66 protein-coding genes, 1 tRNA gene and 1 pseudogene (1 of these 68 cut by a window edge) are annotated in these 115,343 nt (G+C 70.7%); 34 read left to right on the forward strand and 34 right to left on the reverse strand.

Features of this window, described 5'->3' with window-relative positions:
• Positions 1–705 precede the first annotated feature (705 nt).
• Positions 706–1,182 (forward strand): hypothetical protein, encoded by a 477-nt coding sequence (locus OV427_RS36150; RefSeq protein WP_267860779.1) that lies wholly within the window; start codon positions 706–708, stop codon positions 1,180–1,182.
• Between the two features lie 244 nt (positions 1,183–1,426).
• Positions 1,427–1,954 (forward strand): annotated as a pseudogene (locus tag OV427_RS36155) (IS3 family transposase); the annotation flags it as partial.
• Between the two features lie 200 nt (positions 1,955–2,154).
• Here the strand turns inward: OV427_RS36155 and OV427_RS36160 are convergent.
• The 6 genes from OV427_RS36160 to rpsU form a co-directional block, all read right to left on the reverse strand.
• Positions 2,155–2,227: transfer RNA gene (locus OV427_RS36160), tRNA-Ile, on the reverse strand.
• A 94-nt stretch (positions 2,228–2,321) separates the two neighbouring features.
• The gene (locus OV427_RS36165) at positions 2,322–2,759 is read right to left on the reverse strand and encodes an MGMT family protein (protein ID WP_267860780.1); all 438 of its coding nucleotides are present in this window, start codon (positions 2,757–2,759) and stop codon (positions 2,322–2,324) included.
• 81 nt (positions 2,760–2,840) lie between these two features.
• Entirely contained in the window at positions 2,841–4,973 is a 2,133-nt protein-coding gene (gene rpoD / locus OV427_RS36170) for an RNA polymerase sigma factor RpoD (RefSeq protein WP_267860781.1), read from the reverse strand.
• Positions 4,974–5,065: 92 nt separating this feature from the next.
• Positions 5,066–6,877 carry a DNA primase gene (gene dnaG / locus OV427_RS36175; RefSeq protein WP_267860782.1) on the reverse strand — a complete coding sequence of 604 codons (1,812 nt, stop codon included), beginning with the start codon at positions 6,875–6,877 and terminating at the stop codon, positions 5,066–5,068.
• A 342-nt stretch (positions 6,878–7,219) separates the two neighbouring features.
• Complete coding sequence (locus tag OV427_RS36180) at positions 7,220–7,678, reverse strand: GatB/YqeY domain-containing protein (protein WP_267860783.1); 459 nt, start codon at positions 7,676–7,678, stop codon at positions 7,220–7,222.
• 92 nt (positions 7,679–7,770) lie between these two features.
• Positions 7,771–7,965: a 30S ribosomal protein S21 gene (gene rpsU / locus OV427_RS36185; RefSeq protein WP_002614080.1), complete on the reverse strand. Its 195-nt coding sequence runs from the start codon at positions 7,963–7,965 to the stop codon at positions 7,771–7,773.
• Positions 7,966–8,097: 132 nt separating this feature from the next.
• Here rpsU and OV427_RS36190 point away from each other — a divergent pair, with 132 nt between their 5' ends.
• Positions 8,098–9,687 carry a HEAT repeat domain-containing protein gene (locus OV427_RS36190; RefSeq protein ID WP_267860784.1) on the forward strand — a complete coding sequence of 530 codons (1,590 nt, stop codon included), beginning with the start codon at positions 8,098–8,100 and terminating at the stop codon, positions 9,685–9,687.
• Positions 9,688–9,728: 41 nt separating this feature from the next.
• Here the strand turns inward: OV427_RS36190 and OV427_RS36195 are convergent, their stop codons facing one another.
• Together OV427_RS36195 and OV427_RS36200 are read right to left on the reverse strand one after the other, a co-directional pair.
• Positions 9,729–10,640 (reverse strand): GGDEF domain-containing protein, encoded by a 912-nt coding sequence (locus OV427_RS36195; RefSeq protein WP_267860785.1) that lies wholly within the window; start codon positions 10,638–10,640, stop codon positions 9,729–9,731.
• Between the two features lie 70 nt (positions 10,641–10,710).
• Positions 10,711–11,772 (reverse strand): asparaginase, encoded by a 1,062-nt coding sequence (locus OV427_RS36200; protein WP_267860786.1) that lies wholly within the window; start codon positions 11,770–11,772, stop codon positions 10,711–10,713.
• A gap of 73 nt (positions 11,773–11,845) precedes the next feature.
• On the opposite strand from OV427_RS36200, the gene OV427_RS36205 reads away from it, so the two are divergent.
• From OV427_RS36205 to truD, 3 genes are read left to right on the forward strand one after another with little or no spacing between them, the layout of a single operon-like run.
• Positions 11,846–12,850, forward strand: coding sequence for a DsbA family protein (locus tag OV427_RS36205; RefSeq protein ID WP_267863525.1), 1,005 nt, complete (start codon positions 11,846–11,848; stop codon positions 12,848–12,850).
• A gap of 8 nt (positions 12,851–12,858) precedes the next feature.
• Positions 12,859–14,205, forward strand: coding sequence for a DUF4388 domain-containing protein (locus tag OV427_RS36210; RefSeq protein ID WP_267860787.1), 1,347 nt, complete (start codon positions 12,859–12,861; stop codon positions 14,203–14,205).
• A complete protein-coding gene (gene truD / locus OV427_RS36215; protein WP_267860788.1) occupies positions 14,202–15,239 on the forward strand; it encodes a tRNA pseudouridine(13) synthase TruD in 1,038 nt (345 codons plus the stop codon). The genes OV427_RS36210 and truD overlap by 4 nt, the downstream gene beginning before the upstream one ends.
• A gap of 129 nt (positions 15,240–15,368) precedes the next feature.
• Here truD and OV427_RS36220 read toward each other — a convergent pair whose 3' ends face one another.
• Together OV427_RS36220 and OV427_RS36225 are read right to left on the reverse strand one after the other, a co-directional pair.
• A complete protein-coding gene (locus tag OV427_RS36220; protein WP_267860789.1) occupies positions 15,369–16,802 on the reverse strand; it encodes an OmpA family protein in 1,434 nt (477 codons plus the stop codon).
• 17 nt (positions 16,803–16,819) lie between these two features.
• Positions 16,820–17,140, reverse strand: a complete 321-nt coding sequence (locus OV427_RS36225; protein ID WP_267860790.1) for a DUF4398 domain-containing protein — start codon at positions 17,138–17,140, stop codon at positions 16,820–16,822.
• Positions 17,141–17,291: 151 nt separating this feature from the next.
• On the opposite strand from OV427_RS36225, the gene OV427_RS36230 reads away from it, so the two are divergent.
• Together OV427_RS36230 and OV427_RS36235 are read left to right on the forward strand one after the other, a co-directional pair.
• On the forward strand, positions 17,292–18,275 hold the full coding sequence (locus tag OV427_RS36230; protein WP_267860791.1) for a HEAT repeat domain-containing protein: 984 nt from the start codon (positions 17,292–17,294) through the stop codon (positions 18,273–18,275).
• Positions 18,272–19,249 carry an N-acetylmuramoyl-L-alanine amidase-like domain-containing protein gene (locus OV427_RS36235; protein WP_267860792.1) on the forward strand — a complete coding sequence of 326 codons (978 nt, stop codon included), beginning with the start codon at positions 18,272–18,274 and terminating at the stop codon, positions 19,247–19,249. Before OV427_RS36230 ends, OV427_RS36235 begins: the two co-directional genes overlap by 4 nt.
• Before the next feature lie 7 nt (positions 19,250–19,256).
• On the opposite strand, the gene OV427_RS36240 is transcribed toward OV427_RS36235, so the two are convergent.
• Together OV427_RS36240 and OV427_RS36245 are read right to left on the reverse strand one after the other, a co-directional pair.
• On the reverse strand, positions 19,257–19,706 hold the full coding sequence (locus OV427_RS36240; RefSeq protein WP_267860793.1) for a putative signal transducing protein: 450 nt from the start codon (positions 19,704–19,706) through the stop codon (positions 19,257–19,259).
• An 85-nt stretch (positions 19,707–19,791) separates the two neighbouring features.
• Complete coding sequence (locus tag OV427_RS36245; RefSeq protein WP_267860794.1) at positions 19,792–20,187, reverse strand: response regulator; 396 nt, start codon at positions 20,185–20,187, stop codon at positions 19,792–19,794.
• Positions 20,188–20,351: 164 nt separating this feature from the next.
• Between OV427_RS36245 and hpf the strand changes: the two genes are divergently transcribed.
• Together hpf and OV427_RS36255 are read left to right on the forward strand one after the other, a co-directional pair.
• Entirely contained in the window at positions 20,352–20,711 is a 360-nt protein-coding gene (hpf, locus tag OV427_RS36250) for a ribosome hibernation-promoting factor, HPF/YfiA family (RefSeq protein WP_267860795.1), read from the forward strand.
• Between the two features lie 142 nt (positions 20,712–20,853).
• A complete protein-coding gene (locus tag OV427_RS36255; RefSeq protein ID WP_267860796.1) occupies positions 20,854–22,872 on the forward strand; it encodes an MXAN_5187 family protein in 2,019 nt (672 codons plus the stop codon).
• Between the two features lie 96 nt (positions 22,873–22,968).
• Here OV427_RS36255 and OV427_RS36260 read toward each other — a convergent pair whose 3' ends face one another.
• The 6 genes from OV427_RS36260 to OV427_RS36285 all read right to left on the reverse strand — a co-directional run bounded on the left by OV427_RS36260 (position 22,969) and on the right by OV427_RS36285 (position 31,757).
• Complete coding sequence (locus tag OV427_RS36260; RefSeq protein WP_267860797.1) at positions 22,969–23,388, reverse strand: response regulator; 420 nt, start codon at positions 23,386–23,388, stop codon at positions 22,969–22,971.
• A gap of 132 nt (positions 23,389–23,520) precedes the next feature.
• Complete coding sequence (locus tag OV427_RS36265; RefSeq protein ID WP_267860798.1) at positions 23,521–25,200, reverse strand: ATP-binding protein; 1,680 nt, start codon at positions 25,198–25,200, stop codon at positions 23,521–23,523.
• A gap of 10 nt (positions 25,201–25,210) precedes the next feature.
• The gene (locus OV427_RS36270; protein ID WP_267860799.1) at positions 25,211–26,581 is read right to left on the reverse strand and encodes a peptide ABC transporter substrate-binding protein; all 1,371 of its coding nucleotides are present in this window, start codon (positions 26,579–26,581) and stop codon (positions 25,211–25,213) included.
• Complete coding sequence (locus tag OV427_RS36275) at positions 26,578–27,945, reverse strand: FG-GAP repeat domain-containing protein (protein ID WP_267860800.1); 1,368 nt, start codon at positions 27,943–27,945, stop codon at positions 26,578–26,580. The genes OV427_RS36270 and OV427_RS36275 overlap by 4 nt, the downstream gene beginning before the upstream one ends.
• Complete coding sequence (locus OV427_RS36280; RefSeq protein WP_267860801.1) at positions 27,942–30,575, reverse strand: penicillin-binding protein 1A; 2,634 nt, start codon at positions 30,573–30,575, stop codon at positions 27,942–27,944. The genes OV427_RS36275 and OV427_RS36280 overlap by 4 nt, the downstream gene beginning before the upstream one ends.
• A 108-nt stretch (positions 30,576–30,683) precedes the next feature.
• Positions 30,684–31,757 carry a tetratricopeptide repeat protein gene (locus OV427_RS36285; RefSeq protein WP_267860802.1) on the reverse strand — a complete coding sequence of 358 codons (1,074 nt, stop codon included), beginning with the start codon at positions 31,755–31,757 and terminating at the stop codon, positions 30,684–30,686.
• A 198-nt stretch (positions 31,758–31,955) separates the two neighbouring features.
• Between OV427_RS36285 and xth the strand changes: the two genes are divergently transcribed.
• From xth to OV427_RS36300, 3 genes are all read left to right on the forward strand, one after another.
• Positions 31,956–32,726 carry an exodeoxyribonuclease III gene (gene xth / locus OV427_RS36290; protein ID WP_267860803.1) on the forward strand — a complete coding sequence of 257 codons (771 nt, stop codon included), beginning with the start codon at positions 31,956–31,958 and terminating at the stop codon, positions 32,724–32,726.
• 130 nt (positions 32,727–32,856) lie between these two features.
• On the forward strand, positions 32,857–34,872 hold the full coding sequence (locus OV427_RS36295; protein WP_267860804.1) for a PAS domain S-box protein: 2,016 nt from the start codon (positions 32,857–32,859) through the stop codon (positions 34,870–34,872).
• A gap of 92 nt (positions 34,873–34,964) precedes the next feature.
• The gene (locus OV427_RS36300; RefSeq protein WP_267860805.1) at positions 34,965–36,137 is read left to right on the forward strand and encodes a threonine synthase; all 1,173 of its coding nucleotides are present in this window, start codon (positions 34,965–34,967) and stop codon (positions 36,135–36,137) included.
• 25 nt (positions 36,138–36,162) lie between these two features.
• On the opposite strand, the gene OV427_RS36305 is transcribed toward OV427_RS36300, so the two are convergent.
• From OV427_RS36305 to OV427_RS36320, 4 genes are all read right to left on the reverse strand, one after another.
• Positions 36,163–37,476, reverse strand: a complete 1,314-nt coding sequence (locus OV427_RS36305) for a hypothetical protein (RefSeq protein WP_267860806.1) — start codon at positions 37,474–37,476, stop codon at positions 36,163–36,165.
• Positions 37,477–37,616: 140 nt separating this feature from the next.
• Entirely contained in the window at positions 37,617–38,213 is a 597-nt protein-coding gene (locus OV427_RS36310; RefSeq protein WP_267860807.1) for an imm11 family protein, read from the reverse strand.
• Between the two features lie 15 nt (positions 38,214–38,228).
• The gene (locus tag OV427_RS36315) at positions 38,229–39,605 is read right to left on the reverse strand and encodes an AHH domain-containing protein (RefSeq protein WP_267860808.1); all 1,377 of its coding nucleotides are present in this window, start codon (positions 39,603–39,605) and stop codon (positions 38,229–38,231) included.
• 218 nt (positions 39,606–39,823) lie between these two features.
• Positions 39,824–42,217, reverse strand: coding sequence for a glycoside hydrolase family 31 protein (locus OV427_RS36320; RefSeq protein ID WP_267860809.1), 2,394 nt, complete (start codon positions 42,215–42,217; stop codon positions 39,824–39,826).
• Between the two features lie 189 nt (positions 42,218–42,406).
• Here OV427_RS36320 and OV427_RS36325 point away from each other — a divergent pair, with 189 nt between their 5' ends.
• Positions 42,407–42,589 carry a hypothetical protein gene (locus OV427_RS36325; protein WP_267860810.1) on the forward strand — a complete coding sequence of 61 codons (183 nt, stop codon included), beginning with the start codon at positions 42,407–42,409 and terminating at the stop codon, positions 42,587–42,589.
• Between the two features lie 12 nt (positions 42,590–42,601).
• Here OV427_RS36325 and OV427_RS36330 read toward each other — a convergent pair whose 3' ends face one another.
• Positions 42,602–43,936, reverse strand: a complete 1,335-nt coding sequence (locus OV427_RS36330) for a DUF2254 domain-containing protein (RefSeq protein ID WP_267860811.1) — start codon at positions 43,934–43,936, stop codon at positions 42,602–42,604.
• 253 nt (positions 43,937–44,189) lie between these two features.
• Here OV427_RS36330 and OV427_RS36335 point away from each other — a divergent pair, with 253 nt between their 5' ends.
• The 8 genes from OV427_RS36335 to OV427_RS36370 all read left to right on the forward strand — a co-directional run bounded on the left by OV427_RS36335 (position 44,190) and on the right by OV427_RS36370 (position 55,707).
• Complete coding sequence (locus OV427_RS36335) at positions 44,190–46,601, forward strand: serine/threonine-protein kinase (RefSeq protein ID WP_267860812.1); 2,412 nt, start codon at positions 44,190–44,192, stop codon at positions 46,599–46,601.
• 235 nt (positions 46,602–46,836) lie between these two features.
• Positions 46,837–48,507, forward strand: a complete 1,671-nt coding sequence (locus tag OV427_RS36340; RefSeq protein ID WP_267860813.1) for a DUF1800 domain-containing protein — start codon at positions 46,837–46,839, stop codon at positions 48,505–48,507.
• A 5-nt stretch (positions 48,508–48,512) separates the two neighbouring features.
• Positions 48,513–50,054 carry a DUF1501 domain-containing protein gene (locus tag OV427_RS36345; protein ID WP_267860814.1) on the forward strand — a complete coding sequence of 514 codons (1,542 nt, stop codon included), beginning with the start codon at positions 48,513–48,515 and terminating at the stop codon, positions 50,052–50,054.
• Positions 50,055–50,121: 67 nt separating this feature from the next.
• A complete protein-coding gene (locus OV427_RS36350) occupies positions 50,122–51,495 on the forward strand; it encodes an ATP-binding protein (protein WP_267860815.1) in 1,374 nt (457 codons plus the stop codon).
• Complete coding sequence (locus tag OV427_RS36355; RefSeq protein WP_267860816.1) at positions 51,482–52,033, forward strand: response regulator transcription factor; 552 nt, start codon at positions 51,482–51,484, stop codon at positions 52,031–52,033. The genes OV427_RS36350 and OV427_RS36355 overlap by 14 nt, the downstream gene beginning before the upstream one ends.
• A 78-nt stretch (positions 52,034–52,111) precedes the next feature.
• On the forward strand, positions 52,112–53,170 hold the full coding sequence (locus tag OV427_RS36360) for a hypothetical protein (RefSeq protein ID WP_267860817.1): 1,059 nt from the start codon (positions 52,112–52,114) through the stop codon (positions 53,168–53,170).
• A 5-nt stretch (positions 53,171–53,175) separates the two neighbouring features.
• Entirely contained in the window at positions 53,176–53,643 is a 468-nt protein-coding gene (locus OV427_RS36365) for a hypothetical protein (RefSeq protein ID WP_267860818.1), read from the forward strand.
• Between the two features lie 336 nt (positions 53,644–53,979).
• Positions 53,980–55,707, forward strand: a complete 1,728-nt coding sequence (locus OV427_RS36370) for a DUF3616 domain-containing protein (RefSeq protein ID WP_267860819.1) — start codon at positions 53,980–53,982, stop codon at positions 55,705–55,707.
• A gap of 55 nt (positions 55,708–55,762) precedes the next feature.
• On the opposite strand, the gene OV427_RS36375 is transcribed toward OV427_RS36370, so the two are convergent.
• Complete coding sequence (locus tag OV427_RS36375; RefSeq protein WP_267860820.1) at positions 55,763–56,980, reverse strand: M20/M25/M40 family metallo-hydrolase; 1,218 nt, start codon at positions 56,978–56,980, stop codon at positions 55,763–55,765.
• A 334-nt stretch (positions 56,981–57,314) separates the two neighbouring features.
• Here OV427_RS36375 and OV427_RS36380 point away from each other — a divergent pair, with 334 nt between their 5' ends.
• From OV427_RS36380 to OV427_RS36390, 3 genes are all read left to right on the forward strand, one after another.
• Entirely contained in the window at positions 57,315–59,870 is a 2,556-nt protein-coding gene (locus tag OV427_RS36380; RefSeq protein WP_267860821.1) for a PAS domain S-box protein, read from the forward strand.
• A 135-nt stretch (positions 59,871–60,005) separates the two neighbouring features.
• On the forward strand, positions 60,006–60,902 hold the full coding sequence (locus OV427_RS36385; RefSeq protein WP_267860822.1) for a PilZ domain-containing protein: 897 nt from the start codon (positions 60,006–60,008) through the stop codon (positions 60,900–60,902).
• 134 nt (positions 60,903–61,036) lie between these two features.
• On the forward strand, positions 61,037–62,695 hold the full coding sequence (locus OV427_RS36390) for a GMC family oxidoreductase (RefSeq protein WP_267860823.1): 1,659 nt from the start codon (positions 61,037–61,039) through the stop codon (positions 62,693–62,695).
• A 3-nt stretch (positions 62,696–62,698) separates the two neighbouring features.
• Here the strand turns inward: OV427_RS36390 and OV427_RS36395 are convergent, their stop codons facing one another.
• Positions 62,699–63,214 (reverse strand): OmpA family protein, encoded by a 516-nt coding sequence (locus OV427_RS36395; protein WP_267860824.1) that lies wholly within the window; start codon positions 63,212–63,214, stop codon positions 62,699–62,701.
• Between the two features lie 276 nt (positions 63,215–63,490).
• Between OV427_RS36395 and dgt the strand changes: the two genes are divergently transcribed.
• Entirely contained in the window at positions 63,491–64,912 is a 1,422-nt protein-coding gene (gene dgt / locus OV427_RS36400; protein WP_324290074.1) for a dGTP triphosphohydrolase, read from the forward strand.
• Between the two features lie 57 nt (positions 64,913–64,969).
• Here the strand turns inward: dgt and OV427_RS36405 are convergent, their stop codons facing one another.
• Positions 64,970–97,813, reverse strand: a complete 32,844-nt coding sequence (locus OV427_RS36405; protein ID WP_267860826.1) for a non-ribosomal peptide synthase/polyketide synthase — start codon at positions 97,811–97,813, stop codon at positions 64,970–64,972.
• A 298-nt stretch (positions 97,814–98,111) separates the two neighbouring features.
• Between OV427_RS36405 and OV427_RS36410 the strand changes: the two genes are divergently transcribed.
• Complete coding sequence (locus tag OV427_RS36410) at positions 98,112–98,978, forward strand: spermidine synthase (RefSeq protein WP_267860827.1); 867 nt, start codon at positions 98,112–98,114, stop codon at positions 98,976–98,978.
• Here OV427_RS36410 and OV427_RS36415 read toward each other — a convergent pair.
• Positions 98,906–99,145: a hypothetical protein gene (locus OV427_RS36415; RefSeq protein WP_267860828.1), complete on the reverse strand. Its 240-nt coding sequence runs from the start codon at positions 99,143–99,145 to the stop codon at positions 98,906–98,908. The two genes, OV427_RS36410 and OV427_RS36415, sit on opposite strands and share 73 nt — an antisense overlap.
• Before the next feature lie 19 nt (positions 99,146–99,164).
• Positions 99,165–100,628 carry a hypothetical protein gene (locus tag OV427_RS36420; protein ID WP_267860829.1) on the reverse strand — a complete coding sequence of 488 codons (1,464 nt, stop codon included), beginning with the start codon at positions 100,626–100,628 and terminating at the stop codon, positions 99,165–99,167.
• 176 nt (positions 100,629–100,804) lie between these two features.
• On the opposite strand from OV427_RS36420, the gene OV427_RS36425 reads away from it, so the two are divergent.
• Entirely contained in the window at positions 100,805–102,844 is a 2,040-nt protein-coding gene (locus tag OV427_RS36425) for a fused MFS/spermidine synthase (RefSeq protein WP_267863526.1), read from the forward strand.
• Between the two features lie 61 nt (positions 102,845–102,905).
• Here OV427_RS36425 and OV427_RS36430 read toward each other — a convergent pair whose 3' ends face one another.
• Positions 102,906–103,901: a S1 family peptidase gene (locus tag OV427_RS36430; RefSeq protein ID WP_267860830.1), complete on the reverse strand. Its 996-nt coding sequence runs from the start codon at positions 103,899–103,901 to the stop codon at positions 102,906–102,908.
• Positions 103,902–104,307: 406 nt separating this feature from the next.
• Here OV427_RS36430 and OV427_RS36435 point away from each other — a divergent pair, with 406 nt between their 5' ends.
• Complete coding sequence (locus OV427_RS36435) at positions 104,308–105,438, forward strand: sensor histidine kinase (RefSeq protein ID WP_267860831.1); 1,131 nt, start codon at positions 104,308–104,310, stop codon at positions 105,436–105,438.
• Entirely contained in the window at positions 105,431–106,243 is an 813-nt protein-coding gene (locus OV427_RS36440) for a LytR/AlgR family response regulator transcription factor (RefSeq protein ID WP_267860832.1), read from the forward strand. The genes OV427_RS36435 and OV427_RS36440 overlap by 8 nt, the downstream gene beginning before the upstream one ends.
• A 9-nt stretch (positions 106,244–106,252) precedes the next feature.
• On the opposite strand, the gene OV427_RS36445 is transcribed toward OV427_RS36440, so the two are convergent.
• On the reverse strand, positions 106,253–107,788 hold the full coding sequence (locus OV427_RS36445; protein ID WP_267860833.1) for a hypothetical protein: 1,536 nt from the start codon (positions 107,786–107,788) through the stop codon (positions 106,253–106,255).
• Between the two features lie 508 nt (positions 107,789–108,296).
• Between OV427_RS36445 and OV427_RS36450 the strand changes: the two genes are divergently transcribed.
• The 3 genes from OV427_RS36450 to OV427_RS36460 all read left to right on the forward strand — a co-directional run bounded on the left by OV427_RS36450 (position 108,297) and on the right by OV427_RS36460 (position 111,362).
• Positions 108,297–108,857, forward strand: coding sequence for a hypothetical protein (locus OV427_RS36450; RefSeq protein ID WP_267860834.1), 561 nt, complete (start codon positions 108,297–108,299; stop codon positions 108,855–108,857).
• A gap of 212 nt (positions 108,858–109,069) precedes the next feature.
• A complete protein-coding gene (locus OV427_RS36455) occupies positions 109,070–110,110 on the forward strand; it encodes a hypothetical protein (RefSeq protein WP_267860835.1) in 1,041 nt (346 codons plus the stop codon).
• A gap of 40 nt (positions 110,111–110,150) precedes the next feature.
• Positions 110,151–111,362 carry an alpha/beta hydrolase family protein gene (locus OV427_RS36460; protein WP_267860836.1) on the forward strand — a complete coding sequence of 404 codons (1,212 nt, stop codon included), beginning with the start codon at positions 110,151–110,153 and terminating at the stop codon, positions 111,360–111,362.
• Between the two features lie 53 nt (positions 111,363–111,415).
• Here OV427_RS36460 and OV427_RS36465 read toward each other — a convergent pair whose 3' ends face one another.
• The 4 genes from OV427_RS36465 to OV427_RS36480 all read right to left on the reverse strand — a co-directional run bounded on the left by OV427_RS36465 (position 111,416) and on the right by OV427_RS36480 (position 114,937).
• Entirely contained in the window at positions 111,416–112,819 is a 1,404-nt protein-coding gene (locus OV427_RS36465; RefSeq protein WP_267860837.1) for an APC family permease, read from the reverse strand.
• Between the two features lie 48 nt (positions 112,820–112,867).
• Positions 112,868–113,707, reverse strand: coding sequence for a sulfotransferase domain-containing protein (locus OV427_RS36470; protein ID WP_267860838.1), 840 nt, complete (start codon positions 113,705–113,707; stop codon positions 112,868–112,870).
• 286 nt (positions 113,708–113,993) lie between these two features.
• On the reverse strand, positions 113,994–114,671 hold the full coding sequence (locus tag OV427_RS36475; RefSeq protein ID WP_267860839.1) for a hypothetical protein: 678 nt from the start codon (positions 114,669–114,671) through the stop codon (positions 113,994–113,996).
• 50 nt (positions 114,672–114,721) lie between these two features.
• Entirely contained in the window at positions 114,722–114,937 is a 216-nt protein-coding gene (locus OV427_RS36480; protein WP_267860840.1) for a hypothetical protein, read from the reverse strand.
• A gap of 99 nt (positions 114,938–115,036) precedes the next feature.
• Between OV427_RS36480 and OV427_RS36485 the strand changes: the two genes are divergently transcribed.
• Positions 115,037–115,343, forward strand: partial view of an SOS response-associated peptidase gene (locus OV427_RS36485; RefSeq protein WP_267860841.1) — the 5' portion only. Its footprint extends 368 nt past the window's final position; 307 of the gene's 675 nt are visible here — the first part of the coding sequence; it begins with the start codon at positions 115,037–115,039; its stop codon lies beyond the right edge, outside the window.

The following is a 115,343-nucleotide window of genomic DNA, read 5'->3' on the forward strand; positions in this document are numbered from 1 at the left end:
AGGTTCCACGCCCAAACGCGCAGCGGTCGTGCTCGCGGAGGCCCGTGATCGTCAGGCCATCAGCCGTCATTGGGGAATGAGACATAGGTCCTTGGCCCGGATTCTCGCCCTTGTGACGGGCCGGGGAGCCCGCCCCCGAGGCGAGAGCAAGCGAGCAGGCGCCGTCTTCCACCGCGCCGCGCACCGCCGAGGCCGAGTAACACCGCATAAGAAAGCGGCGCTGGGGTGAACTGTCCTTCAGCGGAAGTCCAACCCTCCCTGGGGCGCGGCTTGTACCACCAGGACCCGTACCCCACACTACGGCCCCGTGCTCTCCCCATAGGAAGGTGGACATGTTTCGGTATTGGACCGGCATGTCTTCGTTGCTCTCCGTCTGTGCGCTGACAGGCTTTGTCGCCTCTCACACGGCGGTAGCGGCGGAGTCCGCGACGTGTCAGCCCATCACCCTCTCAAATGTCATACCTCCGCCGATACCTTCTCGCATGTGCTTTTTTCCTGCATGACAAGTAACCTCTTCAACACCATCGCACCACATCAATATGTTATGGTTATGCTGTTTTGTGTTTGAAGTGAAATTACATTATTTCGTCATTTGCTTCTGGTGCTGTTGCATCGACCTGCTTCTATAGACAAGGCATTCTCGGCACGCTTCGCAGGCTCAAGAGGCGATTTCTCGGCGTAAACACATTGGAAGGAGAACGTCAGATGAACCTCAGATTGACCATATCGTGCATAGCACTTGTTGCAGCCGGTTTTGTACAACCAGCTCTCGCAGGCGACGGTAACGATCAGGGTAACGATCAGGGAGCAAACGGGACGTCCTACATCGCAACCATTACGGATTCGAATGGAAATTTCGCCTCTCGCGGTGTCATCACGTTACACAGCGATCACACGATGTCGGTGATAGATTCCGCACAAGGAGGCCCGCAATTCTTCTTCAGCAGCCAACTCGGCGCGTGGCGTGTGGGCCGCAACGGAGTGGTAACCGGCAGAACGATCGACTTCGACTTCCCAAACGCGGACATTGCACGCTTGGATTACACCATTCGCTTTGGAGCGAATGGTAGTGCCACGGGCACAATCACGCTCACAGTCTTCCCCATTCACGCAAACCCACTTGACGGCGGCGGAACCGTCGTAGGGACATTTACCTTCACCGCCTACTCGATTGCGCCCTAGCAGGTTAGAGCGACCGAGACATCTGCGAGACCAGGTGTTGCTAACAGGCGCAATGCTGCGTCAGAGAAGCGTCGTATAGGCGATGCACTGAGAAGTTGCCACCACCAGTCTCCAAAGCCATGAGGACATTGGGCGCTGCGCAAAGAGCGCCCAATGTCTCTCCCAATAACCATTGCCGAGCTTGGCTGGTCCAATGAGAGTCCCCCGCTTCCGTGGACACCCCGATGTGATGGAAGGGTGTTCGATGTCGGAGAGCGAGAAGAAGAGGCGGCAGCGGCGTAGCTTCAACCCGGAGTTCAAGGCCGGGCGGTGAAGCTGGTGCTGGAGGAGGGCAAGTCCGTCGCGGAGGTTGCGCGGGACCTCGACCTGACCGAGACGGCCTTCCGCAGGTGGGTGGAACAGGCGAAGACGGCTTCATGTGCCGCCAGTTGGGCGTTTCCCGCTCCGGTTATTACGCCTGGGCGAAGAGACCCGAGTCGCAGCGCGAGAAGAGCGACCGCGAGCTGACGGTAGAGGTGGCGGCCATTCATCAGGAGAGCCGCGGCACCTACGGCAGTCCTCGCGTGCACGCGGAGCTGCGCGCACGGGGCCGGCGCATCTCCGAGAAGCGCGTCGCGCGCCTCATGCGGCAGGAGGGCCTGGCGGCCCGCCGAAGGCGCCCCTTCGTGCGGACCACCGATAGCAAGCACGCCATCCGGTCGCTCCCAACGTGGTGGCTCGCGACTTCCGGCCTCCCGAGCCCAACTGCACCTGGGCGGGCGATATCACCTATGGCCACCTCGACGTCGAGGACATGCGCGCGGGCTTGGAGCAGCTCAGCTTCCGGCCCGCCGAGGAGTCCCATGCAGCGGTGCTCCCGCTGGCCGTGGGCGGCCCGCATGGTGCGCCGGTGGTGCGGAACTCGGCTGAGGCGGATTTTCGCCCCGGTGCCTCGGTAGAGATTCCCGAGTCGGTGCGCGGGGTTGAGGGGAGTGGGCCCTCCTGGATTCGAACCAGGGACCAATCGGTTATGAGCCGACAGCTCTAACCGCTGAGCTAAGGGCCCCCAAACACGCAACTGCCGGGTGAATAACCTCCGCCGCGAGCCGCTGGCAAGGGGGACCCCCGCGGGCTGTTGTCCGAAGGCCCATGGGGCACCGTCATCCGCGCCCGTCGTCCACCTTCACGCGGAACACCTCGCCACGTTGGCGCACCTCCACGCCCTCGGCACGAAGGCGCTTCGCCTGCTCGTGGGCCACCATGGGCGCCAGGGTCCCGTCCGAGCGGATGACACGCCACCAGGGCACGTCGCGCTGCCGCGCCGGCGGCAGGCCCGTCAACTCGTGCCCCACGCCGCGCGCCGCGCCCGGGCGCCCCGCATAGAGCGCCACCTGCGCGTACGAGCGGACCTGTCCGCGTGGAATCGCGCGCACCGCGCGGAACACCGTCTCGGAGAAGAGGGGACGTGGCTCCGGGCCCGATTGCGCCACCTCGGGCCGCGCCGCCCCTCCAGCCAGCTTCGGCCGCGTCCCGCGCCTGGAGCTCGCCCCGGGCTTCACCTTCGACTCGGACTTCTGCCTCTTCGCGCGTGTGGCCATGGCGCGAAGACTCTAGAAACACGAAGGCCCCCGGTCCACGAAAGGAACCGGAGGCCTCGTGCTGCTCAGCTCACTCCAGGCTCAGCTCTCCACGAAGGAGCGCAGGCGCTTGGAGCGGCTCGGGTGGCGCAGCTTGCGCAGCGCCTTGGCTTCAATCTGACGGATGCGCTCGCGCGTCACCTCGAAGTCCTGGCCCACCTCTTCCAGCGTGTGGTCGCTCTTCTCGCCGATGCCGAAGCGCATGCGGAGGACCTTCTCCTCGCGCGGCGTCAGCGTGGCCAGCACCTTGCGGGTCTGCTCCGCCAGGTTCATGTTGATGACCGCGTCCGCCGGCGACACGAGGCTCTTGTCCTCGATGAAGTCGCCCAGGTGGCTGTCCTCTTCCTCGCCAATCGGCGTCTCGAGGGAGATGGGCTCCTTCGCGATCTTCAGGACCTTGCGGACCTTGTCGAGCGGCAGCTCCATCTTCTCCGCAATCTCTTCCGGCGTCGGCTCGCGGCCAATCTCCTGCACGAGGTAGCGGCTGGTGCGGATGAGCTTGTTGATGGTCTCGATCATGTGCACCGGGATGCGAATGGTGCGGGCCTGATCGGCGATGGCGCGGGTGATGGCCTGGCGGATCCACCACGTGGCGTACGTGGAGAACTTGTAGCCGCGCTTGTACTCGAACTTGTCCACCGCCTTCATCAGGCCGATGTTGCCCTCCTGGATGAGGTCCAGGAACTGCAGGCCGCGGTTCGTGTACTTCTTCGCGATGGAGACCACGAGGCGGAGGTTGGCCTCCACCAGCTCGCTCTTGGCGCGCTCGGCGCGGCGCTCGCCCAGGCGGATGGCGTCGTAGTTGCGGCGCAGCGACTCGACGGGGAGGTTGGCCTCCTCCTCGACCTTCTTGATCTTCCGCACCGCCGTGCGCACGTCGCGGTCCAGGACCTCGAGCTGCTCGGGCGTGAGGTTGAGCTGCTTCTGCAGCTTCTTGCCGATGTTGGGGTTCTCCCGCGACTCCTTCAGCTGCGGGCGAAGCTCCTTCATGGAGATGCCGTAGCGACGCTCCAGGTCACGGAGCTCGTCCTCGGCCTTGTCCACGCGCTCGATGAGGGCCTTCAGGTTGATGACGATGCGGTCAACCTGCTTCTTGTTGAGCCGCATCTCCTCCAGGACCTCCATCATCTTGGTCCGGAGGTCCTTCATCTCCTGCTTCAGTTCCTTCTTGCGGACCTCGGTCAGCTTCTTCTTGGAGGCGAGCTCCTCCTCCAGCACCTCGCAGTCCTTGGCGAACTTGCGGAAGCGCTCGATCTGCTTGCAGATCTGCTCGATCTTGTTCAGCTCGCTCTGCGCGAGCTGCGCCGGAGCGTCGCCCTCGCCGACTTCCTCGGGAGCCTCGTCGGCGCCCTCGGCCTGGGCCTCTTCAGGCGCGTCCTTGATGACGTCGCGCACGCGCAGCTTGGCCGTCTTCAGCTTGTTGCCGATGTCGAGGATCTCCTCCACGGCCACCTTGCAGGCGAGCAGGGCGCGCAGGACTTCCTTCTCGCCCTCTTCAATCCGCTTGGCGATTTCGACTTCGCCCTCGCGCGTGAGCAGGCTGACGCTGCCCATCTTGCGCAGGTACAGGCGCACCGGGTCGTTCGACTTGCCGCCCGGCTCGTCGTCCTCGTCCTTCTCGTCCTCGTCGGCGTCTTCCTTCTCCTCCTCGACGGTGACGGTGGGCTTGATCTCGTTGTTCTGGGCGGCCTTCTGGGCGTCGACGATCTCGATGTCGTTGTCGCCGAACATGCTCATCACGTCGTCGATCTGATCGGACGACACGATGTCGGCGGGGAGCGCGTCGTTCACCTCGTCGTAGGTGAGGAAGCCCTTCTCACGGCCCGCGGCGAGCAGGTCCTTGACCTCCTTGCGCTCGGCGACCGGATCTTCTTCGACGTCGTCCTCGACGGCGTCCGGGTCCACCTGGACGGCGGCGGCAGCCTCCTCCGCGGCCTCCTCGGGGTCCACGTCGTCCGCCATGGCGGAGGTGACACCCTTCTTCTTCTTGAGCTTCTCGGTGGCCTCGGCGACGACCGCGTCCTTCGCGGCAATGGCCTCCTTCTCCTCCGTGCTCGCCTTGGTCCCCTTCGCCGAGGTCGCGGAGCTCTCCGGCGCCTTCTTCTTGCGGATCACCGGATCCACCTTCTTCTTGGTGGGCTTCACGGACGCCTTCGAGGGCTTCTGCGTCGGCATTCGGGTACTTCTCCTTAGGAAATTCAGGGGCTTGAGGCCAGGGGCGAGCCGGCCGATCTACCGCAAAGTCAGGGTTTCTTACAAACGCGAACTCAAACCGGTTGCATGGGCGCCTTTGTTCCCGAGGAGCCGGGCTTGAGCTCCTCCAGGACACGCTTCTTGAGGGCCAACAGTTCCACGCGCTCCGAAAGGAGCTGGCGCGTCTCCTCTGTCAGGTCGAACGCCCCCGCCGTCTGCTCCGTCGCCCGCCTTATATAAATGAGACGCTCGTCAATGCGCCGCACCATGATTTCCCTGCAGATGTTCGAGAAGTCATGCTCGAGCGTCATCCCCTGCTCGGGGAGCTGGCGCCAGGCTTCCTCGACGGCGCGCTTCACGACGTCAGACGCCTCGTAGAGCGCATCCTCGGTGCCATGCCCGGACGTGGCGTGAGCAAGCGCCATTCGCAGTCCCATGTGTGACAGCTCATCACACACGCGGAAGGTGTCCCGAGCGAGCAGGCGGGCGTCCCTGAGGACGGCGGCGACGTAGAGCGTCTCCAGCCTGGGGGGTGGCTTCTCCGTGGGACGGGGCGGCTGCTGCGCGGGCGTGGCGTGCTGCTGGGGGCCCACGGTGGTGGGCTTGGGGCGCAGGTTCTTGAGGGAGTCCTCGACGATGGCGGCCGTCCAGCCGAAGTGCGAGGCAAGGGCCTCGAAGAGGTCCTTGCGCACCAGCCCCGGAGGGACCTGGGCGACCATGGGCTTGATCCTGTCGAGGGCCGCCATCTTCTCCTCGAAGGGGGAGCGGGTGCCGTCCGGGAGGACGGTGGAGAACAGGTGCGAGGTGAGCGGCTGCGCGCTGTCGAGCAGTCGCTCCACTCCTTCCAACCCTTCACGGCGCGCGAAGGTGTCCGGGTCGTCTCCCTGGGGCAGCAGCGCCACTCGGGCGTCCGCTCCCGCGGCGAGCAGGGGACCGGCAAGTCGCTCGACCGCGGCAAGGCCGGCCTTGTCGCCGTCCAGCAGGAGGAACAGCCGCTTTGCCTCGGCGCGCTTGAGCACCTGGAGATGACCGGGCGTGAGGTTGGTCGAGCACAACGCCACCGAGTGGCGCACGCCCACCTGGTACAGGCCGATGCAGTCGAAGTAGCCCTCGACGAGGATGGCGGCCTTGCGCTTGTGCACCTCGTCGCGGGCCTGGTTCATCCCGAAGAGCGTCTCGCTCTTGTTGTAGATGCGGGACTCGCGCGAGTTGAGGTACTTGGGCCCGTCATCCGAGCCCACCAGCCGACCGCCGAAGGCGATGGCGCGCCCTTCCGGCGAGCGGATGGGGATGATGAGCCGGCCCCGGAAGAAGTCGATGTAGCCCTCGCCGGTGGAGCGCGGCGTCACCAGGCCGGCGTGCTGCCCCCACTCGAGCGTGCCCTGCTTCTGGAGCCGGTCCGCCAGGAGGCTCCAGGAGTTGGGCGCCCAGCCCAGCCCGAAGGCCATGGCCGTCTCGTCGGACACGCCGCGGCTGGCGATGTAGGCGCGCGCGGCGCGGCCCTCATCGTGCTGCCAGAGCAGGGTGCGGAAGTGCTCGGCCGCGAAGTCCGTGGCCTCCTTGACGCGCTGCCGCTCGCGGACGCTCGGGTCCTCCTCGGCCTCCACGTCGATGCCCAGGTCACGGGCCAGGTCCTTCACCGCGTCGACGAAGGTCTTCCCCAGGTAGCGCTGGACGAAGGACACCGCGTCGCCGCTCGCGCGGCAGCCGTGGCAGAAATAGAAGCGCTTCTCCGGCACCACGTAGAAGGACGGTGTCTTCTCCTGGTGGAAGGGGCAGCAGGCCTTCCACTCGCGCCCCGCCTTCTTCAATTCCACGTGGCGTGAGATGAGGCCTACGAGGTCGACCCGGTCGAGAATCTCCTGGATTTTGTGTTCCGGAATCACGGCTCCCACCCCCTGGCCCACGCACAGGTGGGCGCACGCCTGACATCATCGCAGCCCGGGCTGACGTCTCCCGTCCGCCAGGCGACCTGGCGGATCCTGCCCGCGGCCGTGGCCGAGGGGGAGCGGGGGACGGGCGTGGACGGATGGGGCACGGACGGGACTCCTGCGGCCCCCTGGACACGGCTTTCCGTCGGACGGGGCGGAAGCGGGTGGGGGCCGGCCCAGGCACTTAATGACGGGGGGACAGGGGGGCAAGTTTCCGCCCCCTCGGCTGCCCCCAAATGCAACGGCGCCGCCGGTTTCCCGACAGCGCCGCACGGTGCTTCACGCCCTGGAAGCGGCTCAGGACAGCTTGGCGAGCTGCGTCTTCACGGCGTCGGAGATGGCGCGGCCCTCGGCCTTGCCCTGGAGCTTGGGGTTGAGGTTCTTCATCACCGCGCCCATGTCCTTGGGGCCCTTGGCACCCACCTCGGCGATGGCGGCCTGGACCTCGGCGGTGAGCTCGTCGGCGGTGAGCTGCTTGGGGAGGTAGTTCTGGAGGACGCCGATCTCGGCCTCTTCCTTGTCCGCCAGCTCGGGGCGGCCGCCGGACTTGAACTGCTCGATGGAGTCACGGCGCTGCTTGATGAGGCCGGTGATGACGCTCTGGACGCCAGCGTCGTCGAGGGCGGAGGCGCCGGGCTCGACTTCCTTGTACTTCACCGCGCTCTTGAGCATCCGCAGGACGCTGAGGGTGAGCTCGTTCTTGGACCGCATCGCGTCCTTCAGGTCCGCGTCGATCCGCTCCTTCAGGGTGGCCATGTCGCGACTCCGCTGGGGGAAGTTGTGTTCGGGGACTGGACGGCGGGAGCCAGGGCACCTGACGGGGCCCCGGCTCCACACGCGGGCCTCGCTTAGAACGACTTGCGGGCCTTCTTCACCGCGCGCTTCTTGGCGGCGAGGGCCTTCTTCTTCCGCTTCACGGAAGGCTTCTCGTAGTGCTCGCGCTTGCGGATCTCGGAAAGGATTCCGGCCTTCTCGGTGGCCTTCTTGAAGCGCTTGAGGGCGCTTTCAATGGACTCTCCTTCCTTAACTCGGATACCGGGCATACTGTCACCTCCTTCCGCCATGCGTAGATGTGGGTGTGACTTTAAAGGGGCAGCGGGTATGTCCCAGTGCAGGGCAAAACGCAAGGGCGCTGGACGGAAACGCTAGTGCCGATGCACTAGAGTGGCCGCATCGTGAGCCCTGCCCTCCTCCTGGTGGTGCTCCTGGCGACCGGCCAGAGCGCCGGCACCGGGACCAAGGACTGCTGGATGTCCTGTCAGCGGCATGTGACGGACGCCGCGCAGCGCGCGAGGGCCTGCAGGGCGTGCCTGCCCGGCGGCCGCGTGGACGCCTGGGTGGGTGCCCTGGAGGGCATGAGACCGTCGAATCGTGAGGCCCTCGTGTCCGCCCGGAAGGACGCGGACTGGCGGGTGCGCTGGGCCGCGGTGCGCGCGGATGCCCGGCTCCGCGGCGTCACGGAGCGCCGGCTGCTGGCGGAGTGGGTGGCCTCGACGCCGGCCTCTTCGGATCTGGACGCGTGTCTCACCGCCGCCCGCGCCGCCGTCGAGGCGGGCCAGTCCTCGGCGGACTTCCTCAAGGACGCCGGCGCGCGGGGGCCGGAGGCCGCGGCCCGGGTGTGGGCGCGGCGCGAGGGCATCCGCAAGGCGCTGGAGTTGGAGCTGTACGCGGAGGACGCGACGGTGCGGGGCACGGCGCTCGCGCACCTGTCCGGCTTCCTGGGCCGGCGGCCCGCGCGGGTGGTGCTGGACGCGCTCGGCTCCCGGCCGGAGGCGGGAGATGGGATTACCGCGGGCGCGCTGAAGGTGGTGGCCGAGCGCAAGCGCACCTCGGTGGGGCGCCTGCTGCTGGATGAGGCGCGGCCGGCGGACGAGGCCCGGGTGAACCGGCTCTTCGCCGTGTACTCGCGCGAATTGGAGGCGCTGCAGGTGGACCTGGCCGGGCCGGACCCGCTCCAGCGCCGCAAGGCGGTGCAGTCGCTGCGCGTCTACGGCCCGCTGGCGCGCAGGGAATTGGAGCACGCGCTGGAGGACGTGGACCGGTGGGTGCGCGAGGCCGCCGCGCGCGTGCTGGCGGACGCGGAGGGCGTGGGGCTGCGCCTGGCCGCCGAGCGCCGCCTGGTGGTGGGGGATGCCACGGTGGCGCGGCCGTGGCTGGAGGCCATGGTGCACGAGAAGGGCTGCGCGGCCTTCCTCCTGGGCGCGGCCCGGGAAACGCAGCTGCCCGCGGCGCTGCGGGGCGACGCGCTGTCGCAATTGGCGGACTGTGACGAGGGCTCGCGCGAGCGCTTCGCCGCGCTGGCGCTCTACCTGCACGACTCGCAGGCGCTGGTGCGGGCCGGTGCCGTGCGCGCGCTGGGCGCGCTGCCGGCGCGCCGCACGGAGGTGGCGGAGGCCACCTCGCGCGCGCTGGAGGACCCGGCGCCGGAGGTGGTGGCCGCCGCGCTGGAGGCGGTGGGCAGCCAGCGCCAGTCCACGCGGGGGGACGACGCGGCGGGGCTGCTCGGCTCGGAGCACCCGGTGGTGCGCGCGGCCGCCGCGAAGGCGCTGGAGCACATCGGCCGGCCGCTCCATGTGAAGGACCTGGCCGTGTGTCTGCGGGAGGACCCGGTGTCCTCCGTGCGCGTGGCCGCGGCGCAGGCGCTGGGGCGCATCGGTGGGCCACAGGCCGCGGCCGCGCTGTCCGACGCGGCGGCGCGCGACGCGGACACCCATGTGCGGCACGTGTCGCGCGAGGGGATGAAGCAGCTGGGCTTCGGACTCTAGCGGCGCGCGTAGGGGAGAAGCCGCGAGGCTCCTCGCCCCGGTCAGATGCCGCTGACGGCCTTGGCGTCCACGCGGTTGCGGCCCGCGCGCTTGGCCCGGTACAGGTACTTGTCCGCCGCGGCGATGAGGTCCTCGGGCTGGGAGAAGTCCGAGTCCAGCAGCGTGGCCACGCCCAGGCTGATGGTGACCTTGATGGGCGTGCCGCCGAAGACGAAGTCGGCCTTGTCCACCGCGTAGCGGCAGCGCTCCGCGCACGCCAGCGCCTGGTCCTCGGCGGACTCACGCAGCATCAGCGCGAACTCCTCGCCGCCATAGCGCGCCAGCAAATCCTCGGTGCGCACCGTGTCGCTCACGCGCTGGGCGATGCGCGTCAGCACGTAGTCACCCGCAGGGTGCCCGTACGCGTCGTTGATCTTCTTGAAGTGGTCCACGTCGAACAGCACGAGCGACAGCGGCACCCGGTGGCGCAGGCAGTAGCTGAACTCCTTGCGCACCGTCTCCAGGAAGTACTTCTTGTTGTAGACGCGGGTGAGGCCGTCGCGCGTGGCGGACTCGTAGATGCTGCGCTGGTACTGCTCCTCCAGCGCGTCCTGGATGGAGAACTTGAGGACGGTGTTGGAGCCGATCTGGATCTTGTCGCCGTCGTAGAGCGGCGCGGCGTTCACCTTCAGGCCGTTGAGGTACGTGCCGTTGGTGCTGGCCAGGTCCACCAGTTGGAAGCGCCCATCCCCCAGCGCCACCACCTTGGCGTGCTTGCGGGAGATGCCGTCGTCCTCCACCTGGAACTGGGCCTCGGAGCTGCGGCCCAGGACGACTTCAGAGCGGTCCAGCTTGAACATCCGTCCGATGCCCGCCGCGGACTTGGCGCTGATGACGATCAGATACGCGCTCTGCTGCTGGGCACTGCCCAGCAGGTCCGAAATTGAATGGACGGAAGTTTTCTCCTCGGACATCGCGTCACCCATCTTACGGGCCGCCTTTTCGTGACGGCAAGCATGCTGCCCTCTTCTCCACCACGGCCCGTCACTCCGCCCGCACCCGCCGCGCGGGGCGGCGGCGCTTTGGCGCGGGTGGGGGGACTGTCGGCCGTCCGACGGTCAGCTCGCCTGCTACAGGTGTCCGGATGAAGCGCGCGAGGGCCTCCGGGGAGTGTGGGTGGTAGGCCAGCCCCTGCATCAGCTTCACCAGCGCCGCCGAGGGCGTCATGTCCGCGCCGCCCACCGCGCCCGCCGCCAGCGCCTCCGCTCCGGACTCATAGAGGGAGAGGTCCACGCCGTTGCGGTACGCCTGGCTCACCACCACCACCGGCACGTTCCGCTCGCGGGCCTGGGTGAAGAGGGGCCTCAGCGAGCGGCCCAGCTCCGGGTCGATGGGGAAGTTGCCCGCACCGTAGGCCTCCAGCACCAGCCCGTGCACGTGCGGCAACAGCTGCATCGGCAGCGCCGGATCCAACCCGGGGAACACCTTCAGGAGGAAGACGCGCGAGTCGAGCTTCTCGAAGAGGCGGAAGGCGCCGCGCGGCTTGAGGCCCGGCTCGAAGGTGGCATCCACGCCCAGCGTGCCCAGCACGGGGCAGTTGGGGCTGTCGAAGGCGTCGTATTCGGCCACCTTCACCTTCCGCGTCCGGTTGCCCCGGTACAGGTGCGAGTCGAAGCAGATTGTCACCTCGCGCGGGCCCTGGATCGCCGACAGCACCGCGTCGATGAGGTTGAGCCGGGCGTCCGAGCGGATTTCCCCCAGCGGCCGCTGCGAGCCCGTCAGCACCACCGGGCAGGGCGGATTGCGCAGCATGAAGGACAGGGCGCTCGCCGTGTAGGCCAGCGTATCCGTTCCATGGGTCACCACGGCCCCGTCGAAGTGGGGGAGGCGGTGGTGGAGGTGGGCGGCCATGCGGCTCCACAGCTCCGGCTGCATCTCCGAGCTGTCGAGGTTGCTGAACAGCTCCAGCTCGATGTCCGCGAGCCGGAACAGCTCCGGGGCGCGGGACTTGAGCGTCTTGAAGAAGGCCGAGGGGCGCAGGGCGGATGGCCGACCACCGGCCATTCCGAGCGTGCCCCCCGTATGCAGCAGCAGGACTCTGGGCATATGGGCAAGGGGGCTTCCCTGCCAAGGCTGGCGTTCCTTTACAAGCCCCGCGCGCATGGCTAAGACCCGCCGCGTGCTCCTTTCCTGCTGGAAGCGTGTCATTCCCCTGCTGGCCGCCGCCGTCCTGACGGGGCCCGGCTGCAAGAGCCCCGAGGGCGCCACTCCGGCCGCGTCCCAGGCTCCCGCCGCCCCCGCGCCAGCCGCCACCCCCGCCGCGGCCCCGGCCGCCCAGCCCGCGCCGGCCCCCACCTCGGGCCCGACGGACCCCGCCTCCGTGCTCAGCGGCATCCCCGGCATGGACTTCTCCTCGCTGCCCCCGGCGGCGAAGCGCGAGCTGGCCACCGTCCTCAGCGACGAGTTCTGCTACTGCGGCTGCCCCCACACGCTGGGCGCCTGTCTGAAGCAGCACACCCCCTGCAAGCACGCGAAGCGGATGGCCCGGCTGGCCGCGCGCATGGTGGCCGAGGGCAACCCCGCCACCGAGGTCATCGTCTCGCTGTCGCAGTACTACGCCGCCTTCCGCGACCCGCGCCCCCAGTTCAAGGTGGACGACCGCATGTGCATCGGGAGCGCCAGCGCCCCGGTGACGCTGGTGGAGTTCTCCGACTTCGAGTGCCCGTTCTGCGGCAAGGCCCGCCCGGTGCTGGAGGCCTTCGCGAAGAAGAACGCGCAGCAGGTGCGCTTCTGCTACCTGCCCTTCCCCCTGTCCAACCACGCCAACGCCATTCCCGCGGCGCAGGCGGCGCTGTGGGCGCGAGATCAGGGCAGGTTCTGGCAGATGCACGACGCCCTCTTCGAGCACCAGGAGAACCTCAAGCCGGAGGCGCTGCCCGCGCTGGCCAAGAGCGTGGGGCTGGACGGCGACAAGCTGGCCGCGGTGCTCAAGTCGGACTCGTACAAGCAGGAGCTGGAGGGCTTCCGCAACCAGGGCCGCGCGGCCGGCCTCACCGGCACCCCGTCCGTCTACTTCAACGGGCGCTCCGTCGACCTGGGCTTCATCCAGGACGAGATGCTCTCCCACAGCCTCGAGGACGAGCTGGAGTGGCGCGCGAACAACAATGCCTGGGCGGCTGACTGACGCCGGGCATGACGTCTCGCTTCCGCATCGAGGGGTCGGGCCAGCTCGCCCCGGAAGATAGACAGGCCCCGTCGCCGCTGGCGGGGCGCTCGGGGACGTACGCGCTGGTGCCGACGGCGCCAGACCTGCTCGTCTTCTCGCGCACCCCCGCGGAGGGCGGCTCCATCCCCCTGCCGCGCGTGGTGCTGTCCGGGGATGCGGGCGGCTTCCCGCTGTCGGACCTCATCGCCTTCCTCAGCCAGTCGCGCTGGAGCGGCGTCATCCGCGTCAGCTCGCCCGGCGGTGAGCGCTCCGTCACCTTCCGCGAGGGCGAGGTGCGCGGCGCGTCCTCCGACGACCCGGCGGACCGGCTGGGCGAGGTGTTGGTGCGGCTGGGCTACGTGGAGCGCCCCCAGGTGGAGGCCGTGCTGCGCGAGCAGCCGCCGTCCAAGGTGGGCCGCGCGCTGGTGGAGAAGGGGCTGCTCCAGGCGCATGACCTCTTCAAGTGCGTCACCCATCAGGTGAGCGAAATCTTCCACGCCATCGTCCTGTGCCGCGAGGGGAGCTTCTTCCTCGTGGACCAGCCGGTGGACGAGAAGACGGGCCACATCATCCAGCTGTCCACGCAGAGCCTGCTGATGGACAGCATCCGGAAGATCGACGAGATGGCGCACTTCCGGAAGCGCATCCCGCACGGGCGCCTGTATGTGACGCGCAAGCGCCCGTCGGACGGGAAGCTGGAGGAGGACGAGGACCGGGTGCTGACCATGCTCGACGGCCGGCGCACGATTCTGGAGCTGGGCCACGCGGCGCGGCTGTCCGAGTTCGACATCACCAAGGTGGTGTTCCGGCTGCTGGAGGGTGGCTTCGCGGCGACGACGGACAAGCCGCTGATGGTGCCCGCGGCGGCCGCGTCCACCCCCACGCCCGTCCCGCAGGTGAAGCCCGCCGTGGCCGTCACGCCGCCTGCCCCTCCCGCGGCGCGCGCGGTGCCCACGGTGGACCCCCGGCCGGTGGCGCGCGTCTTCAACTTCATCTTCCGCGAGATTCGCGACGAGGTGGCCAAGCAGGGCATGGACCGCGAGTTCATCGCCGCCGCCAACGCCGCGCTCTCCGGGCAGGCCCTGTCGTCGTCGCCGGTGCTGGAGGGCCTGGCCTTCCTGGCGGATGGCAGCCTGCCGGAGCCGAAGCTGATTGAAGCCTTCGAGCGGCACCGCGCGCAGCTGGGCAGCGAGCCGCTGGCGTCCTTCAAGCAGGCGCTCAGCGACGTGATGTTCTTCCTGCTCTTCCAGGCCGGAGAGCTGCTGGAGTCGCGCGCGGACGAGGACCTCGCCCGGCGCGTGAAGGAATTGCTGGCCACGCTCGAGGCGCCGTGACGGATTCAGAGTTGCCGCGGTTGACGGCGGACGTGCCCGGGTGTGGCGGCGCGTTCAAGCTGGTGCCCGAGGACTTCGAGGTGGAGGAGGTGCCTGCGTACCTTCCTTCCGGTGAGGGCGAGCACCTCTACCTCTGGCTTGAGAAGCGCGGCCGGGACACCCGCGAGGTGGTGAAGGCCCTGGCCCTGGCCCTGGGCGTGTCCGAGGACGACGTGGGCGTGGCGGGGATGAAGGACCGGCAGGCCGTCACCCGGCAGCTCATCTCCGTGCCCGCGCGCGCGGAGCCGAAGGTGGAGGGCTTCGCGCTGGAAGGTGTGCGCGTGCTGTGGGCGAAGCGCCACGGCAACAAGCTCCGCACCGGGCACCTGCGCGGCAACCGCTTCCGGCTGCGGCTGCGCGGCGTGAAGGACGTGGGCGCCGCGCGCGAGACGTTCTCCCGGCTGGGGGAGCGGGGCCTGCCCAACTATTTCGGCGAGCAGCGCTTCGGCCGCGCGGGCGACAACGCGGACCAGGGCAAGCTGCTGCTGCTGGGCCAGCGGCTGGCGAAGCGGCCGGACCGCTTCCAGCGCAAGCTGTACCTGTCCGCCTTCCAGTCGCGCCTCTTCAACCGCGCGCTGGTCGAGCGCCTGCGCGCGGGCACGCTGGCCACCGCGCTGCGCGGGGACGTGCTGCGCAAGGAGGAGACGGGCGGCCTCTTCGTCTGCGAGGCGCCCGAGGTGGACGGCCCGCGCGTGGCCGCCTTCGAGGTGAGCCCGGCCGGGCCCCTCTTCGGCCCGAAGATGCCGGCGTCCGCCGGGGACGTCGCCGAGGCGGAGGCGCGGCTGCTCGTCGCGGAGGGCGTCACGCTGGAGGACTTCAAGCGCGGCGGCGGTGAGACGGAAGGCGGGCGCAGGCCCTACCGCGTCCGCCTGGGCTCGCCCGAGCTGGTGGCCGAGCCGTCCTCCGAGGGCGGCGAGGACCTGTGGCTCACCTTCGAGCTGCCCCGGGGCGCGTACGCCACCGAGGTGCTGCACGAGCTGCTCAAGGACGGCTGAGCGGCTGTGCCTTCCGGCGCACCCATCCCCTGAAAACAGCAGCACCTCCGTGGGCCTGGGCCCGCGGAGGCGCTTTGCTTCATCCCGCCTGACGCTCCGGCCGGCCAGGCCGGAGCGGGGCAGGGTGGCTCACTGCTCGATGATGTTGAACTCGGTGCGGCGGTTCTGCGCGCGGCCGGCCTTGGTGGTGTTGGGACCGATGGGCTTCGTCTCGCCGAAGCCGACGGCCTCGATGCGACCCGGGTCGATGCCCCGGCGCAAGAGCTGCGCCTTCACCGAGTCCGCGCGCTTCTGCGACAGCCGCAGGTTCGACAGGTCCTTGCCCAGCGAGTCCGTGTGGCCCTCCACGCGGATCTTCTTGATCCACGGCGCGTCGCGGAGCGCCGCGGCCACGTCATCGAGGATGGCGGTGCTCTGCTTGCCGACAATCTTCGCCGAGCCGGCCCCGAAGAGGATCTGCTTCTTGATTTCGATGCGGTCCTTCTTGATGACGACCGTCTTGTACTGCCTGGCGCAGCCGCGCTCCTCCTTCACGCCGGGCTGGTCCGGGCACGCGTCCAGCCGGTCCACGATGCCGTCGTTGTCCGCGTCCTTGTCGGCGCAGCCGCCGTTCTCCGCGGGGCCGGCCTCCAGCGGGCACTTGTCCTGACCGTCCGGAATCCCGTCGCTGTCGTTGTCCAGGTCCGGGCAGCCGTCGTCATCCTGGAAGCCGTCCTTGTCCTCCGGCTCGTCCGGGCACTTGTCCTGCGGGTCGTTCAGTCCGTCGCCGTCCTTGTCGAGGATGGGGCAGCCCACGTTCTGCACCGGGCCCGTCTCGTTGGGGCACTTGTCCGCGCTGTCCACGAGGCCGTCCTGGTCGTTGTCCAGCTCGGGGCAGCCGTCCTCGTCCTGGAAGCCGTCCTTGTCCTCGGCCTGGTCCGCGCACTTGTCCTGCGGGTCGAAGATGCCGTCGCCGTCGCGGTCCTTCGGCGCCTCCTGCGGGCAGCCCTGGTTCTCCAACACGCCGGGGTTGAGCGGGCACTTGTCGTTGCCGTCCAGCACGCCGTCGCTGTCGTTGTCCGGCTCGGGGCAGCCGTCCTCGTCCTGGAAGCCGTCCTTGTCCTCGGCCTGGTCGGGGCAGGGGTCGTCCTTGTCCAGGATGCCGTCCCCGTCGTTGTCCGTCTCCTCGATGCGGACCACCACCTGGGGCGGCTGCTGTTGCTGGGGCTGCTGTTGCTGGGGCTGCTGCGGCTGGGGCTGCTGCGGCTCGGGCCGCTCGCGGACGAGCACCTGGCGCGGGCCGCAGTTCTTGGACAGCTCCAGCGCGCGGTCCACCGCGGTGTCGGCGGTGCGCACGTGATTGGCGGCGCGGCCGCTGTTGCCCTGGCTCAGCTCGCCCCGGGCGAAGTCGAGGTGGGCTTCGGCCGTGGCCAGCTCCACCGGGGCACAGCGGAGGGCGCCACTGCGGCGGGCGCGCTCCACGTCGTTCGCGAGCACCTCGGTGTCAGCGCGAATCTTGCTGCCACTGACGCAGGCGACGGCGAGGAGCAGGGGGAGCAGCGCGGCGAGGGAAGGACGCGTCATCTGGGAGCGCTCGGGCGTCACGGGTTCGGATTCCGGCCACCGGTGTCGGGGGTACTGCCGGCCGTGGCCATGGACTTCTCGCGGGCCTCGTTGGCGAAGCGCGAGGCCTTCACGGCGAAGTCCACGCCGGCCTGGTAGTCGGAGTAGCCGACCTCCTCACGCGCCTTGGCGAGGTACAGGTTGGCGGCGGTCCACTCGTACGGGGCGAGCTTGTCGGCCCCGGCCGTGCGCGCGGCCTGGATCTGCACCTCGGCGTCGAGGATGTTCGCGGTGGACTTCACGGGGCCGCACGCGGCGAGCGCCCCCGCCACCGCCACCAGCACCATCAGCTTCTTCATAGGGTGGCGCCTCTAGAGAGGGGTAGGACCCGTCGGTCGTATCAATCACACCCTGGGGGGTCAAGAATCGGGCAGACCGCGCCGGCCGGGGGACCGGGCATGGAGGCGGGACTTTGACGGCCGGCGCCGTGCTTGCCATCGTTCCGCCCCCGTGCGCCCGCCCGCCCTCTCCGCCCTCCTGCTCGCGCTGCTGCTCCCGCTGCTCGCCCTGTCCGCCTCGCCGTCCTCCGCGAAGCGCGGCCAGCGACGCGCGGAGACGGAGCAGGTGATTCTGAGCGTCGTCGAGGGGGGCGCGGTGCCCCCGGCCATCTCCCGGCTGCGCTTCCTGCGCGAGGAGTCCTACGCGGCGGACGAAATCACGGAGGTGCTGCGCAAGGTGCTGGACGAGCGGCCCCGCCGCAACCTCGTCGCGGTGCTGGCCGGGCTGGAGACGCGCGCCGCCGAGCCCACCCTGGCGCGGCTCGCGGGCGACGACGACAGCGCGGTGCGCATGTACGCCGCGCAGGGCCTGGCCCGGCTGAACAGCCGGAATACCGGGGTGCTGCTGCCGCTGCTCCAGGACAAGAGCAGCGGGGTGCGCAAGGAGGCCGCCCGGGCCCTGGGCGCCTCGCGCAACGCGAAGATGGGCGCCCCGCTGTTGAAGGCGGCCAAGGCGGAGCCGGAGCTGGAGGTGCGCGCCGCCATGCTCGCCGCCGTGGGCGACACCGGGGACGCGAAGCAGGCGGCGGCCCTCAAGGCGTTCCTCACGAGCGACTCGGAGAGCACCCGCTTCGCGGCGGCGCGGGGGCTGTGCCGGCTGGGCTCGCAGGACGGCTTCGCCTTCGCGGGGAAGCTCCTCGGCTCGCAGGACCGCTTCGTGCGCCGCCAGGGGCTGGAGCTGTACGAGGGCGTCAGCGCCAGGAAGGCCACCCCCGCGCTCAAGCCGCTGCTGGAGGACAAGGACCGCGCGCTCGCCGCCGGTGCGGCGCGCATCCTCTACCAGGGCGGCGAGGCCCCCATGCTGGACTGGCTCGTGCTGGCCTCGTGGAACGCGAAGGGAGAAGAGAAGCTGGCGTACGAGAAGGAGCTGGAGACGCTCCAGCTCCAGGACGACCGGCGCAAGGCCATCCTCCGCAAGGCGGGTGTCGCGAAATGAAGGCCGTGACGTTGCTGTCCCTGGCGCTGCTGTCCGGTGCCTCCACCGCCGCGACGCCGCCTCCGGCCTCCACGCCCCCCGCCGCGGAGGCGGACACCCCCCCTGGCGCGGAGGCCATCCTCGAGTCACCCGCCGCATCCGCGCAGGCGGCGACGGCCACCCCGCACCGGCCCAACGGCTGGGAGGGGCTCACCGGGGCGCAGCGGGCCGCGCTCGTGGCCGAGGGCCCGGATGCGCCGCTGGCCGAGCGCCTGCTGCGGATGAGCGAGCGCTTCATCAACACGCCCTACGTGCTGTCGCCCCTGGGCGAGGGCCAGGGCGTGGACCCGGACCCCACCTTCCGGCTGGACGCGGTGGACTGCCTCACCTTCGTGGAGCAGTCCGTGGCGCTGGGGCTGGCGCGCAGCGAGGCGGAAGTCCCGCCGCTGCTGGAGCGCCTGCGCTACGCCAGCACGCCCTCCTACGAGGACCGCAACCACCTCATGGAGGCGCAGTGGCTGCCCAACAACATCCGCAAGGGCTTCCTCGTGGACGTGACGCGGCGCTACGCCGGTGAGGACGCGGTGGGCGTCACCAAGACGCTCACCCCGCTCACCTGGCAGTCGCGCTCGTCGGCGGCGCTGGCGCTGCCGAAGGAGCGGCGGCCGGTGGGCACGTACCCGCTCAACATGCTCCCGCTCGAGCGGGTGCTCACGCACGCGCGCTCCATCCCCTCGGGCACCATCCTCGTGGTGCTGCGCGAGGACCTGCCGCTGAAGGCCACCCGTGTGACGCACCTGGGCTTCGTGGTGCAGCGCAAGAAGCGCACGTACCTGCGCCATGCCTCGCGCGGCGGCTACAACCGCGTGGTGGACGAGGACCTGGAGACGTTCCTCGCCCGCAACGCGCGCTACGCGAAGTGGAAGGTGACGGGCGTCAGCCTGTTCGAGGTGCGCCGGCCGGACGCGCCGGCCAGCGCCATGCGCTCGCCCTGACGCCTGCTCAGGGAGCGGGCGGTGGAGCGGGAGGCGCAAGCTCGCCCTCGCGCTCCTCTTCCTCCGCCGCTTGGACGGCCTCATCGGTGGTGGCCAGCTCCTGCGCCCGCTCCTGCTCCAGCAGCGGAGTGGCGCGGGCCGCCGCGTCCTCGGGCACGAGGATTTCCCACCAGGGAAGGAGGTTGCCGGTGGTCAGCGTGTCCACCACGCCCGAGCGGCCGGCACGCACCAGCACGGGGATGTTGGCTTCCTGGAGCAGCTCCACGAAGGCCTCCGCCGTGAAGGGGTCCTCCGCGGTGGCCGCGCGCACGAAGACGCGCTTGTCCAATTCGTGAGGCAGCGGAAGCCCCCGCGCGTGCATCTCCGCCTCGCTCACGAGAAGCGGGTTGCCGGGGCAGTCCGCGCAGTCCTGCACGCTGTCCTCGTACTCCGAACCGCACCTGGCGCAGTATTTCATCGACGGTCCCTCCTGCCCGTATGGTGTCTGGAGGGTCATGGTAGGTCCGACCCTCGCGAGCCGCACCCCCGTCCAGACACTTCGTTCAGTGGCGGGCTTCCTCGGCGCCACCGCCCATCCACCGCCGGGCCTCCGCGCCCAGCCGGCCCACGGCGGCACAGAGCCGGTCCACGTCGATGGGCTTGCGCAGCACCACGTCGCAGAACTCCGCCCCCTGCACCTGCGTGTACCCGGAGACGAGGATGACGCGGGCGCGGGGCTCGCGCTCCTTCACCCGCTGTGCCAGCTCGGTGCCGAGCATCCCGGGCAGCGACTCGTCCGTCACCACCACGTCCGGGTGCTCGGCCTCGAAGGCCTTGAGCCCCGCGAGTCCATCCGGCGCGGTGCGCACGTCGAACTCGGCTTCCAGCAGCTCGGCCAGCAGCTCCCGGCTGTCCCCGTCGTCCTCTACCAGCAGGACCTTGATTCGCTCGTCACCCATGTGCCTGGGAAACCCACGTGTCGGAGTGAATCGTCCTCCGCCTCCTCGGCCGCCCCCGCTCCCTTCCGCCAGGAGGGCAGGGGAGCAGGGGAGCAGGGGAGCAGCGGGGCCCCCTCTCACCGGAAGGTGTCGGGCTGTCCATCTTTGACCCCGGAGGTGATGCCATGAAGGTGTTGCTGCGTGGAGTGCACCTGGACCTGACGGATGCCCTCAAGGCGTATGTGGATGAGCACCTGGTGAGCCGCATCGAGCGGTTCGCGGACGACGAGGCGGCGGAAATCGACATCTCGCTCGTGGATACCAATGGTCCCAAGGGCGGCGTGGACAAGGAGTGCCGCGTGACGGTGCGGCTGCCCGGGCTGTCCGCGGTGCACGTGACGGAGACGGCGGACTCGCTGTTCCCCGCTATCGACGCATCGCGTGATCGGCTGGAGAAGGCCCTCAAGCGCACGCTGGAGCGGCGGCGCGACGTGCAGACCCTCGGCCTGCCGCAGGACTCGACGGTCGACGTGCCCACCTACTAGGCGGATGGGAGGCGGTACGGGCCCGGTCTCCCAGGTCGCTGACCTGGCGACCGGGCCTGTCGTGTCCATTGCCCGAATCTTGCTGGTCCCGAATGGTGAACGCTATAAGCGGAACCCTTCACCCTCGGGCTAAAGGATGGCGATGGTCCGCCTCAAGTTCCTCGTCTTCGCATTCCTGGTCATCGGACTGGGCGTTGCTCACCTGCCGATGCTGTCGGGACCGCTGCGCGAGCGCGCCGTGGCGGGAGCCTCGTCTCAGGCCGCCAGTGGCGCCGCCGAGGTGGCGCGTCGCGTGGACGCCCGCCGCGCCGAAGTGCAGTCGCTGGCCCTGAAGCTGGCCGCCACGCCGGACGTGCTCTCCGCGGTGGCCGCGCTGCAGCCGGCTTCTCGCGCGCCCGCGCCGCGCACCCCCCGCGACCGCGGTGGCGATGACGACAGTCCGGCCGGTCCGCAGCCCCTGACGGCCGAGCGCTTCGCCGCGGTGCGCACCGCCGCCCAGGCCGTGCTGCCCAAGGAGCTGAAGAACGCGGTGGTGGCGGTGGTGGCGCAGGACGCGCAGTTCCACGCCGTCGCGGCCGGCGAGCCGTCCTCGGACACCGCGAAGCTGGACGTGGCGGCGGTGGCGAAGGCCGGCACGACGGTGCTGGAGGCCTTCGGCGCCCCGCACGTGTTCGCGTCCGTGCCGCTCATGTGGAATGGAGACTCGCGCACCGGGCCGCTGGCCACGCTGGTGGTGGGCGCGCCGCTGGTGGACGAGGGCACGCTGCAGGCCGCCGTGGACGCGTCCGGCGTCGCGGCGCTCGCGCTGGTGAAGGGTGACGCGGTGGTGGGCGCCGCTGGCGCGGAGAAGGCGCTGGCGGAGGGTTCGCTGGCGCAGGTCGCGGCCGGAGCGAGCGGTGTGGTGCTGCGCAGCGGTCAGCTCCAGGACTTCGGGCCGGTGAAGCTGCCCGCCTTCACGAATGGCGACTTCATGGGCGGCCAGGCGCCGCTGATGGTGGGCTCTCGCCGCGCGCTCGAGGGCACCCCGGTGGAGGTGCTCGCGGTGGCCGACACCCGCGCGGTGATGGGCGCGCTGGCGGGCTACCAGCAGAGCGCGCTGATGGGCCTGGCGGGGCTGCTGGTCCTCTCGCTGGTGTGGACGGTGCTGATGGGCTCGGGCCGCTCGGGTGACGACGTCCAGGGCAACTCCGACACGCTGAGCCTGTCGGCCGCCATGGCCGCCGCCGCGCCGCCGATGCAGGCCGCGCCGCAGCCGATGCAGGCCGCGCCGCAGCAGATGCAGGCCGCGGATGCGTTCGCCATGCCTCCTCCGGCGCCGACGCCGGCGCCCCTGGCGGACCCGTTCTCCATGCCCGCGCCCGCGCCGGCTCCCTCGGCGGACCCGTTCGCCATGGCGCCTCCGGTCCCCGCGCCCATGGGGGACCCGTTCTCCATGTCCCCTCCGCACCAGGCGCCCATGGGGGACCCGTTCTCGCTGCCGCCTCCGGCCGCCGCTCCGGTGTCCCCCGCGGCGGACCGGTTCTCCGCTGCGGACCCGTTCGGCGCGCCCGACGCATTCCCGTTCCCCGCGCCGCCTCCCGCTTCGGCGGCCACGCCGTTCGCCGCGGCGTCGTCCATGCCCTTCGAGCCGGACCCCGCGGCCTTCCCGCCCGTGGAGCCCCTGACCCCGGCGTCCCCGCGCCGTGGCGCGTTCGCCTTCGAGGACCAGCCCACGGCGGCGTACTCGCTGCAGCAGGCGGCGGACCCGTTCGCCCTGGCGTCCGCGCAGACGCCGGACAACCCGGAGACGACGCGCGTGGCGGCGATTCCGCGCGAGCTGCTCCAGGCCAGCGTCCGTCCGCCGACGTCGGAAGCCATCCCCATGCCCGCGCCGCGCTCGTCGGTGGCGCCGCCCCCGGCCGCGATTCCGCTGCCCGGCATGGGCAACTCCGCGGTGGCGCTCTCCGAGGAGCAGCACTTCCAGGAGGTCTTCCGCGAGTTCCTCACCACCCGCGAGCGGTGCGGTGAGCCGGCCGACGGACTGACCTACGACAAGTTCGTGCAGAAGCTCCGCAAGAACAAGGAGCAGCTCGTCCAGAAGTACGCATGCAAGACGGTGCGCTTCCAGGTCTACGTGAAGGAGGGCAAGGCCGCCCTCAAGGCCACGCCCGTCAAGGACTGACGCGCCGCCACGCTCGTGGCAGACGAAGGCCCGTGAGCTCTCTCGAGTTCACGGGCCTTTCTGTTCCTGGAGTGCCGCGCGGGGCGGTTCCCTACGTCATGCCAGGCCCCCGTCGGAACGCACCTGCTCCGCGCGGGCCTGGAGGATGGGGCGCACCACGCCGCGGAAGTGCTCCCAGGCGCTCGGGCTGGAGGGCGCTTCCACCATCGCGAGGATGCCCGAGAGGGGCACGTCCTGCGGGAGCCACGTCGCGCGCGACACGATGATGACGGGCACCTTCGGAAACGCCGGGTTGAGCAGCAGCTCGCCGTAGATGCCCCAGCCGCTGATGTCCGGCAGGTCCAGGTCCAGCATGAGCAGATGCGGTGGCGGGCCTGACTTCAGGGTTCCGAGCGCGTGCAGCGCGTGATTCACGATCTGCACGTCCCAGCCCTCGGCCTCGAGGAACGCGCCCAGGTTTCGGGCGAAGAAGACGTTGTCGTCCACGATGAGGGCGCGAGGGCGCGGCGACTGCATGGCGGGGCAGTGTAGCCAGATTGCGCCTGCCATCGGAATCACGATGGCAGCACCCCGTGCGCGCGTCGGTGTCGCCATCACCCCGAGTGCAGGCGGCGCGTCTGCGTCTGGGGTGGAACCTACCCGCCCCGGCTACTCGGCCCGCAGCCGCGCGGGGCCCAGTCCTTCCGCGCGGGGGAGCACGACGATGAAGCGCGCGCCCTGGCCGGGCTCGCCTGTCACGTCGAGCTTGCCGCCGTGCTCCTGGAGGATGCGAGCGGCGATGGCCAGCCCCAGGCCGGTGCCGCCCTCCTTGGTGGTGAAGTAGGGCTCGAAGATGCGGGCGCGGTGCTCGGGGGGAATGCCGGGGCCGCTGTCCTCCACCTCGACGATGGCGTCCGCCTCGGTGCCCTTCACGCGCACGCGCAGCGCGCCGCCCTTCTCCTTCATCGCCTCCTCGGCGTTCTTCACCAGGTTGACCAGCACCTGCGTGAGCTGGTCCCTGTCCACCTTCGCCACCACGCCCGTCTGGAGCGACGGGAGGATCTGGATGCCCTCGGGCGGAGCGGCGTACAGCGAGAGCACGCTCTGCACCAATTCGCCCAGGTCCACCGGCGCGAGCTGCGGCTTGGGCATGCGCGCGAAGCGGCTGAACTCGTCCACGATTCGCCGCAGCCGGTCCACCTCCTCCAGCACCACGCCCGCGCTCTCCTTGAACATGTCCGGGAAGCGCGGGTGCCGGGCCTCCTGCGCGGCGAGCAGCGTCTCCAGCGACATGCGGATGGGCGTCAGCGGGTTCTTGATTTCGTGAGCCAGCCGCCGAGCCACCTCCTGCCACGCGGCGACGCGCTCGCTGGCCACCAGTCGCTCGGTGGTGGCCTTCAGCTCGCCCGTCATCCGGTTGAACGTCCGCACCAGCTCACCCACCTCGCCGCTGGCCTCCACGGCCACCTGCGCGTCCAGGGCGCCTTCCGCCACGCGCCGCGCGCCCTCGGTGAGGGCCTCCACCGGCCGTGTCATCCACCGTGACACCAACAGGCCCAGCAGCACCGCGAAGGTGCCGCCCAGTCCCGCCAGCAGGAGGAAGGCGCGCATGACGCCCTGCTCGGCCTCGTTCGCGGCGGCACGGCTGAAGACGAAGCGCACCGTGGCCGTCTCTCCCAGGGGCAGCGTGCGCGCCATCGTGGGCGGCTCGGCGTCACCGGCGCGGGCCAGCTCGGTGTCACCGGACATCAGCGTCACCTGGGCCTGGGTGAGCCGCGCCAGGTGCTGCGCCAGGCCCTCGTCCAGCAGCACGCCGCCCACGGCCCACAGGCGCAAATCTCCATAGTCCACCGGGCGCGCGGTGACGAGCGCGGGAAGCTGGCGAAGGCCGGACGGCGTGCGCACCTCCACGCGGACCGGCACGGGCTTCGGTGACTTCTCCTGCGTGACGGCGAAGAGGGCGGGGTCCGGGTCTCCGCGTCGGGCGGGCAGGTGGCCGGAGGACAGCACCGTGCCGCCCCGGTCGAAGAGGGCGAGCACCGTCAGGCCGCGGCTGCGCATCAGCCCCTCGGCGGTGCCGGCCTGGATGGCGCGGGTGGGGCTCTCTCTCGCCTCGCGGGCCAGGTCCTCCATGGCGGGGCTGTCCACCAGCTCCTCCACCGCGCGGCGGGCGTTGGCGCCGGAGCGCTCCAGCGACTCCTGCGCGGAGGTGATGGCCGCCGCCATGCGCGCGTCCAGCTCGCGCGACAGCGTGTCGCGCAGCCGGGTGCGGGTGGGGGGCACCACCACCGCGAGCGGCACCACCGCGAGCAGGGTGAAGGCGAGCGCCAGTCGCGTCCTCAGGCGCATGGCGGTCTCCTCACGGACGGCCTCCGGTGGCCGTGCCCTCCTGGGGCGCCAGGTGCAGCCCGTCCACCCACGGCAGGCCCTGCGCGTCGAAGCGCAGCCCGCCCACTTCCGGCGCGAGGCGCACGCCCAGGCCCTGTGCGTACAGCGGCACCAGCGGCACGGATGGGGCCAGCGCCAGGGCCCGCTCGCGCACTCGGGTGTCCCGCGCGCCCGCGTCCGCCAGCGCGCCGATGGCCGGCAGCTCCACGCCGAGCAGGTCCCTGCGCCCGGCCGCGTCCAGCACCACCGCCAGCGCGGGGCCGGGCACGGGCGGCAGCAGCAGGGCGTGCAGCATCAGCTCGAAGTCGCCCTTCGCCCAGCGCGCGCGCAGCGCCGAGCGCGGCATCGGCTCCAGCGCCACGGTGTAGCCGCGCTCGTGCAGCTTCACCTGGATGCGCTCCGCCACCGCGCGTTGGTCGTCCAGCGAGGCGTCGTAGAGGAGCGTCACCGTGCGCGGCGTGCTCGGGGCGGGAGGCGCGGGGCGCGGCCGGGGGCCCTGCGGCATCAGCGCGGGCGGCAGCAGGTGCGGCATGGGCTGCGCCGGGGCATGGACGAAGAGGCGGGTGAGGTCCTCGCGGTCGATGGCGCTCTCCACCGCCTGCCGGAAGTCCGCGGGCAGCTTGCGGGGAGCGAAGGCCAGGAAGGTGGCGTAGTAGGGCGTGCCCGCCGTGGTGTCCGTCTCCGAGGAGACGCCCAGCTCCAACTGCACCTGCCGGGAGGACCACAGCCGCGCCAGGCCCCGCTCATCCGTGCCGGTGAGCAGCAGCCGGTCCAGGTACGGCCGGCCCTGGGGCCAGGCGAGCTGCGCCTCCAGCGTGCCCCGCCCCACGGCGCTGAAGGGGCCCTGGCCGGGGGACGACGCGGGCGCGGCGAGCGCCGGGTGGCACAGCGCGCGCTCCAGGTCCGGCCAGGGGAAGGACAGCGTCAGCTCCACCGTGGCGCCCTGGGTACTCACCTGCCGTGCCTCGCCGCGCACCGGGTAGAGCAGGGCGCGGTAGGGCGAGGCGTTTTCGGCGCTGGCCAGCCGCATCCACGCGCGGGCCAGTGCGCCGGCGGTGGCGGCGTTGGCCAGCGTGAGGCGCACGGACTGGGGCGTGGGGCGCGACAGCTCGCGGGCGAGCGCGGGGAGGATGGTGCCATCCGGCATGGCGCGACACACCGGGCGCGAGAGCAGCCCCAGCAGCGTGGCCTCCAGGGGCGTGTCGGCGAGCGCGGGCTCCCCCACCTCGGGAGGACCGTCGTGGGCGACGCGCAGCTCGCCGCCGTAGCGCGGACGTCCGGCCGCCAGCGCGGACGCGGAGGAGAGGAACAACACGCATGCGAGAGCGGAGCGGACCGTCATGGCGCACCGTGGCGCAGGAGGAAGAGCTCGCCGGTGCCGTCCGGCTTCGACAGGCCCACCACCACCTCGCGGCGCTTGTCGCCGTCCAGGTCGGCCGTCACCACGTACAGCGCGCGGCCCGGAGGCAGCGCGCCCTGCCACAGCGGTTCGTGCGCGGTGGGGTCGTCCCCATTGGAGGCGAACACGCGCAACACATCCGGCGACGGCTGGAGCTGCGGCGAGGTGGTGAGCAACTCCGGCGGCCCGTCACCGTCCACGTCGCCCAGCGCACTGCCCGCGCCCAGGCCCGTCAGCCGTGAGGGCGCCGCGCCTGCGCGCGCGTAGAGGGACGCGGAGCCGTCCGGGTGGACGAAGAGCAGCCGCGACGCGGAGAAGCTCGCGGTGGTGAAGGGCGCGGTCACCGTCAGGGTGCGCCCGTCCGCCAGCCGCACCTCCGGAGCGAAGGCCGTCTGTCCGGGGACGAAGCTCCCGCGCTCGCCCGGGCCCAGCGGCGCCGCGTCCTGCGTGCCCACGGGCTTCAGCATGCCGCGCGCCACGTCCAGTGTGAGCACCTCCCCGTGCGCGTGCCGGGTGCTCCACGCGGCCAGGCGCGGCGGACCCGTCAGCACGGCGAGCGCACCGAAGGGCTCGCGGGTGGTGGCATTGCCGGGAGGCAGCGCATCCAGCTCGCGCCGTGCCAGCAGCCGCCCGTCCGCGGCGAAGACGGACACGTCGGACTCGGTGAGGGCGGCGACCTCGTCCCTGCCGTCCCCATCCAGGTCTCCCGTGGCCAGCGCCGCGAGCGGATGCTCCAGCCGCGCCAGCACCGCGCCGAGCAGTCGCACGCCCCGGGGGGCGGTGCCATTCGTCGGAGGAACCGCCGGTCCCCCCACGGACGCCAGCGCCAGCACGGCCGCGTCCGCCTCCACCGCCTGCGCCAGCGCGCCCGCGGGCTTCGGCGGGCGGGTGGCCGCGCGGCCGGACCAGAAGTTCACCCACGTGCCCAGCGCGTCGCCGCGCGCGCGCAACTCACCGGCCTCCACGTCCAGCGTGAGGCGCACCAGCGTGCGCGCCCCCTGCGCACGGGCAGCGGCCTCCGCGGCCTCGGCCGAGGGCGCGTCCACCACCACCGGCGCCAGATTCAAGGCGGACAGTCGCGCGGCGAGCACGCTGCCCACGGCGCGCCGCAGCTCGGCGGTGCCTCCGGAGAGGTGCAGGGCCACGGGCGCCTCCGCGGGGAGCGCGCGCACCGCCTCCGCCAGCGACTTCGCGAGGCTGTCGACGGCGGAGGCGTCCTGCGGGGTGGAAGCGGCGGGAGCGGGCCGCGGGGCGGCGACGAGCGCGGCCAGCAGCGGGGCGAGGAGCAGGGCTCGGCTTCGGCTCACAATCCCTTCCTGTTGCCTTCCTCGAGGAAGAACTGGTCGGTGGACACCTGCCCCGGCGGTGGTGCCTCGGCGGTGGGCTGCGTGCCCTCCAGGAACGGCTCCAGCCGGCCCGGGACGGAGTTGCCGGCCAGCAGGCCGCTGACGGGGTCGATGCGCACCTGTACCACGCCCGGCGGCACTTCGAACTCGCGAGAGGGCAGACCCTCGTGGGCCACCCGCATGAACTTGAGCCAGATGGGCAGCGCCGCGCGGCCACCCGTCTCGCTGCCGCCCAGCGGGGAGTTGTCGTCGAAGCCCACCCACGCACTGGCCACCCAGTCCGCAGTGTAGCCGGAGAACCAGGTGTCCTTGGACTCCTGCGTGGTGCCCGTCTTGCCGGCGGCGGGGCGGTTCAGTTCCGTCACCGCCCGGGCCGTGCCCTCCTCCACCACGCTGCGCATCAGCGACGTGGCGAGGTACGCCACCGCGGGGGGCAGCGTCTCCTCGAAGGCGGGCTGGTGCTCCTCCAGCGTCTTGCCCTTCCCGTCGCGCACGCGCAGCAGGAGCAGCGGCTCCGCGTAGCGGCCGTTGGCCTGGAGCGTCGCGTACGCGTTGACGGCCTCCAGCATCGTGACTTCACCCGTGCCCAGCGCGAGCGTCAGGTTCTCCGGCAGCGTCGAGTGGATGCCCGCGCGGCGCGCGAAGTCGATGGCGGTGGCGGGCGTGAGCGCTTCGATGAGGCGCACCGACACCGTGTTCTTCGACTTGGTGAGCGCGGTGCGCAGCGTCATCGGCCCCTCGAACTGGCGGTCGTAGTTCTGCGGCTTCCACGTCTTGCCCGTGTACGGGTCGCGGATGGCCTCGGGCGCGTCGTTCACCTTGGACAGCGGCGTGTAGCGCCCGCTGCCCATGGCGGCCGCGTACAGGAAGGGCTTGAAGGACGAGCCCGGCTGCCGCTTCGCCTGCGTGGCGCGGTTGAAGGACGAGCGCTCCGCGTCATAGCCGCCCACCAGCGCCACCACGTTGCGGTTCGCCGGGTTGATGACCACGAGGCCGCCCTGCACGACGGGCACCTGGTCCAGCGCGGCCTCGACGAAGGCCGGGGCGGGCGGCGCCTTCAGCACGCGCACGTAGACGAGCTGTCCCTTGGTGAACACGTCGGCGATGCCCTTGGGCGCGCCCTTGCCCTTCTGGCGCGCCCACGTCGCGGTGGAGAAGGCCACCTCGGCGGTGCGGCCCACCAGGTCCACCTTCGCCACGTTGCGCTTCTCGTCCAGCTCGGTGACGTAGCCGGTGAGGCGCAGTCCCTCCTCCAGCGGCTTGAGGCGCACGGTGCGCGCCAGCAGTTCCTCCTCGGTGCGCGCGGCCTCCTCCTCGGGCGTCAGGTCCGGGAGCTGCTCCTCGGCGCCGTCCTCCTCCAACTCCGCCGTGCTGCCGACGGCCGCCTGTGGCGCCTTCGGCTCCTCCTTCTCCGCCTTGGCCAGCGGCGACAGGTCCGCCACGTAGCCCTGGTCCTTCTGCCGGCGCCCGGCCTCTTCGATGCGCGTGGCGACGAGCGCCCGGTAGCGCTCCCACTGCGCGTCCGTCAGCGTGCCTCGGGGACCCCGGTAGCCCTGGCGCCGGTCCACCGCCTCCAGGCCCTCGCGCACCGCCTGCTCGGCGGCGGTCTGCAGCTTCGGCACCATGGCGATGTCCACGCGCAGGCCGCCCTCCATGACGGCCTTGTCGCCATATCGCTCGACGAGGGTGCGGCGAATCTCCTCCGAGTAGTACAGGCCCACCGGCTTCTGCTGCCGCGGCGCCAGGACGATGGGCTTCGCGATTTCCGCCTGCGCCACTTCCTTCGACGCCCAGCCGTTCTTCTCCATCTGCTGGAGCACGTACGTCTGGCGGCTCTTCGCCCGCGTCATGTTCGTCACCGGGTTGATGCGGTGGGGAATCTGCACGGTGCCCGCGAGCACGGCCGCCTCTCCGACGGCCAGGTCCTTCGCGTGCTTGCCGAAGTAGAAGAGCGCGGCCTCCTCCACGCCGTAGCGGCGCTGCCCGTAGTACGACTGGTTGATGTAGAGCCCGAGAATCTGGTCCTTGGTGAGTGCCTCCTCCACGCGCGGGGTGAGAATCCACTCGCGGGCCTTGCGCGTGAAGCTGCGCTCGGGCGTGAGCAGCAGGTTCTTCACCACCTGCTGCGTAATCGTGGACGCGCCGGACTTGCGGCTGCCGGGGATGAGGTTCTTGATGGCGGCGCGGGCGATGCCGAACGGGTCCAGGCCCTGGTGCTTGTAGAAGTCCGCGTCCTCGGCGGCGAGGAAGGCGTAGCGCACGTGCGGCGGCAGGTCCTCCACGCGTACCAGCGTGCGGCGCTCGTGGGCGAACTCCGCGCAGAGGCTTCCATCACCGCACGTCACCTTGGTCACCTGCGGCGGCTGGTAGTTGCGCAGCGCATCCACCGAGGGCAGGTCCTGGCTGTAATAGAAATAGCCGCCCACGCCCGCGAGCAGACCGAGCAGCAGCCCCACCACGCCAAGGACGAGCAACCGCTTCGTCCACCGCCAGAGCCGGGCCCCGAACCCGGGACGCGCGGGAGTCGGAGGCGGCACGGCAGGGGGCGTGGAGGATTCGGACGAAGTGGGCATCTCGGGAGCCGGAGTCATGGCGCTTTCAGAAGGGGCCTGCACGTTAGACCGGGGGGAGAGGAACGGGAACCGGCCCGGAAGGTCGCCTGGAGACCGCCCCGGTAGCGGCCTCCAGGCGGGGAGGCGCTACGGCATGCCCGGCTCCGGCACCCCCTCGGGCCGGGGCGCGGGGGTCTCCCATTCTCCGGGCCGGGTGCCGTCCACGCGGGCCAGCCGATTCACGCGCTCCGCGTTGACGCGGGCCTGGACGTAGCGCGGGGACAGCCGGGTGGCGTTGGCGTAGGCCGCGCGGGCCTCTTCCACATGGCCCAGTCGCTCCTGGGCCACGCCGAGGTTGTTGTGGACGTAGGCCACGTGGGGGAGCAGGGAGGCGGCCTGGGCGAGCACGTTCGCCGCCTTCGCGTCCTCACCCGCGCGCAGGTAGGCGAAGCCCAGGTTGTTCAGCGCGTAGCCGTGCTCGGGCTCCAGGTGGACGGCCTGCTGGAAGCGGAGGATGGCGGCGGACAACTGCCCCGCGCCCAGGTGCGCCCGGCCGAGCACCTGGTACACCTCCGCGTCCTCCGGGCTGCGCAGCACGGCCTCCTCGCCCACCAGCACGGCCTCCGCGTGGCGGCCCAGCGACACCAGCAGTCGCGCCTGCTGCACCAGCGCGCCGGAGTCCTCGGGGAGCAGCCGGCCGAGCTGCTCGTAGGCCCGCACCGCCACCTCCGTCTGCCCGGTGAGGCGGGCGAGCCGCGCGGCCTGCGTCAGCGCGTCCGTGTCCGCCGGGTCGTCATGGAGGGCGCGCCGGCACTCGGTGAGGGCACCGGAGAGGTCTCCCAGTTCGCGCAGCGTGCGCGCCCGGGCCAGGTGGTCCACGCGCCGCCCGTGCGTGTGGGGCAGCGGCAGCAGCGCGTCCTCCGCGGGCGTGCGAGCCACCACCGGCTTCGTGTCCTCGGGTGCGGCCACGTCCGGCGTCATGTCCCCGGAAGGCGGTGCCACCACGGGAGCGGCGCTGTTCCCCACGGGAGCCTCGTGCGGCCGCGCCTGCTGGACGACGGCCATCCACGGGCGCAGGGACGGAGGCAGGGGGATGTCGTCCCAGGCGGCGAGTCCGAGCGCGGCGAGGCAGGCGGGCAGCAGCGTCTTCTTCAGCGCGGCGGGCAGGGTGAAGGGGATGGGGGCTGCGGCCTTGCGCGTCCTGGCACTCGTGGGGCTCATGGCGACGACACCTCGACTTCCGGCGGTGCGCCCGGGAAGGGCGCGTGCGGGAGCCGTGTGACGGGCTCCCACCCGGAGGGCATTGCGACGCCCGTGCCAGGGCCCGTGCCCGGGGGGACGGCAAGGGGTGTGTCCCCCCGGCCACAGGGACGGGGAAAAGCGTGGCGGGGGCGCGGGTGTCATGCGACGGTCCGCGCGATGAAGATCGCCACCTGGAACGTGAACTCGGTGCGGGCCCGGCAGGAGCGCCTGCTCGAGTGGCTGAGGACCCGACAGCCGGACATCCTGTGCCTTCAGGAGCTGAAGTGCACGGAGGCCGACTTCCCCCTGGAGGCCGTGCGCGCGGTCGGCTACCACGCCGCCCTCCACGGGCAGAAGACCTACAACGGCGTCGCCATCCTCTCGAAGGAGGAGCCCCGCGACGTGGTGAAGGGGCTGTCCGACGGCGTGGATGACACGCACGCGCGCCTCATCGCCGCGACGGTGGGCGGCATCCGCGTGGTGAGCGCCTACGCGCCCAACGGGCAGTCGGTGGACTCGGAGCAGTACCACTACAAGCTCCAGTGGTACGAGCGGCTGCGCCGCTACCTGGATGCGCGCCACCAGCCGGGCGAGCCCCTGGTTCTGGGCGGCGACTGGAACGTGGCGCCCCGGGACATCGACACCTACGACCCGAAGGAGTGGGAAGGGCAGACGCTCTTCACGCAGAAGGAGAAGGACGCGCTCGCTCGGGTGTGTGACTTCGGGTTGAAGGACGCCTACCGCGAGCTCTACCCGGACGTGCAGAAGTTCTCGTGGTGGGACTACCGCATGCTGGCCTTCCCGAAGAACCGGGGCCTGCGCATCGACCACCTCTACGTGACGGCGCCGCTCATCCCGCGCCTGGCGCAGGTGGACGTGGACCGCGAGGAGCGCAAGGGGAAGCAGCCCTCCGACCACGCCCCGGTATGGCTGGAGCTGCGCGGATGACCCGCGGCGCGCGGCCCTGTTCAAGCCCTGTGGAGGGCGCGTCCAGGTCGTGTGCAGGTGATGCTGGCACGCTCCGCGAGCAGGCGGGCGCCTGACTTTTCCAGAGGCTCCGGAGGCGGTGAAGCACGGCATGGATTCGAGCGGCCCGGACACTTCGCTGGAGCCCACGGCGGCCGCGTTCGCGGCCATGCTGGACGGCGTGGGGCATGGCGTCGTCGCGGTGGACCGCCAGTGGCGCCTGTCCTTCGTCAACGCCTGGATGGAGCGCATCCTCGGCCGCTCGCGCCAGCAGCTGCTGGGCCGCGAGCTGTGGACGGAGTTCCCGAGCCTGCGGACCAGCTCCTTCGGTGACGTCTACCAGCGCGCCATGCGCGACGGTGTCGAGGTGGTGCACGAGGACTTCGTCGACACCTCCAATGCCTGGTTCGAGGCGCGCGCGTCGCCCTCGGCCACGGGGCTCATCCTCTTCATCCGGGACGTGACGGAGCGGCGCCGCGCCGCGCAGGACCTGAAGGACCGCGAGGACCGGCTGCGCGAGAGCGAAGCGCGCTTCCGCAACATGGCGGACAACGCGCCGGTCATGCTGTGGATGACCGATGAGACGGGCGCCTGCATCTGGCTCAACCGCCAGTGGTACGACTTCACCGGCCAGACGGAGGAGCAGGCCCGGGGACTCGGGTGGCTGGAGGCCGTCCACCCCGAGGACCGCGTGCGGGCGGGCGACATCTTCCTCGCGTCGAACGCGGGCCGGACCGCGTTCCGCCTGGAGTATCGGATTCGCTCGCGCCACGGCGAGTACCGCTGGGCCATCGACTCCGCGAGCCCCCGGCTGGACAGCTCCGGCGAGTTCCTCGGCTACATCGGCTCCGTCATCGACATCCACGAGCTCAAGCGCGGCGAGGAGCGCCTCGCCTTCGTGTCCGAGGCGAGCCGCGTGCTGTCCGAGTCGCTCGACTACGAGGCCACGCTGTCGCGCACCACGGAGCTCGCCGTGCCCGCCCTCGGCGACTGGTGCATGGTCGACATCCTCCAGGAGGGTGGTGGCATCAAGCGGGTGAAGGTCGTCTGTGCGGACCCCGCGCTGGAGCCGCAGGTCCGCGAGACGGTGAACTTTCCGCCCGTCGTCTCGGGCGGGGCCTCGCACCTGCCCAGCCAGGCCCTGCGTGAAGGCCGGGCCCTGCTCGTCGAGGACGCGGGCGACGCGTACAAGCAGCAGGCGGCCTACAGCCCGGAGCACCTGGCGCACATGCGGGCCATCGGCTTCCAGTCGGTGATGTCCGTGCCGCTGGTGGCGCGGGGCCGGAGGCTGGGTGTCATCACCTTCCTGGCCATCCATCCCGGCCGGCGCTTCACGCAGTCGGATTTGGAGACGGCCGAGGAACTGGCCCGCCGCGCCGCCCTCGCGGTGGACAACGGCCGGCTGTACCACGAGGCGCAGCAGGCCGTGCGCGTGCGCGAGGAGTTCCTCCAGGTGGCCAGCCACGAGCTGAAGACGCCCCTCACGCCGCTGTCCCTCAAGCTCCAGATGCTGGCCCGCTCCGCGGACTCCCTCCCCCGAGAGCGCTTCCCCCGGCTGTCCAGCGACCTGGAGATGATGCGGCAGCAGGTGCACCGCCTGTCGTCGCTGATGGACGAGTTGCTGGACATCTCGCGCATCAACTCCGGGCGATTCTCGCTGACGCTGGAGGTGGTGGACCTCTGCGCGTTGGTGCGCGACTCGGCGTCCCGCTTCGAGCCGGAGGTGCACCGCCTGGGCGGCCGGCTGGTGGTGGACGTCCCGGAGCCGCTGGTGGGCGTGTGGGACCGGCAGCGGCTGGAGCAGGTGATGACGAACCTGTTGTCCAACGCGCTCAAGTACGGCGGAGGGCGGCCCGTCCGGGTGCGCGTGTGGGGCGAGGGCAACACGGCCTGCCTGGAGGTCCGGGACGAGGGCATCGGCATCGCTCCAGAGGCGCTGCCGCGCATCTTCGAGAAGTTCGAGCGCGCGGTGAGCGACAGGCACTACGGCGGCCTGGGCCTGGGGCTCTACATCACCCGGCAGATTGTCGAAGCGCTGGGCGGCACCATCCGTGCGGAGAGCGAGCTGGCCCGGGGCTCGGCCTTCACCGTGAAGCTGCCGCTGATGCCGCCCGCCTCGGCCTCCTGAAGGCCCGGCTACTGGGATGCGTCAGCGGCACACCCCCGGCGCTCGGCGCGTGGCGGCACGGCGCGGGACGTTGGCGTAGATTCCGCGGCCTCATGGCCCTGACCCGACTCGACTGTACGAAGTGCGACCGGACGTACGCGCCGGGCGCCGTGCTGAACCTGTGCACCGCGTGCAACGCGCCGCTGTTCGCGCGCTACGACCTTGAGCGCGCGGCGAAGACGCTGCGGCCGGAGGCACTGGCCACGCGTGAGCGCTCCATGTGGCGCTACCACGAGGTGATGCCGGTGGAGGACCCGGCGCAGCGGCTGAGCCTGGGCGAGGGCTGGACGCCGCTGCTGCAGGCGCCCCGGCTGGGCGCGAAGCTGGGGATGAAGCGCGTCTGGGTGAAGGACGAGGGCGGCAACCCGACGGGCTCGTTCAAGGCGCGCGGGCTGTCGGCGGCCGTCACCATGGCGAAGGTGCTGGGGGCCAAGGCGGTGTGCCTGCCGTCGGCGGGCAACGCGGGCAGCGCCCTGGCGGCCTATGCGGCGCGCGGCGGGCTGGAGGCGCACGTCTTCGTGCCGAAGGACATCGCCAGCCTGTTCCTCATGGAGACGCGCGCGTACGGCGCACACGTGGAGACGGTGGAGGGGCTGATTACCGACGCGGGCCGCATCTGCGCGGGGCTGGCGAAGGAGCACGGCTGGTACGAGTGCGCCACGCTGAAGGAGCCCTACCGCGTGGAGGGCAAGAAGACGATGGGCTACGAAATCGCGGAGCAGCTCGGGTGGACGCTGCCGGACGTCATCCTCTACCCGACGGGCGGCGGCACCGGCCTCATCGGCATGTGGAAGGCCTTTGAAGAGATGGAGGCCATGGGCCTCATCGGCTCGAAGCGGCCGCGCATGGTGGCGGTGCAGGCGGAGGGCTGCGCGCCGATTGTGAAAGCGCATGTCGAGGGCAAGCCGGACGCGCCGATGTGGCAGGGCGCGACGACGCACGCGCACGGCCTGCGGGTGCCCAAGGCGCTGGGCGACTTCCTCATCCTCCGTGCGGTGAAGGAGAGTGGCGGCACGGCGGTGGCGGTGACGGAGGCGGAAATCATCCAGGGCGTGAAGGACATCTCCGCCGCGGAAGGACTCTTCGTCGCGCCCGAGGGCGGCGCCTGCGTGGCGGCGCTGCGCAAGCTCCAGGCCGCGGGACAGGTGACGCCCGACGAGTCCGTGGTGGTGTTCAACACGGGCACGGGCTTCAAGTACGTGGAGAACATGGCCCCGCTCTGGTGACGCGGGGCCGTGCCGCCGGAGCGTGCTACTGGGTGAGGTAGAAGATGCCGAGGCACATCTCGTCGTCGGTGCCCTCACCCCACTCGCGGTCGGTGGCGCCGGGGGCGCTGTTGTCCCAGTGGCACTCCACGTTCAGCTTGTCTCCGTTCCACAGCTGCACGGGCTTCTGGAGGGCGTAGGTGCCCTGCCAGTGGAAGTCCCAGTGGGGGATTTCCAGGAGGCACTCGCGGGCGCCGGACTGGCGCTGGATTTCCGCGCGGGCGTGGGTGCCCCGGGTGTGCATGTGGAGTGCGGCCGAGTGGATGGTGACGGGGACGTTGTTCTGGAGGACGCCCCCGGTGGTGAAGCCCAGGAAGGGCGTGAGCTCCATGGACCACAGGTGCTTCGTGTCGGCGTTGCCTGCGGGGATGCGCATGGGCGTGGTGCCATTCACCCAGGAGGGGTTGGACCAGGGCTGGACGTAGGCGACCTTGTTCACGGTGTCGTCGACCTTGAAGGCGACGGCGGAGCGGTCGGCGGCGGCGGGCTGGCCGTGGTCGTTGTAGTGGACCTGGAGGACGACCTTGGAGCCGGGTTCGATTCGCAGGCCGGTGCCGGCGGGGAAGTCCTGGCCGAGGCTGCCGGGGGCCCAGCCGCCGAGCCACGTGGCGCGGGTGGCGTCCGGCCCGCCGGGGCCACCGAAGCAGGTGTAGCCGGGGCCCGGGGAGGCGGCGTCGCGCGCCTCATAGCCCTTCACCTCGGAAGGCGTCGCGAGGTAGGCGATGACGTGGTGGACGGTGGCGCGGTTGCCCGGGTCGGCGCGGAAGCCGGTGATGTAGCGCGTGCGCGTCTCCGGCCAGTCGATGAGGAAGCAGCGGTAGTCATCCGGGGACTGGGTGGGGAGGTAGGGCTCCGGCATCTTCAGGACGACGTCCGCGCGGGACAGGCCGCCGGTGGGGGGCGTGATGGCGGTGGCGTTGGCGGGGTCGCCTTCGGCGGCGCCCTCGTCGACCCAGCGCGTGAGCAGGGCCTGCTGCGCTTCGTCGAGCGAGCGCTCATGCGCGTACGTGTTGCACTCGGACGACGGGGGCCAGGGCGGCATGGTGCCGGCCTGGACGGCGGCCTTGAGGACGTCGCGGTGGGCGAAGACGTCGGCGTATGTCTGCAGGGGGAAGGGGCCGATGCCGCCCTCGGTGTGGCAGTTGGCGCACTTCGCCTGCACCAGGGGCGCGACGTCCTTGTGCCAGGTGGCCGGGGGCACGGGCTCGGTGGGCGTGGGGGTCGGGTCGTCGCCGCTGCACGCGGTGAGGACGGCGAGGAGCGCGCCCGGGAGCAGGCGGAGGAGGGAAGGGCGGGGCATGGAGACCTCGAGGACGCGGAGCCCGGGACACAGGCCCCCGCATCATGCCTCAACACGGCTCCCCGGTTCAGGTTGCGGGCCTTATCCCGCGTCCGCTCATCTTGGGTACAACTTGGGTACGAAGGTGGGGACGGCAGGGGTCAGGGGCCATTGACTGCACCGGGGCCGGTTACGTCCGTGAACTTCGCGCCGGTGATGCTCGCGCGCTCCAGGACCTCCTTGATCTCTTCGGACACGGTCAAGGCCACGGTCCAGCCCCAGGTGCGGAACACCTTGGCGCCTCCCACCTTCGCCGGGTCGATGCGCATCCCGGACACCGAGGAGTACGTACCCACCTTCTCGGGCATCCCGTCCTCCGGGGTCCAGTAACGCACCTCTTCGCACGCAGCGTCGTCGATGCACTTCACGAGCCGGGTGGCGTTGAGGATGAAGTGCTGAGCGGGCTGGGAGTCGATCTCCACCGGGATGAACTGCACGTCGTCGGGTGCCACCTCGGTGAAGAGGGACGCCACCCTCGCGTGGACGACGGGGATGCTGAATGCCGCGTGGGAATAGTCGAGCGGCTTGCCGGAGATCTTGACGGGAATCCTGATGCGCTCGTCCCAGTGAGACTGTTGCCCGATCCTGAACTGCCACGGGTCATCGAGCTTCCGGCCCTCCTGATCGAGAGGATGCCCCAGCTCCCATCGGCCGGAGAGGTACACATCATCGGTCAATTTGAAGAACCGCTTCGGCATGAGGTCATCCTTCCGTCATTCGGTTCGGGTCACCAGCCGATTGAGCCTGGTCCCCTGCTTCGAGATCTCGCGCGCCAACACACCGAGGATCTTCGTCAGTGCCTCCCGGCAATGCTCGACGCTCTTGCAGCTCGATGTTGCTTCGTCCAGCCGCTCGTAGACCTCCTCATGGTACTCCCTCGGGTGTGGCCCCTTGTGGCCTGGGACGCGGACTTGGTTCGCCGCATCGTCGAGCGACATGCCCGCCCGGTCGAAGATCTCCTGGTACCTTGGGGTCCATGGCCCTCCGTTGTTGGTGGACGTACTGAACTTGTCGGAGGCGATGTGGTGCCAGGGGCCTTCCGCGTCCACCGGGGCCGTGCTACCGGCGCTCGTCCCTTGTGCTGCCATGGCCAGCGCACCAGGAGCGAGCGTGATGGTGACGGCTCCCTCGGCGGGGACAGCCACCGAGCCCACTTCCGCGATCGCCGTGAACCGGAAGCCCCCTTGGACCTCGCCCAGCCGCACCGCCTGTACCGAACCCGGAAGCCCCGGTGCCTTGGTCGCCAGCCCCGCGGTGCTCCCGATGGCGGCGGTCGCGAGCATGACGAAGACACGCGCCGCGTTCTCGCCCATGACCTTGCCGTACTTTTCGCCAGCCGTGCGTAGCTCATCGAAGGTCGTGGCGACCGCTACCTCCTCGGCAAGTTGCCGCCACCCTGCGATCAGGTTCCAAACGGTGTCCACCCCCAAGTAGGCGATGAGGCACACCGTCAGGGTGGCGGCCACGCCCTTGCTCACCGGCTCGGGCAGCAACCAGAGGCCGAGGTACACGGCCATGGCCGTGATGAGGGTGTTCCGCACCGCTACCGGATCCACCATCTTTCCCAGCGCATCCTGGGTCTCGTTCATGACCGAGCCCATGGCGAACTGGAGGGCCAGGGTGCGCCTGGCCTCGTCGCCAAGAGAGGGGCCGTCCTCCAGCAGATGCAGGCAGTCTCGGGTGCGTTGCGTCCGCTCGCACCAGCGGCCGTAGGCGTGCGTGAGTTCTGAATCCGCCTCCGGCCTCCATGCCTCGGCGAGTGGGAGATGGTTGTTGTACGAGTCCTGCCCCGAGCCAACAGACACGAGGCCGAGGCTCCCTCGTGCGCCTGCGTAGGCATCATTCGCAGGGGACCAGAACAGCCGACGAGCGTCGGACCGAGGCTGCGCGGACCGGGGCACATCTCGGCCCAACTTCGTCACGGCCTCTTCGAAGTCGTCTTCGTCCAACTCCACCGGTTCAGCGTCATCGGAGCGTGGGGTGAAGGTGATGAGCTTGCCCCGGCCTGTGTCCAGACGCACCGCCCTTGTTGCGCTACTGCATCCGGCCAGCATCACGAGCAATAGGAGAATCGACCATCGTGGCGGCATGCGGAGCCCTCCTGGCGCTGGCCCCTTCGTTCGGGAGCCCATCGGCAATGCAAGGTCGGGCTATACCAGTACGAAGGACCCATCGAGAGCATCCTCGAGGATGACCTGGGGCTGCTGGATGCACCGGCTCTGCTCTATGGGTGGGTCTGGACGAGTGGCCCGCAGGCCGTCAGAGGAACGGCCAGGAGCCGAACTCATCCCATGCAGCCTGAATCACCTCACGTGTCGACTGTCACCTCCGCCCAGTCCGCGGTCACGCGCATCTCCAGCACGCCGCGTTCGAACCGGAACGACAGCGCGCCCCTCACCCCGCTCACATAGGGCAGCCCGTACACGCGAAGCGTCTCCTCCGCGCGGGCCAGCGGCAGCTTCCCCTCCACCCGCCGCGTCAGCTTGAACGCACCTTCCCCCAGCCGCCCCTCCACCACCGTGAGCCGCGACTCCTCGTACCCGTCCCCCACGTCTTCATAGAGCCGGCCGTACACCTCCGGCGCCGCGTGCAGGTGCCACTCCAGCTCCTCCCAGTTGGCCGTGGTGGTGTGCTTCGCAGGCCGCGTCAGCGTCACCGCGCCGCCCGCGCGCAGCCACACCGGCACCGTGTCCAGCGGCCCCTCCGCGATGATGTGCCGGCCGCCCTCGTGAATCGCCCCCGGCCGCTCCAGTCCCGGCCACTCCAGCCACGAACCCTGTGGCAGGTACGCCAGCCGCTTCGAGTGCCCGGGCCGCACCACCGGCGCCACCAGCAAATCCTCTCCGAAGAGGAACTGGTCGAATGCAGCCACCGCCTCCGTGTCCCCGGGCACGTGCATCACCAGCGGACGCAGCACGGGCAGGCCCGTCACGGACGCTTCGTGCATCAGCGTGTAGAGCGTGGGCAGCAGCCGGTAGCGCCGCTTCAGCGCGTCACGGGCCAGGGACAGGTACGGCTCACCGAAGCGCCACGGCTCCTGTGGCTGCGTGCCCTTGCCCGCATGGTTGCGCATCAGCGGGTAGAAGGTGCCCGTCTGCATCCACCGCACGAGCAACTCGCCGCCAGGCATCCCGATGAAGCCGGGGATGTCCACGCCGGTGAAGGGCACGCCCGACATGCCGAGCCCCACCAGCATGGGAATGGATGTCTCCAACTGCGTCCAGTGACTGGAGTTGTCCCCCGTCCACACCGCCGCATAGCGCTGGATGCCCGCCGAGCCCGCGCGCGTCAGCAGGAAGGGCCGCGCTTCCGGCCGCATTTCCCGCACCGCCTCCCAGGCCCCCTTCGCCATGCCGATGGCGTAGACGTTGTGCACCTCCAGGTGCCGCCGGTCTCCGTGCCGCGCGTCGTACGGGAGCGTCTTGCCCTCCACCGTGCCCACGCCCTCGGCGCGCTCGTTGGAGATGGTGAAGAGGCCCACGTCCGGCTGCACCGCGAAGCAGGACGGCTCGTTCATGTCGTTCCAGAAGCCGGCCACGCCCAGCGCCACGAAGTCGCGGTGCAGGCCGCCCCACCAGCGCTGCACCTCGTCGCGCGTCAGGTCCGGGAAGACGGCGGGGCGCGGCCACACCTCGCCTACCAGCACGTCGCCCCGGTCGTAGCGCACCAGGTAGTCGCGCGTCCGGGCCTCCTCGTACACGGACCACCCCGGCTCCTGCTTCAGCGCCGGGTCGATGATGGTGACCACGCGCACGCCCTCGGCCGCGGCCTCACGCACGAGCGCCGCCGGGTCCGGGAAGCGCGTCCGGTCCCACGTCCAGACCTTGTACGTGTCCATGTAGTCGATATCGAGGTACACGCAGTCGAGCGGGAGATCCCGCGCGCGGTAGCCCTGGATGACGCCCTGCACGTCTCGCGCATTCTCATAGCCCCAGCGGCTCTGCTGCGCGCCCAGGCTCCACAGCGGCGGCAGTGGCATGCGGCCGGTGAGCGCCGTGTAGCTTCGCACCACGTCCATCGGCCCGGGGCCCGCGAAGAGGTAGCAGTCCAGCTCCGGCCCCCAGCACTCCCAGGCCAGCGTCTCGCCGTCCGCCAGCGCCACGTCCACCTCGGTGCGCCATGTCTCGTCCAGGAACAGGCCCCAGGCCACGCCGCCGCGCAGGCCCACGAAGAAGGGGATGGACTGATAGAGCGGGTCCGTGTCCGGGTGATGCGGCATCACATCCGTGTTCCAGAACGTGAAGTGCATGCCGCGCTTGTTCAGCGGGCCCACCTTCTCGCCGAAGCCCAGGTAGGTCTCCCCCGGGGGCGCGTGCAGTGTCAGCCACGAGCGGTGCGTGCTCATCGGGTAGCCGGCCTTCGTCTCGCCCGCCACGCGCGTGCTGCGCGCCAGTTCACGCCCCTCCGCGTCCTGGAAGCTCCACGTGCCACGGTCCGTCGCCACGTCCAGCGCCATGCCCTCCGCGCGCACGCGCACCCGGCCCTCCCTGCGCGTCACCTCCAGCGGCTGGAGCCCGCCCTGGGACACCACGGCCCACGAGCGCTTGTTCGGGAGTTCCGGATGCAGGAAGCCGGTGGTGGAAGCGGTCGGCGCGTGACGGAGTCGCAGCACGCCCGGGAGGGGACACGTGACTTCCAGGGCGGCTCGAGGTCCCCACAGCCGCAGGCGGGCGGGCTCGACGACCAGGTCTTCGATGCGCATGGACCGGATACTACGGAGGGCACTCGTGCAGGCGTCACCCGAAGAAGGTCGGACTTCTGGGAGATGTTCTTCGCGGACACCCGGGTGCCCTCGCGCGCGATGCGGCTTCCGTTCAATGGCTGCCAGGTGATTCCGCCCGAGGTGGAGGGCGGACGTGTCGAGTCGTGAGATGCTTCAGGAGCAAACCCCATGACGACGCCCCCGCCCCAGCCACTGCCCTTCCCGGACAGCCTCTGCCACCGCTGCGCCGCGCCGCCGCGCTACGTCCAGTCGAGGACCAGCACGTTCATCATGTGCCCGCTGCTGCCTCAGAAGTACCCGCCGCAGCCCGTGCGTGCCTGCGCGCTGTTCCGCCCCGCGGAGACCCGGTAGCGCTCCACCGCCTCAGTGCAGTTGCGGAAGCGTGGGCCCGTGCTCGGACCGTTGCAGGGGATTCTGCGCGCGGGCCGCCGCCTCGCGCACCGTCTCCAGGTCCGCGGGCAGGAGGCTCGCGTGCTCACAGCCCTGAAGCGTCAGCGCGAGCTGCCGCTCCAGCTCCGTCCGCGCCTCGGGGCGGTCCAGGCCCTCCACCGCCTCCCAGAGCATCCGCAGGGTGCGCACGAGCGCCACCGCCACCTGCGGGTGGGGTGCCGCATAGAGGCGGAACTGGTCGAACGCGTGGCGCACGTACTCCGCATGGTCCAGATCCCAGGGCCGCAGCAGCGTGGAGCCGTTCTCCACCACGAGCACCTGCGGAGGCAGCTCGGCGAGCAGCAGCGGACGGAGGATGGACGCCAGGCGCAGCACCACCTCGATGGCGGTGGTGGGGTCGTTCACCGCCGGGGACAGCGAGCGCAGCGCGATGTCCGTGAGCTGCCGCAGTCCGAAGTCCACGTCCTGGTACGTCGTCCGGCGGTCGCCCACCACCACCGCTGCCTGGAGCGCGCGCGCCACCGTCTCCTCCCTCTCGGGATGGGGCCAGAGGGTGGCCAGCGGGATTCCGCGCGCGAGGAAGGCGCCAACGCGAGTCTCCAGCCGCAGCACGCTGCCCGGAGGCACCGCCGCGAGCACCCCCGGGATGCTCACCTGCTGCACCCACCCGTTGTCCCGCGCGCTCACCACCAGCGGCGGCCCGAGCCCGGACACGTCCGGAGGCTCCTTCTCGCGGCGCGCGCGCCCCGCTCGGGACAACGCGTCCACGCGCCGGAGCGTCTCCTCGGTGATGGAGGCGATGATGCCGCCCACGTACTGCCGCAGGGAGATGCGGTGCAGGTACATCACCAGCGCCAGGACGCTCACCAGGGTGAGCAGCACCGCGACGTCGACGGTGAGGTGCGGCACCGTCGACTCCTTCGAGCCGAGGTCCTCCGGCAGCGCCCTGAGCGCGAGCACGCAGTACGTGAAGACGGCGGTGAGCAGGCCCACCACCACCTTGCCCATGCGCTCGCGGAAGAAGGTGTGCAGCACGCGCGGGGAGAACTGTCCGCTGGCCAGCTGCATGGACACGACGATGAGCGAGAACACCACGCCCACCGTGGTGATGGTGGCACCCGCGATGGTGCTCAGCAGTTGGATGCTCGCCTCGGGAGACAGCCGCAGGATGCGGGGCAGCGTGTCCGGCTCCAGCGAGCGGTCCACCCGCGCGAGGGCGACCTCCAGGAGGATGGCCCCCAGCACCATGATGCCGGGGATGGGGAGCAGGCTCTCTCCGAGCCGGTTTGCGACGGCCCGGCCACGCATGACCAGCAACGAGAGATGAGGGTGCCAGGACACGCCATGAAGGTAGGGCCGCCCGCTCGCACTGGCAGGAGGAGCCCGCTCCGCGCCCGTTCCTTGGGCGACCAGGCAGGCGGCGTCATGCCCTGACTTCCTCGCGCGGACGGAGGTGTCCCGGCCCCAGCTCCCGACACGCCACGGACAGGCGAAAACCCGGAAGTCCCGCTCCGGAGATTGCCGGGCGCGCTGGAGCAGGTGCGGATACACTCCGGCCGCTTTGTCCGAGGAGAAAGACCCCACCGCGCCGCCAGACGGCATCGATGCAACAGTGCTCGCTCCGAAGCGGCCCGACTTGGCGGAGGCGACTGGAGACGCGGAGCTGTTCGCCGGGCGCTACACGATGCTGGGTCTCGTGGGCCGGGGCGGCATGGGCGCCGTGTACCGTGTGCGGGACACGCTGGTGGGCGACGTGGTGGCGCTGAAGGTGCTGGAGCTGGGCCCCACCCCGGCGCCGGAGTGGCTGGAGCGCTTCCGCCGCGAGGTCCGCCTCGCCCGTCGCATCTCGCACACCCACGTGGCGCGGACCTTCGACCTGGGCGAGCACACCGGGCGCCTCTTCCTGACGATGGAGTACGTGGAGGGTGAGAATCTCCAGGCGCTGCTGGAGCGCGAGCGCGCCCTCGCGCCAGCGCGGGCCGCGCGCATCGTGCTGGCGCTCTGCGAAGGCCTGGCCGCGGCGCACGCCGCGGGCGTCGTGCACCGGGACCTCAAGCCGGCCAACGTGTTGGTGGAGGCCGGAGGCCGGGTGGTGCTCACCGACTTCGGCATCGCCCGGGCGGTGGCGGGCGAAGCGGCCTCGCACACGCAGGGCCTGGTGGGCACGCCCCTCTACATGTCGCCGGAGCAGCTCGAGAGCGGCGAGGTGGATGCGCGCGCGGACCTGTACGCCGTGGGGCTGGTGCTCTACCAGTTGCTCACCGGCGAGCCGCCCTTCACCGGGGAGTCGGCCATGGCCGTGGCCTTCGCCCGGCTGCGACAGCCCCCTCCGGACCCGCGCCTGCGCGCCCCGGTGCCGGACGCGCTCGCGGCGCTCGTCCTCGCCTGTCTCGCCCGTGAGCCCTCGGAGCGGCCCGGTGGGGCGCTCGTGGTGGCGGCGGCGCTGCGGGACTGGCTCACCTCCGTGGGTGAGCCCGTGGAGGTGACGGCCACGCCCCTTCCCGGCGCCGCCACGTCCACGGGAAGGGCGCTGCCGCCCGTGACGCCACCGACGCGCCATACGCCGCGCACCCTGCTGCGAGCGGTGGAGCAGGCGCTGGCGGTGCTGCCGCTGCGCTTCGTGGGGCCCCGCGAGCTGGAGTCGCTGGGGGACGGCGTGACGGACTCGCTCATCGACCTGCTGTCGCGCACGCGCGGGCTGCGGGTGCAGAGCAGCGGCGCGACGGCTCGCTTCCGCCAGGAGCGAGACCCGCGGGTGGCGGGGCGCGAGCTGGGCGTGGGGCTGCTGGTGGACGGAACGCTGCAGGGCATGGGCCGGACGGTGCGCGCCACGCTGCGGCTGGTGGAGGGCGCGTCCGGCACCCAGCTCTGGAGCGGCCGGCTCGACGAGACGGGCGACGACGTCTTCGCCCTCCAGGACCGGCTGGCGCAGCGGATGGCGGAGGCGCTGCGCAACGAGCTGCTCCTGCTGCCCTATCGCGACACCGTCCCCGAGGAGGCGCTGGCGCTCTACCGGCAGGTGCTGTCCCGGCAGAGCCACGTGCCCCGGGGGCCGAGCGATGACCTCATCGGCCCGCTGGAGCAGGTCCTCTCCCTGGCGCCGGACTTCCCGCCCGCGGTGGCGCTGCACGCCGTGTCTTCCTTGAGGGCCTGGTTCCTCCGCGTGTCGGACAAGGAGCGCGACTGGGAGGCCGTGGCTCGGGCCAGCCTGGAGCGCGCCCTCCGCGTGGCGCCCGAGCTGGTGGAGACGCAGCTGGCGCGCGCCATCCTGGCCACGCACGAGGGCCGGTGGCGTGATTCCGTGGTGGCGCTGCGCGGCGCGCTGGACCAGGCACCCACCTTCGCACCGGCGCTGGCGAGCCTCGGCAACCTCCAGTGCGAGGCGGGCCGGGCCGGCGAGGGGATGGAGCGGCTGAAGCTCGCGTATGCCCTGGACCCCGCGCTCGTCGTCGCCCTGCTGGAAGTGGCCCGCTGCAGCGCGCTGCGTGGGGACCCGGAGGGGTACCGCGCATCCCTGGCGCGGCTGCAGACGCAGCCTCTGCTGGGGCTGGCCACGCTCACCCTGCGCATGCGCGTGGCCGCGTGGAGTGGAGACCTCGACGAGGTCCGGCGGTGCAGGACGCTGCTGGCGGACGAGCTGGACCCGGTGGCGCACCATGCGGCCAACTACTGCTCCGTCGTGCTGGGGGACGTGGAGCCCGGCGCCATGATGGTCCAGATGGACGCGCTCCTGTCGCGCCGGGTGAGCCCGCGCTTCGCGTCGATGCTCTGCCAGCTCGCCACCGAGCAGCTCTGCCTGCGGGGCGAGGCCGAGCCCGCGCTGCGCTACCTCCAGCGAGCGGCGGACATGGCGCTCATCGACCTGGAGTGGCTGGACCGCTGCCCGGCGCTCACTCCGCTGCGGGCCTTGCCCGGCTTCACCGAGGCCCGCCGCAAGGTGCGCACCCGCATCGAGGCCATCTGGTCCGCGTGAGCTGAGCCGCCGTCCCGAAGCCGATGCCCGAGCTCGTGCCCGTCATGGCGCCCCCGCGCCGCGGGCTTCGTGCCCAGCGTCCGCGGTCGCGACGGCAGGCTGGGTGCCCAACCCGGCGCATCCTTGAAAAGCGGCTTTAGCTGATAAATACAGTTAATCAGCCAAAATCCTGTTTGGCCGCCCGGGAGCGGAAGCCCCGGGTGCTCGACAGCGTCGCTCGAACAAGGAGTCCCGGATGACCCGACGTCTCGCCCTCGCCCTCACCGTGCTCGCGGCTGGTTGCGTGCCGGAGGAGGACCCTCCTGGAGGTCCACCCGCCCCGCCCCTCGCGGAGGCGCGTCAGGCCGTCGAACCGCTCGACACGCCCTCCGAGGAGAACGCCATCCGCTTCCTGGAGCAGGCCACCTTCGGCCCGCGCCTGGCGCTCGGCGCGACCACTCCGCCCATCGACTCCGTGGAGCACGTGGTCGACGTCGGAATCTCCGAGGCCCTCACCGAGCAGTTCAACGCCCCGCGCTCGCTGCTCGACGGCACGAGCGCGAGCACGGACCTGGGCTCGCAGTTCTTCGTCAACGCCGTCACGGGACAGGACCAGCTCCGGCAGCGGGTGGCCTTCGCGCTGAGCCAGGTGCTGGTGGCCTCGCAGACGGGCATCCCCGAGGTCATGTCCACTCCCGAGTCGGAGCCGAAGCTGGCGATGGCGGGCTACCTCAACCTGCTCTCCGCGCGCTCCTTCGGCACCTTCCGCCAGTTGCTCGACGCCGTCACGAAGGACCCCGCCATGGGGACGTTCCTCGACATGGCGAACAACAAGGCCTTCAAGACGAACGGCCAGCCCATTGAACCGAACGAGAACTACGCGCGGGAGATGCTCCAGCTCTTCTCGCTCGGCCTGCACAAGCTGAACGAGGACGGCACGGTGGTGTTGGACAACGTCACGGGTGCGCCGAAGCCCGCGTACACCGAGGCCCAGGTCCAGGCCTTCGCCCACGCGCTCTCCGGCTGGACGTACGGCGGCGCCGCGTGCCCCACCGTCGGCAAGTCCAACCCGGCCAGCTATGCGCAGCCCATGATTGGCTGCGACGTGAACCATGACTCCACGTCGAAGGTGCTCCTGCGCAACTTCGCGACGACCGACGGGGGCAGTGCCACGAAGCACCTCAAGGAGGCGCTCGACAACGTCGTCGACGACCCCAACGTCCCGCCCTTCATCTCCAAGCAGCTCATCCAGCACCTCGTCACCAGCAACCCCAGCCCGGCGTACGTGCAGCGGGTGGTGAACGTCTTCAAGAACAATGGCAGCGGCGAGCGCGGAGATCTGCGCGCGGTGGTGCGCGCCATCCTGGAGGACGACGAGGCGCGCGGCCCGCAGCCGCCACTGGCGCAGTACGCGACTTTCGGACACCTCCGCCCGCCCGCGCTGTTCATCACCACCGCGGTCCGGTGGCTGAACGGGCAGCTCGACACGACGGCCGGCAAGGACCCGGGCGCGAAGCTCAACGGCTGGAGCCGCTCGATGAACCAGTACGTGCCCCGTCCGCCGTCGGTCTTCAGCTACTACCCGCCGAACACGCCCGCGCCCGGCGGCAACGGACTGCTCGGCCCCGAGTTCGCCATCCTCGACACGGCCACCGTCACGGCGCGCGCCAACTTCGTGCACGAGCTGCTCTACGCGACGGCGACGGCCACCGCGGGCGTCCTCATCGACCTGAGCGCGCTGCCCACGGACCCGAATGACCAGGTGCTCTGGCTGGACCGCTACCTGCTGCACGACACGATGTCGTCGGACCTCCAGCTCGCCGTCTACAACGCCGTCACCGACCCGCGCGCGGGCGACCTGACGCGCAGGAAGAAGCTGGCCCTCTTTCTCACGTCCCTCTCCCCCGAGTTCCAGATCCAGCGGTGAGCCCCATGACCTTCTCACGACGAAAGTTCCTCCAAGGCGCCTCCAGCACCCTGGGCGCCCTCGCCGCGGCGGCCACGCTCCCCAAGTGGCTGGGCAGCGCCGAGGCCGCCACGCTGAGCGGCTACGCGGGCTACCGCGCGACGGTGTGTGTCTTCCTTCTAGGCGGCAATGACGGCAACAACGTCATCGTCCCGCTGACGGCGGGCCCCAATGCGCAGTACCTCGCGGCGCGGCCGAACCTGGGCATCGACCCGGGCTTGCTGCGGCCCATCAACCCGGTGGGGCAGGCCGCCGGCTCGTACGGGCTGCACCCCGCGCTGGAGAAGCTCCAGGCGCTCTTCGAGCAGGAGCGCGCCGCCGTGCTTTGCAATGTGGGGCCGCTCGTGTTGCCGATGCGCAAGTCGGACTACACCTCGGAGACGGTGGCCCGGCCGGACAACCTCTTCTCCCACGCCGACCAGCAGGATGCCTGGGCGAGCGCCATCGCGAACCCGTCCACCATCTCCCTGCCGCTGTCGCTCGTGGGCAAGGCCACGGGGTGGGGCGGCCGCACGGCGGACAAGCTCGCCGGCCTCAACCCGGGCGAGTACCCCGAAGTCACTTCGTTCGGAGGCAAGGCGCTCTTCTCCGCGGGCGCGGTGCGCCAGCCGATGATGGTGTCCCCCAGCGGCACGCTCGCGTTCCGGCAGTTGGGCGACGCCAACTTCAACGCGCTCCAGAACGACGCGCTCGCCCAGGTGGTGGGCTTCGACAACGGCGTCACCCTGGAGGCGTCCTACGGCGGCGTCTTCATCACGGCGCAGACCTTCGCCGCCGCGCGCACCGCCGCGCGGGACGCGGCCTGGGCCACGCTCCCGCAGGCGACGCGCGACGCGATTGATGCGCTGTTCGTCCCGCCAGCGGGCAGCGCGAGCTGGTCGCTGCACACGCAGCTCTACCAGGCGCTGAGGGACCTCATCGCCGGGGCCATGCCCACGGTGGGCGGAGGGCTCGGCGTGCGGCGGCAGGAGTTCTCGGTGGGGCTCGGCGGCTTCGACACCCACGTGGGCCAGGGGCCGACGCAGGAGGACCTGCTCACGCAGCTGGACTTCTCGCTGAACGCCTTCCATCAGGCCATGACGCTGCTCAAGACGGAGAGCGCCTTCGGGGCCAGCCCGCCGCAGGCCACGCTCTTCACCATGAGCGACTTCGGCCGGACGCTGCTGGAGAACTCCGACAAGGGGAGTGACCACGGGTGGGGCAATCACGCCTTCGTGATTGGAGACCGCGTCCAGGGGCGCCGGCTCTACGGCACCTTCCCGAACCTGGACCTGTCGGGCGGCGCGGTGAACAACCTGGACACCGTCGACTCGAAGGGGCGCTGGATTCCCTCACTGACGGTGGACCAGTACGGGTACAGCCTCGCCTCGTGGCTGGGGCTCTCCACGGCCGCGGAGCGCGACTACGCCTTCCCCAACATCGCGGGCTACGTCGCCGACGCCATCGCCAGGGGCTTCCCCGCGTCCGCGCGCGCCTACAAGGTCGGCTTCCTGCTGCCGGACGCGTAGGCAGGCAGGCGAGTGCGTCAACTTGACGCACTCGCCCCGTGACGGCCCGGGGGGTATGAAGGTTGGCGTGTCCAGCGCGCCCACCGACGCCCGGGCCGCCCTGCACGGCGCCCCGGTGCTGACGCAGGAGCCGCCGCGCCGTGCCTTCCGTCGCACGGCGCGGGACATGGTGGCGCGGCTGTCGTCCAGCGCCATCGCGCTGGAGTGGCTGGTGCGGCTGCGCTGGCATGCTGCGGCCGGGCAGGCGCTGACGGTGGCCGTCGCCACGCGAGGCTTCGGGCTGGAGTTGCCGGTGGTGCCGCTGCTCGCGCTGGTGGCGACGACGGCGGTGTCCAACCTCGTCCTCGCGTTGTGGCTGCGCCGCACCCCCACGGTGCGCCCGGCGCTGCTGGGTGGGGTGCTCGCGTTCGACCTGCTGCTGCTGACGGGGCTGCTGGCCCTCTCGGGTGGGCCGGCCAACCCGTTCAGCATGCTGTACCTCGTCCATGTGACGCTGGCCGCGCTCGTGCTGGGCCCGCGCTGGACGGTGCTCATCGCTGGGGTGGCGGTGCTGGGCCAGGCGAGCCTCTTCGCCTTCCACGTCCCGCTGCCGCAGGTCACGGGCGGAGGGGACTGGGGCTCGCTCCACCAGCTCGGCATGTGGGTGGCGTTCGTCCTCACGGCGCTGGTCATCGTCTTCGTGGTGGCGCGGGTGGCGGCGGCGCTGAAGGACCGGCAGGAGGCGGTGGTCCGGGCCCAGCAGTTCGCGGCCCGCGCGGAGAAGCTCGCGTCCCTGAGCACCCTGGCCGCGGGCGCGGCGCACGAACTGGGCACGCCGCTGGGCACCATCGCCATCGCCGCCAACGAATTGGAGTCCCTCATCCTGGAGGAGCCGAACGAGGCGCTGGAGGATGCGCGCCTCATCCGCGACGAGGTGGAGCGGTGCCGGGACATCCTGGAGCGCATGAGCGCGCGGGCCGGCCGCTCGCTCGGTGAGCTGCCCGAGCGCACCACGACGGGCGCGGTGCTCGCACGGCTGCGCGAGCAACTGGGGGCGGCGGAATTGGCGCGCCTCCACTTCGACGCGGGGCCGGACCTGCCGCTCTGGTGCCCCGTGCGCGGGCTGGTGCAGGTGCTGGCGAACCTCGTGCGCAACGGGCTCCAGGCGAGTGACGCGACCCAGGCCACCGTCACTGTGTCGGCGCGCGGGGATGCGGAGCGCCTGCGCTTCACGGTGGAGGACCAGGGCGTCGGCGTTCCGCGTGCGCTGCTGCCGCGCCTGGGCGAGCCCTTCTTCACGACGAAGCCGCCTGGGCAGGGTATGGGGCTGGGTCTGTTCCTGAGCCAGACGTATGCGGAGCTGTGCGGAGGCCGGCTGGAGCTGACCTCCGAAGAGGGACGGGGGACGCGGGTGATGCTGGAGCTGCCCTGCCGGACGGAGGTCGTCCATGGGGCAGGGTGAGGTGACGCCCACGGTGCTCGTCGTCGACGATGACGAGCCCTACCGCGAGCGGCTGGTGCGCGCCTTCGGCCGGCATGGCTTCGCGGCGCACGGAGCGGCCAGCACGAGTGAGGCGCTCGAACGGGCGCGCGAGCTGCGCCCCGGGTACGCGGTCATCGACCTGCGCCTTCCGGATGGCTCCGGGCTGGAGCTGGTGCGCGAAATGAGGGCGATGGACGCGCGTGCCACGCTCGTGGTGCTTACGGGCTACGGGAGCATCGCCACGGCGGTGGAGGCCGTGCGGCGAGGGGCCACGCACTACCTCACCAAGCCGGCGGACGTGGACGACATCCTGCTGGCCTTCGCCGGAGCCACGCTGCCCGAGGGCGAGGCGGCGGCCCGGGAGCACCAGGTGCCCTCACTGGCGCGCGCGGAGTGGGAGCACATCCAGCGCGTGCTCGCGGACTGCGGAGGCAACATCTCCCAGGCCGCGCGGCTGCTGCGCATCCAACGCCGCAGCCTGCAGCGCAAGCTGGCGAAGCACCCCGTTCCGAAGTGAGTCCGCGCACGGGTGCGTCATCAAGACGCACGAGCCCTTCCGAGCCCGCCGTTAGGGTGGCGCATGTCGGGAGGCTGGATGTCCACTCCGCGCACGGGCGCGCTCGTTCTCATGCTCATGGTGTTCTCCGGCTGGGGCTGCAACCGGAAGCCCGCCCAGGATGCGCCGGGCTGGACGGAGACTGACGGCGGCATCCGGTGCGAAGGCCTCCAGCACCTGGCCTGCACGGGGCTGTACGGCGAGGGCGGCATGGGCTGGGCAACGAAGACGGTGCCCGCCGACGTGCGTCCCTTCGAGCCCGGCCTCCCGCTCTGGAGCGACGGCCTGGAGAAGTCACGCTTCATCTTCCTGCCGCCGGGCACGCGCGTGGACAGCACGCGCATGGACGAGTGGCGCTTCCCGCCGGGCACGAAGCTCTGGAAGGAGTTCTCGTGGAAGGGCCGCCGCATCGAGACGCGCTTCTTGTGGAAGCGGCCCGACAACACGTGGTTGCGCACCACGTACCGCTGGAGCGACGACGAGCGCACCGCGCTGGAGTTCACGGACGGCGAGCAACACGTCCCAGGGACGAATGACTACGAGATTCCCAGCCAGGCCGACTGTCAGGCGTGTCATGGCGGGCGAGGGGACGGAGTGCTCGGCTTCGAGGCGGTGGCGCTCGCGCACTCAGGAGCGCGGGGCCTGACGCTGGAGCGGCTCGTCCAGAAGGGGCTCCTCACTCACGCCCCCGGCACCCCACCGCGCATCCCCGGCACGCCCGTGGACGCGGAAGCGCTGGGCTACCTGCACATGAACTGCGGCGTGTCCTGCCACAACGCCAACCCCACGGCGCTGGGTAGCACGTCCGGGCTGCACCTGCGCCTGGAGGTGGCGGAGCTCGGCTCCGTCGCGGAGACGGACACGTGGCGGACGGCGGTGGGCGTGAAGTCCCTCTTCCGCACCTCGGGCCTGTTCGGGGGTGACTTCTTCCGCGTGGCGCCGGGCGACGTGAAGCACAGCACGCTGCTGCACCGGGTGGCGCAGCGCGGGTCCGCCGCGCAGATGCCCCCGCTGGCCACGCATGTCGTCGACGAGCGGGGCCACGCGCTCCTCCAGCGGTGGATTGAAGCCATGCCGCCCATGCGGGCCGACAGGTGAACGACATGCTCTATGCGGTGGTGCTCTTCCTGCATTCGTGGCTGCGCTGGGGCGTGGTCGTGCTCGGCGTGCTGACGCTCGGCAGGTCCCTGCTCGGCTGGCTGCGCGCCCGCGCGTGGACACCCGCAGACCGACGTCTTCAGTTGTTCTTCGTCTCCGCCTTCGACCTCCAGTTGCTGCTCGGGATGACGCTCTACTTCGCGCTCAGCCCGCTCACGCCGAGGTCCATGGAGGCACTGCGGACGAACCTGTCCGTGTCCTTCCTCCGGTTCTTCAGCCTGGAGCACCCGGTGATGATGCTGCTGGCACTCATCGCCGCGCACGTGGCGTCCGCGCTGAGCCGCCGTGCGGGGGAAGCCCAGCGGAAGCACCGCGTGTGGGCGGTGGGCCTCCTCGTGGCGATGCTGCTCATCGCGCTCGGGATTCCGTGGCCCTGGCTGTCCCATGGCCGTCCGCTGTTCCGGGGCTTCTGACCCCACCTACCCGTCGCCAGGTCCGTCCATGCTCGACATTCTGTGGATGCTGATGATGCTGCCCGAGATGCCCACTCCCCCGAGGAGCCCATCCCGCGCGCAGTTGCCGGAACCGCAGCCTCCAGCCCCCGCGCGGCGCAATAGGTCGAGGCCGGCGAGGAGGCGACCTCAAGCGGCCGGAGTCGCATCCCGCCGCTCGCGCCCGGCGCGACAGGCCCGCGGATGAACTGCGCGTCACAACCGGTCCACGGACTCTCCACCCACTCGTGACAGTCCGTCCGGATGGGAGTGGGGGACCGTCCGCCCCTCGCGCCCATGGGCGCCAAGGGAGTGGACATGTCTGGACTGAAGTTCCCCATCGTCGCAGTGCTGGCGGCAGGCCTCCTGCTCGCTTCAGGGTGTGGACCGAAGGAGCCCGAGGGCTCTGACGAGGAGGCCGGGCTCGCCCGCTCCACGACGGAGCTCGTGGGGGCACAGAGCGCCTCGTTCCAGGACGGGGTGGCTCCGACGTCGAGCTACGCGGGCACCCGCGACGCGATGATCGAGGAGGAGTCCCCGGACGCCAACCACGGCGGTGACACCAGCCTCTCCGCGAGCGGTGACACCCCGGCGGGCAGCGGCAACGAGAACTTCATCCTGCTGAAGTGGGACGTGTCGGCCATTCCGGCGAATGCCCTCATCCGCTCCGCCACGCTCACCGTCACCGTGTCCGACAAAGCGGACCAGACCTACGACTTCTACGAGTTGACGCGCGCGTGGACGGAGAGCCAGGTCACGTGGAAGCGGGCAGACAGCAGCACGGACTGGGCGTCGAACGGCGCGGACGGCAGTGGTGACCGGAACACGGCCTCCGTCGGCTCCCTCCGTGCCGCCGCGACGGGCACGTACACCGTGACGCTGAACGCGGCGGGCCTGAGCGCCGTCCAGAGGTGGGTGACGACGCCCGCCAGCAACCAGGGGCTCATCCTCGCCAACAAGGACAACGACAACCGACTGGAACTGCGCTCGAGCGAATACTCGACGAAGAGCGCCCGCCCCAAGCTGACGGTGACGTGGGACCTGGCGTCGTCGGACGGAGGCACCTCGTCGGACGGAGGCACCGGTCTCGACCCGAACCCGGGCACGTACAAGGGAACCTGCGACGGCTCGGGTGGCGTGTGGATTGATTCGACCCGCTTCCTGAACTTCAACGACGAGTCGCAGACGGCGCGCATCTTCCCGCAGGGCCAGAGCGCCACGGCGGTCCAGAGCAAGGACCTGGGCAGCGCGCTGGGCCTGTCCTCCTCGGACGAGGCGGACTTCGAGGATGCCGCGCGCGTGGGGAACCGCGTCTACGTCACCACGTCGCAGGCGCGGAACAAGGACGGGGAGCTGCAGTCCTCTCGCTACCGGTTCTTCGCCATCGACCTCGCGGGCACCGTGCCCGCCATGTCGCTCCAGGTCGCGGGGAGCACCTCCAATCTGTTGAAGGACATGCTGGATGCGGCCAACTGGCTCCAGCCCGACGCCACGGTCATCTCGCTGCTGAACGCTCGCTCCCGGCTGTCGGAGCCCACGGTGCCGGACCTGGCGCCGAAGCTGAATGGGACGAACGTGGAGGGTCTGGCCGCGCTGCCGGGGGGAGGACTCGTCCTCGGCTTCCGCAATCCGCAGGTGGGCACGAGCGCGCTGCTCGTCACCCTGACCAACCCCGACGCGGTGCTGACGGGCACCCGGGCGAAGTTCGGTCAGGCCCTCCGCATGGACCTGGGAGGCAACGGCATCCGGGGTCTTGCGTGGTCCGAGGCCCACCAGGCGGTGCTCATCCTCAGCGGGCCGCGCGACGAGAGCGCGGGGCCCTACGCGCTGTGGAAGTGGAGCGGAGACGCGAGCAGCGCGCCGGTGAAGGTGAGGGACTTGACGGCGCCCACCAACTCCGCGCCGGAGACGGTGATTCCGTACCCCGGTACGAAGGACGTTCAGGTCCTGTTCGACATGGGCTCGCGCCTGGTGGGCGGCACGGAGTGCAAGGACCTGTCGACCTCCAGCCAGTCCTTCACGGACGTCGTCTTCCGCGTGGACTGAGAAGGGCCCGGCGGGCCTCCGCGAAGTGCACGGAGGCCCGCGAGGCTGCAGGCGACTACTGCGCCGTGCCCTTGGCCAGCTCGGCCACGTAGGCGGCGGTGATCTTGGAGTACTTCAGCGCGTGGGTCGCGGTGTTGCCCGAGCGCGACAGCGTGTCGCTCGCCGTGTGGATGTAGGGGTTGTCCGAGCCCAGCGGCGCCTCGAAGGGGATGGAGGCGGCGTAGCCCTGGTTGTACCAGGAGGCGTGGTCCGAGCAGCCGTAGCCGCACGACGAGTTGCCCTGCGGAATCTTCACGTACGTGGTGATGAGGTTGCGCAGGAACGTGTTCTGCGCGGAGCTGGAGTAGTCGGTGATGACGACGACATCCACGGAGCTCGAGCCCTTGTAGTTCGTCATGTCGAGCTGGAGCACGCCCACCACGTTGAGGCCGTTGTTCTTGTGGTAGGCGGCGATCTCCTTGGAGCCGCGCAGGCCCACTTCCTCGGCGGCGTAGGCCATGAACTTCACCGTGCGCTGCGGCCGGTAGTTGCGGGTCATGGCCACGCGGATGACCTCCGTGAAGGTCGCCACGCCCGAGGCGTCATCGTCCGCGCCCGGCGCGTTGCCGCCGGAGGAGTTGATGGAGTCCAGGTGCCCGCCCACCACCACGATTTCGTTGGGCAGGGTGGTGCCGCGGATGGTGAGGATGACGGACGGCTGGGCCCAGCTCGCGTGCCGGAACAGCTCCACCGTGACGTCGGTGCGCGAGGCCGGCACGTAGCTCTTCCACTTCGACAAGAGCCAGTTGGCCGCGTCCACGCCGGTCTGCGACGTGTAGTAGCGCGTCGAGTAGCTCGACAGCGAGGTGATGGTGCTGCGCACGTTGGTCTCCAGCACGGAGCCCATCAGCGCGTTGACCGTGGTGGCGTTGTCGAGCGTGTAGGTGACCAGGTTCTGCGGCGCCACCGCCGGGGCGGGCTGCAGCGACGCCACGGCCTCCTCCTGCGTCTCGTGGGTGATGAAGCCCGCGCAGCGGTTGAAGCGCTCGTGCATCAGCGTCGCGAGCCGCGACAACTGCGACTCCTTCACGCGGAACACGGAGACCTGGTCCTTCGCCAGGACGGCGGTGGGCTCCTCCCAGCCCGCGCTCTTGAAGGACTCGCGCATGGGCGCGACGGCCTCCGCGCCCAGGGTGATCCACAGCTCGCGATCCTTGGGGGCTGCCTTGTGCTGCTCGGCGAAGGCCTGGGACGTGCTCAGCAGCAACAGGGAAACGGAAATGAACCTCTTCATGCGACAGCTCCTCTTGCGGGGGGACAGGGTCCGCGCGACGCGGCCCTCACGGCGGGGCGGCATCCTGCTTTTCGAGAAATACCTAAATTAACTGAAATATCAGCAGTGTTGTAAAGTGAACAGAGCCCCCAGGCCCGGGGGTAGGGGACGCAGGGCGCAGGGGCGCGTCTCCTGGGCGGCCGCCCGGGGGCATGTCACGCGCGCTGCTTGCCGCTGCTTCCCGCGTCTCCCACGTTCAAGGCATGGGCCCGGGACACCTCTCTTCCCGCCTGACGGCGGATGCGGGCGGAGCCGGCCGGGGATGGGGGGCCGGCGGGAAGCGTGGAGGAGTGCCATGTTGCGCTCGTCACGCTGGCTGCTGATCGCGGTGACGCTCGGACTGGGGCTCGCCATCACGGCCGGGTTGATGGCCTTCGACAGGTTCGCCCGCGCCAGCCTGGAGCGCGAGGCCCTGCTCGAGCAGCAGGACCGTGCCGAACAGCTCGCCGGCCAGCTCCAGAGCCGCCTGGAGACGGCGGGGCAGGTGACGCGCACCGTGGCGACCCTGGCTGCTCCGCTGCGCGAGCGCTCCGCCGTGGAGACGCTCATCCAGGGCACGCTGGCGTCCACTTCTCCCGAGTCCATCTACGGCATCGGCGTGTGGTTCAGCCCGTACGCGCTGGAGCCGGGCCTCCGCAGGGTGGGGGTCTATGCCCACCGGAAGCTCGACGACCCGCGGCACATCGTCCTCACCTACGAGTGGTCCACGCCGGCCTACGACTATCACCACCGGCCCTGGTACCAGCAGGGCCTCCAGGCGAAGGGCACCCCCCTGCTCACCGAGCCCTACTTCGACGTGGACCTCGTCTACTCCACCCTCTCCATGGCCTTCGGGGGCGTGGAAGGCGCGCCGCGAGGCGTCGTCACGGTGGACGTCGTCCTCCCTCAACTGGTGGCGCTGGTGGCCCGGGCGAACACCGCGCCGCATGAGACCTTCTACGTCGTGACGCGCTCCGGACGGCTCCTCGCCCATCCCCGAGAAGCGGAGCTCGTGACGTGGACGCGAGCGCGCAATGGAGCGGGTACCCCCGCCGTCCAGGAGCTGTCGGTCGCGGACCTGCGCGCCTACGAGCAGGCACACCGGCTGGGAGAGAAGCTGCACACGCAGAAGGCGCAGGTGGATGGCGCCGGGTGGACGGTCCACGTCTCCACGGACCGGGACTGGCTCTTCGCCGACTCCCGCCGGCTGCACGTCACGCTCCAGGCGGTGGGCGCCACCCTCTGGGTGGCCCTCCTCGCGGGCCTGGTGGCCGGCATGCGCACCCTGCGCGTCCGGGCGCTGTCCCGGACGCTCGCCGAGCACGAGCGGGAGCGGGAGGCGCTGGAGCGCAGCGAGCGCATGCTGCGCGAGGTGCTGGAGACGTCCCTGGATGGCGTGGCCGCGGTGGATGCCGAGGGACGGCTGGTGACGTGGAACACCCGGGCGGAGCACATGTTCGGCTGGCGCCGCGAGGACATCCTCGGCCGCCCGGCGGTGGACCTCCTCTGCAGGCCCGAGGACCGCGTGGAGCGCAACCACCAGCTCCAGCACATCATCACCCGGGGCTGTCCCCTCATCCCCGCCTGCCGCCTGGAGGCGCTCGCGGTGCGGCGGGACGGCACGGTATTCCCAGTGGAGGCGAGTCTCTCCGCGGTGACCACCGACGGCGCGCATCGCGTCTACGCCTTCGTCTCGGACATCACCGGGCGCCGCCGGGCGGAGGAGGAGCGCCAGCGGCTGCTGGCCCAGTTGCGGCGCCGCTCCGCCGAGCTGCGGGCCATCATCGACCACATGGTGGAGGGCGTCTTCGTGGCCGACCCGAACGGCCGGCTCTCCTTCGTGAATCAGGCGGGCCAGAGGATGTGCGAGGCGAACCTTCCCGCGGCAGCGGCCGTGGAAGGGGGCACCGGGCATGACGGCTCCTTGCGCACCATGGACGACGTCCCCCTGGAGCGCGACGCGCTGCCGCTGTTCCGGGCCCTGCGGGGCGAGGTGGTCCTGGACTGCGATGTCCGGGCCGTCAATCCCGGGGGTGAGCGGGTGCTGCGCATGAACGCGGCCCCCATTCGCGACGAGGAGGGCCGGGTGGCGGCCGCCGTGGTCGTCCTCCACGACATCAGCGAGACGGTGGAGTTCGACCGGCTCAAGGACGAGTTCGTGCGGATGGCGGCCCACGAGCTGAAGACGCCGGTGACGGTGATGAAGTCCTTCGCGCAGCTGGCGCTCAAGACGGACGCGGGCCGCGACACCGCGCTGGGCCGGCTGCTGGAGGGTATTGACCGGGGCGCCAACCGCATCGACCTCGTGGTGCGCACGCTGCTGGACGTGTCCCAGCTCCACCTGCGGCGCATGCAGCTGGAGAAGGCGTCCCTGGAGCTGAAGTCCCTGGTGGAGGACACGGCGCGGCGGATGGCCGAGCTGCACCCGCGCCACCCCATCCACGTGCGCGCGGACGAAGAGATTGCCGTGTGGGGAGACGCGGCCCGCCTGGAGCAGGTGCTCGTGGCGCTGCTCGACAACGCCGCGCGCTACTCCCCGGCGGCGGCGCCCGTGGAGGTGACGGTGGCCACCGAAGGGGACTCGGCGCGGGTGTCCATCCGGGACGAGGGCATTGGCATCGCCGCGGACAAGCAGGCCCGGCTGTTCAACCGCTTCTACCGGCCCCACGCGGGGACGGTGCATGACCGGGGCGGCCTGGGGGTGGGGCTCTACATCGCGCGGGAAATCGTCCAGCAGCACGGCGGTCAGCTCACGCTGGAGAGCCAGGAAGGGGAGGGCACCACCGTCATCATCCGCCTGCCGCTGCACCCGGCGAGGGACGGGACGGACGTGGCTCCCGTCACCTTGGAACAGGACGGTGCCTCCGCGTGAGTCGGGCGCTCGCGCTCCTGCTCGCTTCGCTGGCGGGGCGGGCTTGACCCGTGATGGGTGCGCTTCGTCCCGCCTCCGTGGCCGCGCGGAGAACGATAGAGTTCACGCGTGGGTACGGGGGACCGTCGAATGGGAATGGCACGAGCGCACGGGAATGTGTTGGAGGAGTACAACGCCCTCCACGCGAAGCAGAAGTCACAGCCGCTGAGCTCCGAGCAGGAGCAACGCCTGGAGTTGCTGAGGGACGTCCTGCTGGAGCTGGGGGCGCTGCCGCCCGAGGGGAGCGCGATGCCCGCGCGTCCGGTGCGTGCGGACGCGGTGCTCGAGCTGTCGTTCGCGACGCATGCCGACGTCGTGCGCGCGTACACCAAGAATGTCGGGGCCGGCGGTCTGGCCATCAAGACGTCTCGCGTGTTGCCGGTGGGTAGCACCCTGGAGCTGCGCATCCGCCTGCCTGACACACCCCAGCCGGTGCTCGCGCAGGGCCAGGTGGCCTGGGCCCGCGAGGACGAGATGGGCGTGGCCTTCACCCACCTTCCGGCGGACGCGGAGCGCCGGCTGAAGGAATTGCTCGCGGCGGATGCGTCGCTGCTCAAGCGCGTGCGCAGCGTCCTCAAGTCGGACGTCATCGAGCTGCTCAAGACGGACGTGCGCGAGCTGGGCAAGGGCCCCGCGCCCCAGGCCGCGAGGGCCCAGGAGGTGGACACGCGGCCCGTCGTCCTGGTGCGGCTGTTGGATGCGAAGCTGATGACGCTCGTCACGGAGTTGTTCACCGAGCAGTCCCTGCGCGTCATCTCGGAGCCGGAGCCGCCGGACAGGCCGGCGCCCATCATCGTCGTCGACACGGGCACGGCGCTCGACGTGCTCCGGGCCGCCGGCCGCCCCGGGGCGCGCATCGTCATGGTCAACGTGAGTGGCCCGGACTCGCTGGTGGGCCGGCTGACGAACCTCAATCCCGCGGCGTACGTGAAGCACCCGGCCACCGCGGCCTCGGTGCTCCAGGCGGTCACCCGGCTGCTGGGCAACACCTAGCCGCGAGCAGGCGAGCGCTCGCGCTTCCGTGCCCCGGACAGGCCCCGGCTCTGGCATAGAGTGGGCCCTTTCGGGGGCCGGCCCGGGGTGACGCGCCTGGCGGCCCCCGTTATGGGACTGGGAGGCGGACGGCCATGGACTGCGACTGGCTCATCATCGGCTCGGGATTCGGCGGAAGCGTCAGCGCGCTGCGGCTGACCGAGAAGGGCTACCGCGTGGTGATGCTGGAGAAGGGCCAGCGGCTGCGCGGACCGGACTTCCCCAAGACGAACTGGGACTTGAAACGCTGGCTCTGGATGCCCCAGTTGGGCTGGCGCGGCCTGTTCAAGATGACGTTCTTCCGCCACGTCACGGTGCTGTCCGGCGTGGGCGTGGGGGGCGGCTCGCTCGTCTATGCCAACACGCTGCCCATCCCGAAGGACGACTTCTTCCAGTCACCCTCGTGGGGCCACCTCGCAGGGTGGAAGGAGGAATTGGCGCCGCACTACGCCACCGCGCGGCGGATGCTGGGCGCCACCGTCAACCCGCTGACCACCCTCCCGGACAAGGTGCTCAAGGAGGTGGGCGAGGACCTGGGCCGCACCGACTTCCAGCCCACCACGGTGGCCGTCTACTTCGGCGAGCCCGGCGTCACCGTGAAGGACCCGTACTTCAACGGCGAGGGCCCCGCGCGCACCGGCTGCATCTCGTGCGGCGGCTGCATGCTCGGCTGCCGGCACGACTCCAAGAACACGCTCGACAAGAACTACCTGTACCTGGCGGAGAAGCGCGGCCTCACGCTGCACGCGGACACGGAAGTCACGTGGGTGCGCCCGCTGCCGGAGGGCGGCTATGAGGTGGAGGCGTTGCGCGGCACCCGGCGCTTCTTCCGGGAGAAGGTGCGCTTCACCGCGCGCAACGTCATCTTCGCCGGCGGCGTGCTGGGGACGATGGACCTGTTGCTGAAGCTGAAGGAGCACGCGGACGGGCTGCCGCGCCTGTCGGACCGGCTGGGCGACGGCGTGCGCACCAACTCCGAGGCGCTCATCGGAATCGTCAGCGGGCGCAAGGAGCAGGACCTGTCCAAGGGCATCGCCATCGGCTCCATCCTGCACACCGACGAGCGCTCGCACCTGGAGCCGGTGCGCTACTCGGAGGGCTCGGGCTTCTTCCGGCTGCTGATGGCGCCGCAGGTGCCCGGGGCCACGATGTTCACACGGCTGGCGCGCCTGTTCGGAATCCTCGCGCGCCACCCGGTGCGCTTCCTCAAGGCGTGGTTCGTCCCGGACTTCGCGCGGCGGACGATGATTCTCCTCTACATGCGCACACTGGAAGGGCACCTGCGCATGCGGCGCGGGCGCGGGCTGACGACGGCGCTGCGCCGGGGCGTGAGGACGGGGCTTCAGGAAGGGCCCGCCCCCACCTCCAACATGCCGGAGGCCTTCGACCTGGCGAAGCGCGTGTCCGACAAGCTGGACGGCTACCCGATGACGATGGTGAGCGAGACGCTGCTGGGCATCCCCACCACCGCGCACATCCTCGGCGGGTGCTGCATGGGGGACTCGGCCGGGACGGGCGTCATCGACCACCGCCACCGCGTCTTCGGCTACGACGGGCTCTACGTGGTGGACGGCTCGGCCATCTCCGCCAACCCGGGCGTGAATCCGTCGCTCACCATCACCGCGCTGGCCGAGCGGGCGATGACGTTCGTCCCCGCGTCGAAGGAGCTGCCGCGCGGGGAGACGGACGCGGTGGTGGAGCCCGCGGCGAGGACCGCGGGCTCCGTGGGCTCCGTAGCCGCGGGAGCGCGCTGAGGACTACAGGCGGACCTGCAGCTCGTAGCGACGGTTCTTCGCCTTCTTGGCCGCCGTGTCGTCCGGCTTGACCAGGGGCTTCTCGGAGCCGAAGCCCACGGCGATGATTTCGTTGCGGGCCACGCCGCGCGACACCAGCTCCTTGACGATGGTGTTCGCGCGCTCCTCGCTGAGCTTCTTGTTCTTCGCGGCGTCACCGGACGAGTCCGTGTGGCCGGAGACCTCGAACTTGTAGCTCTTCGCCCCGGCACCATCGAGCTGCTTCTTGGCGTCGATGAGCGCGGAGGCCAGCTTCTTCAGCTTGGCGTCGCAGCCGGGCTCCAGGGTGGCGGTGCCCGTCTTGAAGCTGCACTGGTTCTTCCGGCCCTCGTCCATCAGCTTCGTGTTGACGCGCTTCTCGACGGCACCCTTGCCGGCGTCGCCCGCGGTCTTCTTGATGGCATCCAGCGGGCTCTGCGCGAAGGCCACTCCCGGGAGGGCCAGCAGCGACACGGAGAGGCATAGGGCCTTGAGCTTCATGGAAGGACTCCTCGGTTCGAAAGGTGAAGGGTGGAACGGCGCGCAAGGCTGCCCACGCGCACCCGCCACGTCCAGCGCGGAGATGTTCCCGGGGCAGGGAGCGCGGGGCCCGCTCGCCGGCCTGGTGGGCGACAGGTGTCCGGTGTGTGCCCGGGAAAACTTGCCTCGCGCCGGGGCCAGAGCAGCATGGGACGTCAGGTCCCTTCGGATAGCGAGGCAGCCGTGGGCAGCAGCAGTCGAACGGAGAGATGGCGGCAGCTCCTCTCGCCGCACCGGGTGGGCTCGGGCGCGAAGGCTCCGGTGGAGGCCGTCCAGGAGCGTCCCCTCGTGGGCGACGATGCCCTCCTCCAGGACGAGCGCACCGACTTCGACCGGGACTACGACCGCATCGTCTTTTCCAGCGAGTTCCGCTGTCTGCACGACAAGACGCAGGTGTTTCCGCTCTCCACGAGTGACTACACGCGCACGCGGCTGACCCACAGCATCGAGGCGTCGTGCGTGGGGCGTTCCCTGGGGCAGCTCGCGGGCCGGGGACTGCGCTCGCGGGACGTCAAGGTGGAGCCCTCGCATCTGGGGACCATCGTGGCGGCGGCGTGCCTGGCGCATGACATTGGCAACCCTCCCTTCGGGCATTCGGGAGAGGCGGCCATCCAGCACTGGGTGGCGCAACGTCTCGCGGAGCCGGGCTCCCCCCAGGGCGGTCGCCCGTGTCCCTTCGAATCCCCGTCGCAGTGGAAGGACCTGGAGAGCTTCGAGGGCAACGCCCAGGGCTTCCGCATCCTCAACCGGCTCCAGTCTCGCGAGCGTCGGGGTGGGCTTCGCTATACGGCGGCTACGCTCGGCGCCATGAGCAAATACCCGCGTCCCTCGGTGCTTCCCAATGGACGGGCGCCGGTGAAGGGGTGCGTGTCAGAGAAGAAGTTTGGCTATTTCCAGGACGACCACGAACTGGCGCTGGACGCGTACCAGGCGGTGGGGCTGGTGGAGCGTGAGCCGGGGGTGTTCTCCCGGCACCCGTTGGCCTTCCTCGTCGAGGCGGCGGACGACATCTGCTACGCGGTCATCGACCTGGAGGACTCGGCGAAGCTGGGGCTCATCCCCACGAAGTTGGCGTGTGAGCTGCTGGACGCGGTGTTGCCGCCAGCGAAGGCAGACATCCGGGGGCCTCCGGCCCACCTGGAGACGCGGATGGCACAAGCCCGGGCGCGAGCCATCGGCGTGCTCATCCAGTCGTCTGTCAAGGTGTTCCTGGACAACGTCGAGGCCATGGAGGAGGGGCGCTGGGAGCAATCCCTCGTCTCGGTCCGCGATGAGGTCCGCAAGCCGCTGAAGGACATCAAGGACCTCACCCGTCGCTACGGATACGAGAGCGAGCGGGTGCTGCAGATAGAGAGCGCGGGCTTCAAGACCCTGGGCGGCCTGCTGGACATGTTCGCGTCCGCGGTGGTGACGGACACGCCCGACCGCGAGCAGAAGAAGCTGCGGCAACTGCTTCCCCTGGAGCTGTTCCAGCGGCCGGAGCACGTGCAGGTCGAGGGAAAGGAGCCCGACTCGCGGGACGAGGCCATCCGCGAAGCCCTTGCGCGGCTGTCGATGTACCAGCGCCTGCTTTGCGTGACGGACTACATCTCCGGGATGACGGACGGCTTCGCGGTGGAGCTGTTCCAACGCCTGTCCGGCATCAAGCTGCCGACGTAGTGACGGGGGCCTCGCGCGCTCCGCCTCCTGTGCCGAGGCCCCCTCACCCGTCTGCGGTCAGTCGCTTCCGGACTCCAGTGCACGCATGAGCCCGTTGAGCGTCTCCGCCAGGGTGGCGACGTTGGGCGGCTGCATCAGGGTGACGTGGTCACCCGGCACCTGGCTCACCTTGAGTCCACCCGAGACCCAGGCCGACCAGCCCCCCGCCGCGGCAGGGGAGGACGCAGGGGTCACCGAAGCCAGGAGGAGCTCGGCCGGGCCCCTGTAGATGTCTCCGGGCACGTAGCCGTCATGCGCCGCGGTGAGCCGTTCGTGGACGGCGAAGAGGCGGCCGGCCTGGGTCAGGTCCAGGGTCCCGGCGGCGGGCAGTTCCCGCATCACCCGCGCCATCAGCTCCACGCCTTCCAGGCCATCCAGCTGCTCCTGCTCCATCGGCGGGAGGTCCTGCATCGGCAGTCCCACCATCCGGGCGAAGTCGACCACCCGCACCAGCGGTGGCTGCACCGGGCGGGCCTGTCCGGAGGGCGCGACGCAGTCGATGAGGGCCAGCAGTCCCACCTGCTCGCCCAGGGCCTCGAGCTGCCGCGCCATCTCGTACGCCACCACTCCGCCCAGGGACCAGCCCGCCAGCTGGTAGGGGCCCTGGGGCTGCACCTCGCGCACCTGCTCCACGTAGATGCGGGCCAGGGCCTCCATGGAGGCGGGAGGCAGCTCTCCGCCGTTCAGGCCGGAGGCGAAGATGCCGTGGATGGGCCGCTCGTCCCCGAGGTGACGGGCGAGCTCGGCATGGCTGATCAGGGCCCCTCCGCCGCCATGGAGGAGGAACAGGGGCCGGCGCTGGGAGGTGCCTGCGTCGAGCCGCATCAGGTTGGGCGTGCGCTGGTGTGCGTCCGGGGGCGGCTTGGCCACGGTGGCGAGCCGCTCGACGGTGGAGCCCTGAAAGAGCGCTGTCAGGGGCAGCGCCAGGCCGGTGCGCTCACGGATGAGAGCGATGAGGCGCACGGCGAGCAGGGAGTGGCCACCGAGGGCGAAGAAGTCGTCCTCGACGCCCACGCGCTCCAGGTTCAGCACCTCGGCGAACACCTGCGCGAGCTGCTCCTCCAGCGGGGTGCGCGGGGCGATGTACCTCGCGCGAGCCGCCGAGACATCCGGAGCGGGCAGGGCCTTGCGGTCCACCTTGCCGTGGGACGTCAGGGGCAGCGCGGGCAACCTGGCGATGGCCGAGGGCACCATGTACTCCGGCAGCTGCTGCTTGAGGGCGCCACGCAGCGCGGCGGCGTCCAGCGCGCCGTCCTCCTCGGGGACCACGTACGCCACCAGCCGCTTGTCGCCGGGTGAGTCCTCGCGCACCACCGCCACGGCCTCGCGCACCGAGGGCTGCCGCATCAGGGCCGCTTCGACTTCACCCAACTCAATCCGGAAGCCGCGCAGCTTTACCTGGGCGTCGCGGCGGCCCAGGTACTCCAGCGAGCCGTCCGCCAGCCAGCGGGCCCGGTCTCCGGTGCGGTAGAGGCGTGCACCGGCTTCGGCGCTGAAGGCGTCGGGCACGAAGCGCTCGGCGGTGAGGCCCGGCAGGCCGACGTAGCCGCGGGCCAGGCCCACGCCGCCGACGCACAGCTCTCCGGGCACGCCCACCGGCACGGGCCGCAGCGAGTCGTCCAGCACGTACGCGCGCACGTTGGCCCAGGGCCGGCCAATGGTGAGCCGCTGGCCGGGCACGAGGGGCTCGGAGATGGTGGCGCACACGGTGACTTCCGTGGGGCCGTAGGCGTTGAGCAGCCGCACGCGGCCGCCCCAGCGCTCCACCAGCTCGGGGGTGCAGGCCTCACCGGCGGAGATGAGGGTCTCCAGCGCGGGGAAGTCCTCCGGCTCCATCTGCGCGAGCACGGAGGGCGTCAGGGTGACGGCGGAGATGGACTCCTCGCGCAGCAGTGCGCGCAGCGGGGCGCCGGGCATCAGCCGCTCGCGGGGCGCCAGTACCAGCGTGGCTCCGGCCAGCAGCGCGCCGAAGATTTCGGCCACCGAGGCGTCGAAGCCGAAGGCCGCGTACTGGAGCACGTGGCTGCCGGGCCGGTAGCCATGGACGCGCCCGGCCTGCAGCGCGGTGTTGCACAGGCCGCGGTGCCGCAGCAGGGTGCCCTTGGGGCGGCCCGTGCTGCCCGAGGTGTAGATGATGTAGGCCAGGTGTTCGGCCGTCACGCCCGTGTCCGGCGCGGTGGTGGGCTGCTCGCCGATGAGCGCCGCCTGCGCGTCCAGCAGGACGCTCCGCTCGCATTCGAGGGGGAGGCTGGCGGCGAGCGGCGCGGTGGTGACGAGCACCGGAGCGGCGCAGTCGCGCAGCGTGTACGTCAGGCGCTCCACGGGGTAGCTGGAGTCCAGGGGGACGTAGGCGCCACCGGCCTTGAGGATGGCGAGGAGCGCGATGACCGTCTCCAGCGAGCGCTCCACGCACAGGGCCACGGGCACCTCGGCGCGAACGCCCAGCGAGCGCAGGTGGTGCGCGAGCTGGTTGGCGCGGGCGTCGAGCTGGGCGTACGTGAGCTGCTGGCCCTCGAAGCGCAGGGCGGTGGCGTGCGGGGTGCGTTCGGCCCAGGCCTCGAAGAGGTGGTGGGCGCAGGCGTCGTGGGGGAAGGCGGAGCCGGTCTGGTTCCACCGCACCAGCACCTCGTGGCGCTCCTCGTCGGACAGCAGGGACGCGGAGGCCAGGGGCGCCTCGGGGCTGGCCACGAGGGCCTGCACCAGCGTGCGGAAGTGCTCCGCCATGCGCGTGACGGTGCCGGCCTCGAACAGGGCCTTGTTGTAGCCCAGCGCTCCGTGGAAGCCGTCAGGCGACTCGGCCAGGCTCAGCTCCAGCTCGAACTTGATGGTGCTGATGTCCACCTCCACCGGGCGTATCGCCAGGCCGGGTTGCTGCGGGGCGGAGGTGACGGCGGAAGCATTCTGCAGGGCGAAGAGGACCTGGAAGAGCGGGCCGCGGCTCAGGTCGCGCTCGGGCCGCAGCTCCTCCACGAGCCGCTCGAAGGGAATCTCCTGGTGGGCGTAGGCACCCAGGGCTGTCTCCTTCACCTGCTGGAGCAACTGGCGGAAGGAGCCGGTGCCGTCCACGTGGGAGCGCAGCACCAGGGTGTTGACGAAGAAGCCGATGAGGCCTTCCGTCTCCCCGCGCTGGCGGCCGGCAATGGGCGAGCCGACGGAGATGTCCTGCTGGCCGCAGTAGCGCGACAGCAGGACCTGCCACGCGGCCAGCAGCACCATGAAGGGCGTGACGGCTTCACGCTGGCACAAGGCCTTGAGTGCCTGGGCCACGGCCCGCGTCAGGTGGACCGGGACGGACGCGCCTCGGATGGTCTGCACCGGCGGGCGCGGCTTGTCGATGGGCAGCTGCAGCGGGACGTTGCCCGCGAGCTTCTGGCGCCACCAGGCCAGTTGTTCCTCGAGCACGGCGCCTTGCAGCCACTGGCGCTGCCAGGCCGCGTAGTCGGCGTACTGGAGGGGCAGCTCGGGCAGGGGCGAGGGCTGGCCCTGGCTGAAGGCGGTGTAGAGCGCGGCGACCTCGCGCACCAGCACTCCCATGGACCAGCCGTCCGAGATGATGTGGTGCATGTTGAGCCCCAGCACGTGCTCGGTCGGGGCGAGCCTCAGCAGCACGGCGCGCAGCAGCGGGCCGGCAGCGAGGTCGAAGTGATGCGCGCCCTCGAGGCCGAACAGGCGGCGGGCCTCCTGGGGCGCGGACTCGCCCTGGCCGCTCAGGTCCACGACGTCCAGCGGCAGCCCGGCCGCGGGCGCGATGCGCTGGACGGGCTGGCCCTGCTGCTCGTGGAAGGTGGTGCGCAGCGACTCGTGCCGGCGCACCAGCTCGGTGAGGCTGTGTCGGAGGGCTTCGACATCCAGCGCCCCCTCCAGCCGCACGGCGATGGGCATGTTGTAGATGGGGCTGCCGGGGTCCATCTGGTCGAGGAACCACAGCCGCTGCTGCGCGAAGGACAGCGGCAGCGGCCCCGTGCGCGGCACCGGCACCAGCGGGGGCGGCTCGGGCCGCTCCACCAGCCCGCGCTTGAACAGCGCCCGGTGGACCTCGTGGGCTCGCTGGTGCAGCTCGCGCCAGGTGAGCGTCTGGCCGTCATGCTCCGCGGCCACTGCGTCGGGCGTCAGGCGCGCCTGCGCCTGGACGAGCCGGTGCAGGCTGGCGTCCGCGGCCGTGCCTGCGTCCGGCGCCTTCCAGTCGTGGAACAGCAGGTGCCGCTCGTCTTCGGTGAGGAAGGACACGCGGGAGAGCGGCTGGTCCGGATTCGCCAGCGCCGACTCCAGTAGCGCTCGCAGGTGCCCCACCATCCGCGCCGCCGTCGCGGTATTGAACAGGTCGGTGCTGTACTCGAGCTGCCCCCTGAGTCCATCGCCCCGGTCGGTGAGGGCCAGGGTGAGGTCGAACTTCGCGGTGCGGTGCTCGGACATGAGGGGACTCAGCTTCAGCCCCGCGCCCATCACCTCCGGCATGGGTGCGTTCTGGAACGCGAGCATCACCTGGAAGAGCGGGGTGCGTCCGGCCTCGCGCTCGGGGCGCAGCGCTTCGACGAGCTTCTCGAAGGGCACGTCCTGGTGGGCATAGGCGCCGAGCGTCATGTCCCGCACGCGGCCGAGCAGCACGCGGAAGCTGGGGTCTCCATCCAGCTTCGTGCGCAGCACCAGCGTGTTGACGAAGAAGCCGATGAGGCCCTCGAGCTCCGCGTGCGTGCGGCCGGCGATGGGCATGCCGACGGTGACGTCGTCCTGGCCGGAGTAGCGGGCCAGCAGCGCCTGGAAGGTGGCGAGCACCACCATCGACGGCGTGGCCCCCTCCTGGCGGCACAGTGCTCCGAGCGCCTCCGACAGCTCGCGCGGGAAGTGGAACGGGTGCCCGGCGCCGCGCGTCGACTGCGTCGCGGGACGCGGCTTGTCGGTGGGCAGGGCGAGGGCGCGGGGCGCGCCTTGGAGTTGCTGCCTCCACCAGCCGAGCTGCGCCTCCAGAGCTTCATCGCGCAGCCAGTCGCGCTGCCACATGGCGAAGTCGGCGTACTGCACCGGCAGCGGCTCCAGGCGCGCGGGCCGGCCCTCGGAGTGGGCCGTGTAGAGCGTGGCCAGCTCCTGGACGAACACACCCATGGACCAGCCGTCCGCGATGACGTGGTGCAGGGTGAGAAGCAGCACGTGCTGCTCCGCGGACAGGCGCACCAGGAGCATGCGCCACAGCGGGCCCGTCTCCAGGTTGAAGGGCTGTCCGGCTTCGTATTCGAGGGCGCGCTGGAGCGAGGTTTCGCGCTCGTTCTCGGGCAAGGCCCCCAGGTCCACCCAACCCGCGGGCAACACGGCCCCATCGTCGATGACCTGCACGGGCTGGTGCTCGTGCTCGTGGAAGGTGGTGCGCAGGGACTCGTGGCGCTGGAGCAACTCACGCAGGCTGGTGGCGAGCGCGGGCACGTCGAGCGCACCCTCCAGGCGCACGGCGAAGGGGAGGTTGTAGGCGGCGCTCTCGGGGTCGAGCTTCGCGAAGAACCACAGGCGCTGCTGCGCGAAGGAGAGCGGCAGGGGGCCACCGTCCTTGCGAGGACGGAGCAGGGGCTGGGAGGTGGAGGTCCGCGTGCCCGCCTGCGCCTCGATGCGTTCCGCCAGGGCCGCGATGGTGGGGGCGGCGAAGAAGTCGCGGAACGAGAGCTCCACGCCGAAGTGCTGGCGGATGCGTGAGAGCACCTGAGTGGCCGTCAGTGAGTGGCCACCCAGCTCGAAGAAGTCATCCTCCGCGCCGACCGTGTCGAGATGGAGAACGCGGGCCCAGAGCGCCGCCAATTCGCGCTCGCAGTCAGTGCGAGGCGCGCGGGTGGGGACGCGGTCCTGGAACGCCGAAGGGGCGGGGAGCGCCTTGCGGTCCACCTTGCCGTTGGTGGTGAGGGGCAGCGCGTCCAGGCGTCCCAGGGCGGAGGGCACCATGTACTCGGGGAGCCGCTCCTTGAGGGCCGCGCGCAGACCGCCCATGTCCAGCGACGGGGGCGCGACGACGTAGCCGACGAGGCGCTTGTCGCCGGGGGAGTCCTCGCGCACTACCACGACGGCCTCGCGCACGTCGGGGAAGGCGAGCAGGGCCGCTTCCACTTCGGCCAACTCGATGCGGTAGCCGCGCACCTTCACCTGGGCGTCGGCGCGGCCGAGGAACTCCAGCACGCCGTCCTGCCGCCAACGGGCCAAATCTCCGGTGCGGTAGAGGCGTGAGCCGGGGACGGAGGAGAAGGGGTTGGGGACGAAGCGCTCGGCGGTGAGGGAGGGCTGGCCCACGTAGCCGCGGGCGAGGCCGTCGCCGCCGATGAACAGCTCCCCAATGGCGCCCGGGGCCACGGGGTGGCCGGAGGCGTCGAGCACGTACACCTGGGTGTTGCCGATGGGCCGGCCGATGGGGACGGAGGAGCCCACGTGGGCGACGTCCGTCATGCGGTGGCAGGAGGTGAAGAGGGTGCCCTCGGTGGGGCCGTAGCAGGCCGTCACCGGAATGAACATTCCTTCCAGCACCCGGCGGACGTGGGGGGCACTCACCACGTCGCCACCGGTGAGCAACTGCTTCACGTTGCGCAGGGCGGAGAGGTTGCTGTCCACCACCTGGGTGAAGAGTCCTGCGGTGAGGTGCAGGGTGGTGACGGCGTGCTTCGTCAGCACCTGCTCCAACTCGAAGACGTCCGAGGGGGAGTGGGGCGGGAAGACGGCCAGCCGTGCGCCGTGCAGGAGCGGGCCCCAGAGCTCCAGGGTGGAGGCGTCGAAGGAGATGGGGGCGAGCAGGAGGAAGGTCTCGTCCGGCCCGAGGTGCGCGTAGTCGTTGCCGAAGACGGTGCGCAGCACGGCGGACTGGAGTGTGCCGACGCCCTTGGGCCTGCCGGTGGAGCCGGAGGTGAAGTCGATGTACGCGAGGCTGTCGGGCAGGGCGGTGGAAGGCGGCGCGTGCGTGGGGAGGCCGGACAGCGCCACGTCCTCCAGCACCACCGTTGCGAGGCCCTGGGCGGGCAGCTTCGGGAGCAGCGCGCGGGTGGTGACGAGCACGCTCGGGGCCGAGTCCTCCAGCATGGCCGCGAGACGCTCGCGTGGGTACGACGAGTCCAGCGGCACGTAGGCGCCGCCAGCCTTGAGGATGGCGACCAGCGCCACCACCAGCTCCAGCGAGCGGTCCACGGCGAGGGCCACGCGCGAGTCGGTGGAAACGCCCAGGCCGCGAAGGTGCCAGGCGAGCTGGTTGGCGCGCGCGTCGAGCTGGCGGTACGTGAGACGAGAGTCTCCGAACTCGACGGCGACCTTGTCGGGGAAGCGGGCCACCACCTGCGCGAAGACCTCGGGCAGGGTGGTTCCACGGGGGTACTCGGTGGCGGTGTCGTTCCACTCCACCAGCACCCGCTGGCGCTCCTCGGCGGAGAGCACGGCCTGCGTTTCGGGAAGGGGGCGCGCCTTCTCCCGTGCGGCGACTTCCTCCAGGGGGAGGATGGGCAGTGACAGCGCGAGGGCCTCACGCTGCCGGGATGCCGCGGGCGTGCTGCCTCCCGCGACGGCGACGTCAATCCGGCGCGCCACGCCTTCGAGGGTGGGGGCCACGAACAGCTCGCGCAGGGGCAGCTCCACGCCGAAGGCGGCGCGGATGCGACTGATGGCCTGGGTGGCCAGCAGCGAGTGGCCGCCCAGGTCGAAGAAGTTGTCGCTGGCGCCCACGCGCTCGACGTTGAGCAGCTGGCTCCACAGCTCCGCGACGCGCTCCTCGGTGGGCGTGCGGGGTGCGACGTGGTCCCTCGCGTCGCTCGTGAAATCCGGGGCCGGCAGCGCCTTGCGGTCCACCTTGCCGTTGGGCGTGAGGGGCATCGCGGGTAGCAGCATCACCACCGCGGGGACCATGTACTCGGGCAGGGTCTCCTTCAGGGCGGCGCGCAGCGCGGCGCTGTCCGTCTGGATGTCCTCGTGCGCCACGACGTACCCCACGAGGCGCTTGCCGCCCGGGCCGTCCTCGCGCGCCAGCACCACCACCTCGCGCACCGAGGGCAGCTTCGCCAGTGCGGACTCCACCTCGCCCAGCTCGATGCGGAAGCCGCGTACCTTCACCTGCGCGTCCGCGCGGCCCAGGTAGTCCAGCGTGCCGTCCTCGCGCCAGCGCACCACGTCGCCCGTGCGGTACAGGCGCGCGCCGGGCACTCCGGAGAACGGGTCCGGAACGAAACGCTCCGCGGTGAGGGCCGGCCGGCCCGCGTAGCCGCGCGCGATGCCCACGCCTCCCACGTACAGCTCGCCCTTCACGCCCACGGGCACCGGCTCTGCACGCGCGTCCAGCACGTACGTGAGCATGTTGCCCATGGGGCGGCCGATGGAGGGCGCGCTCCCGTCCGGCTTGCAGATGGCCAGCGTGGCCACCACCGTCGTCTCCGTGGGGCCGTAGCCGTTGTGGAACGTGCGGCCCGGCGCCCAGCGGCCCACCACCTCGGCGGAGACGGCCTCACCGCCGGAGATGACGGTGCGCAGGGCGGGGTAGTCATCGGCGGGCGTGGCCGCCAGCGTGGCCGGGGTGACGCTGATGACGGTGAGGGCCTCGTCGCGCATCAGCTTCTGCAGCGGCGCGCCCGGCATCAGCTTCTCCATGGGCGCCAGCACCAGCGCGCCTCCAGCGCACAGCGTGGTGAAGATTTCCTCCACCGACAGGTCGAAGGAGAGGCTGGCGAACTGCAACACGCGGCTGCCTGGGCCAATCTTGTAGACGCCCTTCTCCTGGGTGACGAGGTTGGTGACGCCGCGATGCTCGATGGCGGTGCCCTTGGGCGTGCCGGTGCTGCCGGAGGTGTAGAGCAGGTAGGCCAGATGGTCCGGGGCGACACCCGTCACCGGGGCTTCGGTGCTCTCGCGCGACAGCGCCTCGCGCCCGGTGTCCAGGCAGAGAGCGCGTGTGTGGAAGGACTCGGGGAAGCGCTCCACCAGCGGCGCCTGTGTCACCAGCATCACCGCGCCGCTGTCCTCCAGCATGAAGGCCAGGCGCTCTCGGGGCAGCAGCGGATCCAACGGCACCCACGCGCCGCCTGCCTTGAGGATGCCGAACAGGCCCACGACGATGTCCAGCGAGCGCTCGAGGCTGAGCGCCACGCGCACCTCGGGCCCGACGCCCTGGCGGCGCAGGGCGTGAGCGAGCTGGTTGGCCTTCGCGTCGAGCTGCGCGTAGGTGAGCTGTTGCCCCTCGAAGGACGCGGCGAGCGCGTCGGGCGCGCGGCGCACCTGGTCCTCGAAGAGCGAGTGCACGCACACGTCCGGGAAGGGCGCGGGGTTGGCGCTCCAGTCCCCGAGGATGCGCTGGCGCTCGTCTCCGGTCAGCAGCGAGAGCGCTGACAGGCGGCGCTCGGGGTCCGCCACCAGGGCCTCCACCAGCACGAGCAGGTGCCGGGCCATGCGCTCCGCGGTGGACGCGTCGAACAGGTCGACGGCGTACTCCAGCCCGCCCTGGAAGCCGTCCGCGGTGCGCGACATGATCAGCGTCAGGTCGAACTTGGCGACGCGGCTCTGGGTGGCCATGGAGCGGAACGTCAGCCCCGGCATCGACAGCTCCGACGGGGGCAGGTTCTGAAAAATGAACATCACCTGGAACAGCTGCACCTGGCGCAGGTCGCGCATGGGCTGCAGTTGCTCGAAGGGAATGTGCTGGTGGGCGAAGGCGCCCAGGGCGGTATCCCGGACGCGGGCGAGCAGCTCTCGCCCCGTGGGGTCTCCATCCAGACGGGTGCGCAGGACGAGGGTGTTGAGGAAGAAGCCGACCAGCCCCTCCATCTCGGCGCGGTTGCGTCCAGCCACCGGCGAGCCGACGCAGAGGTCGTCCTGGCCGGAGTAGCGCGACAGCATCAGCTGGAAGGAGGCCAGCAGGAACATGAAGGGCGTGAGGCCCTCGCGCAGGCAGAGTGCTTCCACGGCCTCGGAGAGCTCCTTGCTGAGCACCAGGGGGACATGGGCCGCCCGGGGCATGGTGCGGTGCGTACGGGGCCTGTCCGTGGGCAGCTCCAGCTCCTGCGGCGCTCCGCCCAGCTGACGGCGCCACCAGGCCAGCTGCTCCTCCATCTCGGCGCCCTGCAACCATTGGCGCTGCCAGGCGGCGAAGTCCGCATACTGGAACGGCAGCGGAGCCAGGGGAGAGGGCTCGCCGGCCGCGAAGGCGGCATAGAGCCGCGCCACCTCGCGCACCATGACGCCCATGGACCAGCCGTCGGCGACGCTGTGGTGGACGTTGAGGAGCAGCACGTGCTCCTGCGCGTCGAGCACCAGCAGTGCGGTACGCAGCAGCGGGCCGGTGCCCAGGTCGAAGGGGCGCAGGGCCTCTTCCTCGGACAGCCGCAGCGCCTCGGCCTGACGCCGCGCGGGAGGCAGCGAGCGCAGGTCGGTGACCTCCATGCTCAGGGCGGTGGGCGGGTGGATGACCTGGACGGAGCCGGAGGGCTCGTCGCGGAAGGTGGTGCGCAGGGCTTCGTGCCGGTGCACCAGCGCTTCGAGGGCGCGGCGCAAGGCCTCCGCGTCCAGCACACCCGTCAGGCGCTGGGCGAAGGGGATGTTGTAGGCGGGGCTGCCGGGAGCGAGCTGGTCGAGGAACCACAGCCGCTGCTGGGCGAAGGACAGGGGCAGCGCTTGCGTGCGGGGCACGGGGACGATTGCGGGGACCGGGCTCCCATCGCTGGACTCGAGGGCGGAGTCGATGCGCGCGGCGAGCTCCTCGATGGAGGGGGCTTCGAAGAGAACGCGAAGGGGCAGCTCCGTGCCGAAGGTGGAGCGCACGCGGGAGATGAGCTGGGTGGCCAGCAGGGAGTGGCCTCCCAGCTCGAAGAAGCTGTCGTGGACACCCACGCGCTGCACGCGCAGCACCTGGGCGAAGAGGCCGGACAGGAGCTCCTCGGTCGGAGTGCGCGGGGCGACGTAGGTGTCGGACGAGGAGGAGGCCACCGACTCCGGAGCGGGCAGGGCCTTGCGGTCGATCTTGGCGTTGGCGCTGAGAGGGAAGGAGTCCAGACGCACCAGGGCGGAGGGCACCATGTACTCGGGCAGTCGCTGCTTGAGGAACGAGCGCAGCTCGGCCGTGTCGAGCGAATCCGACGCGACGAGGTAGCCCACCAGTCGCTTGTCTCCGGGCACGTCCTCGCGCGTCACCACCACTGCCTCGCGCACGTCGGGATGGCCGCGCAGCACGGTTTCCACTTCGGCCAGCTCGATGCGGAAGCCGCGCACCTTGACCTGCGCGTCCGTCCGGCCGACGAAGTCCAGCACGCCGGTGTCCAGCCAGCGGACCAGGTCTCCGGTGCGGTAGAGGCGGGCGCCGGGCTCGCCGGAGAAGGCGTCAGGGACGAAGCGCTCGGCGGTGAGGGCCGGCTGTCCCACGTAGCCACGGGCCACTCCGTCGCCGCCGATGAACAGCTCCCCGGTGATGCCCACGGGCACCGGCTGCCCGTACGCGTCCAGCACGTACAGCCGCGTGCTGCCGATGCCCCGGCCGATGGGCACGGTGGGGCCCACCTGCTCCGCCCGGGTCAGCGGGTGGTACGTGGCGAACACGGTGGTCTCGGTGGGGCCGTAGAAGGCCGTCACGCGGACGCGCAGATCCTCCAGTGCGCGGCGCACATGAGACGGGGAGATCACGTCTCCGCCGGTCATGACGTGCTTCACGGTGCTCAGCCCCTCGGGCTGGGCATCCACCAACTGCGTGAAGAGGCCGATGGTGGCCCACAGCGTGGTGATGCCATGGCGCTGGATGGCGTGGCCCAGCTCCTCCAGCGACGGCGCGTGCGGAGGCATGACGACGAGGCGTGCCCCATGCAGCAGCGCGCCCCAGATTTCGAAGGTGGAAGCGTCGAAGGAGATGGGCGCGAGGTGGAGCAGCGTCTCGTCCGGCCCGAAGGACGCGTAGTCCACTCCCATCAGGGTGCGCAGCACGCCCTGGTGCGTGCTTCCGACACCCTTGGGGCGGCCGGTGGAGCCGGAGGTGAAGTCGATGTACGCGAGGCTGCCAGGGTGGGCTTCCACCGGGGGCGCGAAGGCCGGCTGGCCCTCCAGGGACACCTCTCCCATGAGGACCGTGGACAGGCCTTCGGCGGGCAGCTTCTCCAGCAGCGCACGCGTGGTGATGAGCACGGTGGGCCGGGCGTCCTCCACCATGGCGGCCAGGCGCTCGCGCGGGTAGCTCGGGTCGAGCGGCACGTAGGCGCCGCCAGCCTTGAGGATGGCGACCAGCGAGACGATGAGCTCCAGCGAGCGGTCGACAGCGAGCGCTACACGCGAGTCGGCGGACACGCCCAGACCACGCAGGTGCCACGCAAGCGGGTTGGCACGCGCGTCCAACTCCGCATAGGTGAGCTTCGCGTCTCCGAACTCCACTGCGGTCTTGTCCGGGAAGCGGGCCACCACGTGCGAGAAGACCTCGGGCAGGGTGGAGCCGCGGGGATACTCGGAGGCGGTGAAGCTCCAGTCCACGAGCAACTGCTGGCGCTCGGCGTCGTCGAGGAGCGGCAGCGTGGACAGGCGCGCTTCGGGACTGGCCACCACGCCTTGCAGCAGCACGCGCAGGTGGGTGACGAGGCGGCGCACGGTGTCTTCGCGGAACAGCGCGGTGCTGTAGCTGACCGCGCCCGTCAGCCCCTGGGCCGCGTGGGTGAAGGTGAAGGTGAGGTCGAACTTGGCGCCCATGTTCTCCGTCTCCACGGGGAGCACGGACAGCTCCTCCGGGGGCGTGGAGGCGGACTGGGGCGCATTCTGCAGGCCGAGCATGGCCTGGAAGAGCGGGGTGCGGCTCAGGTCTCGCTGGGGCTGCAGCTCCTCGACCAGCTTCTCGAAGGGGACGTCCTGGTGGGCGTAGGCACCCAGGGTGGCTTCGCGCACGCGAGCCAGCAGTTGGGCGAAGGAGGGGTTGTCGTGCAGGCGCGAGCGCAGCGCCAGGGTGTTGACGAAGAAGCCGATGAGGCCTTCGAGCTGGGCGAAGCGGCGGCCGGCGATGGGAGAGCCGACGACGATGTCGTCCTGGCCGCTGTAACGCGAGAGCAGTGCCTGCGTGGAGGCCAGCAGGACCATGAAGAGGGTGGCGCCGTGCTGGTGGGCAAGAGACTGGAGGGACTGGCTCAGCTCCACCGGCAGGTCGAAGTGGAGGGATGCCCCGGCGAAGGACTGCACGGGCGGGCGTGGGAAATCGGTGGGCAGCTCCAGCGCGTGCGGCGCGCCCTCCAGGTGCTGGCGCCACCAGGACAGCTGCTGGTCGAGGCTGTCGCCGTGCAGCCAGGAGCGCTGCCAGACGGCGTAGTGGGCGTACTGCACGGGCAGCTCGGGCAGGGGCGAGGGCTGGCCCGCGGCGAAGGCCCGGTAGAGGACGCTCAGCTCGCGCACGAGCACGCCCATGGACCAGCCATCGGAGACGACGTGGTGCATGTTCAGCAACAGCAGGTGCTCACGCGAGTCCAGGCGCAGTAGCAGGGCGCGCAGCAGCGGGCCGGAGGCGAGGTGGAAGGGACGCAGCGCCTCTTCGGAGGCGAGGCGGCGGGCCTCGGCCTCCCGGTCCTGATGAGAGGACAGGTCCACTGCAGAGAGGTGGAAGGGCGAGTGAGGGGAGATGAGCTGGAAGGCGTCTCCGGCCTCCTGGTGGAAGGTGGTGCGCAGCGACTCGTGGCGGCGGACCAACTCGGAGAAGGCGTGCTCCAGGGCGGAGGCGTCCAGCGGGCCTTGCAGGCGCAGGAGGCGGGGCACGTTGTAGGTCGTCCCGCCGGGCTGGAGCTGGTCGAGGAACCACAGGCGCTGCTGGGCGAAGGACAGTGGGACTCGGGGGCCCACGGGCGTCGCGCTCAGCTCGGGCAGGCCGGTGTCGCGCGAGGCCTGCTCCACACGCCTGGCGAGGCCCGCGAGGGTGGGGGCCTCGAAGAGGGCGCGCAGCGGCAGCTCCACGCCGAAGGTGGCGCGGACGCGAGAGACGACCTGGGTGGCCAGCAACGAGTGGCCACCGAGGGCGAAGAAGTCGTCCGCCACGCTGACCTGTGGCACGCGCAGCAGCGCGGCCCAGATGGAGGCGAGGATTTCCTCGGTGGGTGTGCGAGGGGCGACGTACTCGGCGGCGGAGGACGTGGCCTCCGGTGCGGGCAGGGCCTTGCGGTCCACCTTGCCGTTGGCCGTCAGCGGGAAGGACTCCAGCAGGACGAACGCCGAGGGCACCATGTAATCGGGCAGGCGCGCCGCGAGGGCCACGCGCAGCACGTCCCCGGAGACGTCCGCTTCGCCCACGACGTAGGCCACCAGGCGCTTGTCGCCGGGGCCATCCTCACGCGCGAGCACGAGCGCTTCGCGCACGCCAGGCTGGAGCCGCAGCACGGCCTCCACCTCACCGGGCTCGATGCGGAAGCCACGCACCTTCACCTGGAAGTCGGTGCGGCCCATGAACTCGAGCGTGCCGTCCGCCTGCCAGCGCGCCACGTCGCCCGTGCGGTACAGGCGCGAGCCCGGGGTTTCGCTGAAGCCGTCGGGGATGAAGCGCTCCGCCGTCAGCTCCGGCCGGCCCAGGTAGCCCCAGGCCAGTCCGTCTCCGCCCACGTACAGCTCGCCGGGCACGCCCACCGGCACCGGCCTGAGTGAGGCGTCCAGCACGTAGGTGGTGGACTGCGAGATGGGCCGCCCAATCGAAACGGAGTGGCCCACCACCGAGTGCGCGCGGAGGGTGTGGGTGGTGGAGAAGGTGGTGTTCTCGGTGGGGCCGTAGGCGTGGACGAATATGGCGTCCGGCTTCATGCGTGCGAGGTGCTCGCGCAGCCGCTGGGCGGGCATCACTTCGCCACCGGACACCACCTGGGACACGGAGGCCAGCGCCTCGCCCTGGTGCAGGACCATCTGCTCGAAGAGGGCCGTGGTGAGCCAGAAGGTGGAAGGCGCATGCTGGCGCAACAGGGCACCCAGCTCCTCCAGCGAGAGCGCATACGGCGGTGCGAGCACCAGTCGCGCGCCATGAAGCAGCGCGCCCCAGATTTCCAGTGTGGAGGCGTCGAAGGCGACGGGCGCCGTCTGGAGGGAGACGTGCTCGGGGCCGAAGTTCATGAAGGATGCGCCGCATACCAGGCGCACCACACCCCGGTGCGGCACCAGCACGCCCTTGGGCCTGCCGGTGGAGCCGGAGGTGAACATCACGTAGGCCAGCCCCAGGGCCTGCGTCAGGGACGCGGGCGCGTGGGTGGGCTGGCGGGAGAGGAGAGCGGACTCCGAGTCCAGCAGCACGGTGCGGCCGGAGAAGGACGGCAGGTTGCCGGCGAGACGGGAGTCGGTGAGCAGCAGTGCGGCGCCCGAGTCCTCCAGCAGCAGCGCGAGCCGCTCGCGGGGATAGGCCGTCTCCAGGGGCACGTAGGCCCCGCCCGCCTTGAGGATGCCGAGCAGGCAGATGATGAGCTCGAAGGAGCGCTCCAGGCCCACGGCGACAGGCGTGCCGGAAGCGACGCCGAGCGAGCGCAGGTGCCAGGCGAGCTGGTTGGCGCGCTCGTCGAGCTGGCGGTAGGTGAGGTGCTCGTTGCCGGAGACGAGGGCCACCGTGTCGGGAGTGCGTCGGGCCTGGGCCTGGAACAGCTCGTGGATGGAGGCGTCGCGCGGATAGTCGGAGCGCGTGGCGTTCCAGTCGAGCAGCACCTGCTGGCGCTCGGCGTCGTCCATGAGCGGCAGCTCGGACACGCGTGCTTCGGGCCGGGCGACCGCGCCTCGCAGCAGCACCCCGAGGTGGGTGACGAGCCGGCGCACGGTGTCTTCACGGAACAGCGCGGTGCTGTAGCCGACCGAGCCCCGCAGCCCCTGGGATGACCAGGTGAAGGTGAAGGTGAGGTCGAACTTGGCGCCCAGGCTCTCCTGCTCCACGGGAAGCACGGACAGCTCCTCCGGGGGCGCCGAGGCCGGCCTGGGCGCGTTCTGCAGGACGAGCATCACCTGGAAGAGCGGGGTGCGGCTCAAGTCGCGTTGGGGCTGCAGTTCCTCCACCAGCTTCTCGAAGGGGACGTCCTGGTGGGCATAGGCGCCGAGTGTCGATTCCCTCACCTGCGTCAGCAGCTCGCGGAAGGTGAGGCCGGGCGTCACTCGCGCCCGCAGCGCGAGCGTGTTGACGAAGAAGCCGATGAGGCTTTCGAGCTGGGCGAAGCGGCGGCCGGCGATGGGAGAGCCAACGACGACGTCATCCTGCCCGGAGTAGCGGGCCAGCAGCGCGTGAGTCGAAGCCAGCAGGGCCATGAAGAGGGTGGCGCCGTGCTGGTGGGAGAGCGACTGGAGCGACTGGCTCAGCTCGGTGGGGAAGTGGAAGTGGAAGGAGGAACCGGCGGAGGACTGCACGGGCGGACGCGGGAAGTCGGTGGGCAGTTCCAGTGCGTGCGGCGCTCCGTCCAGATGCTGACGCCACCAGGAGAGCTGCTGGTCGAGGGTGTCCCCGTGCAGCCAGGAGTGCTGCCAGACGGCGTAGTGGGCGTACTGCACGGGCAGCTCGGGCAGGGGCGAGGGCTGGCCCGCGGCGAAGGCCCGGTAGAGGACGCTCAGCTCGCGAACGAGCACGCCCGCGGACCAGCCGTCGGAGACGATGTGGTGCATGTTCAGCAGCAGCAGGTGCTCACGCGAGTCCAGGCGCAGCAGCAGTGCGCGCAGCAGTGGGCCGGAGGCGAGGTGGAAGGGGTGCTGGGCCTCCTGCGCGGCGAGGCGGTGGGCCTCGGCCTCCCGGTCCTCGTGGGAGGACAGGTCCACCACGGAGAGCTGGAAGGGAGAGGGAGGCGCAATGAGCTGGAAGGCTTCTCCGGCTTCCTGGTGGAAGGTGGTGCGCAGGGATTCGTGACGGCGGACCAGCTCGGCGAAAGCGCGCTCCAGGGCGGAGGCGTCCAGCGGGCCTTGCAGGCGCAGGAGGCGGGGAACGTTGTAGGTCGTCCCGCCGGGCTGGAGCTGGTCGAGGAACCACAGGCGCTGCTGGGCGAAGGACAGCGGGGCTCGGGGGCCCACGGGCGTCGCGCTCAACTCGGGCAGGTCGGTGTTGCGCGTGGCCTGCTCCACGCGCCGGGCCAGCGCCTCCAGCGTCGGTGCCTCGAAGAGGGCGCGCAGGGGTAGCTCGACTCCGAGGGCGGAGCGGACGCGAGAGACGACCTGGGTGGCGAGGAGGGAGTGGCCACCGAGCGCGAAGAAGTCGTCCTGCACGCTCACCTGTGGCACGCGCAGCAGCGCGGCCCAGATGGAGGCGAGGATTTCCTCGGTGGGCGTGCGAGGGGCGACGTACTCGGAAGCGGAGGAAGTGGCGTCCGGAACGGGCAGGGCGTTGCGGTCCACCTTGCCGTTGGGAGTCAGCGGCATGGCCTCCAGCGCGACGAAGGCGGAGGGCACCATGTACTCGGGCAGCCGGGCCCTGAGGGCCTCGCGCAACACGTCGCCGGAGAGCTCCGCTGTACCCACGACGTAGGCGACGAGGCGCTTGTCGCCTGGGACGTCCTCGCGGGCGACGACGAGTGCCTCGCGAACGGCGGGGTGCTCGCGCAGGACGGAGGCGATTTCGCCGGGCTCGACGCGGAAGCCACGCACCTTCACCTGGAAGTCAGCGCGGCCGATGAACTCGACGCGCCCGTCCGCAAGCCAGCGCACCTTGTCGCCGCTGCGGTACATGCGCGCGCCGGGCGCCGGAGAGTAGAGGTCCGGCAGGTAGCGTTCCGCCGTCAGCTCGGGGCGGTGCAGGTAGCCACGCGACACCTGGGCGCCGCCGATGAACAGTTCGCCGGGAACACCGAGGGGCACTGGCTGCAGGCGCTCGTCGAGCACGTACAGGCGCGAATGGGCGAGGGGACGGCCCAGCGGCACGGTGGCTGGAGCGGAGCCAGCAACAGGCAGCTCCACGCGGCCTGCGAGCACGCCCACGGTGGTCTCGGTGGGGCCGTAGTGGTTGAAGACCTCGCAGTCGGGAGCGAGCGCGCGGACCTGGTCGATGAGGGCCCAGGAGGAGGACTCCCCGCCGAGCACCAGCTTCTTGCGAGGCAGGACGTGGCGGGGCTGTGCCGCGGTGAGCAGCGCGGCCAGGTGGGAGGGGACGAGCTTCACGCAGTCCACGGAGTGGAGCTGGAAGTACTCGGCGACGCTGGAGGGGTTGCTGGCGAGCTCCTGGGGGAGCACATGCAGCAGGCCGCCGGTGCACAGAGCGGGGAAGAGGACGGTGTTGCCGAGGTCTGCGACGAAGGTGGAGACGAGGGCGAAGCTGGCGCAGTCCTTCAGGCCCAGCCGCTCGGTGGCGGCGTGGACGTAATGGGCGAGCTGCCCGTGGGAGACAGCCACGCCCTTGGGGCGGCCCGTGCTGCCGGAGGTGAAGAGGACGTAGGCCACGTTGTCGGGAGACACACCGCACGGCGGCGCATCCTCGCGCTGGCTCGCGAACAACCCGGCATCCGTATCCAGCAGCACCAGGGGGGCCTGGGAGGCCGCGAAGGACGCCGCATGCGCCGACACCGTCACCACCACGGGAGCGGAGACTTCCTCCACCAACGCTTGCAGACGAAGGGCGGGCTGAGACGGCTCCAACGGGACGTAGGCACCACCGGCCTTCCACACGCCCAGCAGCGCCACCACGGTGTCGACGGAGCGCTCCAGGCACAGGGCCACGCACGATTCGGGGCCTACGCCCAGCGAGCGCAGGTGCCAGGCGAGCTGGTTGGCGCGGGCATTCAAATCACCGTAGGTGAGCACCTGCCCCTCACACGCCACCGCGGGTCGCTGGGGATGGAGCGCGGCCTGCTCCTCGATGAGGACGTGCAGCACCTCCCGCGACGGGAGCTGCTCCGTCGTGGTGTTGAAGGACTCGAGGAGCTGTGTGCGCTCGGAAGGAGAGAGCAGGGGCAACTCGCCTGCGCGCATGCCGGGCGAGGCGAGCGCGGCCTCCAGCAGGGTTTGCAGGTGCTCCACCATGCGCGCGACGGTGGAGGCGTCGAACAGGTCGGTGCGGTAGCCGAGCGCGCCCTCCAGCCCGCGAGGCGTCTGCGCCAGCGAGAGCGACAGGTCGAACTTGGTGGCCTCGGCCTCACGCTCCAAGGGGACGAAGGACAGGCCCGGCAGTGACAGCCCCGCCGCCGGCGTGTTCTGCAGCACGAGCATGACCTGGAAGAGAGGCGAGTGGCTGAGGCTGCGCTGGGGCTGCAGCTCCTCGACGAGCTTCTCGAAGGGCAGGTGCTGGTGCTCATAGGCGGCCAGGGTGGTGGCGCGCACCTGGGCGAGCAGCTCGCGGAAGGTGGCCTGAGGCTGCAGCTGGGTGCGCAGCACGAGGGTGTTGACGAAGAAGCCGATGAGGCCCTCGGTCTCGCCCCGGGTACGGCCGGCAATGGGAGAGCCGACGAGGACGTCGTCCTGGCCTGAGTAGCGAGCCAGCAGCAGCTGCCAGACGGCGAGCAGTGCCATGAAGGGGGTGACGCCCTCACGCTGGCAGAAGGAGGAGAGGGCCTCGGACAGAGGAAGGGGCAGGTGGAGGGGAAGCAGAGCGCCGCGCTGGGAGAGGACGGAGGGGCGGGGCCTGTCGGTGGGAAGCTCCAGCAGAGCCGGGGCACCAGAGAGCTGCCGCTTCCAGTAGTCGAGCTGGCCCTGGAGGACGTCGCCTTGCAGCCAGGAGCGCTGCCAGGAAGCGAAGTCGGCGTACTGGACAGCGAGGGGGGCCAGTTGAGGCGTGAGGCCCGAGGAGAAGGCCTCGTAGAGGGAGACCAGCTCGCGCACCAGCACACCCATGGACCAGCCGTCGGAGACGATGTGGTGCATCGTCACCAGCAGCACGTACTCGTTGGAGGCGAGGCGCAGCAGCGAGGTGCGCAGCAGCGGGCCGGAGGCGAGGTCGAAGGGGCGAAGGGCCTCGGCGGCAGCCGAGCGGCGCACTTCGGCCTGGCGCGTGTCTTCAGGCAGGTGGCTCAGGTCAACGACGTCCAGCGGCAGGGCGGCGGACGGAGCGATGACCTGGACGGGGCCCGCGGAGTCCTCGCGGAACGTGGTGCGCAGGGACTCGTGCCGGTGCACCAGCGCTTCGAGACTCTGTCGCAGGGCCTCGGTGTCCAGCGCTCCAGACACGCGCAGGGCGGAGGGGATGTTGTAGGCGGGGCTATCGGACTCGAGCTGGTTGAGGAACCACAGCCGTTGCTGGGCGAAGGACAGGGGCAGCGCGCCGGTGCGCGGTACGCGGACGATGGCCGGCGCAAGGCTTCCAGGCGCGGAGCCGATGCTCGCGGCAAGCCCCTCGACAGTGGGGGCCTCGAAGAGGGCCCGCAGCGGCAGCTCGGCGCCGAAGGTGGAACGCACGCGGGAGATGAGCTGGGTGGCCAGCAGGGAGTGGCCGCCCAGCTCGAAGAAGTTGTCGCGGGCGCCCACGCGCTGCACGCGCAGCACCTGGGCAAAGAGGCCGGCGAGCAGCTCCTCGGTAGGGGTACGCGGGGCGACGTAGGTGTCGGCCGAGGAGGCCAGCGACTCCGGGGCGGGCAGGGCCTTGCGGTCCACCTTGGCGTTGGCCGTCAGCGGCATGGCGTCCAGCCGCACCACGGCGGAGGGCACCATGTACTCGGGCAGCCGCTGTGCGAGGAAGGCGCGCAACTGGGCGGAGTCCAGGGACTCGGGGGCCACGACGTAGCCGACGAGACGCTTGTCGCCTGGGACGTCCTCGCGCACCAACGCGACGGCCTCGGCCACCGTGGGGTGGGCGAGGAGGGCGGCTTCGACTTCGGCCAGCTCGATGCGGTAGCCGCGCACCTTCACCTGCGCGTCGGCTCGACCGAGGAACTCCAGCACGCCGTCCTTGCGCCAGCGGGCGAGGTCTCCCGTGCGGTAGAGGCGGGCACCGGGCGCGCCGGAGAAGGCGTCGGGGACGAAGCGCTCGGCCGTCAACGCGGGCTGCTCGACGTAGCCACGGGCCACGCCGTCACCGCCGATGAACAGCTCTCCGGTGATGCCGGAGGGCACGGGCTGGCCGGAGGCGTCCAGCACGTACACCTGGGTATTGCCGATGGGGCGGCCGATGGGCACGGAGGTGCCCACCTGCCCCGCGGACGTCATGCGGAAGCAGGTGGCGAAGAGCGTGGATTCGGTGGGGCCGTAGCAGGCCGTCACCGGAATGAACATTCCTTCCAGCACGCGCCGCACATGGGGCGCACTCACCACGTCGCCGCCGGTGAGAAGCTGCTTCACGGTGCGAAGGGCGGAGGGGTTGTGGTCCACCACCTGGGTGAAGAGGCCGGAGGTGAGGTGCAGCGTCGTCACGCCGTGCTTCACCAGCACCGACTCCAGCTCCTTCAGGTCGGAAGGCGAGTGCGGCGGGAAGACCACCAGGCGCGCGCCATGCAACAGCGGGCCCCACAGCTCCAGGGTGGAGGCGTCGAAGGAGACAGGCGCGATGAGCAGGAACGTTTCATCCGGGCCGAGGTGCGCGTAGTCGACACCGAAGACGGTGCGCAGCACGGCGGCCTGCGGAGTCCCGACGCCCTTGGGGCGGCCGGTGGAGCCGGACGTGAAGTCGATGTACGCGAGGCTCTGGGGCAGCGCGGCCATGGGAGGTGCCGAAGTCGGCTGGCTCTCCAGGGACACCTCACCCATCACCACCGTGGACAGCCCCTCGGTGGGCAGCTTAGCCAGCAGCTCACGAGTGGAGATGAGGACGCTCGGACGTGCGTCCTCCACCATGGCGGCGAGTCGTTCGCGCGGGTACGCCGGGTCCAGCGGGACGTAGGCGCCGCCGGCCTTGAGGATGGCGACGAGAGAGACAATCAGCTCCAGCGAGCGGTCCAGGGCAATGGCCACGCGCGAGTCGGTGGACACGCCAAGCCCACGCAGATGCCAGGCGAGCGAGTTGGCTTGCTCGTCGAGTTGCCGGTAGGTGAGCTTCGAGTCACCGAACTCCACGGCGACCTTGTCACCGTATCGGGCCACGACCTGCGAGAAGACCTCCGCCAGTGTCGAGCCGCGCGGGTACTCGGAGGCGGTGGCGTTCCACTCCACCAGCACCTGTCGGCGCTCCGCCGCGGACAGCAGGGAGAACGCGCCGAGCGATGCCTCGGGCCGTGAGACGAGCGCCTCCACCAGTGCCTGGAAGTGGCTCGCCATGCGCAGCGCGGTGGCGTGCTCGAACAGGTCGGTCTTGTAGCCCAGCGCGCCCTCGTAGCCGTCAGGGGTCTCCGACAGGCTGAGTTGCAGCTCGAACTTGGTGGTGGGGTTCTCCACTTCCACCGCGCTCAGCACCAGCCCCTTGCCCTGGGCCGAGACCGTGGGCGCGTTCTGCAGCGCGAAGATGACCTGGAAGAGGGGGCTGCGGCTCAGGTCGCGCGTGGGCTGGAGCTCCTCCACCAGTCGCTCGAAGGGCACGTCCTGGTGGGCGTAGGCGCCCAGCGAGGACTCCTTCACCTGGCGCAGCAGGTGGACGAAGGACGCGCCGTCCTCCACCTGGGTGCGCAGCACCAGCGTGTTGACGAAGAAGCCGATGAGCCCTTCCAGCTCTCCACGCTGGCGGCCAGCGATGGGCGAGCCGACGGAGATGTCCTGCTGCCCGGAGTAGCGGGCGAGGAGCACCTGGAAGGCGCCCAGCAGGGCCATGAAGGGCGTGGCGCCCTCCTTCTGGCAGAGCGCCTTGAGCTGCTTCGAGGTGGCGAGCGACAGCGAGACGGGCACCTGCGAGCCATGGAACGTCTGCACGGGCGGGCGCGGCTTGTCGGTGGGCAGCTCCAGGGTGGAGACGCCGGAGAGCTGCTGCTTCCAGTAGCCGAGCTGCTCGTCGAGCACCGCGCCCTGGAGCCACTGGCGCTGCCAGACGGCATAGTCCGGGTACTGGATGGGCAGGGGCGGCAGCGGTGAGGGCAGGTCCTGCGTGAAGGCCTCGTAGAGGGCGGCGACTTCGCGCACCAGCACACCCATGGACCAGCCGTCCGAGACGATGTGGTGGAGGTTGAGCGCGAGTACGTGCTCGGTGGCGCCCAGCTTCAGCAGTTGCGCGCGCACCAGCGGGCCCGTGGCCAGATTGAAGGGCTGGAGCAGCTCGGCGCGCAGCCGTCGGTCCAGCTCGGAGCGGGCGGCCCGCGACTCCAGGGCACTGAGGTCCACTGTCTCCAGCGGCAGCGCGCCGTGAGGGGAGATGGCCTGGAGCGGCTGGTCCCCCTGCTGGGTGAAGGTGGTGCGCAGGGCTTCGTGGCGACGCACCAGCTCGGCGAGGGCGCTGCGCAGGGCCTCCGTGTGGAGCTCACCCTCCATGCGCACGAAGGTGGGCATGTTGTAGGAGGCGCTGCCGGGCTCGAGCTGGTCGAGGAACCACAGGCGCTGCTGGGCGAAGGAAAGCGGCAGCGGCTCCGTGCGCGGCACGGGGATGAGCGCGGGCGCCGTCCCCTGGATGGCGGCCCTGGCGGAGTGGATGCGCTCGGCGAGCACTGCGACGGTGGGCGCCTCGAAGAAGGCGCGCAGGGGCAGCTCCACGCCCAGCGCGGAGCGGATGCGGGAGACGAGCTGCGTGGCCAGCAGCGAGTGGCCGCCCAGCTCGAAGAAGTTGCTGGTGACGCTCACCTGGGGCACGCGCAGGACGGCCGCGAACAGCTCCGCCAGCTTCTCCTCGGTGGGGTTGCGTGGGGCGACGTACGCCTCGGCGGTCGACATCCGCGCCGAGTCGGGGACGGGCAGGGCCTTGCGGTCCACCTTCGCGTTGGTCGTCAGCGGCATGGCGTCCAGCCGCACCAGGGCGGAGGGCACCATGTATTCGGGCAGCCGCTGCTTGAGGGCGGCACGCAGCGCGGCCGTATCGAGGGACTCGGGAGCGGAGATGTAGCCGACGAGGCGCTTGTCTCCGGGGACGTCCTCACGTACCAGGGCCACGGCCTGGGCCACGTCCGGGAAGGCGAGCAGCGCCGCTTCGACTTCGGCCAGCTCGATGCGATAGCCACGCACCTTCACCTGCGCGTCGGCGCGGCCGAGGAAATCCAGCACGCCGTCCTTGCGCCAGCGAGCAAGGTCTCCCGCGCGGTACAGGCGGGCACCCGCGACGCCGGAGAAGGAGTCGGGGACGAAGCGCTCGGCGGTGAGTGCGGGCTGCTCTACATAGCCCCGGGCCAGGCCGTCGCCACCGATGAACACCTCGCCCACGACGCCGACAGGCACCGGTTGTCCAGAGGCATCCAGCAGGTACACCTGCGTGTTGCCGATGGGACGGCCAATGGGCACGGAGGTGCCCACCTGCTCCACGGACGTCATGCGGAAGCAGGCGGCGAACAGCGTGGTCTCGGTGGGGCCGTAGCAGTCCGTCACCGGGATGCGCAGCTCTTCGAGGACGCGGCGGACGTGAGGCGCGCTCACCACGTCACCACCGGTGAGCAGCTGCTTCACGTTCCTCAACGCAGCGAGGTTGTGGTCCACCACCTGGGTGAAGAGGCCCGCGGTGAGGTGCAGCGTCGTCACGCCGTGCTTCGTCAGCACCGACTCCAGTTCCTTCAGGTCGGAAGGCGAGTGCGGCGGGAAGACCACCAGACGTGCGCCATGGAGCAACGGAGCCCACAGCTCCAGGGTGGAAGCGTCGAAGGAGACAGGCGCGATGAGCAGGAACGTTTCATCCGGGCCGAGGTGCGCGTAGTCGACACCGAAGACGCTGCGCAGCACGGCGGTCTGCGGAGTCCCGACGCCCTTGGGGCGGCCGGTGGAGCCGGACGTGAAGTCGATGTACGCGAGGCTCTGGGGCAGCGCGGCCATGGGAGGTGCCGAAGTCGGCTGGCTCTCCAGGGACACCTCACCCATCACCACCGTGGACAGCCCCTCGGTGGGCAGCTTAGCCAGCAGCTCACGAGTGGAGATGAGGACGCTCGGACGTGCGTCCTCCACCATGGCGGCGAGTCGTTCGCGCGGGTACGCCGGGTCCAGCGGGACGTAGGCGCCGCCGGCCTTGAGGATGGCGACGAGAGAGACAATCAGCTCCAGCGAGCGGTCCAGGGCAATGGCCACGCGGGAGTCGGTGGACACGCCAAGCCCACGCAGATGCCAGGCGAGCGGGTTGGCGCGCTCATCGAGCTGCCGGTAGGTGAGCTTCGAGTCACCGAACTCGACGGCGACCTTGTCCCCGTACCGGGCCACGACCTGCGAGAAGACCTCCGCCAGGGTGGAGCCGCGCGGGTACTCGGTGGCGGTGGCATTCCACTCCACCAGCACCTGTCGGCGCTCCTCCTCGGACAGCAGGACCGCGGAGTCCAGGGGCGCCGCGGGCCGGGCCACGAGCGTCCGCACCAGCGTGAGGAAGTGCTCCGCCAGGCGCGTGACGGTGCCCGCCTCGAACAGGTCCGTGTTGTAGCCCAGCACTCCGCGGAAGCCGTCGGGGGACTCCGAGAGGCTGAGCTCCAGCTCGAACTTGATGGAGGAGTTGTTCACCTCCATCGGGCGCAGCGTCAAATCCTGACTCTGCAACGTGGCGTTGGGGGTGTTCTGCAGGGCGAAGATGACCTGGAAGAGCGGGCTGCGGCTCATGTCCCGGTCGGGCTGAAGCTCCTCCACCAGTCGCTCGAAGGGCACGTTCTGGTGGGTGTAGGAGTCCAGGGCCGTCTCCTTCACCTGCCGCAACAGGTGGAGGAACGAGTCGCGGCCCTGCACCCTGGACTGCATGACCAGGGTGTTGACGAAGAAGCCGATGAGCCCATCGAGCTCACCGCGCTGGCGACCCGCGATGGGCGTACCGACGGAGATGTCCTCCTGGCCGGAGTAGCGCGACAGCAGCACCTGGAAGGAGGCCAGCAGCACCATGAAGGGCGTCAGGCCTTCCTTCTGGCACAGCGCCTTCACCGCCTCGGAGAGCTGGGGGGAGAGGCGGACGGGCACGCTGGCGCCGCGGAAGGTCTGCACGGCCGGGCGCGGCTTGTCGGTGGGCAGCTCCAGGGGAGCGTTTCTGGAGAGCTGCTGCCGCCAGAAGGCGAGCTGGGCTTCGAGCACTTCGCCCTGGAGCCACTGGCGCTGCCAGACGGCGTAGTCGGCGTACTGGAGCGCCAGCGGGGCGAGCGGAGAGGGCTTGCCGTGAGCGAAGGCGTCGTAGAGCGCGACCACCTCGCGCACGAGGATGCCCATGGACCAACCGTCCGAGACGATGTGGTGCATGTTGAGCGAGAGCACGTGCTCCGCGGGGCCCAGCTTCCACAGGCCGGCGCGCACCAGCGGGCCGGTGGCGAGGTGGAAGGGCTTGAGCGTGTCTTCGCGCATTTGCCGCTCCAGCTCCGCCCGGGCGGTCTGGGGCTCCAGGCCACTGAGGTCCACGACGTCCAGCGGCAGTTCGGCGTGAGGCGCGATGAGCTGGAGGGGCTGTTCCTCGTGCTGGGTGAAGGTGGTGCGCAGCGCCTCATGGCGGAGCACCAACTCCTCGAAGGCACGGCGCAGGGCGGCCACGTCGAGGGGGCCCTCCATGCGCACGAAGCGGGGCATGCTGTAGGCAGCGCCGCCGGGCTGGAGCTGGTCGATGAACCACAGGCGCTGCTGGGCGAAGGAGAGGGGGAGCGGCCCGGAGCGCGGTACGGGGAGGCTGGCGGGGGCTTCGAGGCCGGTCGCGGTATCGCGGGACGAGTCGATGCGAGCGGCGAGGGAGGCGACGGTGGGCGCCTCGAAGAGGGCGCGCAGGGGCAGCTCGATACCGAGGACGGAGCGGACGCGCGACACCACCTGGGTGGCGAGGAGGGAATGTCCGCCGATGGCGAAGAAGTCGTCCTGCACGCTGACGTGCGGCACGCGCAGCAGCGCGGCCCAGATGGAGGCGAGGATTTCCTCGGTGGGCGTGCGCGGAGCGACGTACTCGGCAGTGGAGGACGTGGCGTCCGGTACGGGCAGGGCCTTGCGGTCCACCTTGCCGTTGGGAGTCAGCGGCATGGCCTCCAGCGCGACGAAGGCCGAGGGCACCATGTAGGCCGGCAGTCGCTCCTGGAGGAAGGCGCGCAGGGACTCGGTGGGCACGGGCTCGGAGGCGACGACGTAGGCCACCAGACGCTTGTCACCGGGGACGTCCTCGCGGGCGACGACGAGTGCCTCGCGCACGGCTGGGTGCTCGCGCAGGACGGAGGCGATTTCGCCCGGCTCCACGCGGAAGCCACGCACCTTCACCTGGAAGTCAGCGCGGCCGATGAACTCGACGCGCCCGTCCGCCAGCCAGCGCACCTTGTCGCCGCTGCGGTACATGCGTGCGCCGGGCACCGGAGAGTAGAGGTCCGGCAGGTAGCGTTCCGCCGTCAGCTCGGGGCGATGCAGGTAGCCACGCGACACCTGGGCGCCGCCGATGAACAGTTCGCCGGGAATACCGAGGGGCACTGGCCGCAGGCGCTCGTCGAGCACGTACAGGCGCGTATGGGCGAGGGGACGGCCCAGCGGCACGGTGGCTGGAGCGGAGCCAGCAACAGGCAGCTCCACGCGGCCTGCGAGCACGCCCACGGTGGTCTCGGTGGGGCCGTAGTGGTTGAAGACCTCGCAGTCGGGAGCGAGCGCGCGGACCTGGTCCATGAGGGCCCAGGAGGAGGACTCCCCGCCGAGCACCAGCTTCTTGCGAGGCAGGACGTGGCGGGGCTGTGCCGCGGTGAGCAGCGCGGCCAGGTGGGAGGGGACGAGCTTCATGCAGTCCACGGAGTGGAGCTGGAAGTACTCGGCCACGCTGGCGGGGCTGCTGGCGAGCTCCTGAGGAAGCACATGCAGCAGACCGCCGGTGCACAGGGCGGGGAAGAGGACGGTGTTGCCGAGGTCTGCGACGAAGGTGGAGACGAGGGCGAAGCTGGCGCAGTCCTTCAGTCCCAACCGCTCCGTCACGGACTGCACGTAGGTGAGCAACTGCGAGTGGGAGACAGCCACGCCCTTGGGGCGGCCCGTGCTGCCGGAGGTGAAGAGGACGTAGGCCACGTTGTCCGGATGCACCTGGCAGGGAGGCGCCTCGGTGCTCAGACCCGTGAGCAGGCTGGAGTCCTCATCCAGCCGCACCGACCTCACGTGCGAGGACGCGAAGGAAGCCGCATGTGCCGACACCGTCACCACCACGGGAGCGGAGACTTCCTCCACCAACGCTTGCAGACGGAGGGCGGGCTGGGCCGGGTCCAGCGGGACATAGGCGCCGCCCGCCTTCCACACCGCCAGCAGCGCCACCACCATTTCGATGGAGCGTTCCAGGCACAGGGCCACGCACGATTCGGGGCCTACGCCCAGCGAACGCAGGTGCCAGGCGAGCTGGTTGGCGCGGGCATCCAGCTCACCGTAGGTGAGCACCTGTCCCTCACACGCCACCGCGGGCCGCTCGGGGTGGAGCGCGGCCTGCTCCTCGATGAGCGCATGCAGCGACCGCCGGGGAGCGAGGTCCAGGGCCGCGGTATTGAAGGACTCGAGCAGCAGCGTGCGCTCGGAAGGGGAGAGCAGGGGCAGCTCACCCACGCGCATGCCGGGCGAGGCGAGCGCGGCCTCCAGCAGGGTCTGCAGGTGCTCCACCATGCGCGCGACGGTGGAGGTGTCGAACAGGCTGGTGCGGTAGCCCAGGGTCCCCGTCAGGCCGCGGGGCGTCTGGGTCAGGGAGAGCGTCAGGTCGAACTTGGTGGCCTCGGCCTCACGCTCCAGCGGCAGGAAGGACAGTCCCGCCAGGGAGAGCTCCGCGGGGGGAGCGTTGTTGAGCACGAGCATGACCTGGAAGAGAGGCGAGTAGCTGAGGCTGCGCTGAGGCTGCAGCTCCTCGACGAGCTTCTCGAAGGGCAGGTGCTGGTGCTCATAGGCGGCCAGGGTGGTGGTGCGCACCTGGGCGAGCAGCTCGCGGAAGGTGGCCTGGGGTTGCAGCTGGGTGCGCAGCACGAGGGTGTTGACGAAGAAGCCGATGAGGCCCTCGGTCTCGCCCCGGGTACGGCCGGCAATGGGAGAGCCGACGAGGACGTCGTCCTGGCCTGAGTAGCGAGCCAGCAGCAGCTGCCAGACGGCGAGCAGTGCCATGAAGGGGGTGACGCCCTCACGCTGGCAGAAGGAGGAGAGGGCCTCGGACAGAGGAAGGGGCAGGTGGAGGGGCAGCAGGGCGCCGCGCTGGGAGAGGACGGCGGGGCGAGGCCTGTCGGTGGGCAGCTCCAGCAGGGCAGGAGCACCAGAGAGCTGCTGCTTCCAGTAGTCGAGCTGGCCCTGGAGGACGTCGCCTTGCAGCCAGGAGCGCTGCCAGGAAGCGAAGTCGGCGTACTGGACAGCGAGGGGGGCCAGTTGAGGAGTACGGCCGGAGGAGAAGGCCTCGTAGAGGGAGACCAGCTCGCGCACCAGCACGCCCATGGACCAGCCGTCGGAGACGATGTGGTGCATCGTCACCAGCAGCACCTGCTCCTGCGCGCCCAGCCGCAGCAGCGAGGCGCGCAGCAGCGGGCCCGAGGCGAGGTCGAACGGGCGCAGGGACTCCTGCGCCGCCAGATGTCGGGCCTGGGTCTCACGCTCCATCGCGGGCAGTGCGCTCAGGTCCACCACCGGCAGCGGGAAGTCCGAGGCCGGGAGGATGCACTGCAGAGGCTCGCCTTCGCGCGTGACGAAGAGGGTGCGCAGGGACTCGTGGCGCTCGACGAGACCGGTGAACGCCTCGCCGAGAGCGGCCACATCCAGGGGCCCCCGGATGCTCAGGACGGTGGGGATGTTGTAGGCGGAGCCGCCGGGCTCGAGCTGGTCGATGAGCCACAGCCGTTGCTGCGCGAAGGACAGCGGCAGCGCGCTCGTCCGGGGCACCGGCATCAGGGGCGGAGCCCGCGGGGCTTCCCCGGGCCGCGCCTCCTCCAACCGGCGGGCGAGCGCGGAGAGCGTGGGCGCTTCGAAGATGGCCTGCAGGGCCAGCTCCACGCCAAAGGTGGCACGGATGCGGGAGATGAGCTGGGTGGCCAGCAGCGAGTGGCCGCCAATCTCGAAGAAGTTGTCGCGGGCGCCCACGTGCTCCACGTGCAGCACCTGCGCCCAGAGCGCGGCCAGCCGCTCCTCGGTGGGCGTGCTCGGGGCGACGTAGACGCCGGCGGGACTGACGCCCTCCTCCGGCGAGGGCAGGGCCTTGCGGTCCACCTTGCCGCTGGAGGTGAGAGGCAGCGCCTCCAGTACGGCGATGGCGGCGGGCACCATGTACTCGGGCAGTCGCTGCTGGAGCGAGGCGCGCAGCGTGGCCGTGTCCAGCGCTTCCCCGGGTGCCGGCACCACGTACGCCACCAGCCGCCGCAGCCCCGGCGCGTCCTCGCGCACCATGGCCACGGCCTGGAGCACGGAGGCGTGCTCCTCCAGGGCGGTTTCCACCTCTCCCAGCTCGATGCGGAAGCCGCGCAGCTTCACCTGCGAGTCCGTCCGCCCCAGGTATTCGACTTCGCCGTTGGCCCGCCAGCGCACCAGGTCTCCGGTGCGGTACAGGCGCGCACCGGGCTCGGTGCTGAAGGGGTGGGGGATGAAGCGCTCGGCGGTGAGCTCCGCGCGGCGCAGATAGCCGCGCGCCAGTCCCACACCGCCGATGAACAGCTCTCCGGGCACGCCCACGGGCACCGGCCGCAGGTGCGCGTCCAGCACGTACAGCTGCGTGTTGGGCCAGGGCTTGCCGATGGAGGGCTCGGACGGGGAGACGGACTCCGGGGTGATGGAGGCGCACACCGTGACCTCGGTGGGGCCATAGGCGTTGAGCAGGGTGCGGCCCTGGCTCCAGCGCCGGGCCACCTCGGCGGGCAGTGCCTCGCCCGCGGAGATGACGGTGCGCAGCAGGGGCAGCTCCTCGTGCGACAGCTGCGCCAGCACCGAGGGCGTCAGGGTGACGGCCGTGACCTCCTGCTCGCGCAGCAGTGTGCGCAGCGGCGCGTCCGGAAGCAGCTGCTCCCGGGGCGCCAGCACCAGCGTGGCCCCAGAGAGCAGCGGGGCGAAGATTTCGAAAACGGCGGCGTCGAAGGCCGGGGAGGCGAACTGCAGGACGCGGCTGGACGTGGACAGTCGGTAGGCCTGGGCCGCGGCGAGAGCGCAGTTGGTCAGTCCGCGGTGGTGCAGCAGGGTGCCCTTGGGGCGGCCGGTGCTGCCCGAGGTGTAGATGACGTAGGCCAACTGGCTGGCGAGGACGTCCACGCCGGGCGCGGTGGTGGGGTGCCGGGAGATGGCGCGCTCGTCGGCATCGAGGCAGCACGGCACGCAGGACAAGGACGCGGGGAGCTGGTCGAGCAGGTCCTCCGAGGTCACCAGCACCTGGAGACCGGAGTCCTCCAGCATCAATGCGAGCCGCGCGGTGAGGAGGGACGGGTCCAGGCTGAGGAAGGCGCCGCCCGCCTTGAGGATGGCGAGCATGCCCACCACCAGCTCCGGCGAGCGCTCCACGCACAGCCCCACCAGCACCTCGGGGCCGACGCCCAGCGTGCGCAGGTGGTGCGCGAGCTGGTTGGCGCGCGCGTCGAGCTGCCGGTACGTGAGCTGCTCCTCGCCGAAGACGAGGGCCACCGCGTCCGGAGTGCGCTCCACCTGGGCTTCGATGAGGGTGTGGACGGCCACCTCGGGCGGGGCGTAGGCCCGGGTGGCATTCCACTCCTGGAGGAGCTGGCGGCGCTCGGCGTCGTCCATGAGTGGCAGCTCGGACAGGCGCGCCTCGGGCCGGGCCACCACGCCTTGCAGCAGCGTGTGGAAGTGGCCCAGCAGCCGCGCCACCGTGCTCTCGTCGAAGAGGTCTGTGCTGTACTCGGCCGACAGCCGCAGCCCGCGAGGTTCCTCGACGGCAGCCAGCGTCATGTCGAACCGGGCCGCGCCCCCGTCCACCGGCTGCGCGTGCATCCGCAGGCCGGGAAGCTGCACGGGCGGCAGCGGCGCGTTCTGCAGCACGAACATCACCTGGATCAGCGGCGAGACATTCAGGTGACGGGTGGGCTGGAGGTCCTCCACCAGCTTCTCGAAGGGCAGCTCCTGGTGGGCGAAGGCGCCCAGGGCCGTCTCGTGCACCCGGCCCACCAGCTGCGAGAAGGAGGGGTCGCCGGACAGGTCCGTGCGCAGGGCGAGGGTGTTGACGAACAGGCCGATGAGGGCTTCCAGCTCGGCGCGGTTGCGGCCGGCCACATTGGTGCCGACGGTGACGTCGTCCTGGCCGCAGTAGCGGTGGATCAGGACGTTGAAGGCGGCGAGCAGGACGGAGAAGAGGGTGCGGCCGTCGCGTGCGCCCAGCTCCTTGAGGGCGTGGGTGAGGGGAAGCGGCAGGAAGACGGTGTGACGGGCGCCCCGGGCGGAAGGGGTGACGGGACGGGGCCTGTCGGCCGGGAGGTGGAGGACGGCGTTGGGATTCAACCGCTGGCGCCAGTAGGAGAGCTGGGTCTCCAGTGCTTCACCCCGCAGCCACTGGCGCTGCCAGGAGGCGAAGGCGGAGTACTGCAGCGGCAGCGCGGGCAGGGGCGAGGGACGGCCCGCGGTGAAGGCCGCGTAGAGCTCGGCCACCTCGCGCACCATGACGCCCATGGACCAGCCGTCGGTGACGATGTGGTGCAGGGTGAGCAGCAGCACGTGCTCGCTGGAGGAGAGCCGGTAGAGCACCGCATGCAGCAGCGGGCCTTTTTCCAGGTCGAAGGGGCGGCGGGCCTCCTCGTGCAGGCGGCGCCAGGCCTCCGTCTCACGCTCGGAGTCGGGGACGTCCCGCAGCTCCACCACGTCCAGGGAGGGCTCGAGGACGGGGGCGATGAGCTGGAAGGGGCGGCCGTCCTGCTCGACGAAGGTGGTGCGCAGGGGCTCGTGGCGGAGGACCAGCTCGTGGAGGGCGCGGCGCAGGGCCGCCTCATCCAGCTGGCCGGAGAGCCGGACGGCGACGGGGATGTGGAGGGTGGCGCTGCTGGTGGCCAGGCGCTCCTGGAGCCACATCCGCTCCTGGGCGAAGGAAGTGGGGGCGCGCTCGGGTTGACGGTTCTTCTCACGCAGCAACGCGGCGAGCCGCGCGCGCTTCTGCTCAGGGGACAAAGCCATAAAGGAGGTGGTTCCTTCTCGCTAGGCGGAGGGCCGGCCGAGAGCTACCCGTGTCTGCCGGGGCCCGTGGGGTCCTTTTCGCACAGCGGGTGGGCCGCGAAAATGGGGCAACGTCAGTGGGCCTCCCTCCACATCCATGGCTGGCTGGCTGCTTCATCTCCTCTATGCTCCCGCCGTGATGTGGATGCCCCAGGATGGCCAGACAGGGCTCGCGGACTCCTGGAGGGCTCCGCGCACCCGCTGGCATCGTCTGAAGCAGGGCCACCCTCCGCCGGAGGGCCAGGCCCGGCGGGGGGTCATGGCCCAGGCGAGAGTCTCGCGCGCGCTCGAGCACCCTCGCAGGCTCCTGCACGTGGCGAAGTCGGCGGGCGGCCTCCTCGTCGTCAGCGAGGATGACGAGGGCCGGCGGTACCTGCAGTTCGGCTGGCTCGGCGCATCCCAGAGCGTGGTGTGGCCAGGCTTCCCCCTGCGGCTGGAGTCGGACTACACGCGCGCCATGGTGGCGGCGCTGGCCTTCGTGGCCGAGCCCCGGCGCATCCTGGTGGTGGGGGTGGGAGGTGGCGCCGTCCCGATGTTCCTCCGCGACGTGCTCCCCCAGGCCCACCTCGACGTGGTGGATCTCCACCCGGAGGTGTTGGACGTGGCCCGGCGCTACTTCGGCTTCCGTGAGGACGCGGCACTCCAGGCCCACGTGGCGGATGCGCGACGCTTCATCGAAACACCGGGCCCGTCCTACGACGCCATCCTCCTGGACGCCTTCGACCCCCGTGGCATCCCGCCACCGCTGGCCACCCGGGAGTTCCTCCTCGCGGCCCGCGCCCGCCTGTCACCGGGCGGTGTGGTGGTCGGCAACGTGTTGAGGTTGGAGGGCCGGGTGAACTCCTCCATGGCGCCCATCTGGAAGGAGAGCTTCGCCCAGCTCTACGCCTTCACCGTGGAGGAGTCCTCCAACCAGGTCCTGGTCGGACTCCCGGATGCGACGAAGCGCTCCCGAGCGGAGCTGAACGCGCGCGCCGACAGGCTCACCCGGGAGTGGGGCACACCCTTCAACCTGCGCACCCGGATGGCCCGCCGCTATCAGGGCCCCGCGGCTCAGGGGGACGCCGTCTGCACGGTGGAGCGCAGCAACTCTCCGTCGGGGCCGTACTCACGCAGGGTCCGGTAGTTGCCCTCGGTATAGGCAACCACCTTGACCACCGGGACGAGCCCCTTCTTCGTCGGGGCGTAGCGCAGGGGCTCGGGGACCTCGGAGATGTCCACCCGCTCGGTCTCCGTCTGCGTCGTCCCGTCGATGTAGACGATGGTGCCCGGGTGCTTCGGTGCCTGGCTCAAGGATGCCTCCGGCCGCGCGTCAGCGCCCCCCACCCACCATCTGGTCGAGGATGCGGAAGCGCTCCGGCATCATCGCACGGACCTCGGCTTCCTGGGGCGTGCCGCGGACGCGCTGGTAGAGCACCAGCGACTCGGAGAAGTCCTCCCCCGGAGCGTTGGCCGCGTAGTTCGAGGGCCGGATGCCATCGCGCTGGATGGCGTTGCGCCAGTCGCCCCAGCGCCGGCCGCTGTTGTCATCGCCCCAGCGCCGCATCGACAGCGTGTGCCCCGTCTCGTGGATGAGGCTGTCGTTGATGACCGCCTGCGGCTGCGGGTGCTGCGACGGATAGATGGTGATGTTCCCATCCGCGCCCGCCGTCATGTACGAGCGGAAGTTCTGGGCGTTGGGGTCGTTCGCGTAGCGGCTGCGCCAGTACGCGTCCTGCGGATTCTGTCCCGGCTCCACGTTCACCTGGTTGACGAGGGCGCGGCTGGCCGGCGGGAGCACCGCGAGGCCCTGAGCGACCTGTTCGATGGTGGGGCTGTGGCCGTTCGCCGGGTTGGGGTTGCGCGGCATGAACACGGGGATGCGCCGCCCGTCCAACTCCACCTCGTAGCGGTTGGCGGCGGCCGTGCCCGAGCTGAAGTTGTGGTTGGGCACCTGGGTGGGCCCGAAGATGGTGGTGGTCTGCAGGCGGGGCTGCGGCGTGGGGCCATGGAGGCCCGAGACGACGCGCGGCGCGGCCGGCTGCCGGGTGAGGAAGTCGTTCAGTTGGGCCTGCTGTCCCTGGGCATTCGCCCCCTGGAACGCGGCGCTGCCCATGACTCCGTCCAGCGCCTGCCGGGCCGGGTTGGACAGGACGTTGGTGCCACCGACGAGGTTCAGGAGCCGGTTCTGGTCCGCGCCGGGCATGCTCGCGAACCCCGGCGACGTCGCGAGCCGGGTGAGCGTCTGCCGCGCGGCCGGGTCATTGGGGTGACGGGAGAGCTGGCCCAGGGCGTTGTTCCGGGTCGCCTCATCCAGGCCGCGGAAGTTCGGATTGCTCGCCAGGCCGCCGAGCTGCTCGGTGAGCTGGCGGTCGACCGGCGCCTGGCCCTGGAGGTCCAGCATCGCCCGCTGGTTCGAGGGCGGGAGCTGGGCGAAGCCGTCATTCGTCGCCAGCTCACGCAGGTTCTGCTGGGCGATGGGAGAGTTGCCCGCCGCCCGCGCGCGCTCCAGGACGGCCGTCTGGGTGGCCTCGCCCAGCCGGGTGAACCCCGGGTCCCCGCGCAGCGCCTCCTCGGGAGGACGGGCCGGAGGGGGCGGCACCCGGGCGGGGTTCGCGCGCGCGGCCCGGGCCGGAGTGTAGGTGTCCCGCTCTCGCTCCCGTGCGGCGGAATTCGGGGCGGGCGCCAGCTGCGGTGGGGGAGGGGGCGCCTGGACTTCGACTTCGTTGGGCTGGACCTCTTCCACCTGTCCCGTGGAGGTCCGCGTGACGCGCTCGCCAATCCGCATGTTGCCCATGTCCCCTCGACTCCTGTCCTGGCACTCCCACTGGGGGTGGTGACTGATTATCGGGGGGGGCGCGCGGAAGTTGCGTCCGGGGGACGGTGGGTCTCTGGCCGTGGGAGGCGGGCCTCTGTCATCTTCCCGCGCACGCAATGAAAGCGCCCCTCCGCCTCCCGACTCCGCCCGTGAGCATGCGCTTCCAGGGGTTCGTCTTCCTGGGCTCGTTCCTGCTGTTCCAGGTGGAGCTCATCGTCGCGCGCCTGCTGCTGCCCGCGTATGGGAGCAGCGCGGCGGTGTGGACGACGTGCATGATGTTCTACCAGGGCGTCCTGTTACTCGGTTACCTGTACGCGGGCCGGCTGTCGTCCCACGTGCTGTCGGGGCGCTACCGCTGGGCGCACCTGGCCTTCGTGCTGTTCCCGGTGGTGACGTTCCCCTTCCACCTGACGAGCGTGGCGCTGCCTCCCATCGTGGCCATCCTCGTCACGCTGGTGCTGTCGCTCGGCTGGCCCTTCCTGGCGCTGTCCACCACGAGCATCGTGGCCCAGGGCTGGCTCACGCGCACCGGGCACCCGGCCCGCAACGACCCGACCTTCCTCTACGGTACGTCCAACGCGGGCGCGCTGCTGGCGCTCTTGACCTTCCCCTTCCTGGTGGAGCCGGCGCTCGACACGCGCGCGCAGCTCGGCGTCTGGTACGCCGCCTACGGCGCCTTCGTGCTGCTCACCGCGCTGTGCATCCGGACGGTGCGGCCCGCGGACGCGACTTCCGGAGGCGCTGCGGTCACTGTCTCCGGACCGGCGCCCCGGACGAGCCTCACCGCGAGGCTCGCGTGGCTGATGCTCGCGGCGAGCGCCAACGCGTTGTTGATGGCGGTGACGAACGTCCTCACGCTGGATGCGTCCATGCCGCTGCTGTGGATCGTCCCGCTCACGCTCTATCTGCTCACCCTCATCCTCAGCTTCGCGCGGAGCCCGCTGACGCCCGAGCGGCTCCACCGCCTGTGCATGGCGGGGCTGGTGGTGGCGGCGGGGGCGGCCGTGGCGGCACTGCTGCGAGTCCCCTCGGTGCTCCCGTCGCTCGCGCTCCACGGCGCGGTGCTCTGGGTGGCCTGCCTGCTGCTGCACGCGAGCCTGGCGCGGTGCCGGCCCGAGGAGCCGCGCCTGCTGGGCTCGTACTACCTGCACATCTCCGTGGGCGGCTGGCTGGGCACGGCGCTCATCGTGCTGGGCGTGCCGCTGCTGTTGGGCTCGCTGGCCATGGCCTACGTGGACTACGGCGTGGCGGGGCTGCTCGTGCTGGCGGCGCTCTTCGCGCGGGACGTCGCGCTGAAGGAGCGGGGCGAGGCCCGTCACCGGCGCGCGCCACTGCTGGCGGCGGGGGCGGCGGTGGCCATGGCGGGCATCCTGGCGCTCGCGGCGGTGAAGTTGCTGCACAGCCGCGTCGACGGTGCGCGGACGTTCTACGGCCTCTACACCGTGAAGGACGAGAACGGGCTGCGCATGTTCCAGCACGGCAGCACGGTGCACGGGGTGGAGCGAATCGCGGCGGAGGCCCGGGGCGAGCCCCTCCTGTATTACCACCGGGGCTCGCCCGTGGGCCGCGTGCTCACGGAGTCCTCGTCGCGAGCGCGCGTGGCGGTGGTGGGGCTCGGCATCGGGAGCCTCGCCGCCTATGGGCGCGGGGGCGAGCAGTGGGACTTCTACGAGCTGGACCCGGAGGTGGAGCGGCTCGCCCGCAGCCACTTCACGCTGCTCGGGAGGAGCGCCGCGGCGGTGCGGGTCGTCACCGGTGATGCGCGGCTGCGCCTCCAGGAAGCGGAGGAGCAGGCCTACGACGTCATCATCCTGGACGCCTTCTCCAGCGACTTCGTCCCCACGCACCTGCTCACGCGGGAGGCGCTCGGCCTGTACCTGCACAAGCTGAGGCCCGGAGGGCTCCTGCTGTTCCACATCTCCAGCCGGCTGTTCGACCTGGCGCCGGTGCTCACCCGCCTGGGCGCGTCGCTCGGGCTGCAGTGCGCGCTCAGCGGCGCCGAGTCACTGAGCGAAGCGGAGCTGGACCGGGGCCTGTCCCCGAGCCGCTGGTTCGCCCTCACCTCGAGCCCACTCCAGGCCCGGTGGCTGAACGAGCACCTGGGATGGAGCGAGGTGCGTGCGTCCGAGGACCTGCTGTCACGCCGGGTGTGGACGGACGACTACGTCAATCTGCTCCAGGCCCTGCGCTGGTAGCGGGCCCGCTCCGGAGCCGGAGGCCGCGGGATGCGCGGCGGCCCCCGGCCATGAGGCCTTCTCACTCGATGATGGGGCAGGGCGGGAAGTCGCACGACATGCCGCAGTCGCCGCCGCAGGAGTACTCCTCACCGGGGTCGCACAGGCCGTTGCCGCAGTAGCCGCAGTCCGCCTCGCACATGCCGTACTCCAGGTCCGAGCAGGTGCCGTCGCCGCAGACCGGGCAGTCGATGGTGCACGTGGAGGACTCGTTCGTCTCACAGAGCCAGTTGCCGCAGACCGGCTGGCAGTCGCTCGCGCAGTTCAGGTTGTTCTCACCGGGGTGGCACGTCCCGTCTCCGCAGACCGTCTGGCCGCAGTTCAGGATGGAGGTGTCCGCGGCGAGGCTGCGCACCCAACCCGCGGTGGCGTCCACGCGCGTGGCGACGTCGTCATGCCCACCCGTCCAGCCCTGGCGGTGGCTGTGCACGCCAATCTGGCAGTCACCCCCGCGGAACGCCGGCCCGCCGGAGTCACCCTGGCACAGCCGCGCGCTGCTGTTGTCCCACTGGATGGTGAGCGGGTCGACGTCGTGGATGACGTTCCAGCCCTGCCGCTTGATGCCGTACCCGGTGCTGGTGTCCCAGACGGTGCAGCCAAAGCCGACGATGTTGACCGTCGAGTTGTTGCTCGGGGTGGTGTTGGCGATGCGGGTGGGGACGATGCCACTCATCGCCTGGAAGTCCCCGCTCAGCTTCAGCACCGCGATGTCATTGTGGTAGTTGCCGCTGTCGTAGTTGGGATGCTTGGTATACGTGCCCGAGAGGCAATAACTGTTGCTACAGAAGCTGCCGTACTGGCCCTGGTAGTCCACGCAGTGCGCGGCGGTAATCACCGTGCGACGGCCGATGAGCGTGCCCGTACAGCCGGACGGGTAGACGAGACCCACCGAGGGGTGACCGTTGTCGACCGTTCCATTGATGATTTCCGACGAGCTGGACTCGAGCGCGACGTCCTCGCCGGGCACCTGCGGCGCCTGCTCCGCGGTGTCACATCCCGCGAGGGCGAACGCAAGCAACACTCCGAACCTAGACAGAGAGATTCCGACCTTCGACATGGGTGTGTTCCTCCAGGCATCGCCATGGGCGACGGGGCCACGCCAGGAGCAAGGTCTGGCGGGTGCCTCTAGTTCTGGAACGAAATGACCCGCCGGAAGTCGCGTACGTCTTTTTTGAGTGCGGCAATCGGCAGTCGAAGGCCGCTCTGCCTGGATGCCCACACGACGAGGCACGAGAGCGCCGCGATGCCCAGCACGTGACCGCTGCCGCTCACCGAGCTGGAGTGGCGCTACCTGTGGGAGGGCTTCCAGCGGCCGTCCGCGGAGGCCCGCCTCCACGCTGTTCGAGTGGTTCGCGGCCCACCCCGAGTCTCCCGCCCGCACCGCGCCGTCGACGTGAGGTAGACTCCCGGGCATCTTGCCCTCCATGGAGAACGCATCGCCCCGTGCGTGGCGACGGTGGGCGTGGCTGGCCTCGGTGTGGACCGTGCCGGCGACGCTCGCCGCCGTGGAGACGTACTTCTTCAGCCGCCTCGGGCCGCAGCCGCTGCCCCTGTGGCGGGCCTTCGCCTCGCAGCTCCCGGCCTGGTACGTGTGGCTGCCCGCCACGCCCGCGCTCGTCCACCTGTCGCGCCGTTTGCGCCTGGGGCTCCCGTTGAAGGCCCGCGCCGTCGGCGGGCACCTGGCCGCGTGCCTCGGCGTCGGCGGCCTCTTCGCGCTGGTGTACACGTTGTGCCACGTGGCGTTCATGCCCGCCATGGCCAACCTGCCGCCGCTGCCCCTGGTGGTGCTGCGCTACTGGCTGGGCTGGATGCCCATGATGGCCATGACGTACGCGGCGGTGGTGGGCGTGGCGTATGCGGTGGACTCGCAGCGGCGCGCCCGGGAGAACGAGCGGCAGGCCGCGGCGCTCTCGGTGCAGCTCGCCGAGGCCCGCCTGCAGGCGTTGCAGACGCAGCTTCACCCGCACTTCCTCTTCAACACCCTCAACGCCATCGTCGTGCTGGTGCGTGAGCAGGAGACGGACACGGCGGCCCGGATGCTGGTGCTGCTCAGCGACATCCTCCGCCGGTTGCTCCAGCAGGGGGCCACGCAGGAGGTGCCCCTGCGCGACGAGGTGGCCGTGCTGTCGCGCTACCTGGAGATTCAGCAGCTTCGCTTCCAGGACCGGTTGCGCGTGGACTGGGACGTGGACTCGGGTGTGCTGGATGCGCGCGTGCCGAACCTGGTGCTCCAGCCGTTGGTGGAGAACGCCATCCGTCACGGCGTGTCCATGCGCTCGGCGGCGGGCGTGCTGCGCATCCGTGCCCGACGCGAGGGCGACGTGCTGGAGCTGGCGGTGATGGATGACGGGCCGGGACTGCCGGCGGGCTTCGAGCTGGAGCGCAGCCCCGGCATCGGTCTGTCCAACACGCGCGCCCGGCTGGCCCAACTCTACGGAGACGCCGGGCGCGTCAGCGTGGCCAGTGTGGCAGGAGGCATTGGCACCGTGGCCACCGTCCTGCTGCCGCTGCGAGAGGACAGCACCGCCTCCGCGGAGAAGCATGCCCATGGCTGAGCTGCGCGTCCTGCTGGTGGATGACGAGCCGCTGGCCCGCAGGGGCCTGCGTCACGCGCTGTCTCGGCACCCCGAGGTGACGGTGTGCGGGGAGTGTCGCGACGGGCGCGAGGCGGTGACGGCCATCCGCGAGCTGCGGCCGCACCTGGTGTTGCTCGACGTGCAGATGCCGGAGCTGGACGGCTTCGGCGTCATCCGCGAGGTGGGCGTGGGGCAGATGCCCGCGGTCATCTTCATCACCGCGTACGACGCCTTCGCCGTGCGCGCCTTCGACGTGCACGCGGTGGACTACCTGGTGAAGCCCTTCGCGGACGAGCGCTTCGACGAGGCATTGCACCGAGCCCGGCAGCGGCTGCGCCAGGGCGAGGCGGTGGAACTGGGCCGCCGGCTCGCGGGCCTGCTCGCGGACACGCCCGCGCCTCCAGTCCCCGCACCCCCGTCGGAGCCCAGGTCCGAGCGTCCGGCCGAGTCCGCGGGCCGCCTCCTGGTGAAGGTGGGCACCCGCTCCGTGCTGGTCTCCGTCGCGGACCTCGACTGGATAGAGGCGGACGACTACTGCGTCACGCTGCACGTGGGCGCCCAGGAGCACGTCCTGCGCGAGAGCCTCGCGGCGCTGGAAGCGCGACTCGACGCGGAGCGCTTCGTGCGCATCCACCGCTCGGCCATCGTCAACGTGGAGCGCATCCGCGAGCTGCACCACGCCTCGCCCACGGAATTGCTGGTGGTGCTGCACACGGGGCAGCGGCTGCGGGTGAGCCGCAACCGCCGCGAGCACCTGGAGCGCCGGCTGGGCCGGGCCCGATAGTGCGCACGCTCAGGGCGTTGTCGAAGCCGTCGCCGGAGCGCGGGCCTTCTCCACCGCGTCGGTGAGGGCCTTCCACTCCGTCGCGCCCAGGTGCATGCCGAAGGCGCGCGCCACGTCGAGCTTCTCGCGAGCCGCCACGTCCACGGTCTCCGAGAGCTGCTGCGGGTTGAAGAAGCCGCCGCCCTGGCCCGGCTGCACGAGGTCGCTGGTGTAGAGGAGGTGGTGCTCCGGCAGCCAGACGAAGAGCATCCGCTCGCCCGTCTCGGTGCGCACCGGAATCAGCTCCAACCGGTTCGTCCCCGTGCCCAGCGTCGTGCGGCGGCCCACGCCCTGGAGCTTCGCCGCGCGGGGCGCCTTCGCCAGCGCATCCGGCACCCGCGTCCGGGGCGACTTCAGCAGCCGCTCCACCAGCGGACGGTTGAGGTCCAGCACGTGGGCGGGGATGCCGCGCGCGGCGTACTCGCGCAGGCCGCCCACGTGGGGCCACGCGTCGCTGGTGGACACCACCGCCTTCACCTTCACGCCGGGAAAGCGCTTCGCGGCCTCCTCCAGCACGCGCGCCGAGTAACCGGAAGCGATGGGTGCCTCAATCACTACCAGCCCGTCCTCCTGCTTCACCAGGGCCACGTCCCAGCGGCCGGGCAGGTGCACCACGCCCGGTGCCAGCTCGATGGCGGGGCGGCTCGGATGGCCCAGCGGGGTGTCGTTCACCGTCATGTCCCGGCGGGCCGCGAAGGCCTTGCGCACGTCGTCGGAGAGAGCGAAGTCCGCGTCGGACACCTTCGCGTCCACCTCCAGCGCCGTCAGGGTGAAGGCGTGGTAGCTGGTGTCATTGCGCTGCCACTCCCAGTTGCGCGGGTAGCGCAGCCCTCCGGCCTCCAGCGACCAGGACTGGAAGAACAGCCGGGTGCGCACGTCGCCCCAGACGCTCCAGAACATGTCAGCCGGGTGCGCGTCCTCGGTCTCCACCAGCGTGGGCAGACCCGTGTTGGCATTGAGGAAGAGGCGCACCGCCGCGCTCCCGTGGTGGAACGTCACCACGTGGTGCGGCACGTCCTGCAGTGCCGTGTCCGGCGCGGAGCGCAGGTCGGCGGCGTCCAGGGCGGTGAGCAGCACCCGCTCGGGAGCGAAGTCGAGTCGCTCGCGCATGTCCTGGAGCTGGGCGCCGCTGGTGGGGCGCACCTGCCCGTCGCGCTCCATGGCGACGACGTCGCCGTCCATCAGCACCGTCAATGACTGCCACGTACCGAGTCCCGCCGCGCCCCGGCTCTCTGTCTTCTGGCGCAGGCGGTGGCGGGAGGGGACGCGCAACTCGTCGACCTGCTCGTACATGACGAGCCAGGGCGCGGAGGGGCGCTCGGACTGCTCCAGCAGGTTCCAGTGGCCGATGCCCTGGATGCGCAGGCTGGACAAGGCCCGGAGCCGGGCCTCGCCGCCCATGGCCTCGGCGGCGGCCTGGACACGGGCCCGGGCGTCGTCAGCGGCGGAGGCGGGGAGGGTGAGCAGCAGCAGGGAGAGGAGGGGAAGCAGGACGGTTCTTCGCATGGCGCCAGGATGGCGCGGTGCGAAGGACCGCTTCCGCCCCATGCTGCCAACGGCCGGTGGGGCGCGGCGAACGGTAGGCCCGGCGCGGCGAATGGAGACACGCGAGGCGTGTCGGTCCAGTTCCCGAGGTGGCAGGTCAACGGGACGTCCGACAGGGGCGGCCAGGAAACGCTTCATGTTCCTCGTCATGGGCTTCTCCCAGGGAGGATGCGTATGGCTTTGACAGAGGCGGTCTTGCATCTCCGTCAAGCGACGCAGTGTGTGTCTTTGTTCAGGACGTGGGAAACCCGTAGTCTGACATTCAAGCGAATGGGCAATGCGCCTGAGCTCAGAATGTGGAAACCCCTTAGTCTGACATTCAAGAGAATGGGCAACGCGTCTGGGGCGAAATCGTTCATACGCATTGGAACTCCATGAATTGCTCGTTTGAGTTTGCAATTGAATTAATGGCGATGTTAGTAAGGCATTGGCTCCGGCCAACCCCGCACAATCAACTCAGGAGAAGTCCATGACGAGGAACGTAAAGCGTTTCCTGGCTGTCTCGCTGCTGGCCCTCACTCCGTCCATCGCGCTCGCCGGACAGGTCGAGTACGGGTTCCCCGACCTCCTCTCCGAGCGTGGCGAGTACGTCAGCCTCCGTGAGGAGGGGGTCCAGCTTCCCGTGCTGCGCGGAGCTCCCGGGCAGTCCATTGGCCCCGCCCTGGAGAACCTCTTCGTGCAGAACCAGACCCTCTCCACCCTCTACCTGGGCCTCCAGACCGTGACGGGTACGTTCAACGGCGTGTTCACTCCCTACCCGTGCCCGCCGGGGTCGCTCTGCGGGTTCCAGGTCAGCGCCCCCGCCCCCGCCCCGCTGATCGCCCAGCAGTACTACTGGACGGCCAACCCGGCGAATCCGGCCGTCGGCCCGACGTGCGTCTGGCGGGTGGAGGTCAGCGACGTCGGCGGTAGCTGCGCGGCGACGGTCTTCTTCGGCACCTACGGCGGCGCCGTCTGCACCGTCGACGCGGCCCGGTCCTTCATCGACCCGGTCACGTGCCAGACGCAGATCGTCACCAACTTTCAGTGAGCTGAGCCACGCACCGCCAGCGGCCTTTCGCGAGGCCGCTGGCGGTGGGTGAAGTGGACTGAAGCCGGGCCAGGCGTGAAGGCAGACGCGGCCTCGGGCTACGGATCCGGCCTGGCAGGAGTCTCCTTGGCTCGTGGCGGGTGTCTCTTGCCGCACCCGTGAAACCACGGCTTACTCACCGCCTCTTGTTCTCGGAGGTGGTATTGGGACGGATGTCGTGGCTCTTCCTCGCGGTGCTGCTCGCCGCGGGTTGCAAGACGTCGGGTGGTGGCAGTGGGTTCGGGCAGGGCGGCGGTGCCGTACCCAAGGGGTTTCAATCGCTGACCGTTCCCCGCGCGGAAATCCCCATCGGGGCCCTCTGGATGGAGGGCGTCGGTCCTGACGGCGCGGGACAACCCGAGGAGAACCGCGTCCGCACCCAGAGTGTGGCGTCGCTCGAGTCCGACCAATCGCTCTCCGCCGGAGTCGAGGGAGCCATCGCGCGCTACCTCAAGCTGACGGGCTCGGGCTCCGAGCGGGTGAAGATCAGCCTCACCTCGCTGACCATCGAGCGGGTCAAGTCGCTCGCCAATGTCGAGCTCGGCTCGGGCCAGGGGCTCTTGTACGAAGGGCTCCGTGCGGGGCGAATCACCCTCACCTACAAGTCGACGATGGAGGCCAGCATCCGGGCCGCGGCCTCGGAGCAGAACCTCCCAATCACGGCCTCCGTCGGAGGCAACGCCGAGAACACGCTGGTGCTGGATGGCAGCGGGCTCTTCATCGGCTACCGGGTCGTCCGGTTGGTGCCAGACGGGGTCGACCGCGAGAAGGAGCAGCTGGAGGACCGGGTGGTCCGCCTCGAGCCCTACGAAATCGAGCTCAACACGGGCCCGATGAACAAGTGCTACTGCAATACCGGCAGGGACGGGGCGGCCTACGACAGGTGCAGTCGGGAAGCGCCCTCGGTGGCCAACGTCGTGAACTACGGCCGATTCACCGGCACGGGCGGCCAGTCCTACTCCGAGAAGTTCCAGGTGCCGGGTGCGCTGGCCGGCGTGACGCGGGTCAGCCTGGGCACGACGATGTCGGACTCCTCCATCTCCTCCGACACGCTCAACTTCTGGCTCGTCTACGCGCCCATGGTCCAGGACGGTGCCGAACATGGGCTGGGGCAGATCTGCTCCATCTTCATCGAAGACAAGAGCTACGTGGAGCTGGTGCGCAGCCGCTTCCGCGTCCAGGCCGTGCCGAACCCCGTGGCGCCGGGCTGGTGACGCGCGAAACCTTTCCGCCGGGCCCGTGTTGTAGAGCCCCATGACTCATTCATGGTGGATTCTGGCTGGAGTGCTTGCTGTCACGGGCTGTGGGACGGCGTCTGAAGGCACCGGCGACGAGGCGCTCGTCGCTGTCGCCGAGCAGGAGGTGGGCACCGCGGCGGCGGTCTGCGCGCCGCGGCCGTATGGCCCCGAGGTGGCGACGACGGGCGCGACGACGGAGCCGACGCTGTACGGCACCCAGGGGCCGCTCGCCGTGCGCGTGCAGTCCGACGTGCCCAACGCGCTCTGGCCGGAGATGCCCATCACCGTCTACCGGCCCGACGACCGGAACACATACCCGGTGCTGTTCTACTCCCACGCGTATGGCGGCTCGGACCACACCCACGTGGGGCCGCTGCTCCGGCGCCTGGCGAGCAACGGGTACAACGTGGTGTTCGTGCCGTACATGAACACGGGCCCGCGCCGCACGCAGTACGACACCCTGTGGGAGGGCTTCGTGGCGGCCGCGAGGCAGTACGGCACGCGGTTCGATGTCACCCGGGTCGGCTTCATCGGCCACTCCTTCGGCGGTGGCGCCACGCCGGAGCTGGCTCGCCGCGCCTTCGTGGACCCGACGCACAACGGGCTGACCGCCGCGTGGGGCACTGCGGGGCGCTTCATGTTCATCATGGCGCCCTGGTTCTCGTACCCCAACCTCGAGAACCCGACGGCGACCAATGACCACTACCGGGATCTACCCGTCGACGTGAAGACGGTGCTCCAGGTGTACGCGGACGACGACACCAACGACCCCCTCATCGCGGTGAACGACATCTGGAACAAGCTGCCGGCGAACCTGCAGGAGAAGAGCTGGCAGCTCGTGAAGAGCGACGGCTGCGACGGGCAGTGGCTCAACGCGGGCCACTCCCTGCCCGCGGGGTACAGCGGTGCGCCCCCGGGCTCGTGGGACAACGGGCACGACCTCTGGGCGGTGGCCCGGCGCATCCAGGCGCTGGCGGGCTACTCGCTCAAGAGCGGCGGGGCCGTGGCGCGGGCCCTCGCGTTCCCCACGACGCAGGACGCGCTCGGCCTGGGCAACTGGAAGGGCTGCGGCGGGCGCGCGGTGGTCCCCCTGGAGGCCAGCGCGACGACGCCGCTCCTCTCCGCGTGTGGAGGTGGCGGGGACGCACCCGCGCAGGACTACGTCTTCACGTACTCCGCGCAGGAGCACTGCAACTGGTCCGACACCGGCGCTCCCGCCTGCCGCTGAGCGGACCGCTCCTCCGGTAGCGCTGCTTCGTGCCGTGCTGTCGAAGGTGAAGGCTACGGCTCTCCCACGGCCGCCGGAGCCGCTGCCCGCCCGGCCGTGCGCCGACGCCAGTACAGGAACACGGGCACGCCCGCGCCGAGCAGGAGCGTGCCCTTGAGGGCGTTGAGCGGGTTGGAGGCCGTCGAGCCCAGCACGACGTACAGCGCGGCCGCGATGAAGAGGAGCGGGGTGACGGGGTAGCCGGGCACGCGGTACGCGACGCGGGGGATGCGTCCCTGGCGCTCACGGGCGCGGTAGACGAAGAGCGTGGCGGCCGTGGCGCCGAAGACGAGCCAGTCGGCGAAGACGACGTAGTCGAGCAGCTCGCCGTACGTCCCCGTGCCCGTGAGGAGGATGGCCCAGATTGCCTGGAAGAGGATGGCCGTGGAGGGCGTGCGGTAGCGCGGGTGCAGGCGGGCCAGCTGGGGGAAGAACAGTCCATCCGCGGCCATGGCCTGGTAGACGCGGGGCGACACGAGGATGACGAGGTTGAGGAACCCGAAGGTGGAGAGGGCCACGCCCGCGGTGATGAAGGTGCGGCCCGCGGGGCCGAGCAACTGGCCGAGGGCGTCCGCCGCCGGGGCGCTGCTCGCCGCGAGCCCGCCCGCGCCGAGCGTGCGCAGGTAGGTGAGGTTCGCGAGCAGGTACACCGTCACCACGCCGATGACGCCGAGCAGGAGGGCGCGCGGCAGGTTGCGCTCGGGGTCCACCATCTCCTCGGCCACGAAGTTCGTCTGCTGCCACCCGCCGTAGCTGAAGAGCACCGGGACGAGCGCCGCGCCCAGGGCGAGCACGATGGAGTCGGGCGCCCGCGGCGTGGCGGCGGCCTCCACCGCGGGAGAGGGGCCCGCGAGGAGCAGGCCGGCGCCGATGAGCACGGCGAGCGCCACCAGCTTGAGCACGGTGAAGACGTTCTGCGTGAGCGCGCCGGGGCGCACGCCGAAGTAGTTCACCCCGGAGAGCAGGACGATGGCACCGACGGCGAGCGGGAAGCGGAAGTCGGGCCCGAGGCCGGTCAGCGCGAGGGTGTAGTTGGCGAAGGTCACCGCCACCGCGGCAATGGCCCCGGTGGCAATCATCAGCATCATTCCCCAGGCGTTGAGGAACGCCGGCAGCGGGCCGAAGGCGTCGCGCAGGTAGACGTAGCTGCCGCCCGCCTTCGGAATGCGCTGCCCCAATTCCCCGTAGACGAACGCCCCGATGAGCGCCACCCCGCCGCCGAGCAGCCACACCCCCAGGGTGAGCCCCGGCGTGTGCACGCGCTGCGCGACGATGGCGGGGTTGAGGAAGATGCCCGAGCCGATGATGCCCCCGATGACGAGCATCACACCCGAGAAGAGGCCGACGCGACGCGCATACCCGTCACGCGGCTCGCCGGAGCGGGCTCCGGCTTCATCTGGAGGAGGGGAGGGGCTCATGGCCGGCGAGCATAGTCCGGCGGTGGGATTCGAATGCCCTGGGGCGCGCTAGAAGCGCTCCGTCTCGCTCATGCTGAGGTCACCCCGGAGCTTCGTCAGGTTCCGCTCCAGCTCGGCGACGTGTTCCTCCCGGAACTGGGGCCGCGTCCCCGAGCCGCCCTGGCGGATGAAGTGGCCCGGGGACTCCTCGTGCATCGACAGGCGGAAGTCGAACTTCGGGTCATGCTGCCGCATGTACGCGAAGCTGCACTTCTCCAGGATGTCCGCCAGGCGCTCCTCCGGCACGGGAATGCCGAGGAACGCGGCGACGCGCCTCGCCTGGCCTTCCAGGTCCTGCTTCATGTCCTCGTAGCGCACCCACAGGACGTTGGCGTCATTCCGGTGGGGCATCCACGAGCGCATGTAGCCGTACCAGCTGCCGAAGACGCCTCTCCCACGCACCATGCCGTCGATGAACCGGTCGAACGGCGAGCGGAACTTCAGCGCCAGCTCCGCGTGGTGGTAGCAGGAGACGAAGGTGTCCTGGGCATCGCGGGTGATGAAGATGATGCGCGACTCCTTCGACGGCCGCAGCATCTCGTAGTACATGTGCGTCTTGAACACCCGGGGTGACGGCAGCTTCTCCAGGAAGTCGAAGCGACCCGAGCGGATGACAGCCTCGAAGTAGGGCGACTTCTGGCAGATGTGGTCGAACTCCGCGAGCCCCCCGCTGAGCAACTGCACCAACAACATCTGCATCCACGTGGTCCCGGACTTCGGGTAGGTCGCGATGAAGATGTCCGCGGGCTGGGGCCGGAACTCCAGCCGGTAGCGGAGCATCTCCCGGTACCGCTGTCCCAGGTTGTAGATCAGGCCGGCGAGCGCGACCGGCGGGGTGAGCAAAGTCAAAAGGAGTTTCGTCGGCCACCGCATGGGCAGGACCTCAGGCGAGTCATCTCGGAAGCGTGGGGCCCGCGAGAATATACCCACTGCTTCCGAGGGGGCGAGGACTCCTGCCTCCACGCTCAGGGTATGGGGGCGAACTTCACAATGCGTTCGTGTCCGGACTCCTCCGCACCCCGGTCGGCCACGTAGATGAACCCTCGCATGTATCGCTCCTTCGGGCTTGGGGCCTCGAAAGGCAAACATGACTGGCCTGAAAGCGATTCCCCCCGAGGCGGGGCAACCCGGGCACTCAGTCTCCAGACACCGCGAGCTGCCAGTCTCCCTTCGCGCTGATGCCCACGCGCAGGCCGAGGTAGCCCGTTCCGCCCTCCTTCATGGCCTGGAGCTGCTTCTCCGGGTAGACGCCCACCACGGCCTTCCAGTCCCTCTCCGCGCCGGTGACGTGCACGGCGGGCCAGAAGTAGAGCTCGCCCTGCTTCGCGGGGGAGAGGTTGAGGACCTGGACCATCCTCGCCAGCACGGGCTCTCCCTCCTGCTCCGCCTTGCGCCAGGCCGCCGCCGGGTCCTTGCCGTCACCGAAGCTGAAGCGCAGCCCCTTGCCATTCTCGTCGGCCAGCTTCGCGAGCGCCGCGTAGTCGCACGCCACGGCGGCGGCGATGATGCGGCGGCGCATGCCCTCCACGAGGGGCGGCGGGGGCGGAATCGGAATCAGCGTCTTCGCGCTCAGCGTGCCCGCCGAACATGCCGCGCTCCCCGCGTCCGGCGTGGCGGGGGCTCCGGCCAGCGGGCCCGCATCCTGCAACCCCGCATCGACGGCTTCGGTGGGCTCCGGGGCCCCGGCCCCGGGCTCCTTGGGAGCGGCCTGCACGGGGGGCGCCCCGGCATCGACGGTGGCGCCCGACGGGCGCTCGGAGCAGGCGAGGACGGAGACGGCGAGACAGGCGGACACCAGCGCGGACCGGTTCATGGCGCGCCGTTGTAGACCAGGGCGCGCGCGCAAGGCACCGGCTTCGGGGCTCAGCCTCCGCTCTTCGGTGACTCGATGACGACGGCGAACGGGTCGAACGGCGCGTCGTCCCGCTTCTTCTTCTTGTCGGGCATGCCGTACTCCCCGGTGGGGTGGTCCGGCCGCACGGACGCGTACGGGTCTATCTTTACCGGCACGCCGAACACCTTCGGGTTCTTCTTCGGCTCCGACGGCTTCCCAAAGTTCGAACCGCTGTCGTTGCTCATGCCCGCCAGTCTACCGCGACGGCCGTCCGCCTGCTTCCTGGCACTCCGGCCGCGACTTCCTTTTGGGCACGGCGCCAGACGGGGCGATAATCCCCGGCCATGTGTGGACGTGTCACCGTCAGGACCTCTCCCGACCAGCTCGTGGCCGAGCTGGGACTCGCCGGCATCCGCGCCTCGGTGGACCGGCCGCGCTACAACCTGTGCCCCACCCAGCTGATGCCGGTGGTGCCCAATGATGGCGCGCGCATGCTGGACACCTTCCGCTGGGGCCTCATCCCCTCGTGGGCGAAAGACGCCAGCATCGGCAGCAAGCTCATCAACGCCCGCGGCGAGACGGTGGCGGAGAAGCCCAGCTTCCGCTCCGCCCTCAAGAAGCGCCGCTGCCTGGTGCTGGTGGACGGCTGGT

The organism is Pyxidicoccus sp. MSG2 (genome assembly GCF_026626705.1).
Lineage (GTDB): Bacteria > Myxococcota > Myxococcia > Myxococcales > Myxococcaceae > Myxococcus.

Excerpts from the sequence above, each read along its gene's own strand:
- OV427_RS36180 (WP_267860783.1), bottom strand. The coding sequence starts at position 7,678 with ATGGCCACCCTGAAGGAGCGGATCGACGCGGACCTGAAGGACGCGATG.
- OV427_RS36305 (WP_267860806.1), bottom strand. The coding sequence starts at position 37,476 with ATGCCCCGCCCTTCCCTCCTCCGCCTGCTCCCGGGCGCGCTCCTCGCC.
- OV427_RS36310 (WP_267860807.1), bottom strand. The coding sequence starts at position 38,213 with ATGCCGAAGCGGTTCTTCAAATTGACCGATGATGTGTACCTCTCCGGC.
- xth (WP_267860803.1), top strand. The coding sequence starts at position 31,956 with ATGAAGATCGCCACCTGGAACGTGAACTCGGTGCGGGCCCGGCAGGAG.
- OV427_RS36260 (WP_267860797.1), bottom strand. The coding sequence starts at position 23,388 with ATGCAGTCGCCGCGCCCTCGCGCCCTCATCGTGGACGACAACGTCTTC.
- OV427_RS36150 (WP_267860779.1), top strand. The coding sequence starts at position 706 with ATGAACCTCAGATTGACCATATCGTGCATAGCACTTGTTGCAGCCGGT.
- OV427_RS36320 (WP_267860809.1), bottom strand. The coding sequence starts at position 42,217 with ATGCGCATCGAAGACCTGGTCGTCGAGCCCGCCCGCCTGCGGCTGTGG.
- OV427_RS36440 (WP_267860832.1), top strand. The coding sequence starts at position 105,431 with ATGGCTGAGCTGCGCGTCCTGCTGGTGGATGACGAGCCGCTGGCCCGC.
- OV427_RS36480 (WP_267860840.1), bottom strand. The coding sequence starts at position 114,937 with ATGAGCAACGACAGCGGTTCGAACTTTGGGAAGCCGTCGGAGCCGAAG.
- OV427_RS36445 (WP_267860833.1), bottom strand. The coding sequence starts at position 107,788 with ATGCGAAGAACCGTCCTGCTTCCCCTCCTCTCCCTGCTGCTGCTCACC.
- rpoD (WP_267860781.1), bottom strand. The coding sequence starts at position 4,973 with ATGCCGACGCAGAAGCCCTCGAAGGCGTCCGTGAAGCCCACCAAGAAG.
- OV427_RS36405 (WP_267860826.1), bottom strand. The coding sequence starts at position 97,813 with ATGGCTTTGTCCCCTGAGCAGAAGCGCGCGCGGCTCGCCGCGTTGCTG.
- OV427_RS36360 (WP_267860817.1), top strand. The coding sequence starts at position 52,112 with ATGTCCACTCCGCGCACGGGCGCGCTCGTTCTCATGCTCATGGTGTTC.
- OV427_RS36370 (WP_267860819.1), top strand. The coding sequence starts at position 53,980 with ATGTCTGGACTGAAGTTCCCCATCGTCGCAGTGCTGGCGGCAGGCCTC.
- rpsU (WP_002614080.1), bottom strand. The coding sequence starts at position 7,965 with ATGCCCGGTATCCGAGTTAAGGAAGGAGAGTCCATTGAAAGCGCCCTC.
- OV427_RS36365 (WP_267860818.1), top strand. The coding sequence starts at position 53,176 with ATGCTCTATGCGGTGGTGCTCTTCCTGCATTCGTGGCTGCGCTGGGGC.
- OV427_RS36355 (WP_267860816.1), top strand. The coding sequence starts at position 51,482 with ATGGGGCAGGGTGAGGTGACGCCCACGGTGCTCGTCGTCGACGATGAC.
- OV427_RS36375 (WP_267860820.1), bottom strand. The coding sequence starts at position 56,980 with ATGAAGAGGTTCATTTCCGTTTCCCTGTTGCTGCTGAGCACGTCCCAG.
- OV427_RS36235 (WP_267860792.1), top strand. The coding sequence starts at position 18,272 with ATGAAGGCCGTGACGTTGCTGTCCCTGGCGCTGCTGTCCGGTGCCTCC.
- OV427_RS36395 (WP_267860824.1), bottom strand. The coding sequence starts at position 63,214 with ATGAAGCTCAAGGCCCTATGCCTCTCCGTGTCGCTGCTGGCCCTCCCG.
- OV427_RS36280 (WP_267860801.1), bottom strand. The coding sequence starts at position 30,575 with ATGACTCCGGCTCCCGAGATGCCCACTTCGTCCGAATCCTCCACGCCC.
- OV427_RS36390 (WP_267860823.1), top strand. The coding sequence starts at position 61,037 with ATGGACTGCGACTGGCTCATCATCGGCTCGGGATTCGGCGGAAGCGTC.
- OV427_RS36465 (WP_267860837.1), bottom strand. The coding sequence starts at position 112,819 with ATGAGCCCCTCCCCTCCTCCAGATGAAGCCGGAGCCCGCTCCGGCGAG.
- OV427_RS36475 (WP_267860839.1), bottom strand. The coding sequence starts at position 114,671 with ATGAACCGGTCCGCGCTGGTGTCCGCCTGTCTCGCCGTCTCCGTCCTC.
- OV427_RS36240 (WP_267860793.1), bottom strand. The coding sequence starts at position 19,706 with ATGAAATACTGCGCCAGGTGCGGTTCGGAGTACGAGGACAGCGTGCAG.
- OV427_RS36460 (WP_267860836.1), top strand. The coding sequence starts at position 110,151 with ATGACTCATTCATGGTGGATTCTGGCTGGAGTGCTTGCTGTCACGGGC.
- OV427_RS36200 (WP_267860786.1), bottom strand. The coding sequence starts at position 11,772 with ATGCCCAGAGTCCTGCTGCTGCATACGGGGGGCACGCTCGGAATGGCC.
- OV427_RS36385 (WP_267860822.1), top strand. The coding sequence starts at position 60,006 with ATGGCACGAGCGCACGGGAATGTGTTGGAGGAGTACAACGCCCTCCAC.
- OV427_RS36225 (WP_267860790.1), bottom strand. The coding sequence starts at position 17,140 with ATGAAGAAGCTGATGGTGCTGGTGGCGGTGGCGGGGGCGCTCGCCGCG.
- OV427_RS36245 (WP_267860794.1), bottom strand. The coding sequence starts at position 20,187 with ATGGGTGACGAGCGAATCAAGGTCCTGCTGGTAGAGGACGACGGGGAC.
- OV427_RS36255 (WP_267860796.1), top strand. The coding sequence starts at position 20,854 with ATGGTCCGCCTCAAGTTCCTCGTCTTCGCATTCCTGGTCATCGGACTG.
- OV427_RS36420 (WP_267860829.1), bottom strand. The coding sequence starts at position 100,628 with ATGGGCAACATGCGGATTGGCGAGCGCGTCACGCGGACCTCCACGGGA.
- OV427_RS36165 (WP_267860780.1), bottom strand. The coding sequence starts at position 2,759 with ATGGCCACACGCGCGAAGAGGCAGAAGTCCGAGTCGAAGGTGAAGCCC.
- OV427_RS36330 (WP_267860811.1), bottom strand. The coding sequence starts at position 43,936 with ATGCGTGGCCGGGCCGTCGCAAACCGGCTCGGAGAGAGCCTGCTCCCC.
- hpf (WP_267860795.1), top strand. The coding sequence starts at position 20,352 with ATGAAGGTGTTGCTGCGTGGAGTGCACCTGGACCTGACGGATGCCCTC.
- OV427_RS36210 (WP_267860787.1), top strand. The coding sequence starts at position 12,859 with ATGACGTCTCGCTTCCGCATCGAGGGGTCGGGCCAGCTCGCCCCGGAA.
- OV427_RS36380 (WP_267860821.1), top strand. The coding sequence starts at position 57,315 with ATGTTGCGCTCGTCACGCTGGCTGCTGATCGCGGTGACGCTCGGACTG.
- OV427_RS36270 (WP_267860799.1), bottom strand. The coding sequence starts at position 26,581 with ATGACGGTCCGCTCCGCTCTCGCATGCGTGTTGTTCCTCTCCTCCGCG.
- OV427_RS36285 (WP_267860802.1), bottom strand. The coding sequence starts at position 31,757 with ATGAGCCCCACGAGTGCCAGGACGCGCAAGGCCGCAGCCCCCATCCCC.
- OV427_RS36410 (WP_267860827.1), top strand. The coding sequence starts at position 98,112 with ATGGCCCAGGCGAGAGTCTCGCGCGCGCTCGAGCACCCTCGCAGGCTC.
- OV427_RS36195 (WP_267860785.1), bottom strand. The coding sequence starts at position 10,640 with ATGTCCGAGGAGAAAACTTCCGTCCATTCAATTTCGGACCTGCTGGGC.
- OV427_RS36340 (WP_267860813.1), top strand. The coding sequence starts at position 46,837 with ATGACCCGACGTCTCGCCCTCGCCCTCACCGTGCTCGCGGCTGGTTGC.
- OV427_RS36300 (WP_267860805.1), top strand. The coding sequence starts at position 34,965 with ATGGCCCTGACCCGACTCGACTGTACGAAGTGCGACCGGACGTACGCG.
- OV427_RS36450 (WP_267860834.1), top strand. The coding sequence starts at position 108,297 with ATGACGAGGAACGTAAAGCGTTTCCTGGCTGTCTCGCTGCTGGCCCTC.
- OV427_RS36345 (WP_267860814.1), top strand. The coding sequence starts at position 48,513 with ATGACCTTCTCACGACGAAAGTTCCTCCAAGGCGCCTCCAGCACCCTG.
- OV427_RS36265 (WP_267860798.1), bottom strand. The coding sequence starts at position 25,200 with ATGCGCCTGAGGACGCGACTGGCGCTCGCCTTCACCCTGCTCGCGGTG.
- OV427_RS36425 (WP_267863526.1), top strand. The coding sequence starts at position 100,805 with ATGCGCTTCCAGGGGTTCGTCTTCCTGGGCTCGTTCCTGCTGTTCCAG.
- OV427_RS36295 (WP_267860804.1), top strand. The coding sequence starts at position 32,857 with ATGGATTCGAGCGGCCCGGACACTTCGCTGGAGCCCACGGCGGCCGCG.
- OV427_RS36325 (WP_267860810.1), top strand. The coding sequence starts at position 42,407 with ATGACGACGCCCCCGCCCCAGCCACTGCCCTTCCCGGACAGCCTCTGC.
- OV427_RS36455 (WP_267860835.1), top strand. The coding sequence starts at position 109,070 with ATGTCGTGGCTCTTCCTCGCGGTGCTGCTCGCCGCGGGTTGCAAGACG.
- OV427_RS36315 (WP_267860808.1), bottom strand. The coding sequence starts at position 39,605 with ATGCCGCCACGATGGTCGATTCTCCTATTGCTCGTGATGCTGGCCGGA.
- OV427_RS36220 (WP_267860789.1), bottom strand. The coding sequence starts at position 16,802 with ATGACGCGTCCTTCCCTCGCCGCGCTGCTCCCCCTGCTCCTCGCCGTC.
- OV427_RS36435 (WP_267860831.1), top strand. The coding sequence starts at position 104,308 with ATGGAGAACGCATCGCCCCGTGCGTGGCGACGGTGGGCGTGGCTGGCC.